Origin of the sequence: Ligaoa zhengdingensis, assembly GCF_014384885.1 — a bacterium.
GTDB lineage: Bacteria > Bacillota > Clostridia > Oscillospirales > Ruminococcaceae > Ligaoa > Ligaoa zhengdingensis.
In genome coordinates, this window is record NZ_JACRST010000006.1 from 1 (window position 1) to 115,343 (window position 115,343).

General features: G+C 57.1%; 105 protein-coding genes, 2 tRNA genes, 1 pseudogene and 1 CRISPR repeat array (1 of these 109 running past the window's edge). Of the genes and pseudogenes, 37 read left to right on the forward strand and 71 right to left on the reverse strand.

The window, feature by feature from the left end:
- The 8 genes and pseudogenes from H8711_RS05795 to H8711_RS05830 all read right to left on the reverse strand — a co-directional run.
- A pseudogene (locus H8711_RS05795) lies at positions 1 to 323 on the reverse strand (hypothetical protein); the annotation flags it as partial.
- A gap of 34 nt (positions 324 to 357) precedes the next feature.
- Positions 358 to 924 carry a putative phage tail protein gene (locus tag H8711_RS05800; RefSeq protein ID WP_249282523.1) on the reverse strand — a complete coding sequence of 189 codons (567 nt, stop codon included), beginning with the start codon at positions 922 to 924 and terminating at the stop codon, positions 358 to 360.
- Positions 924 to 2,003 (reverse strand): baseplate J/gp47 family protein, encoded by a 1,080-nt coding sequence (locus H8711_RS05805; protein ID WP_249282524.1) that lies wholly within the window; start codon positions 2,001 to 2,003, stop codon positions 924 to 926. The genes H8711_RS05800 and H8711_RS05805 overlap by 1 nt, the downstream gene beginning before the upstream one ends.
- On the reverse strand, positions 1,996 to 2,382 hold the full coding sequence (locus H8711_RS05810; protein ID WP_249282525.1) for a DUF2634 domain-containing protein: 387 nt from the start codon (positions 2,380 to 2,382) through the stop codon (positions 1,996 to 1,998). Before H8711_RS05810 ends, H8711_RS05805 begins: the two co-directional genes overlap by 8 nt.
- A gap of 3 nt (positions 2,383 to 2,385) precedes the next feature.
- Complete coding sequence (locus H8711_RS05815) at positions 2,386 to 2,757, reverse strand: DUF2577 family protein (RefSeq protein ID WP_249282526.1); 372 nt, start codon at positions 2,755 to 2,757, stop codon at positions 2,386 to 2,388.
- A gap of 1 nt (position 2,758) precedes the next feature.
- Positions 2,759 to 3,745, reverse strand: coding sequence for an XkdQ/YqbQ family protein (locus H8711_RS05820; RefSeq protein ID WP_425516150.1), 987 nt, complete (start codon positions 3,743 to 3,745; stop codon positions 2,759 to 2,761).
- A gap of 24 nt (positions 3,746 to 3,769) precedes the next feature.
- Positions 3,770 to 4,522 carry a BRO family protein gene (locus H8711_RS05825; RefSeq protein WP_249282528.1) on the reverse strand — a complete coding sequence of 251 codons (753 nt, stop codon included), beginning with the start codon at positions 4,520 to 4,522 and terminating at the stop codon, positions 3,770 to 3,772.
- A 13-nt stretch (positions 4,523 to 4,535) separates the two neighbouring features.
- Complete coding sequence (locus H8711_RS05830) at positions 4,536 to 4,751, reverse strand: AbrB/MazE/SpoVT family DNA-binding domain-containing protein (protein WP_249282529.1); 216 nt, start codon at positions 4,749 to 4,751, stop codon at positions 4,536 to 4,538.
- 435 nt (positions 4,752 to 5,186) lie between these two features.
- Here H8711_RS05830 and H8711_RS05835 point away from each other — a divergent pair, with 435 nt between their 5' ends.
- Entirely contained in the window at positions 5,187 to 5,507 is a 321-nt protein-coding gene (locus tag H8711_RS05835) for a hypothetical protein (RefSeq protein WP_249282530.1), read from the forward strand.
- A gap of 132 nt (positions 5,508 to 5,639) precedes the next feature.
- Positions 5,640 to 6,929: a zinc-ribbon domain-containing protein gene (locus tag H8711_RS05840; RefSeq protein ID WP_249282531.1), complete on the forward strand. Its 1,290-nt coding sequence runs from the start codon at positions 5,640 to 5,642 to the stop codon at positions 6,927 to 6,929.
- Positions 6,930 to 6,981: 52 nt separating this feature from the next.
- Here H8711_RS05840 and H8711_RS05845 read toward each other — a convergent pair whose 3' ends face one another.
- The 36 genes from H8711_RS05845 to H8711_RS06015 all read right to left on the reverse strand — a co-directional run bounded on the left by H8711_RS05845 (position 6,982) and on the right by H8711_RS06015 (position 30,333).
- Positions 6,982 to 7,827 carry a hypothetical protein gene (locus tag H8711_RS05845; RefSeq protein ID WP_249282532.1) on the reverse strand — a complete coding sequence of 282 codons (846 nt, stop codon included), beginning with the start codon at positions 7,825 to 7,827 and terminating at the stop codon, positions 6,982 to 6,984.
- A complete protein-coding gene (locus H8711_RS05850; RefSeq protein WP_249282533.1) occupies positions 7,820 to 9,247 on the reverse strand; it encodes a hypothetical protein in 1,428 nt (475 codons plus the stop codon). The genes H8711_RS05845 and H8711_RS05850 overlap by 8 nt, the downstream gene beginning before the upstream one ends.
- A gap of 175 nt (positions 9,248 to 9,422) precedes the next feature.
- Positions 9,423 to 9,806, reverse strand: a complete 384-nt coding sequence (locus H8711_RS05855) for a hypothetical protein (protein WP_249282534.1) — start codon at positions 9,804 to 9,806, stop codon at positions 9,423 to 9,425.
- Between the two features lie 5 nt (positions 9,807 to 9,811).
- Positions 9,812 to 10,261, reverse strand: a complete 450-nt coding sequence (locus H8711_RS05860; protein WP_249282535.1) for a phage tail tube protein — start codon at positions 10,259 to 10,261, stop codon at positions 9,812 to 9,814.
- A 13-nt stretch (positions 10,262 to 10,274) separates the two neighbouring features.
- Positions 10,275 to 11,537 (reverse strand): phage tail sheath subtilisin-like domain-containing protein, encoded by a 1,263-nt coding sequence (locus H8711_RS05865; protein ID WP_249282536.1) that lies wholly within the window; start codon positions 11,535 to 11,537, stop codon positions 10,275 to 10,277.
- Positions 11,531 to 12,010 carry a phage tail terminator family protein gene (locus tag H8711_RS05870; protein WP_249282537.1) on the reverse strand — a complete coding sequence of 160 codons (480 nt, stop codon included), beginning with the start codon at positions 12,008 to 12,010 and terminating at the stop codon, positions 11,531 to 11,533. Before H8711_RS05870 ends, H8711_RS05865 begins: the two co-directional genes overlap by 7 nt.
- Positions 12,011 to 12,019: 9 nt before the next feature.
- On the reverse strand, positions 12,020 to 12,520 hold the full coding sequence (locus H8711_RS05875) for a hypothetical protein (protein ID WP_249282538.1): 501 nt from the start codon (positions 12,518 to 12,520) through the stop codon (positions 12,020 to 12,022).
- Positions 12,517 to 12,870 (reverse strand): hypothetical protein, encoded by a 354-nt coding sequence (locus H8711_RS05880; protein ID WP_249282539.1) that lies wholly within the window; start codon positions 12,868 to 12,870, stop codon positions 12,517 to 12,519. Before H8711_RS05880 ends, H8711_RS05875 begins: the two co-directional genes overlap by 4 nt.
- A 10-nt stretch (positions 12,871 to 12,880) precedes the next feature.
- Positions 12,881 to 13,240: a head-tail connector protein gene (locus tag H8711_RS05885; protein WP_249282540.1), complete on the reverse strand. Its 360-nt coding sequence runs from the start codon at positions 13,238 to 13,240 to the stop codon at positions 12,881 to 12,883.
- Positions 13,241 to 13,251: 11 nt separating this feature from the next.
- Positions 13,252 to 14,229, reverse strand: coding sequence for a hypothetical protein (locus H8711_RS05890; RefSeq protein ID WP_249282541.1), 978 nt, complete (start codon positions 14,227 to 14,229; stop codon positions 13,252 to 13,254).
- 4 nt (positions 14,230 to 14,233) lie between these two features.
- Positions 14,234 to 15,022 carry a phage scaffolding protein gene (locus H8711_RS05895; protein WP_249282542.1) on the reverse strand — a complete coding sequence of 263 codons (789 nt, stop codon included), beginning with the start codon at positions 15,020 to 15,022 and terminating at the stop codon, positions 14,234 to 14,236.
- A gap of 117 nt (positions 15,023 to 15,139) precedes the next feature.
- Positions 15,140 to 15,310: a hypothetical protein gene (locus tag H8711_RS05900; RefSeq protein WP_249282543.1), complete on the reverse strand. Its 171-nt coding sequence runs from the start codon at positions 15,308 to 15,310 to the stop codon at positions 15,140 to 15,142.
- Positions 15,279 to 16,880: a minor capsid protein gene (locus tag H8711_RS05905; protein WP_249282544.1), complete on the reverse strand. Its 1,602-nt coding sequence runs from the start codon at positions 16,878 to 16,880 to the stop codon at positions 15,279 to 15,281. Before H8711_RS05905 ends, H8711_RS05900 begins: the two co-directional genes overlap by 32 nt.
- Positions 16,877 to 18,289, reverse strand: a complete 1,413-nt coding sequence (locus H8711_RS05910; protein WP_249282545.1) for a phage portal protein — start codon at positions 18,287 to 18,289, stop codon at positions 16,877 to 16,879. Before H8711_RS05910 ends, H8711_RS05905 begins: the two co-directional genes overlap by 4 nt.
- Positions 18,289 to 19,524, reverse strand: a complete 1,236-nt coding sequence (locus H8711_RS05915; protein WP_249282546.1) for a PBSX family phage terminase large subunit — start codon at positions 19,522 to 19,524, stop codon at positions 18,289 to 18,291. Before H8711_RS05915 ends, H8711_RS05910 begins: the two co-directional genes overlap by 1 nt.
- On the reverse strand, positions 19,460 to 19,906 hold the full coding sequence (locus tag H8711_RS05920; RefSeq protein WP_249282547.1) for a phBC6A51 family helix-turn-helix protein: 447 nt from the start codon (positions 19,904 to 19,906) through the stop codon (positions 19,460 to 19,462). The genes H8711_RS05915 and H8711_RS05920 overlap by 65 nt, the downstream gene beginning before the upstream one ends.
- Before the next feature lie 344 nt (positions 19,907 to 20,250).
- The gene (locus H8711_RS05925; protein WP_249282548.1) at positions 20,251 to 20,679 is read right to left on the reverse strand and encodes a hypothetical protein; all 429 of its coding nucleotides are present in this window, start codon (positions 20,677 to 20,679) and stop codon (positions 20,251 to 20,253) included.
- A 12-nt stretch (positions 20,680 to 20,691) separates the two neighbouring features.
- Complete coding sequence (locus H8711_RS05930) at positions 20,692 to 21,471, reverse strand: BRO family protein (protein WP_249282549.1); 780 nt, start codon at positions 21,469 to 21,471, stop codon at positions 20,692 to 20,694.
- Positions 21,472 to 22,006: 535 nt separating this feature from the next.
- Positions 22,007 to 22,231 (reverse strand): Lar family restriction alleviation protein, encoded by a 225-nt coding sequence (locus tag H8711_RS05935; RefSeq protein WP_249282550.1) that lies wholly within the window; start codon positions 22,229 to 22,231, stop codon positions 22,007 to 22,009.
- A 73-nt stretch (positions 22,232 to 22,304) separates the two neighbouring features.
- Entirely contained in the window at positions 22,305 to 22,790 is a 486-nt protein-coding gene (locus H8711_RS05940; RefSeq protein WP_249282551.1) for a nucleoside triphosphate pyrophosphohydrolase family protein, read from the reverse strand.
- Positions 22,783 to 23,073: a hypothetical protein gene (locus H8711_RS05945; protein ID WP_249282552.1), complete on the reverse strand. Its 291-nt coding sequence runs from the start codon at positions 23,071 to 23,073 to the stop codon at positions 22,783 to 22,785. The genes H8711_RS05940 and H8711_RS05945 overlap by 8 nt, the downstream gene beginning before the upstream one ends.
- A 12-nt stretch (positions 23,074 to 23,085) precedes the next feature.
- Positions 23,086 to 23,892 carry a hypothetical protein gene (locus tag H8711_RS05950; protein WP_249282553.1) on the reverse strand — a complete coding sequence of 269 codons (807 nt, stop codon included), beginning with the start codon at positions 23,890 to 23,892 and terminating at the stop codon, positions 23,086 to 23,088.
- A 110-nt stretch (positions 23,893 to 24,002) separates the two neighbouring features.
- On the reverse strand, positions 24,003 to 24,224 hold the full coding sequence (locus tag H8711_RS05955; protein ID WP_249282554.1) for a hypothetical protein: 222 nt from the start codon (positions 24,222 to 24,224) through the stop codon (positions 24,003 to 24,005).
- A gap of 224 nt (positions 24,225 to 24,448) precedes the next feature.
- The gene (locus H8711_RS05960; RefSeq protein WP_249282555.1) at positions 24,449 to 24,880 is read right to left on the reverse strand and encodes a RusA family crossover junction endodeoxyribonuclease; all 432 of its coding nucleotides are present in this window, start codon (positions 24,878 to 24,880) and stop codon (positions 24,449 to 24,451) included.
- Complete coding sequence (locus tag H8711_RS05965; RefSeq protein WP_249282556.1) at positions 24,835 to 25,107, reverse strand: hypothetical protein; 273 nt, start codon at positions 25,105 to 25,107, stop codon at positions 24,835 to 24,837. The genes H8711_RS05960 and H8711_RS05965 overlap by 46 nt, the downstream gene beginning before the upstream one ends.
- 11 nt (positions 25,108 to 25,118) lie before the next feature.
- A complete protein-coding gene (locus tag H8711_RS05970) occupies positions 25,119 to 26,903 on the reverse strand; it encodes a bifunctional DNA primase/helicase (RefSeq protein WP_249282557.1) in 1,785 nt (594 codons plus the stop codon).
- Between the two features lie 155 nt (positions 26,904 to 27,058).
- The gene (locus H8711_RS05975) at positions 27,059 to 27,370 is read right to left on the reverse strand and encodes a hypothetical protein (protein WP_249282558.1); all 312 of its coding nucleotides are present in this window, start codon (positions 27,368 to 27,370) and stop codon (positions 27,059 to 27,061) included.
- A 483-nt stretch (positions 27,371 to 27,853) separates the two neighbouring features.
- Positions 27,854 to 28,453: a phage replication initiation protein, NGO0469 family gene (locus tag H8711_RS05980; RefSeq protein ID WP_249282559.1), complete on the reverse strand. Its 600-nt coding sequence runs from the start codon at positions 28,451 to 28,453 to the stop codon at positions 27,854 to 27,856.
- Positions 28,453 to 28,674 (reverse strand): hypothetical protein, encoded by a 222-nt coding sequence (locus H8711_RS05985; RefSeq protein WP_249282560.1) that lies wholly within the window; start codon positions 28,672 to 28,674, stop codon positions 28,453 to 28,455. The genes H8711_RS05980 and H8711_RS05985 overlap by 1 nt, the downstream gene beginning before the upstream one ends.
- Complete coding sequence (locus H8711_RS13995; protein WP_283245865.1) at positions 28,665 to 28,799, reverse strand: hypothetical protein; 135 nt, start codon at positions 28,797 to 28,799, stop codon at positions 28,665 to 28,667. The genes H8711_RS05985 and H8711_RS13995 overlap by 10 nt, the downstream gene beginning before the upstream one ends.
- Before the next feature lie 19 nt (positions 28,800 to 28,818).
- Entirely contained in the window at positions 28,819 to 28,962 is a 144-nt protein-coding gene (locus H8711_RS05990) for a hypothetical protein (protein ID WP_249282561.1), read from the reverse strand.
- 21 nt (positions 28,963 to 28,983) lie between these two features.
- Positions 28,984 to 29,274 carry a hypothetical protein gene (locus tag H8711_RS05995; RefSeq protein ID WP_249282562.1) on the reverse strand — a complete coding sequence of 97 codons (291 nt, stop codon included), beginning with the start codon at positions 29,272 to 29,274 and terminating at the stop codon, positions 28,984 to 28,986.
- A gap of 114 nt (positions 29,275 to 29,388) precedes the next feature.
- Positions 29,389 to 29,553 carry a hypothetical protein gene (locus H8711_RS06000; RefSeq protein ID WP_249282563.1) on the reverse strand — a complete coding sequence of 55 codons (165 nt, stop codon included), beginning with the start codon at positions 29,551 to 29,553 and terminating at the stop codon, positions 29,389 to 29,391.
- Positions 29,550 to 29,924, reverse strand: coding sequence for a hypothetical protein (locus H8711_RS06005; RefSeq protein WP_249282564.1), 375 nt, complete (start codon positions 29,922 to 29,924; stop codon positions 29,550 to 29,552). Before H8711_RS06005 ends, H8711_RS06000 begins: the two co-directional genes overlap by 4 nt.
- Positions 29,905 to 30,081: a hypothetical protein gene (locus H8711_RS06010; RefSeq protein ID WP_249282565.1), complete on the reverse strand. Its 177-nt coding sequence runs from the start codon at positions 30,079 to 30,081 to the stop codon at positions 29,905 to 29,907. Before H8711_RS06010 ends, H8711_RS06005 begins: the two co-directional genes overlap by 20 nt.
- A gap of 54 nt (positions 30,082 to 30,135) precedes the next feature.
- Positions 30,136 to 30,333, reverse strand: coding sequence for a hypothetical protein (locus H8711_RS06015; protein WP_249282566.1), 198 nt, complete (start codon positions 30,331 to 30,333; stop codon positions 30,136 to 30,138).
- Between the two features lie 239 nt (positions 30,334 to 30,572).
- On the opposite strand from H8711_RS06015, the gene H8711_RS14340 reads away from it, so the two are divergent.
- Complete coding sequence (locus H8711_RS14340) at positions 30,573 to 30,845, forward strand: DUF6173 family protein (protein WP_430413572.1); 273 nt, start codon at positions 30,573 to 30,575, stop codon at positions 30,843 to 30,845.
- On the opposite strand, the gene H8711_RS06020 is transcribed toward H8711_RS14340, so the two are convergent.
- On the reverse strand, positions 30,739 to 30,972 hold the full coding sequence (locus H8711_RS06020) for a hypothetical protein (RefSeq protein WP_249282567.1): 234 nt from the start codon (positions 30,970 to 30,972) through the stop codon (positions 30,739 to 30,741). The genes H8711_RS14340 and H8711_RS06020 overlap by 107 nt on opposite strands.
- 94 nt (positions 30,973 to 31,066) lie before the next feature.
- Between H8711_RS06020 and H8711_RS06025 the strand changes: the two genes are divergently transcribed.
- Positions 31,067 to 31,561 (forward strand): hypothetical protein, encoded by a 495-nt coding sequence (locus tag H8711_RS06025; RefSeq protein ID WP_249282568.1) that lies wholly within the window; start codon positions 31,067 to 31,069, stop codon positions 31,559 to 31,561.
- A gap of 132 nt (positions 31,562 to 31,693) precedes the next feature.
- Here H8711_RS06025 and H8711_RS06030 read toward each other — a convergent pair whose 3' ends face one another.
- Complete coding sequence (locus H8711_RS06030) at positions 31,694 to 31,888, reverse strand: helix-turn-helix domain-containing protein (protein WP_249282569.1); 195 nt, start codon at positions 31,886 to 31,888, stop codon at positions 31,694 to 31,696.
- 210 nt (positions 31,889 to 32,098) lie between these two features.
- On the opposite strand from H8711_RS06030, the gene H8711_RS06035 reads away from it, so the two are divergent.
- The 3 genes from H8711_RS06035 (at position 32,099) to H8711_RS06045 (ending at position 34,614) form a co-directional block, all read left to right on the forward strand.
- Complete coding sequence (locus H8711_RS06035; protein WP_249282570.1) at positions 32,099 to 32,488, forward strand: helix-turn-helix domain-containing protein; 390 nt, start codon at positions 32,099 to 32,101, stop codon at positions 32,486 to 32,488.
- A 64-nt stretch (positions 32,489 to 32,552) separates the two neighbouring features.
- Positions 32,553 to 33,425: an ImmA/IrrE family metallo-endopeptidase gene (locus tag H8711_RS06040; protein WP_249282571.1), complete on the forward strand. Its 873-nt coding sequence runs from the start codon at positions 32,553 to 32,555 to the stop codon at positions 33,423 to 33,425.
- A 37-nt stretch (positions 33,426 to 33,462) separates the two neighbouring features.
- Positions 33,463 to 34,614, forward strand: a complete 1,152-nt coding sequence (locus H8711_RS06045; protein ID WP_249282572.1) for a tyrosine-type recombinase/integrase — start codon at positions 33,463 to 33,465, stop codon at positions 34,612 to 34,614.
- A gap of 129 nt (positions 34,615 to 34,743) precedes the next feature.
- Here the strand turns inward: H8711_RS06045 and H8711_RS06050 are convergent.
- From H8711_RS06050 to H8711_RS06060, 3 genes are all read right to left on the reverse strand, one after another.
- A tRNA-Ser gene (locus H8711_RS06050) sits at positions 34,744 to 34,834 on the reverse strand.
- A gap of 240 nt (positions 34,835 to 35,074) precedes the next feature.
- Positions 35,075 to 35,161, reverse strand: a tRNA-Ser gene (locus H8711_RS06055).
- A 72-nt stretch (positions 35,162 to 35,233) separates the two neighbouring features.
- Positions 35,234 to 35,395, reverse strand: a complete 162-nt coding sequence (locus tag H8711_RS06060; protein ID WP_249282573.1) for a DUF3006 domain-containing protein — start codon at positions 35,393 to 35,395, stop codon at positions 35,234 to 35,236.
- A 211-nt stretch (positions 35,396 to 35,606) separates the two neighbouring features.
- On the opposite strand from H8711_RS06060, the gene metG reads away from it, so the two are divergent.
- Both metG and H8711_RS06070 read left to right on the forward strand, forming a co-directional pair.
- Entirely contained in the window at positions 35,607 to 37,586 is a 1,980-nt protein-coding gene (gene metG, locus H8711_RS06065) for a methionine--tRNA ligase (protein ID WP_249282574.1), read from the forward strand.
- The gene (locus tag H8711_RS06070) at positions 37,586 to 38,362 is read left to right on the forward strand and encodes a TatD family hydrolase (RefSeq protein WP_249282575.1); all 777 of its coding nucleotides are present in this window, start codon (positions 37,586 to 37,588) and stop codon (positions 38,360 to 38,362) included. Before metG ends, H8711_RS06070 begins: the two co-directional genes overlap by 1 nt.
- Before the next feature lie 76 nt (positions 38,363 to 38,438).
- On the opposite strand, the gene H8711_RS06075 is transcribed toward H8711_RS06070, so the two are convergent.
- The 7 genes from H8711_RS06075 to H8711_RS06105 form a co-directional block, all read right to left on the reverse strand.
- Positions 38,439 to 39,740: an NADase-type glycan-binding domain-containing protein gene (locus H8711_RS06075; RefSeq protein ID WP_249282576.1), complete on the reverse strand. Its 1,302-nt coding sequence runs from the start codon at positions 39,738 to 39,740 to the stop codon at positions 38,439 to 38,441.
- On the reverse strand, positions 39,737 to 40,981 hold the full coding sequence (locus H8711_RS06080; protein WP_249282577.1) for a glutamate-5-semialdehyde dehydrogenase: 1,245 nt from the start codon (positions 40,979 to 40,981) through the stop codon (positions 39,737 to 39,739). The genes H8711_RS06075 and H8711_RS06080 overlap by 4 nt, the downstream gene beginning before the upstream one ends.
- A 42-nt stretch (positions 40,982 to 41,023) precedes the next feature.
- Positions 41,024 to 41,830 carry a glutamate 5-kinase gene (gene proB, locus H8711_RS06085; protein WP_249282578.1) on the reverse strand — a complete coding sequence of 269 codons (807 nt, stop codon included), beginning with the start codon at positions 41,828 to 41,830 and terminating at the stop codon, positions 41,024 to 41,026.
- 29 nt (positions 41,831 to 41,859) lie between these two features.
- Positions 41,860 to 43,146 carry a hemolysin family protein gene (locus H8711_RS06090; RefSeq protein WP_249282579.1) on the reverse strand — a complete coding sequence of 429 codons (1,287 nt, stop codon included), beginning with the start codon at positions 43,144 to 43,146 and terminating at the stop codon, positions 41,860 to 41,862.
- A gap of 205 nt (positions 43,147 to 43,351) precedes the next feature.
- Positions 43,352 to 43,801, reverse strand: a complete 450-nt coding sequence (locus H8711_RS06095) for a hypothetical protein (protein WP_249282580.1) — start codon at positions 43,799 to 43,801, stop codon at positions 43,352 to 43,354.
- A 4-nt stretch (positions 43,802 to 43,805) separates the two neighbouring features.
- Positions 43,806 to 45,083: a replication-associated recombination protein A gene (locus H8711_RS06100; protein WP_249282581.1), complete on the reverse strand. Its 1,278-nt coding sequence runs from the start codon at positions 45,081 to 45,083 to the stop codon at positions 43,806 to 43,808.
- Positions 45,084 to 45,114: 31 nt separating this feature from the next.
- A complete protein-coding gene (locus H8711_RS06105) occupies positions 45,115 to 46,368 on the reverse strand; it encodes a serine hydroxymethyltransferase (RefSeq protein ID WP_249282582.1) in 1,254 nt (417 codons plus the stop codon).
- Positions 46,369 to 46,523: 155 nt separating this feature from the next.
- On the opposite strand from H8711_RS06105, the gene H8711_RS06110 reads away from it, so the two are divergent.
- The 11 genes from H8711_RS06110 (at position 46,524) to cas2 (ending at position 56,286) form a co-directional block, all read left to right on the forward strand.
- A complete protein-coding gene (locus tag H8711_RS06110; protein WP_249282583.1) occupies positions 46,524 to 47,504 on the forward strand; it encodes a biotin--[acetyl-CoA-carboxylase] ligase in 981 nt (326 codons plus the stop codon).
- A 152-nt stretch (positions 47,505 to 47,656) separates the two neighbouring features.
- Positions 47,657 to 48,016: a spore coat associated protein CotJA gene (locus tag H8711_RS06115; RefSeq protein WP_249282584.1), complete on the forward strand. Its 360-nt coding sequence runs from the start codon at positions 47,657 to 47,659 to the stop codon at positions 48,014 to 48,016.
- Positions 48,013 to 48,270 carry a spore coat protein CotJB gene (locus H8711_RS06120; RefSeq protein WP_249282585.1) on the forward strand — a complete coding sequence of 86 codons (258 nt, stop codon included), beginning with the start codon at positions 48,013 to 48,015 and terminating at the stop codon, positions 48,268 to 48,270. The genes H8711_RS06115 and H8711_RS06120 overlap by 4 nt, the downstream gene beginning before the upstream one ends.
- Positions 48,271 to 48,273: 3 nt before the next feature.
- Positions 48,274 to 48,621 (forward strand): manganese catalase family protein, encoded by a 348-nt coding sequence (locus H8711_RS14200; RefSeq protein WP_343274533.1) that lies wholly within the window; start codon positions 48,274 to 48,276, stop codon positions 48,619 to 48,621.
- 121 nt (positions 48,622 to 48,742) lie between these two features.
- Positions 48,743 to 50,890 carry a CRISPR-associated helicase Cas3' gene (cas3, locus tag H8711_RS06130; RefSeq protein ID WP_249282586.1) on the forward strand — a complete coding sequence of 716 codons (2,148 nt, stop codon included), beginning with the start codon at positions 48,743 to 48,745 and terminating at the stop codon, positions 50,888 to 50,890.
- A 74-nt stretch (positions 50,891 to 50,964) separates the two neighbouring features.
- Positions 50,965 to 51,624, forward strand: coding sequence for a type I-C CRISPR-associated protein Cas5c (gene cas5c, locus H8711_RS06135; RefSeq protein ID WP_249282587.1), 660 nt, complete (start codon positions 50,965 to 50,967; stop codon positions 51,622 to 51,624).
- The gene (gene cas8c / locus H8711_RS06140; RefSeq protein WP_249282588.1) at positions 51,621 to 53,399 is read left to right on the forward strand and encodes a type I-C CRISPR-associated protein Cas8c/Csd1; all 1,779 of its coding nucleotides are present in this window, start codon (positions 51,621 to 51,623) and stop codon (positions 53,397 to 53,399) included. Before cas5c ends, cas8c begins: the two co-directional genes overlap by 4 nt.
- On the forward strand, positions 53,392 to 54,279 hold the full coding sequence (gene cas7c, locus H8711_RS06145) for a type I-C CRISPR-associated protein Cas7/Csd2 (RefSeq protein WP_249282589.1): 888 nt from the start codon (positions 53,392 to 53,394) through the stop codon (positions 54,277 to 54,279). The genes cas8c and cas7c overlap by 8 nt, the downstream gene beginning before the upstream one ends.
- 10 nt (positions 54,280 to 54,289) lie before the next feature.
- Complete coding sequence (gene cas4, locus H8711_RS06150; RefSeq protein WP_249282590.1) at positions 54,290 to 54,958, forward strand: CRISPR-associated protein Cas4; 669 nt, start codon at positions 54,290 to 54,292, stop codon at positions 54,956 to 54,958.
- A complete protein-coding gene (gene cas1c, locus H8711_RS06155; RefSeq protein WP_249282591.1) occupies positions 54,955 to 55,986 on the forward strand; it encodes a type I-C CRISPR-associated endonuclease Cas1c in 1,032 nt (343 codons plus the stop codon). The genes cas4 and cas1c overlap by 4 nt, the downstream gene beginning before the upstream one ends.
- Positions 55,987 to 55,995: 9 nt before the next feature.
- On the forward strand, positions 55,996 to 56,286 hold the full coding sequence (gene cas2, locus H8711_RS06160; RefSeq protein WP_249282592.1) for a CRISPR-associated endonuclease Cas2: 291 nt from the start codon (positions 55,996 to 55,998) through the stop codon (positions 56,284 to 56,286).
- Between the two features lie 189 nt (positions 56,287 to 56,475).
- A CRISPR array of direct repeats spans positions 56,476 to 57,581; the repeat unit is 33 nt; unit sequence GTCGTCCTCCGCGAGGAGGACGTGGGTAGAAAC.
- An 84-nt stretch (positions 57,582 to 57,665) separates the two neighbouring features.
- Here the strand turns inward: cas2 and H8711_RS06165 are convergent.
- The 4 genes from H8711_RS06165 to H8711_RS06180 all read right to left on the reverse strand — a co-directional run bounded on the left by H8711_RS06165 (position 57,666) and on the right by H8711_RS06180 (position 61,244).
- Entirely contained in the window at positions 57,666 to 59,228 is a 1,563-nt protein-coding gene (locus H8711_RS06165) for a recombinase family protein (RefSeq protein ID WP_249282593.1), read from the reverse strand.
- Between the two features lie 68 nt (positions 59,229 to 59,296).
- On the reverse strand, positions 59,297 to 59,512 hold the full coding sequence (locus H8711_RS06170) for a hypothetical protein (RefSeq protein ID WP_249282594.1): 216 nt from the start codon (positions 59,510 to 59,512) through the stop codon (positions 59,297 to 59,299).
- Positions 59,513 to 59,754: 242 nt separating this feature from the next.
- Positions 59,755 to 60,036 carry a DUF503 domain-containing protein gene (locus H8711_RS06175; protein WP_249282595.1) on the reverse strand — a complete coding sequence of 94 codons (282 nt, stop codon included), beginning with the start codon at positions 60,034 to 60,036 and terminating at the stop codon, positions 59,755 to 59,757.
- A complete protein-coding gene (locus H8711_RS06180) occupies positions 60,033 to 61,244 on the reverse strand; it encodes an RtcB family protein (RefSeq protein WP_249282596.1) in 1,212 nt (403 codons plus the stop codon). Before H8711_RS06180 ends, H8711_RS06175 begins: the two co-directional genes overlap by 4 nt.
- A gap of 289 nt (positions 61,245 to 61,533) precedes the next feature.
- Between H8711_RS06180 and H8711_RS06185 the strand changes: the two genes are divergently transcribed.
- Both H8711_RS06185 and H8711_RS06190 read left to right on the forward strand, forming a co-directional pair.
- Complete coding sequence (locus tag H8711_RS06185) at positions 61,534 to 68,319, forward strand: discoidin domain-containing protein (protein ID WP_249282597.1); 6,786 nt, start codon at positions 61,534 to 61,536, stop codon at positions 68,317 to 68,319.
- A gap of 47 nt (positions 68,320 to 68,366) precedes the next feature.
- Positions 68,367 to 68,831 carry a manganese catalase family protein gene (locus tag H8711_RS06190; RefSeq protein ID WP_283245867.1) on the forward strand — a complete coding sequence of 155 codons (465 nt, stop codon included), beginning with the start codon at positions 68,367 to 68,369 and terminating at the stop codon, positions 68,829 to 68,831.
- A gap of 126 nt (positions 68,832 to 68,957) precedes the next feature.
- Here the strand turns inward: H8711_RS06190 and H8711_RS06195 are convergent, their stop codons facing one another.
- Positions 68,958 to 69,779, reverse strand: a complete 822-nt coding sequence (locus H8711_RS06195; RefSeq protein WP_249282598.1) for a hypothetical protein — start codon at positions 69,777 to 69,779, stop codon at positions 68,958 to 68,960.
- Between the two features lie 553 nt (positions 69,780 to 70,332).
- Positions 70,333 to 71,436 (reverse strand): hypothetical protein, encoded by a 1,104-nt coding sequence (locus H8711_RS06200; protein WP_249282599.1) that lies wholly within the window; start codon positions 71,434 to 71,436, stop codon positions 70,333 to 70,335.
- Between the two features lie 308 nt (positions 71,437 to 71,744).
- Here H8711_RS06200 and H8711_RS06205 point away from each other — a divergent pair, with 308 nt between their 5' ends.
- The 4 genes from H8711_RS06205 (at position 71,745) to H8711_RS06220 (ending at position 74,794) form a co-directional block, all read left to right on the forward strand.
- Entirely contained in the window at positions 71,745 to 72,473 is a 729-nt protein-coding gene (locus H8711_RS06205) for an HAD family hydrolase (protein ID WP_249282600.1), read from the forward strand.
- 89 nt (positions 72,474 to 72,562) lie between these two features.
- Positions 72,563 to 73,783: a M23 family metallopeptidase gene (locus H8711_RS14000; RefSeq protein WP_283245868.1), complete on the forward strand. Its 1,221-nt coding sequence runs from the start codon at positions 72,563 to 72,565 to the stop codon at positions 73,781 to 73,783.
- A 143-nt stretch (positions 73,784 to 73,926) separates the two neighbouring features.
- Positions 73,927 to 74,604 (forward strand): lipase family protein, encoded by a 678-nt coding sequence (locus tag H8711_RS06215; RefSeq protein ID WP_249282601.1) that lies wholly within the window; start codon positions 73,927 to 73,929, stop codon positions 74,602 to 74,604.
- A 13-nt stretch (positions 74,605 to 74,617) separates the two neighbouring features.
- Positions 74,618 to 74,794 (forward strand): DUF6774 domain-containing protein, encoded by a 177-nt coding sequence (locus H8711_RS06220; RefSeq protein WP_249282602.1) that lies wholly within the window; start codon positions 74,618 to 74,620, stop codon positions 74,792 to 74,794.
- Positions 74,795 to 75,161: 367 nt separating this feature from the next.
- On the opposite strand, the gene H8711_RS06225 is transcribed toward H8711_RS06220, so the two are convergent.
- The 6 genes from H8711_RS06225 to ylxM form a co-directional block, all read right to left on the reverse strand.
- The gene (locus tag H8711_RS06225; protein WP_249282603.1) at positions 75,162 to 76,052 is read right to left on the reverse strand and encodes a metallophosphoesterase; all 891 of its coding nucleotides are present in this window, start codon (positions 76,050 to 76,052) and stop codon (positions 75,162 to 75,164) included.
- 219 nt (positions 76,053 to 76,271) lie between these two features.
- Complete coding sequence (locus tag H8711_RS06230; protein ID WP_249282604.1) at positions 76,272 to 82,988, reverse strand: CBM35 domain-containing protein; 6,717 nt, start codon at positions 82,986 to 82,988, stop codon at positions 76,272 to 76,274.
- Positions 82,989 to 83,430: 442 nt separating this feature from the next.
- Positions 83,431 to 83,664 (reverse strand): KH domain-containing protein, encoded by a 234-nt coding sequence (locus H8711_RS06235; protein ID WP_249282605.1) that lies wholly within the window; start codon positions 83,662 to 83,664, stop codon positions 83,431 to 83,433.
- 18 nt (positions 83,665 to 83,682) lie between these two features.
- A complete protein-coding gene (rpsP, locus tag H8711_RS06240; RefSeq protein ID WP_249282606.1) occupies positions 83,683 to 83,925 on the reverse strand; it encodes a 30S ribosomal protein S16 in 243 nt (80 codons plus the stop codon).
- A gap of 96 nt (positions 83,926 to 84,021) precedes the next feature.
- Complete coding sequence (gene ffh / locus H8711_RS06245; protein WP_249282607.1) at positions 84,022 to 85,383, reverse strand: signal recognition particle protein; 1,362 nt, start codon at positions 85,381 to 85,383, stop codon at positions 84,022 to 84,024.
- Between the two features lie 32 nt (positions 85,384 to 85,415).
- Positions 85,416 to 85,778, reverse strand: coding sequence for a YlxM family DNA-binding protein (gene ylxM / locus H8711_RS06250; RefSeq protein ID WP_249282608.1), 363 nt, complete (start codon positions 85,776 to 85,778; stop codon positions 85,416 to 85,418).
- Positions 85,779 to 86,377: 599 nt separating this feature from the next.
- Here ylxM and H8711_RS06255 point away from each other — a divergent pair.
- The 11 genes from H8711_RS06255 to H8711_RS06305 all read left to right on the forward strand — a co-directional run bounded on the left by H8711_RS06255 (position 86,378) and on the right by H8711_RS06305 (position 98,787).
- On the forward strand, positions 86,378 to 86,686 hold the full coding sequence (locus H8711_RS06255) for a hypothetical protein (RefSeq protein WP_249282609.1): 309 nt from the start codon (positions 86,378 to 86,380) through the stop codon (positions 86,684 to 86,686).
- Positions 86,683 to 88,554 (forward strand): V-type ATP synthase subunit I, encoded by a 1,872-nt coding sequence (locus H8711_RS06260; protein ID WP_249282610.1) that lies wholly within the window; start codon positions 86,683 to 86,685, stop codon positions 88,552 to 88,554. Before H8711_RS06255 ends, H8711_RS06260 begins: the two co-directional genes overlap by 4 nt.
- Before the next feature lie 24 nt (positions 88,555 to 88,578).
- Positions 88,579 to 89,055 carry a V-type ATP synthase subunit K gene (locus H8711_RS06265; protein WP_343252998.1) on the forward strand — a complete coding sequence of 159 codons (477 nt, stop codon included), beginning with the start codon at positions 88,579 to 88,581 and terminating at the stop codon, positions 89,053 to 89,055.
- A 41-nt stretch (positions 89,056 to 89,096) separates the two neighbouring features.
- Positions 89,097 to 89,705: a V-type ATP synthase subunit E gene (locus tag H8711_RS06270; RefSeq protein ID WP_249282612.1), complete on the forward strand. Its 609-nt coding sequence runs from the start codon at positions 89,097 to 89,099 to the stop codon at positions 89,703 to 89,705.
- Between the two features lies 1 nt (position 89,706).
- On the forward strand, positions 89,707 to 90,687 hold the full coding sequence (locus H8711_RS06275; protein ID WP_249282613.1) for a V-type ATPase subunit: 981 nt from the start codon (positions 89,707 to 89,709) through the stop codon (positions 90,685 to 90,687).
- Positions 90,688 to 90,707: 20 nt separating this feature from the next.
- On the forward strand, positions 90,708 to 91,040 hold the full coding sequence (locus H8711_RS06280; protein ID WP_249282614.1) for a V-type ATP synthase subunit F: 333 nt from the start codon (positions 90,708 to 90,710) through the stop codon (positions 91,038 to 91,040).
- Positions 91,041 to 91,049: 9 nt separating this feature from the next.
- Positions 91,050 to 92,858, forward strand: a complete 1,809-nt coding sequence (locus H8711_RS06285) for a V-type ATP synthase subunit A (RefSeq protein ID WP_249282615.1) — start codon at positions 91,050 to 91,052, stop codon at positions 92,856 to 92,858.
- Positions 92,851 to 94,239 (forward strand): V-type ATP synthase subunit B, encoded by a 1,389-nt coding sequence (locus tag H8711_RS06290; protein WP_249282616.1) that lies wholly within the window; start codon positions 92,851 to 92,853, stop codon positions 94,237 to 94,239. The genes H8711_RS06285 and H8711_RS06290 overlap by 8 nt, the downstream gene beginning before the upstream one ends.
- Before the next feature lie 3 nt (positions 94,240 to 94,242).
- Positions 94,243 to 94,875 (forward strand): V-type ATP synthase subunit D, encoded by a 633-nt coding sequence (locus H8711_RS06295; protein WP_249282617.1) that lies wholly within the window; start codon positions 94,243 to 94,245, stop codon positions 94,873 to 94,875.
- A gap of 189 nt (positions 94,876 to 95,064) precedes the next feature.
- Entirely contained in the window at positions 95,065 to 96,639 is a 1,575-nt protein-coding gene (locus H8711_RS06300; RefSeq protein WP_249282618.1) for a dynamin family protein, read from the forward strand.
- 33 nt (positions 96,640 to 96,672) lie between these two features.
- Positions 96,673 to 98,787 carry a dynamin family protein gene (locus H8711_RS06305; protein ID WP_249282619.1) on the forward strand — a complete coding sequence of 705 codons (2,115 nt, stop codon included), beginning with the start codon at positions 96,673 to 96,675 and terminating at the stop codon, positions 98,785 to 98,787.
- Positions 98,788 to 99,066: 279 nt separating this feature from the next.
- Here H8711_RS06305 and rfbB read toward each other — a convergent pair whose 3' ends face one another.
- From rfbB to H8711_RS06320, 3 genes are all read right to left on the reverse strand, one after another.
- The gene (gene rfbB, locus H8711_RS06310) at positions 99,067 to 100,143 is read right to left on the reverse strand and encodes a dTDP-glucose 4,6-dehydratase (RefSeq protein WP_249282620.1); all 1,077 of its coding nucleotides are present in this window, start codon (positions 100,141 to 100,143) and stop codon (positions 99,067 to 99,069) included.
- A 149-nt stretch (positions 100,144 to 100,292) separates the two neighbouring features.
- Positions 100,293 to 108,815, reverse strand: a complete 8,523-nt coding sequence (locus H8711_RS06315) for a LamG-like jellyroll fold domain-containing protein (RefSeq protein ID WP_249282621.1) — start codon at positions 108,813 to 108,815, stop codon at positions 100,293 to 100,295.
- A 643-nt stretch (positions 108,816 to 109,458) separates the two neighbouring features.
- Positions 109,459 to 115,343: the 3' portion of a LamG-like jellyroll fold domain-containing protein gene (locus tag H8711_RS06320; RefSeq protein ID WP_249282622.1), read on the reverse strand. 4,039 nt of this gene lie beyond the right edge of the window; the window shows 5,885 of its 9,924 coding nt (coding positions 4,040-9,924); its start codon lies off the right edge, out of view — the gene reads right to left on this strand; its stop codon occupies positions 109,459 to 109,461.

Below are 115,343 nucleotides of genomic sequence, written 5' to 3' on the forward strand. Positions count from 1 at the left end.
GGTAATATCTCCTGCACGCTGCTGCTTGTCACGCCGGACACCGACAGGCTGTAGGTAAAGGGGGGCTCACTGCCTGTCCAGCCTGTCTTGGACAGGGTTTTGGTGGTTAGGGTGGACTTCGCCACCTTGGCGTTCCAGGCCGTTCGCTCCAACGACGTGATGTGCTTGGTGCTGTCAGACACATGAGACGCTGGGGCCGCTCCCGCCTGCGCCGCTGTTACACCGTGCGGATTTGATTTGTTTCCGGTGTGTGCCGCGAGGGTCGCATCCGCCTCATCCGCAAAATCGTTGATCTCAGTAATCCGCGCATTGAAATTCTCCATGCTGACGGCCTCTTGCGCCGTAAATGCGGAAATTTTAGTTGACAATCCATTCACCCCTTTCAAATTCGTCCCAATCCATACCCTTCGCATCCAGCCCCGCAAACGTCAATGACTGCGCCTCAAGTTCCGACCAAGTCAGATACAGGTAAGCGATTTCTAGAATTAGGTTCGCCGGAATCATCTCGTACAACGTTGAGTATAGCGGGGTCAAGTCCACTGCCTTGCTTTCGCCGCGGTAGGTCACTCTAATCACATAGTCTTTGACCGAAATGTCCACCGGCACGCCCATGTACTTCTCGATGATCTCCTTGAGCGCTGTCACACTGATCGGCGGTTTCGACGCAAGCCGGGCCAGCAGCGCTTCGCGCCGGGATTTTATTGTCCCGTCCAGCGGCGCAGATACACCGAGAATTTTTTCCCACCTTTCGATCCCCTGCTCATCCGCCTCCAACACCGACTTGTTTTTTACCGCCGTTTTTATGCGAGCGGATAACTTGTTGATTTGGATGTTAATGCAGTTCGCTAGCGCGTCGATCTCCACAACACCTTGAAACAGCTCCGGCAACAGACCTTTATAATCCGCTGGATCATCATAAAACATCAGCTCGTCACCTCGCTTACCGCAACTGCACCGACGACCGGCACTTGGAAGGACGCAAACGTCTTGGAGAGCGCGAGATTGCCGGCGCTGCCGTTGATCGTTACTGCGCCGACATCGACAATACTTTCATGGCTGTTGAGAATGTCGGAAACCAGTTTCGCGTGAAAGACCGTTTCGTCGGAGAATCCCACACCTTCTATATAGTCCTGGATCGCGCCCTCCACTACAGGCTTGACGACCGAAAAGCTGGTTCCCGTTTTGAGCTTCACAGATGCCGTGACATTCACCGGCAAATTGGTCGAGGTTTTCACCGTCACCGTGTGGAAAATCGGTGCGATGCCGGTCCCGTCGCTGCCCATGAGGCTTTGCACTTCCTCCACCAATTCCTCTGTCGCGGTGTTTCCCTGCTCGTCCCCGATCACCAGGCCCACGTTTCCCACACCCTCGGTGACGGCGGAAAACACCTGCACCGCGCCCACGCCGTCGATTGACAGCGTCTTTTCCTCATAGTCAGCAATGTTTCCTCCGAACGGAGCGCGCCGGATAGCGCTGTAAAATCGTTCGCGCAACTCGTCGTCCGTCTCTTCATCACGTGCAGGGATCAAGGGCTGTGCCACTAGCTCTGCGCGGCCCAGGCCGTTGATGTTGTCGGTCGGTAGAATGTCACCGCCGTAAAGGTTCCCAGTGGTTCCAGTCTGCTCAACTTCTGCTTTGTATTTGCCGGTTTCCAGCTTCTCGGTTAGTTTCAGGGTGATATCCTCGACCATGAACCGCGCACCCAACGCCGCATCCATCGGGGTGCCATCGGCGTCGTATAGGTTGATCTGTCGAATTGCGTTGCTCGCCGCTTCCCTCGTGACACCGAAATCGTTCACCACGCGGTCAAGCCAGATATCGGTTGCGGTATCTGCAAACAAGAGATTAAACAGATATCCCAACTGATAATTTTGCTGGGCGATCAACACCGCCGCCGGCGCGAGGGTGTTATAGATGATGCTGCCCTCGCGTTTGTCCAGATCGTCTGGGACTTCAGCCAGCATCTCGCTCAATATTTCTTTGTACTCATAATTTTCAGCCAAACGGCACGCTCCTTTCCTCGGTGATACCCCCGAACTGTGTGGTCACTGTGAATTTGACATGCGCCGCCTCGCCATCAAAGGTGAGCTCGAAATCTTCCACCCCAGTTACGCGGTCGTCCTGCCCCAACGCCTCCTCGATCCTTCGCTGGATGTCTCCGGCCACGAGAGAACGCGGCTTTCCAATCAGTTCATCCATTTCTACACCGTAGTCGTTGGAATAGATAAGATATCGAAATCGTTCGGTGGAAAGGATCAGTTTCACCGCCTGCGCTACAGCTTCCAGTCCGTCAATTTTGCCCGCCAACCGGTCGCCGTTCAGCCGGTAGGTCTTGGACGGCTTGATTCCAGCATCCTGCCCATAGGTCTTTAGTACACTCATAGCTCACATCCTATCAATAATGGCATAGCGCTGCCCGCCTCGCTTCTGCACCACTGCGACGCGCTCTCCGGGAGATAGCCCGGTTTGAATTGTGACCGGCAATCTATTCACGGTGATGCTTTCAATCTCCGGTTCTGCGCTCAATATCTTCTGCCCGTCGCTGCCGGTGTCATCCTTGGTAACGGTGAACGAGATTTCCCCCCGGATGGTTTGCAGGTGCCGGGGGATGTCAACCATGTCAAGCCCTACCTCTACCGGCTTGCTTTCCAGTTTGACACCCGCGCCAGTGTAGGTTCCGTACAGTACATCCGCCATTCCCTCATTTTCGATGTATTCTTTTACGATTCGTTTGATCTCCGTCACAAGATCGGCCATATCAGTACCACCACCCATATCTCAGATTCAATTTCATCGTGTGATTGCTCCCCTCAAAGGTATGGGTCGCGCTGTCTACCAACGCCCACATATCCAGCCCCGCTTCTTCAATTTCCACCTTGACGCCGCTGCCCGCGATCACGCGCATATCCCCCACGCACTCCACCGACAAGGACACTGTTTCCCGGTTTTTGAGCGCCAACAGCCGCGCCGCGCGGTCCTTAAGCTGGGCTTCATTGAGGTCTGCACTCACCTTCTCATAGTGCATGAGCTTGCCCCATTGCCCAATGTTTGCGCTGTCCTCCGACACATAGGTGTTGCGCACGCCAGCCGCCTTGTCGTCCTTTGCCACCACGATATAGTTGTAGCTGTCGTCATCGATGCTCTTGGTATGCTCAAACCCAGTTGCAAGGCTGCTGTCGCCGATCACCAGAGGTAAGCGCAAGTCTACGGTGTCCCGCAGGTCGATTGCGCCGAAATTGTCCCGTAGCGTGTAGTAATAGCTGTTGAGCAGCAAGTTGTCCTGGATGCTCTGATAGATCATATCCAACAGGGATTGATTATCGAAAAAGTATTTGCCCAGGTTGATTTCGGTTTTGTCCACCTGCCCCAGCCGGATGCGGTCGCCGATGGTGGCGCACGCGCGGTTTAAAAATGCGTCCAGCGGTTCCACTGGGCGCATGATGGTGTATTTGGCTTTGAGGTATCGGAGTTGGTCATATGCTGTGCACTGGCATGTGTCGCGGTTTTGGCGTGTCTTGAACAAGAACCCATAAAATACATTGGCCCCGCCGTAGGTAAAAATCACGGTGGAGCCGTTGGGAAACGGGCCCGCTCGCGCTGCTGGGTACTCAAACGTGAGGCTGCCCGCGCCGTTGTTCCAGTTGGTTTGAAATTTGATATTGCTGGTGATCTCGCTAAGATCGTTGCTGCCGACTAATAGGATGGTATCACCTCGCTTTGGATATGGAAAGGCACGCCAACCTATTGCGGCGGCGCGCCTTTGATAGTTTTATGCAGCTTTCAGATATAACAGTCGGAACGTCTCCCGCCCCTTTGGAGTGACAAGGGTTTGCGTCCCGCTCCACTGGGTCTTCTCGTTATAGCATTCTTTGATTTCAAACAGGCCGTTGTTCTTATCCGCATAAGGGAGGAGCTTTCCCTTCTTGTCCCGGTAAATAAACTTCTTGTCGAGCAGGAACCGGATGAATTCCCGCTCCCCAACCTCCAACTGTTTTGCAGTCTCGCGGAAGTTTGTAAGCAGATTCCGGTCTACCAGCTCGTCAAAATATTCCGCCTTGGGCTTCATAATCTGGTTGTCTACGGTCAATGCGGCGTTAGTGGCCTCCAAGGCTTTGCGCTTGTCCTGTTCCTCCTTCAGGGCTGTTGCAATGCGGATGATGGTATCGGGGTTGAAGATTGCGGCTTCCAACGTTTCCGGGGTCATGTACGCGCCGTGCTTGCGGATGCTGGGGAGCACCTCGGACGTTACCCACTTGCGGAATGGTTTCGCTTCCGGTTTATCCGAGCGGAGGATGACATTGTACAGCCCGGATTCGTTGACAATATTCGCTTTTTGTGTACCACCAAGGGTATCGATCTGACCGACCCCCTTTTCATCATCATCAAGTCGATTGTAAACATCTGCGGGATTCCCGATATTCAAAATTTTACATACATCCTTCAGCACAAACCAGGGCTCCCCGCCCCGCTCGATTGTTCTGACTTCGTTGTTCTGGTACTCAAAAATTTGTAGTTCGTTCATTCTCTGTCTCCTTTCAATAACTCGGGCTCCAAAAGCTGTTGCAGGCCGCGCGTCCCTTCTCGGTGACTGAAATGCTCAAGGGTGTTTCGTTGGCCGGTGTAATCAAAATGCCTTGCGATGTGATTTGAAATTCAACCTCATCTCCTTCATGAACTCCGAAATTACGGAGAGCCATGGTTGGGACGTGCAGGTGCATGTCCTTCTTGATTTTTCTGACTGTCGATAGCATTTGTAAAACCTCCTTGTTGTAAATCCCCCGGAGGTATGATATATTGGATTTACCAAACCTTCGGGGGCGGTGTGCGAGCGTTCCGTGTTTGCTTCTCAGGGCTGCAACGGGCGCTCTCTTTATTTTTGTGCCAAAAGAAGATGAATGCCTTGCCTAATAGCTTCCGCTCGGCTGATACTGTGATCTTTGCAGTATTTTATCAGTCGTTCGTTGGTTTCCCCGTCCAGCCGAAGCGTAAAGTTTATTGCTTTCGGGTCATTCACTTTCGGCCTTCCTGTTCTTGGCGACACTTCATCACCTCACTTTCTGCCTTGCATAAATTATGTTAAATGCAATGCATAAAGTCAAGAGGTTTTACAAATTTTCTTGCTGCTCAGATTGTGCTTGCTGTCCCCCAGCAGATGCGGTATAATAAAAACAAAAGGGGGCGCTAAAATGGATAACAACGAAATGCTTGTCAAGATCATAGAAAAATTAGAGGCGATGGACAGTAGGATTGAGGCAATGGACAGTAGGATTGAGGCAATGGATAGCCGCCTTGCGTCGGTAGAAAAGATTACAACCGAAATTCAACAGGATGTAAAGGCGCTGAGCGACAAAATGGACAAGGGCTTTGCCGCCACACGCAGCGAGGTTGTTGAGGCGGTAGAGGCGGTCGGCCGCAAGGTTGACGCGCTGGAAGGTAAAGTCACTGACGTGGAAACCGTCACTGCCCGCAATGCCTTTGAGCTGCAATTGATTAAGGGCAGAGCGTGATATATAGATTTATTTTTAGGCCGGGATTCTGGCCTTATTTTTTTACCCGCTCAACCCTAAAGTTTCGCCCTAATGCGACACTGGTCAGTGGTATAATATAACAAAATACGACAATGGCAGGAGGGTGTTGTTGTGTATTGTAAGCATTGCGGGCAACAAATTGACGATGACAGCACATTTTGCAAGTTTTGCGGAAAATCTCAATCCGAGCCAAGGCAGTCCGCCAAAAAGTGCCGCGTCTGCGGTGCCGAACTAAGAAACGATTACCCTGATGACATATGCGGAACTTGTAAGGGCGTTGTAGAATGTATAAACAAAGCTTCAAAAGATGAAGAGGGTGATCGCGGAGAGCACGCCGGAAGGAAGTGCCGCAAGTGCGGTGCTACATTGCCGGATAGCTACCCGTTTTTTATCTGCTCCGTATGTAATAACGCGCAACAAACGAATACAGAAGAGCCAACTGCTCCAAAACCGGTAAAAACAGAATCGCCTTTCGGACGCACGAAATTGCCACAGAATGAAGGCAGCGGATGTTTACAGTGCTTCAAATGGATGGCGATCATATGCGCCATATTTGTTATCTTTGGACTGTTTGTGAATTATTCAAAAACAGTGGGGAACGGGGTTGCTGGAAAATCAGGAGGTATTGAAAGCGCACCTGAGATGTCCTTAACGGACTATTATTATATACAACCTGGAATGGATCAGGAGCATGTTCTTGATGTGGTTGGATCATCTGGCAAGGAAACCCACGGAAGTGGTAAAAATGCCATTATGGTCTGGCGCATTAAAGGCGATGCAGACTATGCTTATATTACTTTCAGGGATGGGAGCGTGCTGTCGAAAGATAAGCGGTCGGTTCAAGACAGCGCGGCATCCTTATCATCAAGCGTCGAATCTTCGACTATTCCGTCGTTAGACTATAAAAACGATGCGCATAAAATATCTATTATGGTTATTAAATCGTTTTTAAGTGAAAATGGAATTAGTAAATATGATAAGCTTGGTTGGTATTATCCAGAAATTTATACTGTAAAAAATGATACTCACTATATCGCATCAAAAGTAGATTATGGGGATACGGATCACCCATATGTTGTTGGTGTGAAGTTTACCGCTGATAGCGACTTCGGCTTGGTATATTTTTCGTTCGACGGAACCGTTTTTATTGACGATCAGTCTGATGAACCTAGCGATACAATAGTCGATTCATCTTCGCAGGCTCAAGTTATCCCAAATGATAATGGAGAAGTTATCGTTTGGGAACACGATTTTGCAGGAGAGGGGCCGCTGATAGGTGATGATTCGAATAGTTTTGACGTTGAGGACGGTTATTATGTAGATCCCAATGGGCGCATTGGGAATATTTATTATGAAGGCGCGGAAGCAAGCTTTTTTGACGCATATACCAACGCAAAATAACATTAAGGAATTCACGAAGCATATTAACCGGCTTCCATTGGGTTGTTTGCCTTTATCTGCTTATTGGGACTTTTTGGGTAACTCTGTACTCTTCTATCGCCTTACTCATCGCATTAAACGTCTCTTGCGTCCTTTTTGCTTCCACTTCCACATGATGTTCTCTCTGCATTCTTGTTTTGTCATTTCCCAATGATGGACTTCTTTTTGATGCTTCATATTCTCTTTTGGTCATGCCGGGAACATAGCCGTTGCTTGTGATATTATAAATTGTCTTGCCGATTGGTATCGTATTAGGATTTGTGTAAAAATTGCCCTGTCCGTCTGTGAATGTCATCCTATAGGCTGATATGGCGCTCCCCTCTTTCGGACTGTTGTTGCCTCCAACTGGCGTGTAGTCTGACCATTTCGGCATCAGTGCTTGTGCCACATCAGCGGTAGACTTGAACACCACCTCCTTTGGCATCTCCGGCACCTTGCCCGGCCTTGGAATATACGGCACATCCTGCGTGCGTACACTAGCCTCTTTGTATTGCGTAAGCTGGAGCTTGACGCTGTACACGCCTTCATATTTTTCGGTTTGGCTGTACCCCTTGACCAGCACAAGTTCAGATACCTTGCCGCAGTCCCCGACCATCACCAGACGGTCGGGGTCTTTGCTTTGCATCATCTTGTCCAGCTCCTTGAAAATGTCCTGCGCGGGTTCCCAGCCGTCCACGTTGATGCGGTTGGCGGTCAGCTCACAGGAGACCGTCCAAGTGTGCAGGTCTGGGTTCTTCGCCACCGGGAACTTGCCCTGCTCCACCCCGTCGTAGACGGCGAGGTCGCGCTTTGCGTCGCTGTCCACCGCTGATACCTGATAGATTGTCAGGTTGCCCAAATAGACCTTGTAATTACCCATCGTATACTCCTCCCGGCATGGACGCCGCCGATTCTTTGACCATATCGCCCAATACGCGATAGCCCTCCATCCAGTCGGCATCCTTGGTGATTGTCTGATTTTGCACGATGTACTGCGGTGCGAGGGTGGCGGTGGAATACTGTGCAAAAAACTTTGCCCCGGCGATGTCCATAAGATATTTCATATTTTCCTGCTCGATTTCCACCTCGCCGGTGACCTTCAATGGGTCTTCATTGGCGATCTCCACGGGGATGCTCTGCATGGCGGTTCCCGCGGCGCTCTTGTATTCGTCTAAGCTGGTGGTGTCAATTTGTGCGTCAATGGCGGAAAATGCCGCAGAGAGGCCCCAGGCGGCCGCTGTAACGCCAGCCAGGATTCCAATTGCTTCCGCCCAATTTCCGGTAAGCCCTTTTACAGCAATATCCGTAATCATTGTCCACAGCGCTGCGCCCTGCTGCGCCGCTTTGTAAGCTAACAGTCCCGTTACCACGCCGCCTAGGACAGGGATCAGCTTGTCCGCGTTCTCCATTACCCATGCGATCCCGTTGCCAATCAACCTCATGCCGTTCACCATGAGGTTGATAAACGGCTGATACTTGCCCGCTTCCATGTTTGCGTTGAGGCGGGCCATCACCTGCGCGAGATTGTTCATCACCGGCGTGGCCTGCTCACCGATCTCAGTTTTCAGGTTGCTTGAAAATATGTTTGCCTGTGTCAGTAAGCTGTTAAAGTTGCGGTCTACAACCTCCTGCGTCGCCCCGAATTGGTTGAGTGCTGCGTCGATCTGGTCGATCTTCCCGGCCGCATCCGCTGCGCGTAAGCTTTCGCCCGAAAGCCCTGTAATGCCATAGCGGTTGCGCATGGACAGGACATCCCCGGCCAGGGCCTCTTTGAGCGCGAACACTGCGCCTTCCGCGCCCTGCGTGGGGTCCTTGGCATATAGCCGTTCGGTCATCTTGATAAGCCGCTCGATCTGGTCGATGTCCCGTGTCACAGTCATGAAGGAGGTCACACCTTTGGCAACATCCTCGCGCCCAAGGGCTGAAACCTCTGCGTAAGCCCCTACATATTTGTACAGTGCAGAACCAGCCTCGTCGCTTTTGAGCAGCGCTTGGAAAGTTGTCTCCTGCACTTTCTGTAATGCCGCTGTATTAATCGCCGCAAATGTCCCGTCGAGGGCCTTTTTTGCGAGATACGCCACAGAGACCAAGCCCGACATCCTGCCGATCAGGGTGTTAAGTCCGCCAGCGCCTTTGTTCGCCGCCGTACCGATCTCGCCCATTTTTGCATTGAACTCATCAGTTGCCTTGTCGATGCGCTCCTGCTTTTTCTCGTATTCTTCCTGCGCCTGAATGATCTTCTTGATATTTGCCGTGTATCGGTCGGTTAACTCAAATACAGCGGCCAATGTCTGCGCCATACTTCACCCCCTCAATTTTCCACGCTTTTCCGCATCCTCTGGGCTGCGTATAGGTCGCTTGCAACGATAAAAGCGCGGTCAAACACCGGAAGCGACATAAAATCGCGCGGAAGAATGTTGTGATTTTGCAGGGCGAGGTGGGCATATTGGAAAAACCCGTCCTCGCCCTGCTCAATCAGTTTTTTACCTCTTCCACCTTTTTTGAGAAGCTGACAGTAGCATTTGCGTAGTCCATGTAAACCGACACAAGGACGCTGAGTTCCGGCCCGTTGACGATACATTTGAGTGCCTGCACCGGGTCCAGAATCTTGCGCCCCTCTCGCTCAGACAGCGCGTCGAGCAGTTCTTTGTTGTGTAGATCGGGCACCACCATGGATTCCGCAACATACCGCACCATGATTTCTTCGCTGCTTTCACCCTTCTCGCGCACCTGTCGGCTCACCCTCAAGTCCTCGTCTGCGGTGAGCTGCCGCATTTCAAATTCTTCGTCGAATGCTTCCAGCTTGAATTTTAGGTTGGGCTTTCGCTTGGGATTCAAAAAGTTGTTCAAGCTCTTCATACTTGTTACTCCTTAAAGTTGCTGATGATATCGAAGTCGTCAAAGGTGAACGCGCTGTCATTGACAATAAGGCTGTCGCTGTCGTCGGATAGTTCGCCGAAGCTCACAGAATCCAAGATTACGCCAGTCAAAATCACCTCACAGCGGCCTGTGGCGGCCTTCTCAGCGTAATACTGGATCGTGATATCCGGGTATACCCCGGTGTTCTTGTATTCCTTCATCGCCTGAACAAACGCCCCCGAGGCGTGCGCATAGGATAAATCGCCTGCGCCCTTGATGCCGCGGATCGCGTTCTGTTCCATGCGTTCACCCAAAAACTGCCGCGAATCCTTCTTGGCCTCCACCCGTGCGGAAACCTTGGTGATGCGGAATGCGCTCAGCACCCGGCCGTCCACCGTGATATACCCTTCGCCGTCCCTGCCGGCGGGTAATTCTTGCAATCTTTTCTTTTCCATACAATCCCTCCTTTTACAGCGCCGTCACTGTCACGTAAATCTTATCCGTCGTATCAGCCACACGCAGATTTACGCCGGCAACCACTTCGTCGCGCTTCGTGCCCGGCTCTACCACAATATCGTCCGCTGTGAAATCAATGACATATCCCTTATCGCTGTACTCGCGCGTGGTCATCTCGTAGATCATGCCCTTGATCTGGTTGCGACCGTCTACGCTGTTGCGGATTTGACCCACGGCGCGGGTATCGAGCAGCTCCTGAAGATCGCGGGAATACTGGCCGTAGGTGCGAACTACGAGATTCTTGTGAAATTCCTCCGGCCGCTCGTCGGTGTATGTGGTCAGGCTGTTGATGTCGTACAGCGCCATGACCCGGCCGTGTTTGTACACAAACAGGGTCTCGCCCGCCTGCGTGCGCAGCTCTTGGGCTGCCTCTGTGAGGCGCGGAGACACATCCGTCCAGCCACTCACAGGATAGTAGTAAGTTGCGCTCTGCGAAATTCCGCACGCCGCCTGGATGCCCGCCATGGTTGCACAGGCTTCCGCCGCAGTCAGCTCATAGCCGGTGGTCTTGCCGCCCACCGTGTTGTTGATGATATACGGGTCATCAAACCCGCTGCCGCACATGACGGCCTGGATCGGGCACCCTGCTTCATTTTTCGCGTCAACATACTGTTGAATCTTCGTCATGGTCGCGGTATCAGTTCCGGTGTAAGCGATCACGTTGTATTCCCACTGCTCCAGCTCCTCCAGCCACTCGTCGTATGCCGTACCCTCCACGGTTCCATCGGAGCCGCCAGTGAGCTTCGCGGTGCCCGCAGCGATTGAACTGCCGGTGATCTCGACAAATCCATTTGCCCTGAACCCGGCGACCGAGGCAATCACCTGGGAATCCACCTCTGCCGTGCCAAGGAAAGTCTTTACCTGATACCCGCCGGTGACAGCTTTCACCGTTACCGATATATCGTTTCCGCGATCACCGCCGTATGCCGCAGTGACCGTCGCGCCGCCAACGGTCCCCTGTGCCTTTTCGCCCTCGTTGAGGCGGTACAGGATCAGGCCGTTCGCGTAGTTCATCACCTCGCGTATCAGTTTAATCTTTGCATCATTGATTTTATATCCGAGCTTCAGCAGCGGGTTCTCGCCGCTTGCAAGCTCGATCACCCGGTCGCCCCAGCTCAAAGCAAGGGGCATTGCCACAACACCGGAAACGGCCGCTGTGTCGCGCTGCCCCGCCTTAATTTCTACATAGGTGCCGGGGATGGTCGCATTTACCATAGCTTCAACTCCTTTTCTGCCTTTGTTATCAGTTCTCCGTCGTCCACGGTCAATTCATCCGCACGGAAGGCCGCCGTCACCTGCGCGGTGTTCTCCAGCACTTCCCCGTTTTTGTCGTAGCACGTAAATCCGCCAATTTCGCTATCTACCGCGCTAATTTGCTGTTCAATCAAAAATACGGCGCCCCATAGCTCGGTTTGATCCAACTCGCTGCGCGCAAGATAGGCGATCTCTACACCAAATTCATACTCCGATAGCCTACCGATGCGTTTACCGTTTGCTAAATTGTAAAAACTGACGAACACGGCAGGCGTATCCACTCCCTGTTGCTGCGGGGACAGATAAACGGAGCAGGCCGGGAACAGTTCCGCCAGCCGGTTTCCCAGTGCGAGCTTGAGGTGATCCGAAATATTGAGTCTCGAGGCCGTGATCCCATCCTGCATCGCCTGGTCGATGATGACGTTTTCCCGCATAGTTTCCTCCTAAAATCCTGTTTTCCGTTTTAACCGGTTGATCTCATCCTGAAACAGCGAGGGCAGCGACCGCTTGACGTAGTCAGTGCTTTTCTCAAGCATGTGCTGCCCCGGATAATAACCCTTGATCGGCCCGCTTTTAGTGTTTTTGATTGCGTGGCCGCTGTTTACATAGAGCGCATACCGGACGTTATTAGCGTATCCGCTCACCCATTTCGGCCCTGCTTTGGAGGTCAACATCTTTTCCCACCCGCGTCGCATTGTGCCGCCAACGAGTTTTATTTTTGTGTAAAATCTCACCTTTTTCCCGGCCTTTTCCCCTCTTGTAATCGTAAATTCAACCGGGTTCGGATGCTTTCCCACGGGGGTCAGCTGTTTTACTTTCTTCCACCCTAGATTTGCTTCCTGTGTTACAATCCGGCGTGCAACTAGGTCGAAAGACGCACCGAGCTGTTCTAACTGCTTCCGGTATTCCTCCATGGATTGACTGTTGATTTCAACCTGTCTCACGCGATCTCCACCACCTCTACGGGCGCGACCTTGTTGACGTTGTACTCGTGTACACGGCCGACGATACACAGGTATTTACGCCCCTTGTGAACGAGCCGAAGGGTGTCCCCCTCCGTAACGTCCTGCGCAGGGTCAAAGTACACCATATACTGCGTTGCAGTTGCGCCGGCGTTGTCCTGTGTAAGCTGCGGAAGTGTCTTGGTTGAGAGGTGACAGCGCACGCCGGCATATCGCCGGGTTTCTTTTTTGACGTTTCCGGCCTTTGTGGCGCGCCATATCTCACAGATGTCGCCCCACATGGATTGCAATGCCGCGCGGGCAGCTTGAACGGATTGTTGATTCAGATTCATGCCCTCACCCCTAAAACAACCTGCGGTATTGGTTAAGTACCGCTTTATGGGCTTGCATCGCGCCGGAGAGGGACGCGGCGGCAACGTCGCCAGTCGCGAACGTCACCGTCGTGTCGCCCTCTGTGATTGCCTTAACTGCGCCGGTGCCGGATTGTCCCGTCTCTGCTGTTTCCGCCGCCCAACCGATTTCCACCCAGGCATAAAAAAGCCCGTCCGGCATATTCGCCCTGACGGGGATATTGCAGTAGTTAAGTATGGATTCCTTTGCCTGGTCGATGTAAGACAAGTGCTTTTCCTTCTGCGCCATCGATTCCGTATGCGTCAAGTAGCCGCGGCGCACCCACTCTTTCAGGATGTCCTCGCCGGTCATGCTCTCACCCCTTATGCGCCCGCGGCGTGCGCGGTCTTTTTGGTGTGCACATAGATTGCAGCCGTCTCATTGTCACGCACAATCAGGTCGTGGTGGATGCGGTAGAACACGTCGTATGCGTCTGCGCTCTGGTTCTGCTCCGGGGTCACAATCTTTGACACATTGCGTTTGACAACTCCGCGGAGGACGTCACGATTCGCATAAATGAAGTTGATGTCCTTGGTTCCAACCACCGCATTTTCTCCAGTAGTGGCATTTACAACTTCATATCCGCCTTTTTTCTCGCTCTCGCTGGTGCCGTCCAGCAGTTTCACCTTGGAATAAAAGCGCACCTGCGGTACTTTGATGATCGGCGTAATTCCATCCAGCATCGCCACGCGGCGGTTGATGTCGCCGTTATTGCCGTTCACATCCAGGCGGCGGGAAATCGCGTCGGTGTTTTTGAGCATCTCGTAAAAATCATTGGTGCAGTATAGCACACGTCCCTCTTCCGGCACCTCTTTTTCGTTCAACGTCTTTTCGGCTGCGTCGAACAGGGCAAGCGCCTTGTCGGAGCTGGTCAGGTCTTTTTCCACCACCGTACCAAGGGAACCGGAACGGGATGCAGCGTTGTAAATCTCCATGAAACGGATCGCGTCGATCTCCGGAATTTCTCGGGTTCGCACATACTGAAGCGTGACCTGCCGGAACAGCGCAAAAGCGCTTTCATCGTCGTCGACCACGTCAATGCGGAACTTTCGTCCGCGATCGTACTTCAAAGTGTGCTCCTCGTAGCTCACCGACACACCGCCCTGTGCATATCCGGCGTCGCGGTCGTAATTTCCTGCGCCATCCACCGAGATTTTCGGCAGTTTGATCTTATTGGTCCCGACAAAGCTCTGTGTCAACGCTGCGTTGTCGAGGTTTGCGGTCTTGGATTGCAGTGCGTACACCTCATCCAGAACCGACAAAAATTTCAGTGCTTTTTCTGCAAAAGTGTTAATTGCCATTCAATCACTCCTTACTTGTAATCGTCGGCAAGCCGGCTTCGGCCCGCCATGTGCTCATGTCATCCATTCCTCCCGGTGTTTTTCCGCTCACGGGCGGCCCCGGGTTCCCTGTTTCCTCACCGAACAAGAACGGGTTTGCTTTTGCGACTGCTTCCAACTGATCTTTTAGGCCGATCAGGTTGTCGCCGTCCAGGCTGACCTTATCGACATCAAGCAGAGCGCGTGCCGCTTTCACATTTTTTGCCTTGGCTTCTACCAGGGCAAGGTCAATTCTGCTGTCCTTTTTCTGCTGCTCCAGCTTGGCGTTGAGCGCTTGCGTCTCAGTGGTGTACTTTGCTTCCCAATCCTTCGCTGCTTTTTTGATGCCCTCAACATCCAGTTTTTTAAACTCGCCGATTGCCTTGTTTGCGCCGTCGAGCTGGGTTTGCAGCCCGTTTGCCCGGGTTTCCAGCGCCTCATACTTGCCCTTGTCCACATACTGACCAGAGGCAAGATTACCGAGCTTGATTTCCTTGTTGTTCTTTAGTTCGGCCTCTAGCTCCGCATAGGTAAGTGCCCTGTCCCCAAAAACAGACTTTAAAAATTCCATACTTTCCTTTCTCCCGCGATGATGCTTTTGGCTTATAGATGCGCTGCTGCCCAGCGCTGCGCGGGCCCTGTATTTAAACGCCGGCAGGGTCGGCAAGATAGATATAACAAAAGAGCCTTTTACGCCTTGCTCAGGGCGGCGCCTTACCCCGCGCCGGGAGATATCTGGATCACCTCCTCCCTCTAATCCATCCAAGAAGCTCAAAAACAAGCCATACCACAAAAATGAGCAGCACGGCGATAGCACAGCAAAATTTTAGGGCGAAATAAGCGTTTGCCATATCAGTTCCTCCTCAAAATAGGCATAAGAAAACCGCCTTGCTCATCGCTTGGCGGTCTCGTCCTGCTTCTTTTTTTTCTCGAGTTCCTCTTGGTACTTCGCATCCAGTGTCGCCAGTAATCTCTCTCGATCTAAATTTCCATCGAGTGTTAATTCGTCCAATGAATATAGTCTCGGCTTATCAGTCGGCTTTTTCTTGGTATCTGATTCCATATGATTTTCCTCCCGTCAGAAAGTCCCTTACCATTTTCAAATATTTTTCCGGCGAATCCAGATAGTCCGGTGTTGCTTGCATTGCTCGCCGGAGCGCCTGATACATCCCGGCAAACTCAAACTCAGCGGTTTTTTCAATTGCATACAAGCTACCGTCATTGCCAACTGCGGTAATTACGCGCAAATTTTCATGCAACGCGAATACTGAAATATCCTCGATCGTAAATGTGTTGCCGCTTGGGTGGTTGTGGAGTATAATCGTCGCTCCATCCGTCGGCGGGCGTACACTATACGCCTCGCCGATCATACGCCCAGTTTCCTCGAGATTGTCATCCAGGCCAATCGCCACCTCTGTCCCAACCGGTCTATCCCTTGCAATTCTAAGCAATTCTTGATGCTTCTGCTGTAGCGTCAAATTCTGTTGATCTGTTAACCCAGACACCTCGATCTTCGGCACCTTGCGTATGGCCTCATCGGTCACTTTGATGTTTTCCAATTTGATATCGTTCAGATCTCCATTTACATACCGATTATACCACTCCCTGTAAGTCATGTCACCCGGCACCGTTATGGTCTTGCCCGTCTTTGGGTCGCGCGCCGCGCGCTCGCCCGCCACGCTCTTTAGCCCATCAATCACCGGAATGGTCGTGCAGCGGCAGAATGGATGCATCGGCGGGCTGTTTACCCCAGGCACCGCATCCTTGACCTCAAAAGTCTTGCCGTCCAGCGCTCCGCATATACCGCAAGTATCGGTGTCAAAGGTCGCTAGGTATTGATACCGCTCAATGCCGTCATCCTGATACGCTTGCTGTGATGCCCGTTCACTGGCATAAGCTGCTTCAGTATACAATAGCCGGTATGCCTCAAACTTTTTTCCTGCGCCAGTAACATTGCCGTCCTTGTCCACCTGTACTGCGCCAATCGCCTTGGCGAGGTCGTCCGCAAAGTCCTGCGCTGGTCGCCCTTCCGCGAACATCCTGCCGAGCGTCTGCCGGATGCGAAAACCGATGTCTACATCTTGCCGCCACAGCCGGGAGGAGAGGTCTGCGCCCATAACCGGATAGGCCATAACCGCACTGATTGCAGTCTGATCCACCTTAGCAAAGTTAATCAGACACCCGGACGCCTTAGAGAGATCAAACTGCGCACGGTAGTATTGATCGGTGTAGAGTCGCCCCACAGCGCCCTCGACGCCGTCCCGCTGACGCTGGTACAGTTCTTGCAGGATCGCGTCAATATCCATCTCGAGCGCTTGCAGACGGGTGATACGGGCCCTGGTAGAGAGGTTATCGACCTGAAGGTCAAACGTCCCGATTGCCCGCTTTGCCAGCCGCTCATAGTCCTTGAGGCGGTCGTGGAAGTTGTGCAGCTCCTTTGGGCTCAACGCCTTTTGCGCCTGCTCTAACGTCACCTTGTTGTGCTCGGCATACCGCCCGTAGAAGGACTGCACCTCTGCTTCAACGCCTTTTTTTGCTTGCTCAAACGCCGTGATGATCTCCGATATCTGGTTAAGTGTTGTTGATTCCATCCGGCGCAGAGCGGCAAGTTTGCGCCGCTCCCAATAGGTCATTCGCCCTCACCCGCCTGCGGCTGCTGCATCTGGTATTGGTCGAGCAGGTCTTCCTGCTTTTTCCGCTGCTCCTGCTCAATCCGCTTGCGTTCTTCTCGCCAGTCCTCCACCAGCGGATGCACCTTGGTCTTGGTTTCGTCCGACATAACCTGATCTGAGGTGCCCGCGATGATCTGTGCCGTCTCGCTGTCGTTGCGCGGCTTGTTGCGGGTCCATATCTGTTCGATCTGCGTGTCCTCCGGCAAACCGAGGTATCTTAGGATCGCCCGCAAGAATTCGCCCAGCGCCGGGCGGAACTCGGTCTCCATAAGCCCGGCCTTCAGCTCCAACAAAGAATATAGGAACTCGATGTACACGCCGCTCTGGTTTCCGGTCTTGTCCGGATCCGGGTTAACCGCCATGGCCGAGATGTACAGTTGGTTAATCAGCATCTCCATGTACGCCTTGCGCGCCTCAAACGGGATTTCCGCCCGCAGCACATCCACGCCGCCCTCTCCGTCCACAGAGAAGAATTTGCGCAATTTGGCCTCCAACAGGACATTAATCTCCTTCGGCACCTCTTTGACCGTACCGTCCGGCCGCTCAACGTATTCCGCCCTCCGGTTTTCTCCGTTGTAACCCTTTAGCACAAACAATATCTCCTGCACATCATCCATGTCGTTGGCGAGGCCGGAGATCACTTTATCGATGCTGTCTATAACTCTTTGATACATAACCAGGTCTGACAGCTCAGATTCGTTGTTTCTGAACTCAATGAACGGGATGCGGCCGTAATTGTGCGTCACTGTTCCGCGATCTTCCGATCCGCTCACGGACTGGTCTATGTAAGTCACATCCCGGTCGGTCCATATCTCATTTTTGGTGATTGTTCGGCCGCTTTCGTCCTCGGTGCTGTACCGGCGGATCAGATACTTGAGCTTTGGCTTGATGCTGTCCGGATCGTATACCGGGATCACCTGCAACGGAGATATGAAATGGTAGTCAAACGGCCTCCCATGGTCGTACCAGTAGCACAGCCATGCCCGGCCGGTGTTGGATGCGTCGGTCGCCAGTTGCTTTATCACTTTTTCGTAGCAGTCACCCAACGTTTCTTTTACCAGGTCGGTCACTTCCGAGCCAGATTTGCCATCTTTCACGTCAAACTGCGGTGGGTATGTAAACATGTACCCCACCTTCTGGTCCACTAAAATTTTGTGCCAGTTGGTCGGGATGCGGTTGTCCGCCGTCCGCAGCGGATTTTCTCCGTTCTTCCTGTGCCAATCCTTTGCAAATTCGACCTGTTGCATTCCGTGCTGCACAATATCTGTCCGATTTTCATAGTAGTCTATGCCTTTTTGCGCTATCGCGTTAAATTTCTGCTGCTGGGGCACATATTTTGCCAGCAGACGGAGCGCCTGTGCATAGTCCATTAAATTCCCCCTATCCTCAGCCCGCCGGGCGGGTCGATCACCGTGGCGACAAAATAGCGCATATCGTCCATCGTGTGGTCATGCTCCTTGAGAGGCTTATCCTCAAGCGCTTTGTCGTCCCAGCTGTAGACGGCAAACTCGCGCCGGATGTCCTTGCAGCAATCGTTAATCCGCAAGGTGCCGTCCTGGAGCCGTTGCGCCACGCGATTGACTCCGAACATCACGTCGTTGACCGCCTGTTTAGCCATAAATTTCCCGTGCCTCCTGATGCACTGGATGAAGCTTGCCGCAGACGGGTCGATCACCACGCGATCAATGGGGTGCCTCCCGGCGAGCTTTTCCAGCTCAATATAATGCTCCTCGTCGGTGCGCTGGATGTTGGTTGCCCGGCTATCCCAATAGTATTCCGCCACACGATACCACCGGCCGCCGCATCGCCCCCACAGGCCCGCGGAAAATGGATTGACTGTGCCGTAGTCGATGGATATGACGTAGCGGTCATACGGCCGCGGCTCCGTCCGAACTACATGAAAATCCTCGCTGAACATTGGGTAGACCCGCCCCCGCGCCACCACCCATTTGCCGCGAATAAACCGATCATAGAACACACCGGAGTACATTCCCCCGTACCGTTCTCTGATCTCCTGGGAGAGCGAGGGATTGTCGTCCATCGTGAAGTGCAGGTACAGCGCTTTTTTCTCGTCCCGCTTGCAAATCCACTCGAGATAAAACCAGTGGAACGGGTGCTCCGGGTTGCAGTTGAACCAGAACTTGGACCCGTCCACCGAGCAGCGGGCCGTTGCCTGTTCCACAAACGACTGCGGCATCAGCGCCACCTCGTCGAACAGCACCCCGGCCAAGGTCACTCCCTGGATTAATGCTGCACTGCTTTCATCTTTGCCGCCGAAGATATAAAATCGGTTGCTCCTCCCTTGATGAGAAATCTCCAGATAATTTTTGCTGACCCGGTCCTCGCACTGCATCTCGCCCGCCATCTCCGTCAGTAGCGGTGTGACGACGTTTCGCCGGCAACTGGACACCGTCTTTCCACAGATCGCAAAGGAACAGCCGTCAAATTTGGTCATCGCCCACAGAAGGAAGGACGTGGACATGGACAACGTCTTGCCCGCGCGAATTGATCCGTCACAGATCACTGCATTGTATTGCTTGCTAATCGTCGGGTGGGCCCACCAGGTCATTACCTGCATCTGCTTGCGGCTGAACGTCTTGTACATCTTCCCACACCTCCTTTGCGCCTTGCTCGATTGCCTTGATCAGTCCGTTGTCTGGCTTTTCTTCGGCGTCTCTGCCGATGCCCTGCTTGTATTTGCCCTTGAGCTCAAAATACAGCTTGATCGCCTGGATATCCCCGGCGTCAACACGGCGCATAAGGGCCTTCCAGACACGTGACAACTCGCTGTCCGTATATCTATCGATCAGGCCATCCACGCAACCGCGGAACGTCTCGTCCTCAAGCCACCGGTAAAATGTAGACCTTGCGACACCAATACACTCGCATAACTGCGTAATTGTCCCGCTGAAATCAGGGTTTGATAACATTTCCGCCGCCTTGAGCTGTTTTTTCCCGAGCATCGTTTTGTTTCGTTTTGTCGTCACATCACCACCACACTTTTGATTATCTTCTCGCCCTTTGGCGCTTATTTGTAGCCCCGGGGTGGTCAGCCCCAGGGCTTGAAAGGAGGTACGCCCGCTATACGGGCTTATTCGTAGATCTCTGCTTGTAGATGCACCTCGGAAGGATGCAAAAATCCCTGCCACACTCCCGGTGGTTGTTCCATATGCATTTTCGGCAATTTGGCTTGCGTATCATCCATGGCTTAGTTATGTTGCATCCCTCCTTTTAGGCATAGAAAATCCGCCCGTGGTACCCCATGAGCGGATTTTTTATACTTTCCATTAATTCTATTTTACCAATATTTTTTGCCCCATTGTGCCACTTTTCAAAAAAGATTCAACTTTTTTGCCAGCATCATATGAATTTTATCCTTGTATCTGTTCCACGTCCTCCTCGACGGCCCCTCTGGACTCTCTGGAGAACGGATATGCATGTAATTGAAGTAGTCATACTGCCAATATGCCTTAATCGGATCGAACTCAGGTTGCACCTTGGCGCTGTAAATCGCTCTGATCTCTACACATGTCTGGTCAATCGCTTCGAGCTCTCTGTCTATTTCGGCAAGCCTTGTCCCTTTTTCCTCCGTCGGCTTTCCTACACTGTTTCCGCGCGGCGTCCCATCCTGCCGCGCGCTGCCGCCATAGATGATATCTAGCCTCCGCTTTTTCAGCCTATCATAATCACCAATCACTGCTTTGAGCCGCCTCGTCAGCGAGCGATCCAGCCCGCTGCTCTTGCGTATGTATTCGCGCATCTCACTCGCCTCCTACGTTTTGTCGGTGTCGCCAATATGTCCTCCATCCATTTGGAGGATTTCTTGCAGTACGGGAATCACTTTAGCATAATAACGGAAAGCCGGAACCTCCTTGCTGCTGTGCCTGGATTTGTCATGGAACCATTTGCCGAACTCATTGGTTTTTAGGTTGTGCCGGTTGGCGAGCTTGCCCACCATATTCGCACTGATTTCCAATCGCTCGCCGATCTCCCCAGCACTATAGGTCTTCTCCGCCAGCTCTGGCAAGGGAATCAGATGCTCGCCCGTCAATACCTTGGTCGCGTGTGAGTTGAGCACCTGTTGATAGGTGGTGCCCTTGTATTCGTCGGCAAGGCGTGTGAGAATTTGGGCCTTGCGGATTCTGGCATTTTCTTCCCTTGTCTGCGCCATCATCCGCTGGTATTCGCTCATGCTTACAACCTTGGCCTCGCCCGAGCGCAGCGCCTTGAGGATGCTGCGTATCCACGCCCGGAACTCCTTGGCCTTGGGCTGGCTCGACAACATGGTAACTTCGTAGATTCCATCTTCGGTGAAAAGGCGGGTATTATACTGCTTGCCATCAGTAGCCCTCATCTTGAGGGTTACTGAAAACTCCTCGCTTTTAAGATAATTGTTCCTGTCAATCAGAGTATCGATGCCCTTACGACCATTCGCGTACCCTAAACACTCCGCCAACTGGTTGATGGTCATAAACATGTCCTTGTTATCGCTGTAAATATCCGCCTCGATCTCTCCGAATTTTGCCGATTGCACCAATTTCAATTTACTCACGCAGATTTTACCCCCTTCTGTGGCTTTATTTATTCAAACTATCTGAGGAAGGCTTGAGGCAACTGCCGAAGTTTCCTTGGCAATTGATTATGTACTCTTCAGCAATTGTTTTTTCTAACCTTTCGTTCCCCATAACTGCAAAACCCATTTTCCGGCCATACGGTGAAGTCGTGATACTCGCATCTAATTTCATTGCTGCCAATCGGCATACTGTATTTGCAATCGCTGCATCGTACTACATCCACCACGTCAGCATCGGTTACAATCTCAGGGTCTTCGTCAAGCCCATATGTCCAGCGCAGTGCATCACATGCAGAGCCGCGATATGTTACTGTTGTACACTTCGCGCGTGCCGGGCATTGTTTACACCCTTTCATGACTTTGCCCTCCAAAATTCATTTTTCGCGGCCGAAAACATTGCTACAAAAACAAATTTCAATCCACACTCTCCTCCATTACCATCAGCGTTTGCGATTCTACTCCCCCACAGCTCCAGCAAAGCGTATTATATCCCCAGTTCCACACCATACCGCTTTCACGGACACGGTTTTAATTCATCCATTGTTGACCTCCTGTTCCACAAGTCTATCGCAATACCCTCATTTGTCTCCCATCTTGTCTCACAACGGCACCTTGTGCACATGACCGCATAATTATATACAGCATCCTCAATTACCGCTTCGCCGCCACAAAATGGGCATGGTTTCAGTTTTGGCCGGTTTTTCTTTTCCCGCTTCTTAACCTTTTTGCTCTTTTTCATTGCGTTTCCCCTTGTTGTCTATTTCGATCTTTTTTCTACCGGTTCTAACCCAATATCTTCATACCCTCTTTGTCTACTCCTCGCGCATGTCGGCTGGATTTCTAAGCCATTCTTCCGCCGTCTGAACGCAGCCGTCATATGGTCCACTATCTGGGTATTCCTCGATATAGCAACATATGCCCCCCTGCTCATACTTGCAACATTCGCAGAAATCAGCACTGCATAGCAACATTGCCAGTTCACCGTTGTCCATAGCCCGAATGCGGTCGGCGTTGCTCCGCCCTTCCTCTGCACCTTTCTTCCGGCGGATCAATTTCCCTAGCCGTTCTATCTTCTGTTCCTTGAATTTTCCCGCTAACTCCTCGCAGTCATGCAGTATCGCCATCTGATCCAGCATAATCCGCACATCCGCGATTTCTTCCGCAATCTCTTTGCGGTTTTCTTTGCCCCGCGCGTGCTTACACAGCTCCTTTTGCAGTTCCGCCATCTCTTCCATCGCCATCAGCGTTTGCGCTTCTGCGCCCCACAGTTCCAGCGCGGCTTTGTACGTTTCACCCATTTCTTTCGCCCCCTTCCGGCTTCAAGCCCATCTGCACCACCCGGCGCCGCAGCAGTTCGTCCGCCACATCGTCCGCCTGCGCTTCTTTGTATTCTTCTGCCAACACTTCATAACGTTCAAATAGCCTCTGCATCCGCTTCGCACCAATCCCCAAGGCCTCATTCATTGCGATGCACATCAGCCATTGCGCTTTCACAATCCCCTCCCGGATCACCTGATCGCATAGTTCCTCCGCCATCTGCTTTTGCCGGTTGGTGTATTGCCGCCTGATATGGCTTTTCATTTCACCGCCTCCTCAAAACGCGCAGTCGCACGGCATCATGCTTTCCTGCTCCGGCAGTACCGCGTCTACCTGCGCCCAAAATGTCTGCGGCGGTATCTTCTCACTCGGGCAGATGTGCATTTCGTGCTTCATCGACCAAAACAGCGGCTCTAACTCCTTGAGGTACATCCCCTTGATGATGCTGTATCCCAGTTTATCCTCCGCAATCTTGGCATCCCACCAAATATCCGGCCGCAGGCAATAGACGCAATACCAGTGCTGTTTCCCCGCCTTCAGACAGCCGATGCAGTTGGCGTGTCTGTATATCCGGTATGTCACCGGCCGCTCTATGCCGACGTCCTCCGTGCGCTCAATCGTCCGCGTCCATTCCGCCAGCGGAAATTCCGGTGTATATCCCATCGCGCGGATGATCGTCCCACGGCGCAACATGCGCTCCGTCTCTCCCGCGTCAAACCCGTACAGGATATGGATATCCGCTGACTTCGGCATATTGCTTTCCAGCCATCGATTAAACGGCTCGGTCTTGAGGCGTGCGGTGCAGATTGCGCGCCCCGGTCTCCCTGCAAAAATCGTCTTGTGCTGCACACACACATCCAGCGGCGTGGTTGTCTCCCATCCCGGCATGTTGGCGTAGGTGATCGGCACGCCGCAGTAGTCCGCAACTTCGCGCTTAAACCGCTTGATGTCCTCGTGCTCCACCTTGGGCGATATATCGTGGTTGAGCAGGATCACCCTATCCTTGCCGTACCTGCGCACCGCTTCGATTGCTGCGAGGGCACTGCTGTGCCCCCCGCTGAAACATACAATTGCCTTTTCCACTCGATTCATCCCTTCAAAACAGCCCTGTATTGATTTTCAGGTGCCGTTCTTATAATTTCATGGCCATCCCATAAAAACATGTTTATACATGCACAGATTCGCGCTCAGGGCTATTCCGTCGCTTTCCTCGGCTTGTACCTGACAAAATACTCCTGGATCAGCGCCGACTGCGCCGCCGCGATCGGCTGCTCCAACGCCTTGCCCACATCCTCCATGCAGCGCTCCAGTGTGTGCGCGATCACTCCTGCCGGCATCCCCTCCGCTGCGTACTTGTGCACCAGGTATACCGTTGTCGGCGTGATCTCACGCGGCTCTATGACTTCTCTCAGCACTTTTATGCAGCCCTTCATACGCCTTTCCCAATAATAATAATTTTGCTTGCATGGGTCCCCGCAAAACATGCGCTTTGCGCTCTTTGATTCCAGCTTTGCGTCGCAATATTTGCAGTATTCCCGCCCTGGTGTCCTCCGCTTTGCGTACATTGCCCTGCTCTGACACGCCTTGCTGCAATACATCCTCTGATTGCCGTGCAGCTCAGCTCCACACACGATGCAGTTCATTCGCCCGCCTCCGTGATCTCCACCTCTGTCCGGGGATTGTCGCGGTCCACCTCCACGCGGCTCCCGTCGGTCCCCACCACGATCCGCGGTGACAAAGAGCTGTCGTCTTTGAGCACCTCGGCCTTTACCAGCACGTCGTGCAGCGCGCTGTTGAGGTTGGTCAAATCTACCCGCCGCGCCTGCGGCATGTAATACACCGCTTTCACGTTCACCGGCCGGTCGATGCGCTGCTTGTACTCAGCTGGGATCAGCAGCTCGCACTGCTGCTCATATTCCCGGTATGCCTCCGATTGCGCTATGTATCTCTTTCCCGTTTTCCCGTTCACCCGTATCTGCTGGTGGTTCTTTTTCGTCACCGGGCGCAGCGGGATCGTAAACTCGATCATTGCAGCACTTTGCGATGCTGTTCCATCTGTTCTTGCACCCATTTGAGATATTCACTCTCCCCTCTGCGGAACAGATAGTCGTAATATCCTGTTGTCATGAGGCTCAACATCGCCCCATAGTCCGCTTGGTCTGGACCGGCCTCCTCGTCCACCATCTGTTTGGTTTCAATCTGCCAATCGTCCAACAGTTTGGAAGTTTCCGGCGTGTCCGGCTTCTGTTTGACCGCCTCATGCATTCGGTTGGCCCAATCCCAGGCCCAATTTTTCAATTCTTTTTCGCTTAAAATGGCGCTTCCCCCCATTTCGTCGTATACACCGCCTGATTCTCCCAGCCGAACCGCTTCTCCAGCTTGCCCGGTTCATGAAACCGCTTGGAATCCGGGTTGTACATCAGCCGGATGTTGACCAGTTCCCCATATGCCCGGTTTTTCAGGCAACGCACTGTTGCATCACACTCATTCGCTTTCTGCTCCGCTTCCGTGCAGCGATGCACGTTGAATACGTTACATGCAATATTTGTGATGGTTCCGAGCCCTCCGACGCTGTCGCTGTCCTTAATCTCGCCGTCTGTCTTTCTTGGGTGTACCACCAGATGGATATGTATTCCCAACCGCTCCGCCAACTTTCTCAGCTTAATCGTGAAGTCCGCCTGAAGCTGGTAGAAATCCCGGTCGCTCCTGGTGCTGTTCACTGTCATCAGGTTATCCACCAAAAACACGCGACAGTCGTATCGCTTGTATGCCAGTTCAAACAATTTCAGGATCGCTTCACTTTCATCTGTCTCTGCACATCGGTTGTCGTACACCCAAATCTTGCCGTTATACCAGTTCTCTATCTTCTCCAGGTCGGCGCGCGGCACATAGCTGATTCTGCGCCCGCTCCTCCGATCCAGCCTGGTCTGCACCACGCCGCTGCCCGCCGCCTGAAGGTTGATCCCGTATTTCAGCCTGTCCGCTGGAATCTCGCCTGAATAGATACACACCTTCCTTCCGTCCTCTACAGCATGGAGCAGTGTTTGCGTCAGGAAGGTAGACTTTCCCTCGCCGCGCTTGCCCGTCCATACAGACAAGTCCCCGTCAAAAAGCCCACCCGTGGCCTTATCCAGTGCGTCCATACCCGTAAACGTCCTCGGTATGCTTGCAATATCGACATTCTCCACATCAGCCAGATTGAGCAGCCCTTGCACCTCCACCGGCTTCATCTGCTCGATGATTGTCCGGATCGCTTCTTCTCCCATCCGGTGCAGAATCTCGTTTGCGTCCTTGCAGGAACCATACAGGGTAAAATCCGGTTTCAGCATTTTGCAGTCGAGCTTTCGCCCCAGCTCCGCAAGCATCTTCCGCCCCGCGTCGTCGTTGTCCGCAAACACAGCTATCGTCTCATACCTTGCGAGCCAGTCGCAGCAGGTTTCGAGCCAGGTGAAGTCTTCGCAGCCGCTCGGCACTGACACGCAGTTTTTCCCCGTTGCCTGTCTACCGCACATCGCGTCAAACTCGCCCTCAAACAGGTATAGCACCGGGTCATGCTCGTCGCACAGGTGCATCCCAAACAAAATCGGTTCTGTACCCGCCTCCCTCCACATCTTCCGCTCGCCTTTCTCCACCTTGCCCGCTTTGCGGTATTTGACAAAAGTTGCTTCGCGCAGTTCAAACTCTTCGGCCGTCCGGTAATACGGGAACGCCAGATTGCCGTCTGCACTCGACACGCCGAACGCATTCGCCGTCTCCTCGCTGATCCCGCGCAGCGAAAGGTATTTTTTCCCATCGTCTGTCACCGGATAAAGCTCCTTGTCGGGGCGCTTGTAGCTTTTCTTTACCGGCGGCACGGTATATCTGTCCTCACGGTCCATTTCAACGCCAAACTCCTTGCACAGTTGGGAAAAATGGCCCTTCGTGTTGCAACTCCCTCGTTTGCAGTTGTAAGTGTGGTTTTTGTAGTTCAGCGCAAAGCTGTATTTGTCGCTATGCTCCCCGCCGTGACAAACCGGGCAATATTTCGGGATGATTTCGTCCCCTTTGACCGTGAAGTCCGGCAGGAAAGCCCGTGCAAAGTCAAATTCATTCATTTCGCCTAACCCCTTCAAAATGGCCCTGTGTTGATTTTCAGGTTCCGTACCTATAGTTTCCCTGATAATCCATCAAAAGTGAGTTTTATGGGGCGCAGATTTGCACTCAGGGCCATTCAATTGTTTCCATCAACCTGCATCCTACAAAATGCTCCCTAATTGGCGAATTTCTCTGTTGTCGCCGCCGGAAATTCTTCCTGCTTGAGCTCAAACACCCCAGTCCAGTTGTTCATCGTCGACTTTTCCAGGATCGCGATCTTCACCGCGTCGTCCCCACCGGATAGTCTATCCAGCTTTTGGAGCACCAGCTCCAAGGCGCGGTTGGTCGGGGCCGCTCTCTTTTTGATCCGCATCGTGAGATAATCCTCCAACGCGGTCCTCAGCGCCGCATTCTCCGTGTAGCCGCAAATCATCGCCGAAAACGACGGAACGCTTTCTTTCTTACTTACTTTCTTTTCTTCTTTCATTCTTTCATTCTTTTCATTCTTGTTTGTTTCCGCTCGCGTTCCGTTCCCGTTCCGTTGCTGTTCCGTTTGCGTTCCGTCGGTGTTCCGCTCGCGTTCCGTTGCTGTTCCGTTCTCCGTCCCGCAACCCTGGAATTTGCTGTAGTTTATCACGGTTAGAAGCGTTCCGCTCCCGTTCCGTGTCCGTTCTATCATCCCGTCATCCTCTAAACACTTCAGGAACCGATCCACTTTACCATTTGACCAACCCCAATTCATGCCAAGGCTCCGTATACTTGTGAGGGTGCAGCCGCGCTTTATCGTCACGGATTTTCCCTCAATCATCACCTTTTTGCTCTTGTGGTTCACGGATAATATCAGGTCCATCCACGCCTGCCCCTTGGAATACGGCGTGTCCTTCCATATCCAGTGGTTCCGAATATCGCGGCTCAATTTTACCCAGCCCTGTTCCATTTCGCCACCTGTTTCCTTCTCATTTAAATTCGCTTAAAATGGAAGCGTATCGTCCCCTTCCACCTCCACAAAGCCGCCGTTTTTACCATCGCGCAGTTCTATGTACGTCTCTGACTGCTTAATCTTGTTCTGTATCCACTCCGGCAACCCTTCCATGAGCGTTAAACACTTGGGATCAGTCAGATCAAAATAGGTCAACGGATGGTAGGCGGACTGCACGGGCAGTCCTTTCGGCACCGCCATAATCACACCGACATTGCTATAGCCTCTATCGTTCATTACCACCTGCATCTGACAAGGCTTTCCGAGGATGTTGACCAAATCAAAACCTTCCAGTTCAGCCTCGGTAAATTTCTTCCCGCGCCACGCTTCCAGATGTTCCCGCAGTTTCGCTTTTTCATTCAATGACAAGGTATATTCCTTGCTGATTACTTTCGGCTTCGCCTCGCCATCTTTCTCTATTGGATCGTCTGGTATCTCCCAAGTTAGCATCACCCTCCGCTGCTGCTTGCTCTCACCCTGGAATGATATTTCCTGAATTCCGAGGTCGATGATGGAGATGCAGATTGCAATATGAGGCCCTTCTGCCACTGGTTCTGGTCTCTGTGCTTTTGCGCTTGCTGTAATTGCCATTATTTTTCCTCCGTTCTGATTTTCGCCTTACATTGGCTTCCTATCGTTATTTCTGGATAAACAAGTATCTCTCTAGTATCAAAGCAGACAAACCTCCCGTAATTATCCGGGTCCTTGACGCACAGCGGGCAATACCGGCAGCAGACGCGGTCCTCCGGGAAGCTGACGGTCATGGTGACCTCCGCCTTGGTGTAATACGACACGCCGTTCTTTATCCCCATCGCCGCATCTCCTCCCGGCTATCCCGCAGCGCCTTTTCCAGCAGCGCGTTGTGCTCCAGCGCCGCCTCTAACTGCTTTTTCAGGTCGTCGATCTCCTCTTGCTGCTCTATCATCCTGATTGCCATAGCCACATAATCCATTGTCTCAATTTGCACCAAGCCGCTCGTCCCTCCATCTCTCGTATTCCTCATCCGGGTCCGGGCCGTCGTCCTCGTAGGGGCTGTGTTCCGGTTCCTCCAGCCACGACCGTTCCGCCTCACAGTAACGATTTATTTCACTGAGCGTCATTGCTTTTTCCTCCGGTTTCTGTTATAATATGGACAATCTATTTCTATCCTTTCCTTGCGCCCGTCTGGAGTTCGCAGCTCCGGCGGGCGCTCTTTTTTGCCATTCAAGCTCTGCGCTGAGCCGGGCAACCTCCCGCTCCAGCAGCTTGATCTGGTAGCCGCTGTCCGCCTGCATTTCTTTGTACGCTGCGATCTGCTCCGCATCCCGTTCCAGTGCATAGGCGGCTTCCAGCAGCCCATAGCGGTCTTCGCCGCAGTTTTCTACTATGTACTCCCCGGTTTCCCGCAGTTGCGCGATCAGTCTTTCACGCATCTGTATCACCTTCCTTTCCTACTGCCTCCAATTGCCAGCCCCAGCATCAGGGCACATATCAGGCCCATAAGCTCCAACGCCCCTGCCACGCCTTCAAAACGCACGATCCCCAAGTCAAGCATCTCCGCTGCCCTCCTCCGTCATCACTCCGCTGGCGATCAGGATTAGGCTTGCGATACCTGCGATGATACCCGCCCAGGTCTGCCCGCCGTCCAGCAGGCTGCCCGTCATAGGCAGGCCGACCCAGATTCCAATAACGCTCAATGCCGCCCTTGTCATGTTGCTGCTGCACGCTCCCTTCTGATTTTCTCGCGGTACTTGCGCATGTACTCCCGCATGTACTCTGCTATTTCAGCCTTGTGCTCTGCGTTGTACTTGCGCTGGCGCTCCATGATTGCTTCTCTATGTTCTTTGTAGTATTTGTGCTGGTAATCCGCGATCTCTTCCTTGTGCTCCGCGCGGTACTTACGTTTGCGTTCCGCGATACGCCTCTGTTGCACATCCATAGCAGCGACGGTGGCGTATCGATCCAACTCCTTTGCCAGGTCATTATGTTCTTGCGCAGCGCGATATGGGTTAGCCTCAAATTCCCACTCAATCTCTTCGTCCGCCTGCCGCATGACGGCCAACTCATCCGCTGTGAACGACATCTCTCTTCCCCCTATCTTCGCGCCTGTCTTCCTCTTGCAGCGCCTTGCGCCACCTCTGGATATCCGGCCTGCTCCACTCTGCAAGCAGGCGTTCCACCCCCTTGATCCACTTCTCGATCCGCTGCCGGTCGTTCATGATGCGCTCGCATCCTCCCATATCGAGTTATCTGCTTTCCCGTTCGGCGGGTAGATCATCTAACGTAAACCATTATTAGCTCATACGCCGGGCGAGCTTAACAATTGAGATTCCTACGTGCTTCACAAGATCGTCTTTCAGCACCTTCCGCACCGTGCGCACGTCTTTCCCCCAAAACTGCGCCACCTCCGTTGCTGTGAGCATTGTTTTGCCGGGAAATGCAGTTGCAATTAGTTCAAGGGTGTCGCGGTAGGCTTCTTTTTCTCGTGGCACTATATCACCTCCTCCGACCCAAGGGCGGCTTTTCTTCATCTTACGACATGATTCGATGTTTCATCAGAGCGGTTACGCTTCGATGTTTGTCAACAATTTTTTCACCCGTTCGACCATTTTTTCTACTTCCTTCATCGCCGGCAAAGTATAATTGTAGTGAAATGAAGTGGTTTTTGGACCTTAAAGACATTAGGCCTGCGCACGAATATTATCTGGCCGATTACCAATACGAAATCATAATGAAACAAATCCGAGAATTTGAGCAAGGACTTGACAGCGACCACGAAGTCGCATTCAGGCTATGTCATTTTGGGCAAAGCATTTTGCTGAACGTTACAGATGTCGGGTATTGCAATCCATCTATTATTGTTTTCTACGGTTTTATCGATGGGAAACCAGCCCAACTTATCCAGCATGTGAGCGAGTTGAATTTTCTTTTGATGTCTGTCGAGAGGCCAGACCCGAAGACCCCTGCGAGAAGAATCGGATTTGTCCAGCCAAATGAGCGATAGCCATTGCGATATTTGCCATTGAATCACTTATTTTTGCAAGTTCCCTTACAGATTGTGTCTTTTGGGCACGCTTTGATAGCAGTTGCAGCTGCTTTTGAAGTGTGTCCATCATTTTTTCAACTTCCATCGTTTCCTCCTTCCTAGCTTGCTTGGTTGTGAGCTTTTGTTTTGCCATGTTGGCCATTCATATGTTGCTGTGGTATAATCAGAGAGAAAGGCTGGTGACTGAGGTGGACATTGTTCTAAATTGGCTTACCATAATTGCGTTTTGCCTTTCTACCTATACCTTCATATTCCAATTGATTTCCCACAGAAAAAAGATTGAAATTCAACTTTGTCATATGTTTGAGTGGGGCAATCCCCAAACAATATACGTCGCTTATTTGGAGATCATCAACAAGTCTCGACTCCCAATTTCAATCACCCGCATATCAATGGAACAAAACGGGAAGCTCCTATCTTTTGAGCAATTGCCTCAAGAAATCGTTTCTGGAACAAGAGGCAATGGGGAACCATATACCGCTTTTTCAGAACCGTTTCCGATTTCTTTGCAGGGACTCGATGCAAAATCTGGACTGTTTCTCGCAATACCTAAAAATCATGATTTTGCAGTCGCTCCCCATTCCGCCATTAAATTGCACATTGCGACAAATCGAGGAAAACTCCAATCAAAAGTCGAGGTTAGCGGTTTCTCAGATCACTTAAAATTGCTATGATCGACATTGCAACCGAAAAGATTATCAGTACAAGCCTAATAGTTTCCGGCAATCGTATCCCCCTCTTTCTCGACCGTGAGTGAATCTCTTTGCCGCCCTTGCTGTTCCAGAGCCGGGGCGGCTTTTCTATTCCTATTTTTTTGCGTGGAGACTTATTTCGTCTAAGGCTTTGCGAAATCTGTTTTCTGCCCCTTTTGGTTCTCGATGTCCATTGAGCACAACACTAACATACTTTGGATTTAGTCCCATATGTTCTGCCAGTTGCTTGGCGGTAATGCCTTTCAGATGCATTTCACCAACAATCTCCGCCGTCCATTGTGCAGGCATACAAAATCTCCTTTCTATCGTAAAAATTTGTTGAACTTCGTAATCTGTTATGTTATTGTAAATATGCTTACTAAGTGCAACAATCCCAAAACGTTATATTACGAAATTCATCATTTGTTTGTATTATATATTACTTTCGTAATCATTTCAAGAGGAAATGATTAATTTCGTAATATTTTGTGGGTTGCACAAAAATTAAGGGTGATTTTTGTGTTTTATGATCTGTTTTATAGCTTATGTGTTAAAAAGGGGGTGTCGCCCAGTAAAGCGTGTTTGGATATGGGGTTAAGCCGATCGCTTGCGGCCAAATGGAAAAATACTAAAGCTACTCCAAGTGCGGACGCGATGTCTAAAATCGCAAATTATTTTGGCGTAACAGTTGATTATCTACTAGGCATTGAACAAAAAAAATCCTCCACCGAAGAAACGGCGGAGGACAGAGATGCAGAGATTAGAGCAATGCTGCACAGCGATAAAATTAAAAATTGTACAGCGGTAATTATGGGGTTCGAGGGCGATGGCCAAAAAGTAATCGAGTTATCAGAAGAAGAGTATAGTATTCTGAAGAAAATGGTAGAAGCTTTAAGAAACGATAAATAGGAATATTTTTCCTGTAGTATTCTGTCGAAATCCCTCCTATTATTGATAATAGGAGGTGTTACCAATGATTGGTATGGAAAAGCTAACCAACAATTTTATACTAGAGAACAAAATCTGTACATTGCCATTTGACCTCATCAAACTTAAGGATTTGTGCAATAGCCTCGAATACGAGGTGGTAACGTACACGCAAGGAGCTGAGGTTATACGGACGCTTCACTTGGAACAATACATGATTTTAAAAGCATTTACTTACGTCAGTGCAACCTTAAAAATAATCTTTTACACTGACAGCCTCCCTTACGGTGAAAAATTATTCGCGATTGCGCACGAACTTGGTCACATAACGCTCGATCACACTTATCACGGCATTTTAGGTTTGGCTCCGGAAACAAATATTGCGAATGTGCAAGAAGATGAGGCTGATCGATTCGCGTGTCACTTATTGGCTCCGCCTCCGGTTCTGAAGCGATGTGGCATCACCACAATCAATCAAATCAAATCTCTAACAATGGTAACTGGTGACAGAGCTGAACAGATTTATAAGTACATAGGAGAGTATACAGGCACAGATAATGATACGCAGATTGTTAAACAATTTAACCGATTTATCCTGTCAAATGCCCCAAAGCGGGATTTTGCAGCCATCATTCTGTTCTTGTTGTTGATCGGATCTCTTATTGTTTTGGTTTGCGACGATATCGCAGTTCGGTCTGAGCGCGCCGACAATCGCAGCCAAATTATCCAGTATCAATTATCCCAATCGGCGGCAGATGCAATTGGGCAAGAAATTGTATATGTAACAAAATATGGGGCCAAATACCATTTACCCGGATGCCCCCATATAAAGGATAGAGAAGTCAAAGAACTTACCGTAGATGATGCGATTTCGTCCGGCTACGGCCCATGTAAGACCTGCGATCCACCCGTTGTTTAGACTGATCAAGAGGTCGCTCCCGCAAGGGGAGCGTGGATTGAAATATCCGATAAAGGTGTATACGATGAAATGTAAGAAGTGTAAAAAGGATATTCCAGACGAAAGTCTGTACTGCATGTACTGTGGAGCCCCTCAAAAGCGCGATAAGAAAAAGAAGCTGTACCAGCGGCCAGACGGGTTATATGAAAAGAAAATCACCATAGACGGCCGCCGCGTGGCCTTCCGGGGCAAGTCAGAGGCGGAGATTGATAAAAAAATCCTGGATTACCGCCAGCGAAAGCAGGAAGGCCCGTTGTTTAGAGAAGTGGCGGATGAATGGGAGGCTATACACTTTGAAAATCTTTCTCCAAACTCGCTCAAAAATTATCGCCCAGCCTTAAACCGCGCTAGAAACGCCTTTGGAGATCGCCACATCACAGATATCGACGCGCAAGAAATTAAAAATTATATTAAGAGGTTTGAATCTGAGCAGCACGCCAAGAAGACAGTTAAGACCCAAATTTCTATATTTTCGATGATCTTTACTCACGCAGCAGTGAAAGGGTACGTTACGCATAACCCTGCGGAGTTTATCCGGCCCTCGAACAACGTTAAGCCCGCTGAGCACCGGGAGCCCCCTACAGAAAAAGAGGTGCAGATTATCAACTCATCTATCGGGAAGACATTCGGTCTGTTTGCATTTCTAATACTCTACACCGGCTGCCGGCGCGGTGAAGCGCTGGCCTTGCAATACAAAGACATCGATCGGAACAAAAATCTCGTCCACATTACCAAGTCTGTATTTTATGTAAATAATCAACCCGGCATCAAAACTCCAAAAACCACGTCCAGCATAAGAGATGTGCCTTTGTTCTCCTTTTTAGGTGAACACATCCCGCCAGGCTCCCCAAACGAATACATTTTCCACAATCAACGTGGCGAGCTGTTGAAACAGCATGAGTTTGACAAGCTTTGGAAAACCTATCAATCTGAATCTGGATTATCCCTAACACCGCATCAACTGCGCCATGGTTATGCAACACTTTTGTTTGAAAATGAAATCAGTGAAAAAGATGCACAGGAACTTTTAGGGCATTCTACACTTGCCATGACACAGGATGTTTATACCCACATACGAAAGCTCCGAAGGGCAAAGACTTTCGCCAAGCTCAATCTAATATCCATTAACGATCCCTCGCAAATGCCCTAATTTACTGTGCCATTTCTGTGCCGCCCAATGCGCTTTTTGGCGTATTTTCATGTGTCTATAGGCATCAACAAAAACACGAAAAAACCGCATGAACAAGCCGTTTTCGGCTTACTCATGCGGTTTTTGCTGTGGCGGAGATGGAGAGACTCGAACTCTCGCGCCGGTTTCCCGACCTACTCCCTTAGCAGGGGAGCCCCTTCACCAACTTGGGTACATCTCCAAATTGATTGTCTTGTTTTATAAAAAAGAGGTATCTTGCAGCCATCAACTGGCGGCTCTTCCCTCTCTACCGCAAAACTTCCTTTCGGCAAAGCCGAAACTCGTTTGGCGGAGAGGGTGGGATTCTACCCGCGCACTCAAAAACCTGCCACAGGCAGCTTTTTGTCCGCTTCGCGGTCGTGCTGTTCTCATCTCCGCCCTCTTCCCGCAAAACTTCCTTTCGGCAAAGCCGAAACTCGTTTGGCGGAGAGGGTGGGATTCGAACCCACGGCTCTTGCGAGTCACTGGTTTTCAAGACCAGCTCCTTAAACCGCTCGGACACCTCTCCATTTTTCGTGACGCAAATTAGTATACCACGGTTAACCCATAAAGTCAATACAAAATAACAGAATTTGTAGAGTCACAATACGAAATACTCAAAATCTTTCCACAACAGGCGCATACCCTCGTCGGTTTCGGGCGGGAGCAGCGCCATCGCGACGGTGTTCTCCACTCCACTGTCCGAAAGTAAAATCGCGTAATCCCCGTCGATGCGCCTAACTGTATAGCAGACCGGCTCCATCCTATCCTCTCCTCGGTTGAAATCATCATCAAGAATAATTATATCATACCACATAAAATCCAAAAGGCAAAGCCTTGCCATGGACTTTTCCTGTCAAAACTTGTATGTCACCGCCGCGCATGGTATAATATAATGTATAAGCGCCGCCAAAATCGGCGGTTTCTTGCAGGAACAAAACCCTGACCCCAAAATTTGCTAGGAGGAATTCAAAATGAGCAAGGGTAATTTCTATATTACCACACCGATCTATTATCCATCCGACAAGCTGCATATCGGGCACAGCTACTGCACGGTGGCGACCGATACCATGGCTAGGTTCAAGCGAATGCAGGGGTATGATGTGATGTTCCTCACCGGCACCGACGAGCACGGCCAGAAAATCCAGGAGAAGGCTGAAGCGGCCGGTGTGACGCCGCAGCAGTACGTCGACAACATCGTGGCCGGCATCAAGGATCTGTGGAAGCTGATGAACATCTCCAACGACCGCTTCATCCGCACCACCGACGACTATCATGTGGAATCGGTCAAAAAGATCTTCAAGGTGCTCTACGACAAGGGCGATATCTATAAATCGGTCTATCGCGGCAAGTACTGCACCCCCTGCGAGTCCTTCTGGACCGAGAGCCAATTGGTGGACGGCAAATGTCCCGACTGCGGCCGCGAGGTGAAGGACGCCGAGGAGGAGGCTTACTTCTTCCGTCTTTCCAAATACGCCGACCGCCTGATGGAATATTACGAGGCGCATCCGGACTTTGTCGAGCCGGTCTCCCGCCTCAACGAGATGATTAACAACTTCATTAAACCCGGATTGGAGGATCTGTGCGTCTCCCGCACCACCTTCAACTGGGGCATTCCGGTGGAGTTCGACCCCAAGCATGTGGTCTATGTCTGGATCGACGCGCTCTCCAACTACATCACCGCGCTCGGATACGGCAACGACCGTTACCACGACTTTGAAAAGTTCTGGCCCGCCGATGTGCAATTTGTGGGCAAGGAGATCACCCGCTTCCACACCATCATCTGGCCCGCCATGCTGATGGCGCTCGATCTGCCGCTGCCCAAGAAGGTATTCGGCCACGGCTGGCTGCTGATCGACGGCGGCAAAATGAGCAAATCCAAGGGCAATGTGGTCGATCCCGTCACCCTGTGTGAACGCTACGGGGTAGATTCGCTGCGCTACTTCCTCATGCGCGAATTCCCGTTTGGTTCGGACGGCGTGTTCACCAACGAAGCGCTGATCAACCGCATCAACGCCGATCTCGCCAACGACTTGGGCAATCTGGTGTCCCGCACCGTATCGATGGTGGAGAAATACTTCGGCGGCCGCCTGCCCGCCGACCGCAAAGCCGAGCCGCTCGACGACGAGCTGACCGGCCTAGTGGACGGCCTGCGCGACAAGTACGAGGCCTCGATGGAGCGCTACGCCTTCCAGCAGGCGCTGATCGACGTGTTCAAGGTGATCTCCCGCACCAACAAGTACATCGACGAAACCATGCCTTGGGCGCTGGCTAAGGAGGACGCGAACCGCGCGCGTCTCGCCACGGTGATGTACAACCTGCTGGAATCCATCCGCGTGGCGGCGGTGTTGCTCACCCCGTTTATGCCCGTTACCGCTGAGAAAATCTTCGACCAGATCGGCGCGTCCGCCGACCTGCGCACCTACGACAGCGCGGCGCGCTTCGGGGGCCTGCCCGCTGATGTGGCGGTAAGCCGCGGCGAAACCCTCTTCCCGCGCATCGACCTCGCCAAGGAGCTCGCACTGCTGGAGGAGGAACACCAGAAGAAGCTGGCCGCGCTGGAAGCGCAAAAGCCCGCCGCCCAGCCCGCGCCCAAGAAAAAGGAGGCTCCCGAAGGGGTCGCCTCGATCATCACCATCGACGACTTCGCCAAGGTCGCCCTGCGGGTGGCCGAGATCAAGGAGTGCGTCAAGGTGGAAAAATCCGACAAGCTGCTGAAATTGCAGTTGGACGACGGCACCGATACACCGCGCCAGGTGGTGTCCGGCATCGCAGCCTGGTACGCCCCGTCCGACCTGATCGGCAAAAAGATCGTGGTGGTGGCCAACCTCAAGCCCGCCAAGCTGCGCGGCGAAATGTCCAACGGCATGATTCTGGCCGCAGATGCGGGCGAAAACGACGTGAAGGTGTTGTTCGTCGATCCGAGCGCGCCCAACGGAAGCACGGTGCGCTGATGGAGTACCAAAACATCTTCGACTCCCACGCCCACTACGACGACGAACGCTTCGACGAGGACCGCCACGAGCTGTTGCCCCGCCTGTTTGACAGCGGGGTGCGCTTTGTGATGAACGCCGCCTCCAGCATGGAGAGCTGCGTTACCTCAATCGCACTGGCCGACCGCTACCCGCAGCTCTACTGTGCGGTCGGGGTGCACCCCGACGCCGCTTACCGTTTCACTGAAACGGACTGCGCTGCGCTTGCGGAATACGCCAAGCACGACAAGGTGCTGGCGATCGGTGAGATCGGATTGGATTACCACTACGACGACGCGTCGCCGCGCGAGGTGCAGCGCGCTGTGTTTGAGCGCCAGCTTCAGCTTGCGGTGGAGCTCGACCTCCCTGTGATCGTCCACGACCGCGAGGCCCACCAGGATACCCTCGACCTGCTGCGCAAATACCGCCCGCGCGGTGTGCTGCACTGCTACAGCGGCAGCCCGGAGATGGTGCGCGAGGTGGCGGCGCTCGGCCTATACCTTGGGTTCACCGGCGTGGTCACCTTCAAAAATGCGCGCAAGGCAGTGGAAGCCGCACGCCTTGTTCCGGATGACCGGCTGTTGATCGAGACCGACTGCCCCTACATGGCCCCAGAGCCCTGCCGCGGCAAACGCTGCGACAGTTCCCTGCTTGTGCACACCGGCGCCAAATTGGCCGAGTTGCGCGGCATTATGCCGCAGGAACTGTTCGACCTCACCTGCCGCAACGCCTGCGAGCTGTTTGGCCTTTCCATTTAATAGATTTGCCTCTTTATAAAAACCCAGAAGGGCCCGCACAGAAATTCTGTGCGGGCCCTTCTGGGTTTTTATTGGATCAGAAGAATTGTACCTCCGAAATGCAGCTATCCTTGTACCGGGACCCGCGCTCGATCTCGTCGATGATGATCTTCACCGATGTGGTCTCCACCGGCGTGTCAAAGGTGATCTCGCCAAACTCGCCCTCTTCAAACAGCTTATCGTAGCCCTCGAGCTTCTCGGTCACTTTGGTGCCGTCGGAGAATTCGATAGTGACCTGGGTGATGCGGTTGTTGGCGGTGTAATACTTGTCGCTGGTGAAGCCGTTGGTCAGCCGGATCCCCTTGAGCGTCTGCGGTGAATCCGCCTCGAACAACAGATATTCGCCGATGCCGTCGTCATCCTTGCCCTCGATCCACGCGGTTTCCCAGTCGTCATCCATCACATTGGACGCCTCGTAGCTGTGCCCGCCGGAGGACGCCGCAGTGGAGGACGCCGTCACCTTGGAAAAGACCGGCGGCGTTTCGACCTCGGAGGAGGAGGTCTCGTCGCTCTCGGAGGAGGTTAACTCCTCGCCGGGCGCCTCGGAGTTCAAGGTCTCATCCGGCGGCAACATCTCTTCATCCGGGTTGACCGGGGTCTGCGGGGTCACCTGATTGGGATTGGAGTTGAGCGCCTGGGTATCTGGGCCGTCCTTGAGCGCTACGATGTTGTATCCACCCTTGATCTTCTTGAGTTCCATCAGCATGATCTTGTCGGGGGTGGGCTCGGCGTTCTCCCCGCTCGCGGTCATCTGCCACAGGTTGCCCTGCGGGATGTAGCCCACCTGGAGGGTATACAGATCGCCCTTGTGGGTGACCTCCAGGATTTTGGGGGTGTACACCGCCATAGTCGCGGTCACCGGGATGTAATATGCGTTCTGTTCCTCGTTGTACTGGTAGCTGATCTCATAATCCGCAATTGTCTGATGCTGCAACTTGACCTCGCTGCCGAACAGCTTCGCGGCCTGCACATCCACGTCGGTGGCTGGCAGGATGATCGAGCCGTAATCGTCCTTGGCGAATTTATCGCTGCCGTTGGTCAACAGGGTGCTCCAGATGGAGGATTCCAGCAGCATACGCGGGTCGGCGGGCTGCTCGGGGTCGCTCAGGTCAAAGGTGAGCGGATCGAACATGATCACCGGCAGGATGAAATTTTCCAGCCGCTCCTTTTCCTTGGTATTGTCGAGGATGTGGCTGGTCAGGTCGCTGCTCATCTTACCGATGAAGATCACCCCCACCAGGGCCAGCACGAACACCACCAGGCCGACTGCGCCGAGATTTTTGCGCTTGCGGCGGCTGATGGTGCTTCTCACTACGCTAGAGCGTTTGTTTTCAGTCATCGAATTTGTCCCTCTCCATATATCAGATACTTATAGGTGGTCATCTCTCGCAGGCCCATGGGGCCGCGCGCGTGCAGCTTCTGGGTGGAGATGCCGATCTCGGCCCCCAGCCCGAATTCGCCGCCGTCGGTAAACCGAGTGGAGGCGTTGACATAGACCGCCGCCGCGTCCACCAGCTGCAAAAATCGTTGGCTGTTCGCGTAATCGCTCGTCACAATGCACTCGCTGTGGCGGGTGCCGTAGCGGTTGATATGCTCGATCGCCTCGTCCACGCCGTCGACCACCCGCACCGCCAGGATATAATCGAGGAATTCGGTGGCGTAGTCCTCCTCGGTGGCGGGTTCGATCCCTTTCAGGATGGCACAGGTGCGGCCGCACCCCAGCAGGCGGACATTTTTCTCGGCCAACGCCCGCGCCGCCGCCGGCAAAAACCGTTCGGCGATCTCGCGGTGCACCAGCAGGGTCTCTGCGGCGTTGCACACCGACGGCCGCTGCGCCTTGGCATTGACGATGATTTTCACCGCCATATCGAGGTCGGCGGACGCATCCACAAACACATGGCAGTTGCCGGTTCCGGTCTCGATCACCGGCACCGTGGAGTTTTCCACCACGGCGCGGATCAGCCCGGCGCCGCCGCGCGGGATCAGTACGTCGAGGTAGCCCGAGAGCTTCATCATCTGGTTGGCGCTCTCGCGGCTGGTGTCCTCCACCAGCTGGATGCAGTCGGCGGGGAGCCCTACCTGTGCAACCGCGTCGCGCATCACGCCCGCCAGCGCGGTGTTGGAGCGGATGGCCTCCTTACCGCCGCGCAGAATACAGGCGTTGCCCGATTTGAGGCAGAGCGCCGCCGCGTCCACGGTGACATTGGGGCGCGCCTCAAAAATGATGCCCACGACCCCCAGCGGCACGCGCGTTTTAACGATGCGGATGCCGTTGGGCCTCGTCGCACCGCCCAGCACTTCGCCGATCGGGTCGTCCAGCGCTGCCACCTGCCGCACCGCGTCCACAATTCCGGCGATGCGCTTCTCATCGAGCGACAACCGGTCGATCATCGACTGGCTCATGCCGTTCTCCCGCGCCGCCACCAAATCAGCGGCGTTAGCCTCGATGATCTCCGCCGCTCGGCGGCACAACGCCCCGGCGATCGACTCGAGCGCCTCGTTCTTTTGTCCGGCGCTCGCCGCGCCAAGCTGGTAGGCCGCCTCGCGGGCGCGCTCACCCAACCGTTGCATCTCTGTCATGGTGCATCCTTCCTTTCGTATCCGGATGATGCGCGAAAGCCTTCAGCCCCGCGCAGCCGCCTTTGGTTCGGCGACAAAATGGGTGCCGATCGCCTCGCCCTCCAACAGGCGGTAGAGGTTCTCGGGGTTCTTGCCGTTGATGATGGCCATATCCACCCCGTCGGCGCAGGCGATCTGTGCGGCGTGAATCTTGGTGAGCATCCCGCCGGTGCCCCGGCTGGTGCCCGCGCCGCCCGCCTTCTCCGCAATGGATTCGTCGATCTCCTCCACCCGCGCGATCAGCTTGGCGTCTGGGTCCTTGCGCGGGTCGGCGTCATACAGCCCGTCGATATCGCTGAGAATCACCAGCGCATCGGCGTGGCAGAGCACCGCCACCAGCGCGGACAGGGTGTCGTTATCGCCGAATTCGATCTCCTCGACCGCCACCGTGTCGTTCTCATTGACGACGGGGATGGCGTGCATCTTGAGCAGGCATTCAAACGCGTTGACACAGTTCTGCTTGCGCTCCTCCGACTCGATCACGTCGCGGGTGAGCAGCACCTGCGCCACATTGTGGTTGTATTCGGAAAACAGCTTATCGTACATGTACATCAGCTCGCACTGGCCGATCGCCGCCAGCGCCTGCTTTGCGGTGGTGCCGCTCGGCCGGGTGCTCATCCCCAGCTTGCCCATCCCCACCGAGATGGCGCCCGACGAGACCAGGATGAGCTCCCGGCCGCTGTTTTTAATATCGGCCAGCACCTTGACAAACTGTTCGATGCGGCGGATGTTGACAAATCCCGTTTCGTGGGTCAGGGTGGAGGTTCCCACCTTGACGACCACCCGTTTGGCGTTTTCAAAACAATTCATGTCGTCTTTCCTCGAATTCTATTCCATTGTTATTTGGCGTCCTTCGCCTTTTCGCCGGGCGTATCCCCGGCCTCCTCCAGCAGCTCCACCCGCAGCTTGACGATGCGCTGCTCCTCCATCTCGGCCACAGTGACCTTGAGGCAGTCGTAGGTGAAGCCCTCACCCACCGCCGGGATGTGGCCAAGCTGTTCCAGCGCCCAGCCGCCCACGGTGGAATAATCGCACTCAAAATTTTTGACGTTGTAGTCGATCTCATCGAAGAAGTCCTCGATGTTCAGGTCGCCCTGCACCTCGTAGCAGCGGTCGGAGACACAAATCAGGTCCTCCACCACCTCGTCGCTCTCGTCCCAAATCTCGCCCACCAACTCCTCCAGGATGTCCTCCATGGTGACCAGGCCCAGCGTGCCGCCGTACTCGTCGGTGACGATGGCCATGTGCAGCTTGCGCTGCTTGAACTCGCCCAGCAGATCGGAGATCTTCTTGGAGCGGTAGACGTACAGGCACTCGCGCACCATCTCGCGCACTTTGATCTCGCGGTGGTGCACATAGGCCTCCAGCAGGTCCTTGCCGTGGATGATGCCGATGATGTTATCGATGCTGTCCTCATACACCGGGATGCGGGAATAGCCGTGGGACACGGCGGTTTCCAGGATTTCGCCCAGGTCGTCGTCCACATCGATCGCGGTCATATCCACGCGCGGGATCAAAATCTCCTGCACGGTGGTATCGTCAAAATCCAGCGCCGACTGGATGATATCGCTCTCCTGCTCGTCGAGCACACCCTCCTCCTCGCTGTTCTGGATGATCGTCTTGAGCTCCTGCTCGGTGACGCTCGGCTCCTGCTCGCCGCGGCGGCTGACCGCCCGCTGTAGCTTCATAAACAGCCACGAGAGCGGCGCGAGCACCGTTTGCAGCACGGCCAGGGGCTTCGCCACCTTGAGGGCGATCTCCTCGGCGTGCGCCTTGGCGTAGCTCTTGGGCATCACCTCGCCAAAAATCAGCACCAGAATGGTCATCACCAGGGTGGATACAGCCGGTCCGGTCGAGGCCCCCAGCAGCACCGTCGCCACCACCGTGGCGATCGACGAGGCGGAGAGGTTCACCACGTTGTTGCCGATCAGGATGGTGGACAGCATACGGTCGAAGTCCTCCGCGATGCGCAGCGCCAGCCGCGCGTTCTCATCGCCGTCCTCCGCGAGATTTTGCATGCGGATGCGGTTGATGCAGGAGTATGCGGTCTCCGACGCGGAGAAAAATGCCGACAGCGCCAGCAGCAGGAGCAGGGCCAAATAGGTTATGGGACTGGGTGTGTCCAAGGACGATCAACTCTACTTTCTGTTTTATATAATAAGAAAAAATCCATGCGTAACTGTATTTTATCAAACCGCGCGCCAATTCTCAACCGTCGCGGCGAAGTTTTTACAGCTTATTCATATAGCAACCTGTTTTATCCATCCAAAAAATCGGCGCTCCGCCGCGCAAACGGTGGAACGCCGACTATCTGCTTCAGGTGCCGCCGGGTCAGGCCGCGGAGCGTATGATGATATCCACGATGAGTGTCACCAGGATGGGAAAGGCGATGATCGCGGGCGCTTTGAGCGCACGCAGCAGCAGGCCCATCCAGCGTGAGCGGCTGACCGCCTGCGGCGGTTCTTCCTCTTCCTCCGGCTCCTCGGGCTCTCCTGCCGGGTCGGGTCGGTCCTCTTCGGGGAACTCCCCTTCGGGTTTGGTCAAGGGCCTGGGTTTGACGGCCACTGGGGGAAGCTGCCGCACATTGATGATTGCCAGCAGCAGCGGCACCACCAACAGCGTCCAATATACAATATTGATCTGCCCATACCCCAGCAGGCGCGCAACCACATAGGCCAGCGGGCAAGCCAGAAACCACACCAGCGTATACAGCCGGCGGATGGTCCTCCGCTGCTTCTCCAGCTCCTTTTCCGTTTTCTGCACAGCCTTTTTGTTCGACATAGCCTTATCCCTCTTTCTTTCGCTGGACGCCCTCGCGGTAGCTCTTGGCCATCTGCTCGGTCTTATTGTCGCCAAAGGTGTAATAGACCCGATCCCGGAGGCTGTCGGGCAGGTATTGCTGCTCCACCCAATGCCCCGGGTAATCGTGCGGATACCGATAAAACTGGCCCTTTTTTTCCACCTCCGCGCCGTCGTAATGCTTATTTTGCAGGCAACGCGGCGGCGGCCCGCCCCGGCCGGCCCGCACATCTGCGAGGGCCGCGTCGATGGCGAGATTGGCTGAATTGGATTTGGGCGCGGTACACATCAGTACCACCGCCTCGGCCAGCGGGATGCGCGCTTCGGGCAGCCCGAGCTGCAGCGCGGAATCCACGCAGCTTTTGACGATGACAGCCGCCATCGGGTAGGCGAGCCCCACGTCCTCCGAGGCCATTACCAGCAGGCGGCGGCAGGGGGAGAGCAGGTCGCCCGCCTCCAACAGGCGCGCCAGGTAGTGCAGGGCGGCGTTTTCGTCCGAGCCCCGCACCGATTTTTGCAGCGCGGAGACCAGGTCGTAGTGCTCGTCGCCCGCGCGGTCGTACTTGTTGGCGCTGCGCTGGCTCACCTGTTCGGCGTCCTCCAGCGCCACCGCGTAGTTCCCATTCCCATCCGCACGCGCGGCCAGGGCGCACAGCTCCACGGCGTTGACCGCCTTGCGCACGTCCCCGCCGCAGGAGAGCGCGATCCGCTCCACCACCTCGTCGGATACGGCGACTGAGTATCCCAGCTCGCGCTCCATCGCGCCGAACGCGCGCCGCACAGCCGGGGCGATCTCCTCCGCGGACACGGGCTTAAACTCAAACACCGTGCTGCGGCTGAGGATCGCGTTGTAGATATAAAAATAGGGGTTCTCGGTGGTGGAGGCGATCAGGGTGATCTGCCCGTTTTCAATGAACTCCAGCAGGCTCTGCTGCTGCTTTTTATTGAGATATTGAATCTCGTCGAGGTAGAGCAGCACCCCGTTCATCCCGCCGAACGTGTCGCACTCCGCGACCACCTCGCGGATGTCCGCGGTGGAGGCGGTGGTGCCGTTGAGCTTGAACAGCCGCTTGCCCGCGGTCTGCGCGATGATGCGCGCCACCGTGGTTTTGCCCACCCCCGAGGGACCGTAAAAGATGAGGTTTGGGATGCTGCCGCTCTCCACGATGCGCCGCAAAACCTTGTCGGGGCCCAAAATATGGCGCTGCCCCACCACCTCGTCGAGCGTTTGCGGCCGGATGCGGTCGGCCAAAGGCGCGGTCAAGGCGCTCCCCCCTTCCTCATGTTCGGATGGTTTATTCGTACAGCGGGTACTTCTTGCACAGGGCGTTGACGCCCTCGCGGATCTCATCGGCCTTGTTTTCAAAGTCGGTGGCAGTGAGGTGGATGTATTCGGCGATCCGCTCCATGTCGGCCTCCACCATGCCACGGCTGGTCACCGCCGGGGTGCCGATGCGCACGCCGCTGGTGATGAACGGGCTCTGCGGGTCGTTGGGGATCGCGTTCTTGTTGACGGTGATGTACACCTCGTCGAGGCGGTGCTCCAACTCCTTGCCGGTGATGCCCATACCGCGCAGGTCGAGCAGCATCAGGTGGTTGTCGGTGTCGCCCGAAACGAGCTGGAAGCCTTTCGCCTTGAGCGCGTTTGCGAGCGCCTTCGCGTTCTTCACAATCTGGTGCTGGTACGCCTTAAACTCGGGCTTGAGCGCCTCGCCGAAGCAGACGGCCTTGGCCGCGATGGTGTGCATCAGCGGGCCGCCCTGGGTGCCCGGGAAGATCGCCTTGTCAATCGCCTTGGCATACTCGGCCTTGCACAGGATCATGCCGCCGCGCGGCCCGCGCAGGGTCTTGTGGGTGGTGGTGGTGACGATGTGCGCATACGGTACCGGCGAGGGGTGCTCGCCCGCAGCCACCAGGCCCGCGATATGGGCCATATCCACCATCAGCAGCGCGCCGACCTTGTCCGCGATCTCGCGCAGACGGGGGAAATCGATGGTGCGCGGATAGGCGGAAGCGCCCGCCACGATCAGCTTCGGCTTGCATTCCTCGGCGATTCTCAGCACATTGTCGTAGTCGATCATACCGGTTTCGGGGTCGACGCCGTAGGAGACGAAGTGGAAGTATTTGCCCGAGACGTTCACCGGGGAGCCGTGGGTCAGGTGTCCGCCGTCGGCAAGACTCATGCCCAGCACCGTGTCGCCCGGCTGAAGCAGGGCGAAATAGACCGCAAAGTTGGCCTGTGCGCCCGAATGGGGTTGCACATTGGCGTGTTCCGCGCCGAAAAGCTCCTTGGCGCGCGCGATCGCGATGTCCTCCGCGATATCCACGCACTGGCAGCCGCCGTAGTACCGCTTGCCGGAGTAGCCCTCAGCGTATTTATTGGTGAGGACGCTGCCCATCGCGGCCATCACCGCGGGGGACACCAGGTTCTCCGAAGCGATCAATTCGATGTTGCGGCGCTGGCGGGCCAACTCTTTTTCCATCGCCGCGCCCACCTCGGGGTCGTAATGGGCAACCAGCCCGATCGAGTCCAACATATCTGCGTACATGTTCCATCTTCCTCTCAAAAATAATCTTTTCCCACGCTTGGCGTCGATAATTAGGAATATTATACCTCGTATCGCCCCTATTCGCAAGCTGAAAAGTTGACGATAGAGCGGATTCCCGTCTATAATAGGGATAAAAGTGGGAGGCGGTATGGAATATGGCAAAATTGGACGTGCTGCGCATCTTGGAGGACGGCAAGGGGGACTATGTCTCAGGCGAGGAGCTGGCTGCAAAGCTGGGGCTCTCGCGCGCCGCGGTGTGGAAGTCGATCCGCGCCCTACAGGAGGACGGCTACCAGATCGAGAGCAAGCAGGGCAGCGGTTACCGCCTGGAGGAGACGACCGACGCTCTGCTGGAATCGAAGATTCTCGAGCACCTGCACACCACCCGGCTGCCGGTCGCGCTCGACCTGCGCGACACGGTCGACTCCACCAACACACAGCTGCGCGCCGCAGCGTATGCGGGCGCGCCCGAGGGCACGGTGATTGTGGCGGACAAGCAGACCGCGGGCAAGGGGAGGCTGGGTCGCAGCTTTTATTCCCCCAACCGCAACGGCGTCTATATGAGCGTGCTGCTGCGCCCCAATCTGCCGTTCGATCAGATCCACTTCCTCACCATGCTGGCGGCGGTGTGCGTGGTGGAGGCCGTGCGGACGGTAGCGGGCGTGGAGGCGCAGATCAAATGGGTCAACGATGTTTTGGTCGATGGCAAAAAGCTGTGCGGCATCCTCAACGAGGCGGCGGTCGAGGGGGAGAGCGGCCGGCTCGGCTTTGTCGTCATGGGCATCGGGGTCAACGTGGGCACCACCAGCGATTTTCCTGAAATGCAGCGGAACACGCCCGGGGCGCTGCGCGACTACAGCTCCGTCCCGTTCTCCCGCTGCCGGCTGATCGCCCAGATCCTCAACAACCTCGACCGCTACTACTACCCCTACATTGAGACGCGGGACAGCGCCGCCTTTTTGGACACTTACCGGCGGGCGCTCTGCCTGGTTGGGCGGCAGGTCACGGTGACGCGCGGGGACGAAAGCTACCCCGCCCTGGTGACCGGGCTTTCGGACAGCGGCGGCCTGTTGGTGCGCGCCAACGACGGCCGGACGCTGGAACTCACCTCGGGCGAGGTTTCCATCCGGATGTGACAACTGAATGAAATGGAAACGAGGGGAGGACGGCCGCGTCCCCCTTCTTTATTTTTAACACCGCTTTAACGCCCCGCTCTCCTCGCGCATAAGATAAGGATGACAGCCCACTTTGCGGCTTCAAAATCACAACATATGAAGGAGCAAATCCTATGGATAATATGATTCTGCTGAGCCGGATGGAGAACGTCCCCACTCCTCCGGTGACCCCTACCCCTCCGGCAGTTCCCTGCCCGCCGGTCCCCTGTCCGCCGGAGGAGTCTGTGCCGCCCACCGAACCGGAGAAACCGACGCCCCCGGTCCAGCCGGAAAGGCCTACGCCGGTCCCCCCCGTCGGACCCAAACCGGAGTGCGGCATTGACGACAACCCGTGCATGCCTGCGCTTGCCATGGGGTATGTACCGATGCAGCAGTGGCGCAAGCTCTACGAGCCCGAGGTCGCGCTCTCGCGTGCGACATTGTTTATGGAGCTCGACAAACCGTTTATCGGCGAGGAGGTGCGGTCGAAATGACGGAGGAACAGAGAGTTTTACTCAATCGAGTCCGCGTGTGCGATTTCGTCCTGCTGGAAGCGGGAGAATTTTTGGACACCCATCCCGACGACCCGGCGGCGCTCGCTTACTTTAAAAAGTACAACGAAATGTCGCAGGAGGCCACCAAGGAGTACACCTCCAAATTCGGTCCGCTGACCAAACGCGATTACAACGGCGGTCCCCGCTGGGACTGGGTGGACGGCCCGTGGCCCTGGGAAAAGGAGGGTAACTAACCTATGTGGAATTATCAGAAGAGACTGCAATACCCGGTTAAGATCAAAAACGCCGACCCCGCAATGGCGAGGATCGTACTCGCACAGCTGGGCGGCCCTGACGGGGAGATGGGCGCTGCGACCCGCTATCTGAACCAGCGTTACGCCATGCCCTACGACGAGGGCAAAGCCATACTCACCGATATCGGTACATCGGTATCGGTGAATGCCCCTTTGGACTCTCAGCGCCGCCCACTCCGCGCAAAACCGGGCAGGTATGCCTTTCAGCCGCGCCTCCAGATTGCTGCGCCAGGGTTTCACAGTACGAAACCCCATTGGAATGTCTGCGCAGTTTCGCCCTCAATTCTGTAATTTGAGTCACAAATTGTAAGAATTGGGGGATTTGCCTTGTCTTTTGTCGCCATTTTTGCTACAATCTAATTGGTATAATTATCCATAATTCTTGTTTATAATTTTATAAAATGAGGTGATTTTGCTGGAATACATCGCCCATCGCCGGGAATCGGACGGCGCTACCCAACCCTTGGCCGAGCATCTGCTCAGCGTGGCCGAATTGGCCGGAGAATTTGCTGCTTCCTTCCACGGTTCGGCCTATGCGTATCAAATCGGGCTGGGCCACGACCTGGGGAAAAGCTCTCCCGAGGCCCAGGCCCGGATGCGCGGGGAGCGCGGCCCGGTGGATCATTCCACCGCCGGCGCCCAAGCGGCCAATCCCCTGTTGGGTGCCGCCGCGGCCTACTGTGTGGCGGGGCATCATGCGGGGCTTCCTAATGGCGGAACCGCTGCCGACACTGCGGATGACTCCACCCTGGCCGCCCGGCTTCATCGCCCTGTACCGGACTGCTCCCGCCTGGGGATCGTTCCGCTGGAGAAAACGCCGCTCCCCGCCGTCCCACTGCTGGGGCAGAAGGGCTTTTCCTTCGCTTTTTTGACCCGCATGCTGTTCTCCTGCCTGGTGGACGCCGACTTTTTGGACACCGAGCGCTTTATGAAGCCGGAGCGCAGCGGCCGCGGGATGGGGGAACCCATGGATGTCCTTCTTCAAAGGATGGAGCGCCACGTGGAGGACCTGCTGAAAAAGGAATCCGCCTGTGAGCTGAACCGCTTGCGGTCCGGCGTCCTCCGCCTCTGCCGGAAGAAAGGGGACGCCCTCCCCAGGGGGCTCTACACCCTGACTGTGCCCACCGGCGGCGGCAAAACCGATTCCTCCCTGGCCTTTGCGCTCCACCACGCCGCGGCCCAGGGGATGCGGCGGGTTTTATATGCCGTCCCCTTCACCACCATCATCGAACAAACCTCGAATAAGTTCCGTGAGATATTGGGGGATGAGAACGTGCTGGAGCACCATTCCAACCTCTCATTTCAGGATGGGCCGCAGGACGAGCCCAACCCGCACCGTCTGGCAGCCGAAAACTGGGACGCGCCGGTGGTGGTGACCACCAACGTGCAGTTCTTTGAGTCGCTTTTTGCCAACCGCCCCGGCCGGTGCCGCAAGCTGCACAATATCGCCGGCAGCGTCATCCTGCTGGACGAGGCGCAATCCCTGCCGGTCCCCTACCTGCTTCCCTGCCTGCGTGCGCTGGCCGAGCTGGTGCGCAACTACGGATGCACAGTGGTGCTCTGCACCGCCACCCAGCCCGCCCTGCAAAGGCTGTTTCCCTGCGGCGTGACCGCCCAGGAGCTGGCGGAGAACCTGCCGGAGCTGTTCCAGAGGTTTCGGCGCACCCGATTTGTCCGGGAAGGGGCGCTCACCGACGAAGCGCTGATACAGCGGCTGCGGGAGGAACCCCAGGTGCTGTGCATCGTCAACACCCGCCGTCACGCGCAGGCCCTGTTTCAGGGGCTACAGGGCGCCGAGGGGTTGTTCCACCTCTCCACGCTGATGTACCCGGAGCACCGCCGCCGCGCCTTGGAAACCATCCGGGAACGCCTGAAAGCCGGACTTCCCTGCCGGGTCATCTCCACCACGCTGATCGAGGCCGGGGTGGACGTGGATTTTGCTTCGGTCTACCGGGCGGAATCCGGCCTAGATTCCATGATTCAGGCGGCCGGCCGCTGCAACCGGGAAAACAAAAAACCATTGGAATCCAGCATCGTGCACCTGTTTGCACCCGACGAGCAGTACACCGGGCATCTCCCCTCCTCGATGAAGCGGCCGCTGGAGGTGGCAAAAAACATACTCCAAAAATATGAGGACATCGCCTCCCCCGAGGCGGTGCACGCCTATTTTCAGCAGCTCTATTTCCTGACCGGGGACGGCCTCGACCAGAAGCGCATCGTCGACCGCCTGGAAAAGAGCGGCGTTTGCGTCCCCTTTGCCGATATCGCCCAGGACTTTCAGCTCATCGAGCAGGACACAGATACCATCCTGATCCCTCTGGACGAAAAAGCGGAACCGCTGGCGCAGGAGCTGCGGGAACAGGGCCCCAACCGGGTGCTGCTGCGCAAAATTGTTCCCTATTCCGTGTCCGTCTATCACGACCATTTGAAGCGGCTGGCCGGAGCGGGCTCCCTCCAGGCGGTTGCCGACGGCCTCTACCTCCTCGCCGACCTGTCGCTGTATGACCAGGACACCGGCCTCAAGCTGGATGTGGAGGGGGGAATCGGTCATTTCCACTAGGCGTCAACCTTTGCACGGCCTTAGGGCCGGTCAACTTTACATAGAATGAATCAAGAGAAAGGAAGTGATGGGGAATGGGATTCGGCGTACAAGTGGAAATCTGGGGCGACTACGCCCTGTTTTCCCGCCCGGAGCTCAAGGTCGAGCGCATGTCCTATGACATGATTACGCCGTCCGCCGCCCGGGGCATCCTGGACGCGATCTATTTTCACCCGGGGATGCGCTGGGTCATCGACCGCATCCATGTCCGGAACCCGATCCAGTTCACCAACATCCGGCGCAACGAGGTGAAATCGAAGATCAACGCCAGCACGGCGCGCAGCGCGATGTCCTCCAACGCGCCCCTTTACCTGGCCTCCTCGGCGGATATCGTACAGCGCGCCTCCACGCTCCTGCGGGATGTGCGCTATGTGATCGAGGCGCACTTCGAGCTGACCGACCGGATGGGGGAACAGGACAGCGCCGAAAAGTTCTACGCCATCGCCATGCGCCGCCTGAAAAACGGCCAGTGCTATCATCAGCCCTGCATGGGCTGCCGGGAGTTTCCCGCCCGGTTTGCCCTGTGGGATGGCAGCCCGTTGGAGCCCCCCGAGGGACTGGCCGGTGAGCGGGATCTGGGGCTGATGCTCTACGACCTGGACTACTCGGACCCGGAGGACATCCGCTCCATATTCTTCCGCGCCGTCCTGCGGGACGGCACGCTGGACCTGACCGATTGCGAGGTGTTTCGATGATTCTGAACGCTTTGGTCCGCTATTATGAGGACCTGGCTCAGCAGGGGACGCTCTCCCCCCAGGGCTGGGTCCGCACCAAGGTTTCGTTCGCGCTGAACCTATCCCCCAGCGGGGAACTGCTGGGCCTGATTCCCCTGATGCAGGAGGTTCAGCGGGGGAAAAAGACGGTGGAAATTCCACAGGAATTCAATCTACCCCAGCCGGTCAAACGGACGGTGGGCATCGCATCCAATTTTCTGTGGGACAACGCCACCTATCTGCTGGGCCTCGACAGCAAGGGAAGGCCGCAGCGGACATTGGATTGCTTTTCTAACTGCCGGGAACTGCATATCCGGCTGCTGGACCCGGTGGACAGCCCCGCCGCGCGTGCGGTAAAGGCCTTTTTTTTCAACTGGCAGCCGGAATGCATCGCCGGACACCCGGCCCTGGCGCCCTACCTGGAGGAGCTGTCCAAGGGAGGGAATCTCATCTTTTTGGTGGACGGCATGGAATTCGCGCACGACGACCCGGATATCCGGCGGGCCTGGGACCGAACCCTGACCTCCGACGGGGACGCGCCCGTCCTGCGCTGTCTCGTCACGGGGGAGCAGGCGCCCATCGCCCGCCTCCACCCCAGCATCAAGGGCGTGAAGGGCGGCCAGCCCACCGGCACCTCCCTGGTGTCCTTTAACGCCCCTTCTTTTGAGTCTTACGGTCACGAGCAGGGTCTCAACGCCCCGGTGGGCGAGTATGCCGCTTTCGCCTATACCGCGGCCCTCAACTACCTGGTGGCGGACAGCGCCCACTGCAAACAGATCGGGGAGATGACCGTGGTCTACTGGGCCCAGGGCGCCGATCCGTCCTATCAGGACGCCTTCAGCGGCGCGTTTGATCCCAGCTCTTCCGCTGTGGACGATGCGCTGCTGGACGGCCTGTTCACCAAGATCGCCGGCGGCCGCGCCCCCAACCTGGAGGCGCTGGAGCGCCTCGATATGTCCACCCCCTTTTACATCCTTGGGCTCGCTCCCAACGCGAGCCGCCTCTCCGTGCGCTTTTTCCTGCGGGGGGAATTCGGCGGCTTTCTTCGGAATCTGAAGGCCCATTACGACCGGTTGGACATCGCCCGCGCGCCCTATGAGCGCGCCTATCTTTCCGCCTTCGCCCTGCTGCGCGAGGTGGTCAACCCCAACGCCCGGGAAAAGAACCCACCCGGCCCCATGTCCAGTTCCCTGCTGCGCGCCATCCTGACCGACACCTATTATCCGCAGTCGCTGGTGAACGGGGTGATGCTGCGCATCCGGGCCGAACAGGACAACGACGAAAAGCATATCCGGAAGATCAGCAGGGGCCGTGCCGCCATCCTGAAGGCCTGGCTCCTGAAAAATAAGCCAAATTTATCTGCAAAGGAGGCCCTCACCGTGTCACTCAACGAATCCTGCAATTCCCTGCCCTATGTGTTGGGGCGCATCTTCTCTGTGCTGGAATCCGTTCAGAAGAAAGCCAATCCTAAATTGAACGCCACCATCAAGGATCGGTATTTCAATTCCGCTTCCACCACGCCCGCAACCGTCTTCCCTGTGCTGCTGCGCCTTTCCAATGCTCATATACATAAGCTGCGGGGCAAGAAGGCGGACGAGTATGAAAATCGGCTGGGCAGCTTGATGAATCGCATCGAGATGAACGAGCACCCCTACCCCGCCCGTCTCACGCTGGAGGAGCAGGGCATCTTCATCCTGGGGTACTACCATCAGACCCAGGTCCTGAAAAATGAAACGGAGGATGTTGAGAATGGCTGAAGCAATCAAGAATCGTTATGAATTTGTGATCCTGTTCGACGTGGAAAACGGGAATCCCAACGGCGACCCAGATGCGGGCAATATGCCCCGCATCGACTCCGAGACCGGTTACGGCATCGTCACCGACGTCTGCCTCAAGCGCAAAATCCGCAACTATGTGCTGACCGCCAGAGAAGGCGAACCCGGCTACGACATCTACATCCACGAAAGCGTACCGCTGAACGTCAGCGACAAACGTGCGTATGAATACCTGGGCGTGCAGGCGGCGGACGCCAAAAAGCTCAAGAAAAACGATCCGGACATCGACCGGAAAATCAGGGACTTTATGTGCCAAAACTTTTACGACATCCGCACCTTTGGCGCTGTGATGACCACCTTTGTGAGTGCAGCGCTCAACTGCGGGCAGGTGCGCGGTCCGGTGCAGCTAGGCTTTGCCCGCAGCATTGACCCGATCATGCCGCAGGAGGTCACCATCACCCGTGTCGCCACTGTGGCCGAGGATGACCCAGGAAAAAAAGGCATCGTGGGGCCCAAATATGTGGTGCCGTACGCCCTGTACCGGGCGGAAGGCTACATCTCCGCCAACCTGGCCCGCAAATCCACCGGCTTTTCCGAAGAGGACCTTTCCCTGCTGTGGGAGGCGATCATCAACATGTTTGAGCACGACCGTTCCGCTGCCCGCGGCAAGATGGCGGTGCGAGAATTGGTGGTCTTCCGCCACGACAGCGAACTGGGCAACGCGCCCTCCCACAAGCTGTTCGATATCATCTCTGTCAAACGCAGGGACGGGGTGGATTATCCCCGCAGTTATGGCGACTACGAGGTGACGGTGGATACCGCCGCCGTCCCCGAGGGCGTCACCTGCACGCGGATGGTCTGAATTCGGCGCGATGGAATATCAAGAAGACGAATTTCTGGCGATTTCCGGCATCCAGCATTTTTGCTACTGCCGCCGCCAGTGGGCGTTGGCCTATCTGGAGCAGCAATGGGCTGAAAACCTGCTGACCACTCAGGGGAAGCTGCTCCACGAGCGCGCCCATGACGACCAGTTTACCGAGAAACGAAACGATCTGCTGGTGAGCCGCGGCCTGTCGGTATCCTCCCGGACACTGGGGCTCTATGGTATATGCGATGTGGTGGAGTTCCGCGCATCCCCTTCCGGCGTTCCTTTGGCCAACCGTGAGGGTCTCTGGCTGCCCGTCCCTGTGGAATATAAGCGCGGAAGGCCCAAGGATCATCAGGCGGACGAGCTCCAGCTCTGCGCACAAGCGATCTGCCTGGAGGAGATGTTCTGCTGTGCGGTGCCGAAGGGATATCTCTATTACGGAGAGCCCCGGCGCCGTACAGCGGTGGACTTGGACGATGTTCTGCGCCAAACCGTCGCTCAAATGGCTGAGGAGATGCACACCCTCTTCCGCCGCGGCTATACGCCCCGGGTGAAACCGGGCAAACAGTGCCGCGCCTGTTCCCTCGTTGACCTTTGCATGAGCCGGTTGGAACGGAGACCTTCTGTCTCCGACTATCTGCAATCCTATCTGGGAGGCGACGACGACCCATGAGACATCTGCTCAACACCTTGTTTGTCTTTACAGAGGACAGCTATCTCGCACTGGAAGCGGAAAATGTTGTCGTATTAAACGGAGATCGGGAGCTGGGGCGCTTTCCGCTGCTCACTCTGGAAAATATCCTTTCCTTCAGCTACCGCGGGGCAAGCCCCGCACTGATGGGAGCCTGTGCCCAACGCAATGTGGCCCTCTGCTTCTTCTCCCCTCAGGGGCGGTTCCTGGCCCGGGTTTGCGGGCAAACGCGCGGGAATGTTCTGCTGCGAAAGGAACAATACCGCCGTTCCGACAGCCCGGAACAGAGCTGCCTCATCGCCCGCAACATGATCGCCGGCAAGCTGTCCAACAGCCGTTGGGTGTTGGAACGTGCAACGCGGGATCACCCGCTGCAGGTGGATGTTTCCAAACTAAAGCGAGCCTCCGGCCTGCTTCTGAACGCGGCTCGCGCTGCCGCATCCTGTGAGGATCTCGGCGTCCTCCGCGGATTGGAGGGGGAAGCCGCCACCCGATATTTCGATGTCTTGGATCAGTTGATCCTGCAAAACAAAGCCGACTTTTCCTTTCAGGGCCGCTCCCGGCGGCCTCCACTGGACCCGGTAAACGCACTCCTTTCCTATGGATACACACTGCTGGCCCATGATTGTGCCGCAGCATTGGAAGCCGTTGGGCTGGACCCCTATGTGGGATTTCTGCATCGCGACCGGCCGGGGCGCACCTCCCTGGCGTTGGACCTCATGGAGGAGCTGCGCGCTATCTTTGTGGACCGCCTGGCAATCACCCTGATTAATGTGCGGACCATCCAGGCCAAACACTTCCAAACGAAAGAAAATGGCGCCGTTTGGCTGACGGAGGATGGGCGAAAGGCTTTTACCTCCGCTTGGCAGAACAAAAAACGGGAAACCCTTGTCCATCCTTACTTAAATGAAAAGGTGCCTTGGGGATTGATCCCTTATATCCAAGCCCTTTTATTGGTCCGTTTTTTGCGAGGCGATCTGGACGCATATCCGCCTTTCTTATGGAAATGAGGGGAATAAATGTTAGTACTCGTCACTTATGATGTAAATACGGAGGATTCTGCGGGGAAAAAGCGCCTGCGCCAGGTAGCCAAGGCCTGCATCAGCCGAGGACAACGGGTGCAAAACTCCGTATTTGAATGTGTCTTGGATGCCTCCCAGTGTGCAGAACTGGAACATAAGCTGGAATCCATCATTGATCCGGCCCGCGACAGCCTTCGCTTTTATTACTTGGGGAACCGATATCACACCAAGGTAAAGCATGTCGGCGCCAAACCTTCCTATGATGCGGAGGGGGTGTTATTTCTATAAATCCGCCTCCCCAACGAATGTGCGAAACCCAAGTAAACAGAGTTTTCCCGGGAGGCTCGCACCCAAAAATTAGTACCCCAAATGCCAAAAATCAGGAATGTGAGCTTACATTGGGGATATTTTCGCTCTTTTCCCAGCTAATTTGACGAAAACAAACGATTTTTCTCGTCTTTTTTCTCTCTTTTTGCAGTCGTCCTCCGCGAGGAGGACGTGGGTAGAAACATGATAAGAGAATACATAAGAATAAAAGAGAATAAGTCGTCCTCCGCGAGGAGGACGTGGGTAGAAACCAAGTGCAAGTCCTTATTGATTACCTTACTATGACGTCGTCCTCCGCGAGGAGGACGTGGGTAGAAACTATAATTATACTTTTTCTTCGTCTCAATCTTCTGTCGTCCTCCGCGAGGAGGACGTGGGTAGAAACAATTTGGTCAGAAGTCAAATACCCCCCAGAACTAGTCGTCCTCCGCGAGGAGGACGTGGGTAGAAACGCCACCCTGCAAAGCGAGGTCAACCGCCTCATAGGTCGTCCTCCGCGAGGAGGACGTGGGTAGAAACTTAAAATCTACCGCCATAATCTGACCGCGCAGACGTCGTCCTCCGCGAGGAGGACGTGGGTAGAAACACAAATGTAACGCCTATGCTTACAATAAGGGATGGTCGTCCTCCGCGAGGAGGACGTGGGTAGAAACGCTCATCACCATCCGTCCAAGTACGCCAGCGGGGTCGTCCTCCGCGAGGAGGACGTGGGTAGAAACTTAGCCTGTTGACGGGCATTCCAGCGCATATGGTCGTCCTCCGCGAGGAGGACGTGGGTAGAAACGGAGTGAGTAGGCGACGCTTGGCGCAAAGGCATGGTCGTCCTCCGCGAGGAGGACGTGGGTAGAAACATGTCGTTGTGCCAAAAGTAGAGTACGCCAGACGGGTCGTCCTCCGCGAGGAGGACGTGGGTAGAAACATAATTTCCCGATGAATGATTATTTGTGGTTTGTGTCGTCCTCCGCGAGGAGGACGTGGGTAGAAACCCTGAAACTCGGTGTAACCGATATCTTCAGGGGTGTCGTCCTCCGCGAGGAGGACGTGGGTAGAAACTTTGATGCCAAACAGTTCTCCGAGGCGCAGAGCGGGTCGTCCTCCGCGAGGAGGACGTGGGTAGAAACTTAGCCTTAGCCTGTTGACGGGCATTCCAGCGCATGTCGTCCTCCGCGAGGAGGACGTGGGTAGAAACCGGGTAGAGAAATCCAATGGGGAGCGGATCGGCGGTCGTCCTCCGCGAGGAGGACGTGGGTAGAAACGTTAAATACGCAACTGTCGAAATATGTCGTGATGGTCGTCCTCCGCGAGGAGGACGCAGTTCATTAACTCCCTTGTTTAACCTCTCATACTGCTGCATCGCCCAACAGCACCGTGATACAGCCCGGCAATCGGTAGAGAAACACTTCCAAACGTTCCCGTCCGTAGACGATCATGTAATCCAGCAGACTCCGATAGAACAATTCCTCCGCCACCCCACCCGACAACATCCCACGCAGCGAGGCGGCGATTTCGTCCAGCGCTTCACTCCGGTTGTCTCCACTCGCTTTCTCGGATATCCGCCGAGTAAGCTCCGCTTCCAGGTCCCCAAGCTCCCGCTGATATTTTTGAGACAAATTCATAAAGTCTGGCCTTCCGATCTCCTGCATGAGATAGGCCTCGATCAAGCGCTCCCTTCTGCTTTGAACCTGCCGCATCTTGGCGCTCAACTGTTTTTGATCCTGACCGCTTTGCGGCGCTGCCAATGCTGGTTCGATCACCTCAAGCAGCCCGGCCACCATCTCCTCCCGCTCGATCTCCAATGACCGGACCACCTGCCCCATCACCAACAGCAAATCTTCGTGCCCCAATTGACGGCCGTCGCAGCCCAACCGGTTCCCCGCAGCGTCAATGTGGGGCCGCCCCCAGTTGGCCGCCTGTTGACATCGCCATGCCCTGTAGTCACTGCCATCCTTCCGCTTTTTGATACGAGGAACAAAGGGCGCGCCGCAGACGCCGCATCGTAGCTTGCCCGAAAAACAATAGCGGTTGGAATGTCGGGAGCGCTGATCCCCGCTTGGAGCGCGGCGGGCGAGCTCTTTCTGAGCCCGCTCCCACAGTCCCCGGTCGACGATGGGTGGATGGTGGTCGCGGAGAACGACGAGCTCCTCCTCGCCGCAGTTCCGTTTTTTCTCGTGAGTGAGGTAATCGGGCGTGATAGTCTTTTTCTGAACCAGGTCGCCGCAGTACTTTTCGTTGCGCAGAGCCCGCAGAATGGCGGTGTTCGACCACTGCTGCGCACAGCGAAAGGTGGGAATGCCCGCCTCCCGCAGCTCCCTGGCGATGACGTGGGTCCCCTTCCCCTCCACAACAAATTTATGAAAAATCAGGCGGACGACTTCGGCGCCCTCTTCGTTGATGGAAATCTCCCCGCCCTTTACGTCGTAGCCCAGCAGGCTGCGCCCGAATACCACCCCCTGCTCCATCCGGCGTTTCTGGCCCCACTTTACCCGGTCGGAGGTCTTGCGGCTCTCCTCCTGGGCGATGGAAGCCATAATCGTGAGGCGAAGCTCAGCGTCCGGGTCGAGCGTGTTGATATTGTCCCGCAAAAATATCACTCCGACGCCCCATTCCTTGAGCTTGCGGGTGTAGTAGATGCTGTCCAGTGTGTTGCGCGCGAACCGGCTGATCTCTTTGGTGAGCAGGAGGTCGAACCTGCGGTTTTGAGCGTCGCCGATCATTTTGTGAAAGGAGCGCCGCTTTTTTGTGTTTGTTCCGGTGATCCCCTCGTCCACGTAGAGCTCTGTAAGCTGCCACTGCGGGTTGTTCCGGATGTATTCGCAAAAGTATCGCTTCTGGCTTTCGAGGGAATTGGCCTGATCCTCCTTATCGGTAGATACTCTACAGTAGGCGGCGACTCTCTGCATCATGGGCGCCTTCTTTCTTTCATATAGGGCCGCTTTTGTCGCATCGGTCCCACCTCAAGGACGGCTGAAATTCATTTGAACCGTCTTTCCGGAAGGACTTCTTCAGCTTTCTCTGACAAGGCGCGGGCACATCGGTCGTACTGTTCCCGGGTGAGCTTCCCCTGCCCTACAAGCCCCAGCAGCAAAGCCTCCTCTACCTGGTGGAGAAAGGCCCGGTTTTGCCGCAGATCGGCATTCTGAATCGCCGCATCCGGCATAATCTGAATCTGGAGTTTGCCGTGGCGCATGGCGAACATCCCCTTCCGCTGTGAATTCAGGCATATAAAAATACCAGCCGCATCTGCGACTGGTATTTTTATATGCATCTGGGCTTGGACGGTATGTGGCCTCAAAATGAACAGGGCCCCAGCGGGCCGCCGGAACCCTGTGCGGTCAATTTTATCTCTGCGGATTGCGGCGGCCAATATGGAAAGCATCGCCGGTAATCCAATTGAGAATTTGGTTTATCTCTTCTCTCAACTTCACGTTGTCAAAGAAGTTCCCTCTCCACCGCGACCACTTCCGCCTCGGTATTCGCCTCTACAAAGGCGAGGACATGATCGAGAATACTGTCCGCCTGTGCGGAATCTGTGGCGACGGCCGCCGCGCTGATGACAAGAAGCTGGTGGGTGTCCTGCTCGTCCGTCTCAGCTACAGAGACATTGAACTTGTTCCGCAGCTTCGCCAGCAGGCTGCGGAGTTCCATCCGCTTTTCCTTGAGGGAATGCACCCAGGGTGCGCGCAGCCGCAGGGTCAGCACCGCGACGGTCATAACGATTCCTCCCCCGCCTTAAAGTTATAGATAGGCTTGATAACCGCTTCAATTTTGGCGGTCGGTCCGATGTTTTCCACGATGTCCGCCATGCCCTTATAGGCCATGGGGCACTCGTCGAGGGTCGATTTTCCCACCGATGTGGTGTAGACTCCCTCCATCTCGCGCTGGAATTCATCCACGGTGAAGCGCTGTTTGGCCTGGGCGCGGCTCATCAGGCGGCCCGCTCCGTGGGGTGCGGAGCAGTTCCAATCCTCGTTGCCCAGGCCGGTGCAGATCAGGCTCCCATCCCGCATGTTGATGGGGATGAGCAGCCGCTCGCCCGCCTTGGCGGAAACCGCGCCCTTGCGCAGGATCATGGCTTCGGTGTCGATATAGTTGTGGATGGTGGTGAACTGTTCCGCAATATGCAGACCCAGCCCCCGCACCATCTCGTCCATCATCGCCTGCCGGTTGAGCATGGCAAACTGCTGGACGATGTGCATATCGTGGATGTACTGATCGAACAGTTCCCCTTGCACATAGCACAGCTCGCGGGGGATAGCGGTGCGCTTGGTATTCCGGAGCTTCTTAACCGCGCTTTCGATCTGTTTTTCCTTTCCCTGGGCCTTGAGCGAATCGATCAAGGCCTGGACATCCGCCGGACTGCACCCGTTGAGCGCTTCGTAGCCCGCGCGCTGGTAGTAGTTCGCCACCTCCAGGCCCAGGTGCCGGCTACCCGAGTGCACCACCAGGTAAAGGTTTCCCGCCTCATCCCGGTCGACCTCAATAAAATGGTTGCCGCCGCCCAACGTCCCGATGCTCTGTTCGGCGCGCAGGAGGTTGACCTCGCCGCGGCAGGCGAGCTGCTGCAAATCGATCTTTGCAGCGTAGGGGTGCGCCTTCCCACGCACCTCGAACCCGGACGGGATGCGCGCATAGATCAGCTCGTCCAGCGCCTTCCAGTCCAGCTCCCGCTCTACAAGGCGGACCGTCTCCATCCCGCAGCCGATGTCCACCCCGACAAGGTTCGGCACCACGCGGTCTGCGATGGTCATGGTGGTGCCCACTGTGCAGCCCGCGCCCGCGTGCACGTCGGGCATCAGGCGGATGCGGCTCCCCGCTGTGAATTCCTGGTTGCACAACTGGAGCACCTGCGCGATGGATGCCTCGTCCACCACATCGGTGAATATCTTCGCGGTGTTGTATTTCCCCTTGACCTCGAGCATATCGCTCACCTCGTTTCACTTTCTCTCTTGTCTTTGGCCGTTGGAACTATCTTTATTCTATCAGACATCATTTCCATTATCATCTAAAAAAAGTTGCGCACTTTTATCATATTCTGCTCCTAATTAATTAAATTTTGAAAAAAGATGGTCGGATTTCGAAATTATTTGATCGGATTTTGGAATGATTTCCCACGATATTTGGTTTAAAATGATAGAGATATCAGACATATTTTCACTCTAGTCTCTGCACTTTTTGTGAAATAAGTTGAAATCGGAGAGGAGAAGACAGATGAAAAAGAGGCTATTGCAAGCGACCCTGGCCATCATCCTCGCGGCGCAGCTCGCCATCGGCGGCAGCGTTGCAGTGCTGGCGGAGGAAACAAACCCCGTGGCCCTGCAGGGAGAATCTTCGGCAGCGGTGCTGCTGGAGCCCACACCGGCGGAGCCCCCGTCGGAGGAGATTCCCGCAGAATCCTCCGCAGATGCACAACTGCCCGCCCTGTTAAACGCACTGCCGGAGGACAAGGAATATGTTCCGGTCAGCGGAATCGCGGCGGTGACCGCCAGCTCCCATCAGGGCGGCTATGAACCGGAAAAGGCGGTGGACGGGATCGAGGACGACCCGAACAACTGCTGGCACACCCCCTGGGAGGGGGACCCGCCCACCTTCCCGCACTGGCTCCAGGTGGAGTTTGACCAGCCGCGCACCATCGATTCGCTGGTCTATGTTGCACGCAGCGCGACCGGATTCCAGTTTGTCACCGAATACGAGGTGTGGGTGAGCCCCACCGCGGACGAGGCGGATTTGGACAAGGTGGCCGAGGGCACCTGGACCCGCGCCAAAACCGCGGCGGTAGAATTTTTGCCGGTATCTGCGGTGTTGGTGCGCTTTGTCGCCAAGGATAAGGTGGATAGCAACAAAAATGACACCTACAGCGTCTCGGCCTCGGAGATTAAATTCGGCCTTTCCAGTGAGGTTCCCGGCGCTTACAACGATAAAATCCTGGAGAGGATCGCGCACGCCGACCGTGTGCTCGCCTATGCGACGGACATCGGCTCTGGGGCGCACCAGTTCAAACAGGATGCGTGGGATGCGCTCGACGCAGAACGCGACGCGCTGGAAGCGCTGCTCGACACCGCAGATGTGGATGCGATCTTCGCGCAGCTCGACGCGGTGCAGTCCGCCATCGAGACCCTGCTCGCCAGCAATATGACGGACGGCGAGGACCTGGTGGTCGATCTGCCCAAGGCGGGCATGAGCGCCAGCTCCAGCAGTGAAAACGCCGGATATGAAGCCGACAAGGCGATCGACGGCGACACCTCCACCATCTGGCACACCCAGTGGGACCCTGAAAATACCCCTCACCCGCACAGCTTGGTCATCGACCTCGGACGTTCTGTGCTGCTCAATAAAATCAGCATCACCCCGCGCCAGGATATGGCGACCGGCAAGATCACCTCCGGCGAGGTGTACATGGGCGACGACCCCGAGCAGTTGGAGCTGGCCGCGACCTTTAGCGCCGCGTCGGGGTACGACGCTTCGGTTGTCCCCCTGGGCGACCGGCAGGCGCAGTATTTAGAAATCCGCTCACTCGCAAGCACCAGCTCCAACACCGCTATCGCGGAGGTGGATGTCTCCATCTACGACCGCGGCTATGTGGCGCTGATGGACGCCTACGGCAGGGCGGCGCAGTTCCTGCTGAACGCGCAGGCGGGCGCTGAGGTCGGGCAATACCCGCAGGCGGCGATCGACAGCTTTACCGCCGAACTGGACGGGTTTGCGGCGCAGTTGGACGAGGCTGTCACACCCGCTGACTGCTACGCGCTCGCCGGGGAAATCGAGAACGCGCGCATCGCCTTTGCGGATCAGGTCAACCGCTACCAGCGCGGGGATCTCAACGCCCTGATCGCCGAGGCGGAGGAGCTGCTCGCGAGCATTGAAAACGAACAGGACCGGGCGCTCTTGAGTTCCGCCACTGAAACGGCGCGCGCGGTCGCCGGAGACAGCGGCAGCACCGCCGTGCAGATCCACGAGACGGCGGCAGCGCTCAAAAATACGCTGGACGCGCTGCGCTTCGCGGGCGCGGAGCGGTACGACCTCTCGGGCAAGTGGGATTTCTACCTGGGCGCCTATCAGGCGGAGGCTGTCCTGGAGGATACCGTCACCCTACCCGGCACCCTGGATGAAAACAAAAAGGGCTCGGTCAACACCTACCGCGACCCCCGCCGGCTGAGCCGCTACTACATCTACACCGGCCCTGCGACCTACCAGCGGGAGGTGTTCATTCCGAATTCGTGGCAGGGCAAGCAGGTCAGCCTGTTCATAGAGCGCTCGCGCGAGACGCGGGTGTGGGTGAACGGCAGCGAGGTGCTCTCGCCCGAAACCACCAACGTGATGGCGACCTCTCAGGTGTACGACCTGACCGCCGCGCTCACCTTTGGACAGCTCAACACCATCACCATCGTGGTGGACAACTCCTACCCCAACACCCCGCGCGCGGCCATCACCACCTCCTCGATGGCCACGGAGGAGACCCAGACCAACTGGAACGGCATCGTCGGCCGGTTTGAGCTGCAAATCGACGAGCTGGTGAACATCGACGGCCTGCGCGTCTACCCCAACGATGATTTGAAGAGTGCCACCGTGCAGGTGGATGTGAAGAACAGTTCGGCCGAGGACTTCAGCGGTGAAATCACCCTGGAGGCGCCCGGTATGGCCGCGCGCAAGCTGCCGGTGACGGTTGCCGCGGGTACATCTGCGACCGTCTCCCTGCCCGATTACGACATGGGCGCGGATGTGAAGCTGTGGAGCGAGTTTGAACAGAACCTCTACACCATGAGCGCCTCGCTGGATAACGGCAGCACGGCAGAAGAGCAGTTCGGTATGCGGGTGTTCGGGGTCGATCCCGAAACCAAGCAGCTCACCAACAACGGCGACAAGGTCTTTTTACGCAGTGAAGCCAACTGCGCAGTCTTCCCCCTCACCGCCTACGCGCCGATGGACGAAGCGGGCTGGGAGAAGCTGTTCTCTACCTACCAATCGTTCGGCATCAACGCGGTGCGGTTCCACAGCTGGTGCCCGCCCGAGGCCGCATTCGCCGTGGCCGACCGGATGGGACTCTTTCTCCAGCCTGAGCTTTCCTGCTGGGACGCTGGCTCGATGTTCGACGGACCGGTGGAAAAGGACTACTACACCAAGGAGGCTAAGGCGATCGTCAAGGAATACGCCAACCATCCCTCCTTCGTAATGTTCACCTTCGGCAATGAGCTGGTGTTTGCCGGCGGCGGCTACGAATTTGCCGATCAACTGCTGGCCCAGCTCAAGGAGCAGGATGCGACCCGCCTGTATTCGTTTGCATCCAACGCCGGATACGGCGGCACCGCGCCCACCGCACACTCCGAATTCTTCACCGGCCAGGTCTACCGCGGCACGTCCATGCGCGGCATCTACGCCGGTATGAGCGGATTCATCAATCAGCAATATCCCTCAACCACCGTCAACTACAACAACGCCATCCAGCGCGCCGCCAATGAGGCCGGCATCCCGGCGTTCAGCTTTGAGGTCGGCCAGTTCCAGGTGTTCCCCGACGTGCTCGGCGAACTGGATGATTACACTGGCGTGCTGGAGCCGCGCAACCTCCAACTGGTGGATGAGCGCCTCGACCGCCTGGACATCTCCGACGAAATGACAGAAAAGTTTATCAACGCATCCGGCATGCTCTCCCGCATCGGATACCGCATGGAGATCGAGGCCGCGCTGCGCACCAAACACATGAGCGGCATCTCCCTGCTGGGCATCCAGGATTTCAGCGGCCAGAGCACCGCGCTGGTGGGCATGATGAACGCCCTGGGCGACGCGAAGCCCTACGACTTCGCCACACCCGCAGAATTTGCAACCTTCTTCAGTCCCGAGGTGGCATTGTTGGAGACCGAAAAGTTCAGCTGGACCAACGCGGAGACCTTTACCGGCAAGCTGCTGCTTGCCAACTACGGCCCGGACGACCTCAGCGGCCAGATGTTCTACCGCCTGACCGACCAAGACGGCAATGTGCTTGCGGAGGATACCATCGCCTCTGCCGACTTCCCACAGGGTGACGTCACCGCTGCCGGCACAATTTCCATCCCGCTGTCGGGCATCGCCAAACCGTCCCAGCTCAAGCTGACCATCGGTTTGGGCGAAGTCACCAATCACTACGACCTCTGGGTGTATCCCGCTGGAGAGAAGGCAGACGAGGGCGAGGTATACGTCACCGAATTTCTCAACGAGGAAGCGCTCTACATCCTGGAGGACGGCGGCAAGGTGCTGCTCAGCCCCAAGGTGAACAAGAGTACCCTGCCCAACAGCATCACCGGCACCTTCACCACCGCGTTCTGGTCCTCCCAGTTCGTCAGCGAATCGCAGCCCGGTTCGATGGGTCTGCTGATGAACCCGGAGCATCCGGTGTTCGACGGGTTCCCGACCGAGTACCATTCCAACTACCAGTGGTGGGCGATGGCCAAGCTGGGCCGCCCGATGATCCTGGAATCCTTCACACACGAGGACGGCGCCAAAATCGAGCCGCTCGTGCAGGTGCTCGACAGCTTCTCCACCATCCGCACCATGGGCCTTTTGTATGAGGCAAAGGTGGGCGAAGGCAAGCTGATGGTCTCCTCCATGGGCCTGGAACAGCTGCAAAATCAGTACCCCGAGGCGCGCGCACTGCGCAATTCCATCCTCAACTATATGAATTCCGACGCGTTTGACCCGCAGTTCACCGTCGAAGTGGAGCAGGTTCAGGCATCTGTGGTGGGCACCGAGACCAAACCCCGCGTCAATCTTGCGGAAAAGTCCAACGGCGGTGAGATCTTCCTGGGTGAAAACACCCACACCTGCCAGGAGGGTTACGACAACGATCCGCAGGACCGCAAGCTGGAGCTCAACGACGGCCGCGTGGATGTGGAAGTGGGTTCCCGCTCCTGGACCGATTGGAGCCGCAACGGATACCCCTACGATGCGGAAGTCGGTGCGATCCTGAACGATGAATATATCATTGATACCGTGGTGCTCCCCTTCTTTGAGGATTACGGCTGCAAAGCGCCCAAGAGCATCAAGGTGCAGGTTTGGAATGGCGAAGCCTTTGTGGATGTGACCAATCCCTCGATGACCACCGGATTTGTAAAGGGCAACAACACCATCACCTTTGATCCGGTATCCACCTCGCAGATTCTTTTGACGATGGAGCACCAGCCTGAAATGGGCATCGCACTGAGCGAATTCATCGTCTACGAACACGAAATTCCCGCTGAAAGCCTGGAAATTCTGCCCGAAGGTGGAAATACCTCGGTTGAACTGGGCGAAACCCTTCAGATGAGCATCCGGTATCTACCCGAAAATGCCAACGATACCGACGTGCGCTGGACTGTCCAGGACGCGGACGGCAACAAATCGAAGATCGCCACCATCACCTTGGGCGGGCTGCTCAAACCCAAGGCGGCCGGAACGGTTGTCGTCAAAGCGGCGCTGCGCTCCAACCCCGAGGTGTCCGCGACCATCGAAATCACCATTCTGGACAGCACTTCGGGCGTAGATAAGACAGCGCTGAAGGCGCTGATCGCGGCGGTCGACGGGAAATACGACGAAGGCCGCTACACCGCGGCGAGCTGGGCTGCGCTGACTGATGCGCTGAATGCAGCGAAGACAGTTGCTGCGGATCCCGCTGCAACCGAAAGCCAGGTGTTCGATGCCTACCTCGCGCTGGTAGCGGCGCGCGACGGCCTGAGCTACGCGCCCGATAAGAGCCTGCTTACGCTGGCAGTCGAGATCGCGGAAGACCTGTTGAAGGACGAAAGCCTGACTGCGGCCACGAAGGAAGCGCTGCAGGCGGCAGTGAACAGCGCGAAAGCGGTGCTGGATAACGCGGACACGACGCAGGCTGAGATCAACGCCGAGTACGCGGCGGTGATGACCAGGATCACCGAGCTGGTGAAGGCGGATAAGACCCTGCTGAGACAGCTGATCGCAGCGGCGGATGCATTGGAAGAAGGCAACTACCGCCCGAGCAGCTGGGCGAACCTGCAAGCGGTGCTGACCGAGGCGAAGGCAGTGGAAGCAAACGGCAACGCGACCGAGGCGATGATCGCAGAGGCGTGCGACAAGCTGTTTGAAGCGATCAACGCATTGCAGAGCGAGTTCAACTATGCGGCGATCAACGCAGCGCTCAAGCTGGCGAAGGAGATCCTGGCTGACAGCAAGTACGACGAGGCGAGCAAGGCCGGCCTGGCAGAGCTGGTTGCCGAAGCGGAAGCGCTGTGCGAGAGCGATGAAGCGACCCAGAAAGGCCTCGACGACATGGCAAAGAACCTGACCCGCGCGGTCGCGAAGGTGCGCCTCATGCAGGCGGTGGCCGAAGTGAACGGGCTGAACGCGGCGCGTTACACAGCAGCGAGCTGGAATGCGGTGCAGGCAGCGCAGGCGGAAGCGAAAGCGCTGTTGGCGAACGCGAATGCGACGGAAGAAGAGCTGAACGGCGCGGCAACCAAGCTGGCGAACGCAGTGAAGGGCCTGAAGACGAAGGGCGGCTCGAGCGGCTCTGTTTCTAAAGTAAGTGACAACGATTACTGGAACGGGATCATCGAGAAGATCAACAACACGACCAAAGGCGGCACGGTAAACGCGACGCTGGAGAGCGGAGCGATGATGCCTGCGACGGTGATCGATGCAGCGGCGGCGAAGGGCGTCACGCTGAACGTCGAGATCGGCGGAAAGGCATATCTGCTGAGCAATTACGCGATCGACGCATCCGCGGTGTACTACAGCGCGGCGGAACTGATTGCGATGGCAGACGGCGAGACGGCGGCACAGAGCGGCGCCATCAGCCTGAACCCGGAGACGGGCGGCGAGGTGGCAGCGACGGTGCCGAACGCGGCGGCGCCTGCTGGCGAAGCGGCCAGTGCGAACGAGACGATCGGCGGCGCGCAGCAAGCGGCGGCGGAGCAGGGCGAGAACCTCTCGGGCCTGTGGCTGCTGGTGCTGGCGGCTGCGGCTATCGGCGGCGTGAGCTTCCTGCTGATCAAGCGCAAAAAACAATCCCAATAATACCAATAAAACATCCCCCCGCTTATGCGGGGGGATATCTTATTGGATTGGGCAGCTGCGGCAAGCGCAATATCGATACCGATACAGGTACAGAAGAACTGGCGCACGAGGAAATGATCGCCACCATTGTCTATCAGCTTACGCGCGGCATCTCCCCCAGCCAGATCAAAGAGGGCGGATTTGACGCTTACTTCGTCGATCACACCACCGGCATCTACCCGGCGGATGCGAACGGTATGCCGTTTAATGCGGCGACCCTGCAATCGACCGGCGACCCGATCACCGATCTGTTCGAGGACATGGCTGCGGAGCAGAAGGCCCGCACTACCTATGACAACATCCTGCGCCTGGCCGACGACCCGGATGTGCGCGACGCCATCAAGTTCCTGCGGGAACGCGAGATAGTACACTTCCAGCGGTTCGGCGAGGCCCTGCGCGTGGTACAGGATAACCTGGATTCTAAAAACTTCTACGCCTTTAACCCCGCGTTTGATACACAGAGGAATCGGTAACATTACAACAAAAGCAGGGTGGACGCCCGCCAGCTTCCACCCTGTTTGCATACAAAAAGACCGCCGTTGGAGAACCGGCGGTCTTTTGTTTAGCCTTTCGGCTTAAATTTAATTGTTAAGCAACAATTATTTGCGTTTCGCAACAGCGATACCAGCAACAGAGACAACAGCCAGAGCAACAGCCAGGCCTACGAAATCGTTAGCGCCGGTGTCGGGGTTGGTCTCAGCGTCGGTACCAGTCTCGCCTTCGCCCTCAGCAGCAACCAGCTCGGTGTCGGACAGGATGTAGTTGCCGAGCTTGTTGGTTTTGATGGTCCACTCGTCTTTGCCGTCGTCATACTTGGCATCCTCAAGCACAGCCAGTTTGCCATCCTCATAGCTGTAGATGTATTTCGCATCGACAGGGATGGTCAGCTCGCCGGTCTTCTTGAAGGTCTTGTTGTTGCCAGCAAACAAAACAGCGGTGATGTCAGCGCTGGGGAATTTGTCCTCAAGAGCCTCGGGAACATCGGTATCCATTCTCAGGAACAGATCCTTCTGGCCTTTCGCAGCGACCTTGAAGATCACGTTGTCGACATCGTCATTGCTGAACTCGATCTCGATCTCGTCGTTGTCGTCGATATCCTCAAACTTCACGACAGGGCCGTCAACCTTGAAGTAGGGTTTCGCATAGGACTCGTCGTAACCAACAGAAGCAGCAATGTCCTTGGTATCAGTGGAATTACCATTACTATCATACAGAGTGATAGTCAGTTCGATATCCTGCTCTTCCATCTGGAACTTATCAGCAGTGGTGAAGCTAACATACGCTTTTTTAACCTTAGCGTTATCTTCCTTAATGGTTTTGATCACAAAGCTGGTCGCTTTGGAAGAGATATAGGAACTACCGGTGGAAATGGAAGTTCTAACTTTCACATCGTTCAGTTTGGACAGTTTGTCAAGCGGCATTGTCTCCTTGTCATCCACTACTTCCAGATAATAAGTGGTATTAGCATCCAATGCGGTCTCACCATCAACGGGATCCATCTTGTCGTGGTCATCATCATAGGTGTAGAGCGCCTTCTCGTTACCAAATTTGATATCCGCAACTTTTTCAGCCGCGAACGATACAACGCTCATGCTAGCAGCCATAACGCCAGCAAGTACAAGAGCAAGTACTTTTTTCATTGTGAATTCCTCCATTTAAATTTTTTTAATCGCCAAGCGGGCTCTCCACATCCCGCCTGAGCTTCAGGGTTGCCGCAACCGGGTTCTCCATCCCGATTGACTACCCTTAGTATAACCGCCCTGGTTACAAATGTCAACGGTTTTTCAAAAAAAATTGTAACTTTTCTGTAACCAAGTTGGCTTTTTCGCCTGAGGCTTCCTGAATCACCGCTATTTTTCAGTTTTTGCGCCAGTATTTACGCGCTTTTTCCCGGTTTCGGTTACAGAGCGGTTACTGCATGGCCGCAAAAAGCCACCCATCCCAGCTACGGGATGGGCGGCAGTGCGAACTCATTCACTTTTTATGCGGGAGGAGCACAGCTGCACAGGGGAGCAGCGCGACCAGCCCCGCCGGCCAAACCACGTCGCCGGTGTTCGGGTTGGGCTCCACCCCTTCGGGAATCCAATCGTCGTCCAGCGGCGTCTGTACCGGCTGCTGCACAACGCCTGTGGCAAGCTCCGTGTCCGAGATGATGTAGTTGCCGAGGATATTGGTCTTGATGACGAACTCCTCCGCCACATCGTCGTAGCTCACGCCCTTCACCTCGCCCAGCTTGCCGTCTTCATAGGAATAAAGGTAGGGCGCCGTGCGCCTGCCGTCCTTCCCCTCGATCATCTCAGCCGGTATGGTGAGGATGCCGGATTTGCGGAAGGTCTTGTTGTTGCCCGCAAACAGCACCGCGGTCATGTCCGCCTCGGGGTATTTCTCCTCCAATGCCGCGGGAACCCCGTCGTCCAGCCGCAGGAAGAGGTCGCGGTTCTGCGGGCCGCCCACCAGAAACACCGCCTTGTCGTCAAAGCTGAGCTCATACTCCTTGAGGTCCTCGTCAAAGGTGACGACCGGCCGCTCATCCACCAGGGTGGTGTAAAAACCAGCCGAGTCGGTTCCATATCCCACCGTGCCGGAGAGGGTCGCCTCCCAGATGCGGTCTTCCGCGCCCATCACGGCATATCGGTCGGGTTTCTTTTCATAGATTGTGATGCCCAGCTCGTAATCAACCTCCTCCATCTGGAAGCGGTCGTCCGTGCTGAATTGCAGAAACAGCGCCTTGCCCTGCCTGCCGCCGCTTTTGATCCTCTTGGCAACGGCGGTAATTTCCGATGAAATGTAGCCTTTGCCCTCCCCGATATCGCTCAATATTTTAAAGTGGTCGGTGATATCCGCTTCCTTCACGGAGCCGTCGCTCAGCGTCAGGGGGACATAATAGGTGGTATTGGCTGCGAGGTCAATCTGCCCGAGCGGCCCCTCCAGGGACATCGCTTCGGCTTCCTCGTCGTAGGTCATCACAGCCGGGCTCACCCACAGCCACACGGGGGCGTCACCCGGCGCGGCCTGTGCCGTCACCGCCGCGCCAGCCAGCACAGCGGCGGCAAATAGAGAGAAAATCCATTTTTTCATCGCCCCAGGTTCCTCCATTCTCATCCGATTGCTTTGACATGTCTCTAGGTTTCAGTATACCGGACAATCCCTTTTTTGTCAATAAATCTTTATTTTGTTGTAACCATTTTGCAATTTTCTTTTCTTTATTTTTCTTTTTTTACATATACTCAATATATTTTCGAGATAATTAAAAGTTAATTTGGATGGTACGACAGAAATCCAGTGTTTTTCTCCCATTTGTAACCATTTTGCCATCTTCCTACTGCGGCGAAGGTTGCTAAAAAAATTCGCCGCGTATATACTACTGCTAAAAGGAGGTTTTTCGCATGGCAAGCCGCGCCGCTTTTTTTGATATCGACGGAACAATCTCCCGCGAGGGGATGATCAGCGAGATGTTCCGCAAAATGATTAAATATGAGCTGATCGACGACAGCAAATGGTACAGCGAGGTCAAGCCCGCCTATCTGCGGTGGAACCGGCGGGTGGGCGATTACGACACCTATCTGCAAAAGATGGTGGATATCTATACCGAAACGGTACAGAACACCAGTGCTTTTCACATCACCTACATCGCCAAGCGGGTGATCGAGCAGAGGGGTGAACGGGTGTACACCTATACGCGCGACAAGATCAAGTGGCACCGGGAGCAGGGCCACCTGCTGATCGCCATCTCCGGCTCCCCGGTGGAGCTGGTGCGGGAGATGAGCGCCAAATATGGCATGGATGACTACCGCGGCACGGTCTATCATGTCGGGGCAAACGGGTGCTACAACGGCAAAATCACCCCGATGTGGGATTCGCGCAGCAAACGCGCCGCCCTGTTGGAGCTCGCCCAAGCGCACGGCATCGATCTGGCGGAAAGCTACGCCTATGGCGATACCACCGGCGACCTCTCGATGTTCCGCCTGGTGGGCCACCCGTATGCGATCAACCCCACCCGCGAGCTGCTCACCCGCATCCTGGAGGACGATGAGCTGCGGCGGCGCATCCAGATCATCGTGGAGCGCAAGGACGTCACCTACCGGCTCGGGGTGGACAGTCTCGACCTGGTTTGACGGCCGGCAGAAAAAGGATATCCCGCGTCCCCGGCTTTTATGGTATACTGGCGGCAGAAGAACCATTTCAAAGTAAAGGAGAGATTTTGATGCTATCCCGCTGCAAAGGGCTGGCGATCCTGGCCGCCCTGCTCGTCTCCCTCTCGGCCTGCGCCGCGCCAGCCTCCTCCGCGCCGCAGACCCAAACCAGCCCGGTCAGCTCCTCCGTACCCAGCGAGGAAAGTAAACCAGCGCCTGCCCCGCATCTCACCGTAACCGCGGGCGCTGAGTCGCTGGAGGTCACGCCCGGGAAGGACGATGCGGACGCCGTCATCACGGTGACCTCGCTGGAGGCGCTTCCCGCCTTCGCCTCCTCCCCGGATGCGAAAATCAGCATCACGGACGGCGCGGGAAACGCCGCGTTCGACGGTACGGCGGCTGAAATCCAGGACTTTATCCCCGCACGCAACGGCGATTACCGCTACACGGTCACCGACGGAACCGGCGGGGAGACGTTGGTCTACCGCTTTACCGCGCGCTGCGCCCTCCCAGTTGAGGTCGAATTGCAGAACGATTTTGCGGCGCTCGGCGAGGTGATTGCCATTCACGCCTACTACGCGGACGGGATGGAGCTCTCCGCCACCACCGATCTCAACTTCCAGCCGAGCTTTTACGACAATGGGGACAGCCAGCTCGCGCTGCTGCCCATCCATTACGCCACCCAGCCCGACGTTTATAACCTGTCCATCACCGCAGGGGAACAGCAGTTCAATTACTTAATCACCGTAAACGACCGCGAATTTGAGGTACAGCACCTGACTGTGGACGAGGACACCACCGCCAACACGGTGGGGAGCGACGCGGCCAACCGCGAATGGGATGAAAAGATCGAGCCGCTCAAGCTGGTATCCGATCCGCAGCAATATTGGGACGGCCAGTTCCTACAGCCGGTACAGGGCAAAATCACCACCGAGTTCGGCATGATCCGCTACACCAACGGCTCGACTGTGGCCTCGCGCCACAGCGGCATCGATATCGCCGCCGCTGCGGGCACGCCGGTTTTGGCAGCAGGCAGCGGCAGGGTGCTGTTCGCCGACTTCATCCAGCTCACCGGCAACACGGTCATCATCGAGCACGGCTTCGGGGTGAAAAGCTGGTACTACCACATGCAGTCGCTCGACGTGGCCGAGGGCGATATGGTAAAGCAGGGCGACCCCATCGGCAAGGTGGGCAGCACCGGGTTCTCCACCGGGCCTCACCTGCATTTCTGCATGTCGGTCAACAACGTGTTCACCAACCCCTGGACCGCGTTCGAGCAGGGCATCGGCTGAACAAGATAAATCCACAGGCGGTGCGCAATTTCGTGCACCGCCAATTTGTTACACAAGAGCATGGGGTTGTGAAGTTTTGTGGCCGAATCTGCCCCTTTTTCATACACTGGAGTATCACCAGCAGTTGGGAAGGGGGACCCTTTATGACCACAAGGGATGTCATCCGGGGGATGGAGCTCGCGGCGCTCGCCTATAAACAGGTTCAGCCGGTCTACAGCGGTTGCCAGCTCACCGTCATCGACGACCGGGATACCGGGGTGCAGTGCTATGTCCGGCAAAGGGGCGAGCTGCTCGTCATCACCTTCCGCGGCACCGACTCCGCGCAGGACTGGCACACCGACTTCACCTTTTGGAAAAAGGCGATCCCCTACGGCAACAGCTCCTCCAAAATCCGGGTGCACACCGGCTTTCTCAACGCCTACAAATGCCCGCACGTGAGGGACCGCCTCCACGGCATGGTTACACCGGATATCCGCCGCATCCAGGTTTTGGGGCATTCCTACGGCGCGGCGCTGGCGGTGCTGTGCGCGGTGGACCTGGAATACAACTTCCCGGATCGCGACTACGAGGTTCTGTTGTTCGGCTGCCCTCGCGTGGGCAACCGCGCGTTTCAAAAATCTTACAACAAGCGGGTGTTCAAAACGCTGCGGGTGGAAAACGGCAACGATATCGTCACCAAGGTTCCGTTCGCAAGCTGGGGATACCGCCATGTCGGCATCCGCATCCCCATCGGGGCGCCCCGCATCTTCGGCCTCGTCTCACTGGAGCAGCACCGGCCGGAGAACTACTATTCCAGCTTGTTCCATCAGTTCGCACCGTAGGGAGGGATTGCCGATGAACCCATGTGAACTCACGGTGGCAATCAGCGCACTGGCCTCGTCGATTGCGCGCTGCCTGAGCGACGACGAGCTCTCACTGCTCGCCGCAGTGCTGACGCAGTTGGGCGACACTCTCGCCACCATCAGTGTTCAACGGGAGATCTGTGAGGCCCACACAGCGGATACAAAATAACCGATTTTCCGCATGTTTTCAATTATTTCATCAATTTGTTGCAAAAACTTCCCGGTTCCTTCAATTCTCGCTCATACTTTGCCGTTATAATAAAGACATCCCAAGAGGGATACCGCAAAACGGTTCTTTGCACCGGCCAACTGCAAGAGTCCAATGCGGACGGGATTCACATCCCGCACAAATAGCTTTTTCTTTCCCCTTCCCTCCTTTTCTTTTCTCTTTCTTTTTTTACCTCCAAAAGAAGGCGCCGTCCGAAGTTGATCGGACGGCGCCTTTTCCGTTGTCAAAATCTTGCCCGACGCCCGGGGAAACGGCATCGGGGGGTACCCCCAGCGCAGCCGGCATCCGCCGAATCCCCAGGAGCACCTCACTTTAGCGGAGTCCCCTGCTGGCCGCCGGTTCGCTTCAAGATGAGGCAGATCACCTCCGGCCGGTTGAACAGCCGGATGGGGAACCCGCTGTTGCCCAATCCCCGGCTCACCGCCATGGTCGTCCTCCCGGCCGAATAGGCGCCGCTGGTGTAGCGGGGGAAAAAGCCTTGACCGGGCGCAAACAACCCGCCGATGAGCGGCAGCCGGAATTGGCCGCCGTGCGCATGTCCGCAGCACACGAGGTCGGGTTGGCACGCCGCATACAAATCGATCATCTCCGGCCGGTGGGAAAGCAGGATGATAAAATCCCCCCGTCCCGGCTCGGAGAGGGCGCGCAGCCGGGCGGCAAAGCGTTCTTTCCCCGCCCCCTCCGCATCCTCGGGGGAAAAAAATCGCGGGTCGCGCATCCCGAGCACGGTGATGGTGTCATCGCCTTGGGAGACGAAAATCGCCCCGTCCTCCAGGACTGTCACTCCTGCCTGCCTCAACCGGCGTTTGAGCTCCCCATAATCCGCAATCGTTCCCTCGTGGTTGCCCGGCGCATAGCAGATGGGGGCGATTTTCGCCGCGCCCTCGACCAGCTCCATCGCGACGTCGAGATCGGTGCGCCGTTTATCCACCAGGTCCCCCGTAATCACAATCAAATCGGGGGACGCCTCCCGGATGCGGTTCAACAGGCGCTCCTGCCCGCCGCCAAACCGCTTGTTGTGCAGATCCGACAGGTGGACGATGCGGTATCCGTCAAAACCCGGGGGGATGCGCTCGCTGTGCAGGACGAGCTCGGTCGTCATCAGGCCCTGGTTCTGCCACAGCAGAAAAGCCGTTCCCCCCAAAACAACGCCGGCCGACAGCAATAGGACGATTGGATTCCTGAAGTCTAATCTCATACCGTTTCCCCCCATCCGCTGGTTGCGTTCTAAATTTTTGGTTCACTGCCGTTTTTCGTTACCATTATACCATAAAAGCAGGGGTTGCAAAGCTGCGTTCTTTATAAAATGTTTCGCCGGAATCGGATGTTTTTCTCTTAGACGCCGCAAGGGGCCCGCGCATCTCAATTGGATACGCGGGCCCTCTGCTCATCAGGTTATTTTGCTTTATTGTTTCTGTCAGTTGCCGCTGTGTCTCCTGTGAATCACAAGCGCACCGGTTCCGACGGCTGCTATGGCCGCAATCGCCATTACAGCGATCGCCCAAGCCGGTACGCCGCTTTCGGTTGCCTCGGGTGCGATCTGTGCCGCTGGAGCTTCCGCTTCAGCCGGGGCCGCAGGCTCGATCACCGCAGGCGCCTCAGGAGCGGCCGGCTCCACAGGTACCGTCGCCTCCGGCGCTGCGTTCGGAATCGTCGCTGCCACCTCGCCGCCCGTTTCGGGGTTGCTGTTCGCCGCGGGTGCGTTCACAGCGGGCGCTTTCTCCTCGTTGCCAGCCATCGCGATCAGCTCCGCTCCGCTGTAATAAACAGCGGCGGCATCCGTCGCAATGTTGACGATCAGGTGTTCCTTGCCCGCAATCTCCACGTTCAGCTTGACGCCTTTCGCCTTTGCCTGATCCAGCACAGTCGCCGGCATCATCTGGCCATCCTCCAGCTTCACGCTGATCGTATCGCCCTCGGACGCGTTCCCGATCTTTTCAGTCACGCTATCCCAGTAGTCGTTGTCGCTCGCCTTGCTGACGGAACCCTTGGAGGGTTTGCCCGGGGCCGGGTCAACCGGCTTCTCTTCTCCTGCCAAGTCCAGACCATCGAACGCAGCCAGTACCACGTCATTCGCCGCATTCACAAGCTCCACCGTCAGCTCGTCGGTCTCTTCCAGCGCTTTCAGCCCGGCCACCGCGCTCTCCAGGGCGTTCCAGCTCTCCGCTGTGTAGTCCGCCGCCTTCAGAGCAGCGAGGTTTGCCTCAGCGGCATTCACGACCTCCGCCAGCCGCACCAGCGCCGCCGCTCTTGTCAGCTTCGCCGCCAGCTCGTCGATCTCCTCCTGCGTCGCTTCGTCATTTTGCAGCAGGGTTTCCGCCTCATCCAGCAGCGCATTTACTTCGGTGAGCGCCGTCTGGTCTTCCGCTTTGTCCACGATCTCCTGCGCTGTTGCGACAGCGCTCTCCAGGATCGCAAAGTTCGCTTTCCGTTTCAGGCTGTTCAGCGCCTCGGTCAGCGCTTTTTCGGAGGCTTTCACCTGTTCTTCGGTCGCGCCGTCGTCCTCCATCACCGGCTGTGCGGCCGCAACTGCATCATCCAGCGCTTCCAGCGACGACGTGGTGTACTTCTCCCTCGTCACTTCAGCAGCCATCTTCAGCAGCTTTTCCAATACGCTCTTGTCAACAGGCTCCCGCTCGGACACTTCCGTGATCGTCCGCATCACGCTTTCGTAACAAGCGTTGATCTCCTCCTGAGAAGCGCCGCTCTGCAGCAGTGCCTCGGCTTCCTCGATCGCTTCGGTCAGCGCTGCGATCGATTCATCGGTCAGGTTGAGGTTCTCGTCGTCCAGCAGGTCCTGCGCCAGCTCGATCGCCAGCTCCAGCAGGCTGGTATCCACCGCGTAGACGAGGCCGTCGCGCGCCTTCACCAGCGCGAGATAGGCGTCGAATACATCCTTCTGGGTCGCCGTCTTGCTGTCCACGATATCCTGCGCTGCTTCCAGCGCCTCGGTCAGTACAGCAAAACTTTCCTCGGTGTACCGCTCCGCGTCATACTTCCCGTCGATCGCTGCGATCAGCGCCTCCAGCAGACTCTTATCTACATCGCCGAGCTCCTCAACCTCCACGAGCGCAGCGGTTGCAGCTCCCAGCGCCGCCTTGGCTCCATCGATCTCGCTCTGTACCGCCCACTCCTTGTCCAGGACAGCTTTCGCATCCGCAAGCGCCCCGGCAAAGCCGGCCCAGCTTTCGGCGGTGTAATCCGATTCCTTCCGCGTGAGCGCCTCGTCGTAAGCGGTTTGCAGCGCCTGCTTGTCCCCCACCTCGACCGGGGTGAGGTCGATGCAGTCGAGCTGGGCAAAGCTCGCATCCAGCCCGGAATGGGTGAAAGTGATGGTGTTCTTGCCCTTGGGCAGTTGGATGGTCACTTTGTACTGGTGCCAATCGCCCCAGGTGGTCGCATCCGGATAGAAAACGATCTGTGCGCTGTCCGCATCGCCGTTGATGTAATATTTGTGCGACGCATTGGGGAAGGCCGTGTGGCCGTCCGCCGTAATCACCATTTCGTAGGGACCTTCGACCGGCGCGTTCACCGTGAAGGTGACCGTTGCGTCCGCATTGTCGATCGAGGCGACATGCTGCCCGCCGGAGGAGGTAGCGCCGCCTGCGATGCCCGCCGGCGCGGTGACGACGCCCTTTTCGGCCTCATACCGGACGGTGGCGTATTCGTCCACCACCGGCAGCACCAGATCGATGCAGTCGAGCTGGGCAAAGCTGTTTTCTATTCCGGAATGGGTAAAGGTGATGGTATTCTCGCCTTCTTTGAGGGTGACGTCGACCGAGAACTGCCGCCAGTTGAACCAGCCGGTCCCGCCGGGGTAGTAGACGATCTGCGCATTGCCCACGTCGCCGTTGATGTAATATTTGTGCGACGCGTTCGGGAAAGAGGGGTGCCCGTCGGTGGTGATGATCATCTCATACTCGCCGTCGGCGGGTGCCTCCACCGTGAAGGTCACCGTCGCGTTTTCATTGTCGATCGACTGGACCTGCTTGCCGCCGGAAGAAGCCGTATGCTCACCGACAAACGCCGGGGCGGTGACCACCGCATCCTCCGCCTCGTAGCGGACGACGTTGTCCAGCACCTTGACCTGCACCTGGGCGGTCAGGTTGTTGCTGTTGACATACACCTCGGAGGGCGCCAGGATGCCGGTGAAGGTGTAGGCGCCTGCGGCCGACATGTCGTAATCCGCGCATCTCCAGCTCGTGATCTTGGCCGTCGCGGTCACAGCAGGATCGCCGTAGGTGATCTCCACCTCCTGCGGCAGCTTCGCGGACACCGCATTGAGCGAGAGGTACTTGCCGATCTCGACGCCCTTGAGCGCCGCCACGCTGTTTACCACGCCGCGCGTCTCGATCCCGGTTTCTTCCACGCCGATCTTCAACACATTCTTTGCGAGGTCGTAGTCCATTTCATTGGGCTCGTCCATCGCCAGCACCCGCTCGGCATATCCGATGGATTGTTGCAGGCGGGCCCACGCCTCGTCGGTGTAATCCGCCTGAACCTCTCCGCGGGCCTTGGCCAGCTCGGTTTGAAGCGCCGCGTCATAACCGGTCAGGTCGGGGCGCCGGCCGGTGGTCAGCACAAATTCCGGTGTGAATACGCTACCCGAGGCGTCGCTCAGGCGCAGGTAATAGGTAGTTCCATTCTCCAGCCCGGTCACGCTGGCCTTGTCGCTGGCAAACTTGCTGTTGATGCCGTAAACGACATGGTCGTACACGCCCGGCTGGGCGCCGTATTCGATCTTCATCTCTCCGCTTGCGCGCTTATATGCGAGCTGGGCGCCCTCGAACACGCTGTAGACGAGATCCTCATAGATCAGGTCGGTCGGTTCGGTCGGGATACTCGTCGCCTCTGCGATCTCGGCCTCGGTGAGGTTGCGCACCCGGAAGGAGGAAACCTCAAACGCCTTGTTCCAGGAGCGGACGCCCACCCTGCCGTTGGTGTAGCGGTTATCCGAGAACTGGCAGACCTTTTCGCCGTCGATATAAATCACGATACTGCTGCCGCACACGACCACCTTGAGCTGATAATCCCTTCCGGACACGATGTTGTACGGGGTATCCTGCACCAGGTTCCAGCCGTTTGCGCCGAAACCAAAGCGGACAGCTCCGTTCATCAAGCCGACATAGTAGCCAAAGTAAGCGTCGGTATTGGTGGTAGCGCTCTCATCCACGTTGGTGGTGCGGAACATCACGCCGAAGTCCGCGCCGCCGTCGGTATTGGTGCGCATTGTGGCCTCCACTGCGTAGTCGGTCCAGCTCTCATCGCCGGCGACCACCTTGATATTGCCGTCGGCTGCAACGCTCATCTTCCCCTCGGAGAAGGTGACGACGCCCGGCGTGCCGGAGGGGCTCCACTTCTGGGCGCTCGCCGCAGGGTCGCTGAAGTCGTCGTAGAAGTCCGCCACAGGCGCATCTGCACCCGGGCCGCCGCCGGTTGTGGCCGAAACCTCCTCGGACTCCACCGTCTTGCCGTCCAGCAGCATGGAGAGCTTGAAGTAATAGGTGGTATTTTCCTCGAGACCGGTGAGGTTCGCCTCGTTGGTGCGGAACCCGGAGGCGCTCACCGTGTAATTGCCGCTCTCGGTGCCGTACAACACGCGGTAGAAGCCGTCCGCACGGCTGACGTTGGTGGTCAGCTTGACCGAATTCACACCGGTCTCCATCTTCGTGATCTCCGGTTTTTCCAGCTTGCCCACCGGCACGATCTCGATGCGGTCGATGGCCACATCGCTCTCGCCAAACAGGCGGATGTTATTGTACTGCCCGTAACCAAACTGGAACGCCTTGACGGTGGTCCCCAGCATCGAATCGTTCTGCGTGGGCAGCAGGCCCACCAGGTCGTCGAGCACAAACGGACCGCTTCCATCCACAAAATCAACCGTCTGGTTGTACTTGGAGTTGATGTTTAGGCGCAGGCTGCCCGAACCGGTGTAGTAAATCTTGAGCTGATAATTCTCCGCGTTGGGAACCATCAGGTTGTCGAACTCGAGCACCGGCTCGCCGTCCAGCGTTTTGGACACGGCGTCATCGGCTTTGCGCACGACGGTGGGCTGCGCCTCGCCCACGCGCGGCATCTGGACGATGCGCAGGCGGCTGCAGCCGTAGGGGATCAGCTCGATCTCCTCCTGCAGCGCGGCGTTCTCCGCAATGGGGGAATACGGCGGCTCGGGGACCACGTTATTGAGCAGCTGCCATTCCGGCACCACCTGGCCGGTCGCCCGGATGACCACCGGCGCGTTGTCGGTGTGGAACGGCTGCAGCTCGATCTCGTCCGCCACCGTCACCTCAAAGGAGGAGGCGGGGTTGTTTTCGTCGTACACCAACGCGTAGTTCCACCGGCTGGCGGGGGTCACCTCGCGGCTGGGGAAGTCCGCCGTGGGGGCCACGCCGCTCGGGGACGTCTTGAGCACGCGGGAGTCGTTCATCTCGGGGTCGGGGGTGTGCCAATCCTCTTTCACCTTGACGGTGTAGATCAGCGAGCCGCGCTCCACCGCCGTGGAGTTGTTGTACCAGGTGCTGGTGCGGACCTCCATCGGGAAGTCGATCTCCACCGTGTCGCCCGCCGCCCATGCGCGGTCGATGGTGAAGTAGCCGCCGGACAGGGTTCCCTCGGCGGGCTGCCCGTTCACCTGGAAGGAGGGGGCTTCGCACCAGTCGGGCACGCGCAGCACCAGCGGGAAGGACGCGGCCTCGCCCTCGTAATCGAGCGCGATCGCACCGTCGAACGGGTACTTGGTCGCCTGGTCGAACACGGCGGTCTTGCCGTCCGCGACCTTGGCGATCACCTTGTTCGGGCCGTAGGAGATCACCGCGAGCCCGTCGTCCGCCGTGGCCATCCACATGTTCTGGATGAACTTCGGCCAGCCCATGTGCATGTTGGAGATGCAGCAGGCGTCGCCGGCCGGGGCCGCAAAGGCGCTGGAGTTCCCGTGGTCATGGATGAACTCGTGGGCGCCGTTGGTCGCCATCATCTGGCTCTGCGCCTGGAAGTAGTTGTGCGCCGTGAAATCGGGTGTGTAGCAGGCGGGCAGGTTGTTGTAGGCCACCCGCTCCATGTCGTCGCCGATCCAGCTATCCCCCAGGATGCGCATCGCGATGCCGTAGGACATCAGGCTCTCGACCACTGAGCACGCCTCGGCGCCCACATACGGCAGGTTGTCGCGCGCCCACTCGTCCGAGTTGGCCAGACCGTCCACCCGCGCGTGGTCGATGCCCATGTTGAAGATGCCCTCGCGGATCGCGTTGCGGTCCCGCTCGGAGCCGGTGTACTGGAACTGCACCGCCGGCGACTTCATCGCCTGGGTGGTGTTCACCACATGGTTGCGCACCGTGCTGTCGGTGAAGATGGTGGTCCAGTCGTTGTAGTTGCCGTAGATGCCGTGGGAGTTTTTCATCAGCTCCTGGGCGACCTCGATCAGCCACTTGCTCGCTTCGGGGTTGTCCGGGTTGCAGACGCGATTGTAGTACCACAGCACCACCTCGGCGTTGTCGCCCGCGCGGGCGGCCGCCCAGCTGGTCACCGGATAGTCCGGAAGCCGATCGTACTGGAAACGGAAGTACTTCTCAAAAAACGGAAGCACCCGCTCGTCCGGCGCGCCTATGTACTCGGTGTATTCGTAATAATCCCGGATCGCTTCGATCATAATCATGCGGGGCCACCAGTCCCAGCCGCCGGACATGCCGTCGCCGTCGGCCAGCGGGCCGAAGAATCCGTTCTCCCGCTGGGTATCGAGGCTGAAGTCGATCCATTCCATCGCCTTTTCCTTGAGCTCCGCGTCGTCCAGCACAAAGGCCAGCGAGATCAGGCCGCGCGCATAGTACGGGCCGCGCTCCCAGCCGTCGCCGGAACCGCCGCGCCACCCGTTGGTGCCCTTGTACATCTCATACAGGTCGTGCATCTCGCCGGTCAGGCCGTTTTTCTGGAGCAAAAGCTGTTCCTTCAGCCAACCTTTCGCCTGCACAGCGCTCATCGGCAGCTGCACAAAGGGGGAGGGTTCCAGGTCGCCCTGGTTGGAGTAGTAGTTTTGGTTGCCCACTCGCGGCGTCTCGGCGTATGCGGTGGTGCTCAGCCCAGTCGCGGTGCTCAACGCCATCGCCACAGCCAAAACGGTTGAGATCAAGCGTTTTGTCATGTGTGTTTCTTCCTCCTTTTGTTATTTTCTTTTCTCTCTCGGTTCTCTCACAGGAGTTTTCGCCCCTCTGCAAAATAAGCCTAATTTTATTATATTCCATTCTTTTTTTGCTGTATTTATAAAATTCGCGCATCATTGTATAAAAATTTGATATTTTATGTCGAATAAGAAGAAAGGAATACTAAAAATGCCGCCTCCTCTCGGCGCTTCCTGCTGCGGGGCGAAACGGACTGTTTTCCAACCTCTCGCCCAGTATAGCATAAATCTTTCCACAAATTAATACGATAATTTAGCAATTGTTTAATATTTCATGATATTTCATGAAACTACATGATGTTTTTCATGAAATTTACATGATTTTACAATTCATGCAATTCCAACAAAAAAACGGGCCGAAAGATGGACATTTCTCTCCATCTTTCGGCCCGTTTTGCCGGTTTGGTCAGTCAATTTCAACAGCGACCTTGATGTCCTTGCGAACAGCAGCCGCTTTCATCACAGCGCGGATCGCTTTGGCGATTCTGCCCTGCTTGCCGATGACCCTGCCCATATCGCCCGCGGCCACGTGCAGGTGGTACACGATGGTACCATCCTCCAGGGGGCTGTCGGTGGTGATACTGACAGCGTTTTTTTCCTCGACCAGACCCTGTGCAATTGTTTTCAGTAGCTGTTCCATTGCAACCTCCAATGCGGCTTACAGAACGCCGTTCACTTTCAGCAGCGCTTTGACGGTATCCGTGGGCTGCGCGCCGTTGGAAATCCATTTCTTCGCCTTTTCCTCATCCACTTTGATCACCGAGGGGTTCTTGGTGGGGTCGTAGTAGCCGATCTCTTCGATGAATCTGCCGTCTCTGGGATATCTGGAATCCGCAACCACAATGCGGTAGAACGGCGCTTTCTTCGCGCCCATGCGGCGCAGTCTGATTTTAACAGCCATGTTAGGTACCTCCACAAAATAATAGATTCATATTCTGGGTGAAACGCGCTTCCCCCAGCTATTTTATCAACTTGCGTTGAATAAAAACGGTTTTATTTACATCCCCGGCGGCGGACCGCCCATGCCGCCCATCATGGCGCGCAGGCGTTTGCCCTTTTTGCCGCCCATCGACCCGAACTGCTTCATCATTTTCTGCATCTGGTCGAACTGGCGCAGCAGCCGGTTGACATCCTCCACCTTGGTGCCGCTGCCTGCCGCGATGCGGCGCTTGCGCGACGGGTTGATGATGGCCGGCTTGGCGCGCTCCGCCCTGGTCATCGAGTTGATGATCGATTCGACCTGCCTGAGCTGCGCTTCGCCCTGCTGGGCCTCCTCGTCGCCGATCTGGCCCTTCACGCCCGGCAGCATCGAAAGGATCTGGCCGAGCGGGCCCATCTTGCGGATCTGCTTCATCTGTTCGAGCAGGTCGTCGAGGTCAAAGGAGTTCTCCTTGAGCTTCTTGGCCATCTTCTCGCTGCTCTTAAAATCGAGCTGCTCCTGCGCCTTGTCGATGAGGGTGAGCACATCGCCCATGCCCAGGATGCGGGAGGCCATGCGGTCGGGGTAGAACGGCTCGAGGTCGTCGAGCTTTTCGCCCATGCCGACGAACTTGATCGGCTTGCCGGTGACCGCGCGCACCGAGAGCGCCGCGCCGCCGCGGGTATCGCCGTCCAGCTTGGTGAGGATGACGCCGTCGATCCCCAGCGCTTCGTCGAAGCTCTTGGCCACGTTCACCGCGTCCTGGCCGGTCATCGAGTCGATCACCAGCAGGATCTCATGCGGGCCGACCTCAGCCTTGATGTTTTTGAGCTCGCCCATCAGTTGCTCGTCGATATGCAGGCGGCCCGCAGTATCCAAAATCACGATGTCGTGGCCGTAGTCCTTCGCGTGGGAGATGGCCTTTTTGGCGATCTTGACCGGGTCGCCCTGGCCCATATCGAACACCGGCGCGCCCGCCTTCTCGCCCACCACCTTGAGCTGCTCGATCGCGGCCGGGCGGTAGACGTCGCACGCCACCAGCAACGGGCGCTTGCCCTGCTTTTTAAAGTAGCGCGCCAGCTTGGCCGAATGGGTGGTCTTACCGGAACCCTGCAAGCCGCACATCATAATAATAGTGGGAATCTTGGAAGAAAATTGGATACGGCTGTTCTCCGCGCCCATCAGCGAGGTTAACTCCTCATCCACAATTTTGATCACCTGCTGAGCCGGGGTCAAGCTGGTCAATACGTCCGACCCTACTGCCCGCGCGGTGACCGCGGCGACGAAGTCCTTCGCCACCTTATAGTTGACGTCCGCCTCCAACAGCGCCAGGCGCACCTCGCGCATCGCGTCTTTGACGTCCGATTCGGTCAGCCTTCCCTTGGAGCGCAGCCGTTTAAACGCCGCAGAAAGCTTGTCCGAGAGTCCTTCAAAAGCCATGGAGCCACCTGCCCTTTCCGGAATGATTTCAATTAATCCGCGCTCAATTCGGCGGCGATATTGATGATGGTGGAGGCGCGCTCCGCAATCTGCCCCGAATAGTGGTATTCGCGGTTGTAAAATTCGATGTCCTTGGCGCATTGCACGATCTGGCTGATGCCCTCCTGCAACCCGCGTAGCTTCCGCGCCAGGCCGAGGCGCTCCTCCATCTCCAGCAGAACCGCTTCACCCCGCTTGATGGAATCGCGCACCCCCTGCCGGGTGATGCCCTCGTGGTCGGCGATTTCAGCGAGGGAGAGGTCCTCATTGTAGTAGAGGTCGATCGCATCCTTCTGCTTTTCGGTCAGGATATCGCCGTAAAAATCCAAAAGCAGTGATATTTCCAGATTTTTCACCGGTCTTTCTCCGCCTTCCTCGACAGTGTAAAGCAATTCTCTTTACATCAACAAGCGCTATTATAACGCATTTCTCCCCTGCTGTCAAGGGGAAGACCTTGTCTTTCTGCGGCCATGCGGCGAATTTCTCTTTTGCAATTATTCACAATTCCAATTATGAAAGTTTATTCATAATTACGAGGGGCAAAAAACGTCATTTTTTTCGCCTCATCCGAAAAATAGCACAAATATTTTTAGGGTAATTTGTATAGAATTTTAAATTTATTTGCTCAAAAAGTGGATGATTTAGTTGATACCCCGCGCTCTTTTTCGGGATAAAATTTGTGATTTTTGTTTCTAAAAATTATTTTTTTGTTAAGAAAAATTGTTTGATAGTTCATAGACATTTATGGACTTTTATTCGCTTTAGTGTTATGATAAACGATGGTTATGCTGCCCCATAACACGCCCCGGCTACCCCGTTTTGTGGGGCTTGGGGCAGTGGAAAGACGGCTTTTGGAAAGCCGCTTTCCAGTAATTTTCCCCGCCGGCGGCCGGCCTCCGGCCCTCAAACGGCGGGTGACGTAACTTATTATAATTATGTAAAAGGTGGTGATTCAATGTCCATCCTTGATTCCATCACGGTTGCGGAGCAGAAAGCGGCTCAGATCAAGCAAGAGGCGGCGGCTGAGGCGCGCGAGACCATCCGCAGCGCCGAGACCCAGGCGGACGAGGAGGCGGCGGAGCTCATCCGCTCGGCCGAGCAACTGGCCGGCTCTTCTCTGAAAAAAGCCGAAGAAGCGGCGCTTACCGAGGCGCAGGGGCTGCTCCAGCAGCAGGCCGCGAAGGATGAGGCCGCGGCAAAGGCCGCGAGGGCCAAGCTGCCGCAGGCCGCGCGCTATATCGTGGAAAGGATTGAGAAGCAATGATTGTCCCAATGAAAAAAGCCGAGCTCTTTGCTCTCAAGCAGGATCGGGACGCGCTTCTGCTGGCGCTCCAGCGGGTGGGCGAGTTTATGATCATCCCCACGGAGGAGGACGCGCAGCCGACCGGGCAGGAGGACGCGCAGCAGGCGCTGCAGCAGGCCGAAAACACCCTCGGGTTTGTGTCCCAGTTTCAGGAGAAGAGGAGTTTCTTCGCCCAGCGGCCCGAGCTTGATCTCCAGTCCTTTTTAAAGGAGGATCCGGAGGCGCTCGAGCTGGAGCAGGAGGCGAAAAAGATCGCGGAACAGCTCGCAGCGGTCCGTTCTGAGCGCTCCACGCTGGCCGCTCAGATGGAGCAGCTCACCCCCTGGCTTCCGCTGGACATCCCCCTGGACCGCCTGACCCCCACCCGCTACGCCAGTTTCCACACCGGCAGCATCAGCGCAGGCGCGGTGGACCCGGTGAAACAGGCAGTGGAGGAGCAGGGCGCCGACCTCACCCTGTTGGCGCCCGGTCCCGAAGGCCTTGCGGCGCTGCTCACCTGCCTTCGGGAGGAGGAGCACGCGGTGCTGGAGGCTGCGAAGGCGGCCGGTTTTGTGGAAAACACCCCGCCGCGCGTGAAGGGGCTCGCCAAGGACGCCTATGAGGCGTACCAGCAGCAGTACCGCGAAGCGCAAAAGCTGGAAGAGCAACTCGTGGCGCAGGCTGAGGAGCTCGCTGGACGCAAGGAAAAGCTGGAGCTCCTGTATGAGCAGCGCAAGGCGCAGGCGGACCGCCAGGCGGTTTCGGCCTGGGAGACCGCGGCGACCTTCCGGCTGGTCGGCTGGGTTCGGTCGGACCGCACCGAGGCGGTCAAAAAGGCGGTCGCGGAGGTCACCGACGCCTGCGCGCTCAGCTTTACCGACCCGACGGAGGAGGACACCCCCCCGACCGTCACCAAGAACAACTGGTTCGTCTCACAATTTGAAACGATCACCGACATGTTCTCCCGCCCGACCACCCGGGAAGGCATCGACCCCAACCCGGTGATGGCCCCCTGGTACTGGCTGATCTTCGGCCTGATGATGGGGGATGCGGGCTACGGCCTGGTGATGGCAATCGCAATTTTCGCGTTTAAAAAGATCAAAAAGCCCAAAGGCGAGTTCGCCAAGCTGATCAACGTCCTGTGGTATTCGAGCATCACGACAATGTTCTGCGGGGTGCTGTTCGGCAGCTACTTCGGCGAGACTTGGCACCCGCTGCTGTTTTCGCCGCTCGACGCGCCCGTACCCATGCTGATCTTCAGCATTATCATCGGCACCTTACATATTTTCTCCGGCATGATTCTCAAGGTGGTGCACGATATCAAGGCCGGCCACTTCTGGGACGCGATGTTCGACCAGGTGAGCTGGATGGTGCTGATCACTGGACTGGGCCTGCTGTTCCTGCCGGCCACGGCCGCAGTGGGCAAGTGGATGGCGATCATCGGCGCGCTGGTGATCCTGTGCACAGCGGGCCGCGGCAACAAGGGCTTCGGCAAGGTGACCGGCGGCTTCCTGGGACTTTACAACATCACCGGCTACATGAGCGACATCCTGTCGTATTCCCGCATCCTTGCGCTGAGCCTCGCCACCGGCGTCATCGGCATGGTGATGAACCTGCTGGCGGGCATGGTGCAGGGCTCGGTGATCGGCTTTGTGTTCTCGCTGCTCATCTACCTGGTGGGCCATGTGTTCAACATCGCGATGGGTCTGCTTTCGGCCTATGTGCACGACAGCCGCCTGCAGTACATCGAATTTTTCAGCAAGTGCTATGAGGGCGGCGGCTACGCATTCCAGCCGCTCTCGATCGACCCCAAATACATTGACGTGGTCACCCACCGTCAATCAAAATAACATGAAAAACATAGGAGGATACTCATCATGACTTTAGGTACTGTTATTGCAATCTGCGGCGCTGCGATCTGCGCCACTCTGGCGGGTATTGGTTCTGCATACGGCGTGCGCATCGGCGGCCAGGCGGCGGCCGGCGTGGTCTCGGAAAACCCCGGCCTGTTCGGTAAACTGCTGGTGCTTCAGGCGCTCCCCGGCACCCAGGGCATCTACGGCTTCCTCACCGCTGTCATCATCATCGTCCGCATGGGCCTGCTGGGCGGCAACCCCATCGCCCTGACCACCGCGCAGGGCTGGGCACTGTTCGGCGCCGCCATGCCCATCGGCATCGTCGGCCTGTTCTCGGCCATCTATCAGGGCCAGACCGCCGCTGCTTCCATCCACATGACCGCAAAACAGCCCGACTCTTCCGCGAAGGGCATCACCATGACCGCGATGGTCGAAACTTACGCCATCCTCGCGCTGCTCGTCTCCATCCTGCTGGTGTTCGGCATTCAGCTGTAAGCGCCAAGGATGAGACGAAACAGGAAAGCGAGGGGAAATTTTTGAGTGCAGAGAAAATCATCCAGAAAATAGAGCAGGACGCCGCCCAGGAGGCGGATACCATCCGCGCGGGCGCGCAGGAAAAAGCCGCCGCCTCGCGGGAGGCCATCCTGGCCGCAGCCCGCGCCAAGGCGGTTGCGATTGCGGAGGCCGCGAAGGACGCCTCTGAGGAGGCCCAGCGCCGCCAACTGCTGATCGCCGGCCTGGAGGCCCGCAAGAATACCCTCTCCGCCAAGCGCGCCGTGTTGGACGAGGCCTTCTCGATGGCGCTGGACCAGCTTTATAACCTGGACCTGGGCAGATGGAAGACGCTGATCGTCCGCATCGTGGCCGAATCGAGCGATACCGGCGACGAAACGCTGCGCGTGCCCGCTGCGGACCTGCCGCGCTACACCCCCGAATTCATGGCCGAGCTCAACGCGGCGCTGGTCAAACGGGGCAAAAAGGGCGAGCTGACGCTCGACCCGGTTCCCGCCTCCTTCCGGGGCGGCGTGCAGCTCATCGGTGGCAAGAGCGACGTCAACGGCTCGTTCGAGGCGCTGATCCGCGAGGCGCGCGACCGGTATGAACGCGAGGTTTCCACTCTGCTGTTTGAAGCGGAGGTGGGTTGAGATGCCACAGGCAAGCTACCCCTATGCGGTCGGGCGCATCAAGGTGCTCGAAACCCGCATGCTCGATAAAGCCAAATGGGCGCGGCTGAAGGAGGCCGACTCCTCCGAGGCGCTCCGGCTGCTGGCCGATTCCGGTTATGGCGGCGGCGCGCAGACAGGGGGCGACGTGGAGCCGCTCATCCGCGCGGAGCTGGAGGCCGCCCGCCAGGTGATCCTGGAGGTGACCCCCAACGAGGGCCTCACCAGCCTGTTTCTGCTGCGCACCGATGCACACAACCTCAAAACGCTGCTCAAGGCGCGCGTGCTGGGAATCGACTCCGGTGACCTGCTGGCGGCCGGTGGGAGCTTCCCGCTGGAGACGCTGCAAAAGTGCGTGGCCGAGCGGGACTATTCCGCCCTGCCCGAGGCGTTTTCGCGGGTGCTGCGCCCCATGGAGGAGCAGCTCGCCCAACGGGTGGATCCGCTGGCGCTGAGCGCCGCGGTGGACCGGGCGGTGTTTGAATACGCGCAGGACGTGCTGCGCGGCCGAAAAAACCGCAATCCGTTCATCCGCGAGTATTTTACCGCGCAGATCGATTTCATCAACGTGCAGAGCGCCATCCGCGCCCGCGCGCTGGGGTGGGATACGGATAAGGCGTCGCCGCTGCTGATTCCGGGCGGCGAGATCGAACGGCGCGACCTGCTGGAAAGCCTGGACGCGCCGGAGGAGCAGCTTCCCCGCAAGCTAGGGCGCGGCGCTTACGGGCGTGCGATCGCCGCGGCGGTGGAGGACTACCTCCAGACCCACAGCACCCAGGCGCTGGAGCAGCGCATGGACGCGGCGCTGATGGAGCTGGCCCGCCGTTATAAATACGATTCCTTCGGCATGGGGCCCATCGTGGGCTACCTGCTGGGCCGCGAAGCCGAGGCAAAGGCGCTGCGGGTGTTGTTCGCCGCGAAACGCGCGGGGATTGACGCCGCCCTGCCCGAGCTTTACGCCTGACGCGGGAAAGGAGAGTGACCATGGCACAGGAGATTACCATTGCAGCAATCGGCGACCGCGATTCCGTCATGCTGTTTCATGCGCTGGGCATCCATGCGGTGTATGCCGACGACGCCCAGGGGATTGAAAAAGCGATCCATCAGCTTGCGCACGCGGGCTGCGCCGTCATTTATATCACCGAACAGGCCGCCGTGCTCGCGCCGGAGGCCATTGAACGGTACAAAACAGAGCCTTTCCCTGCGATCATACCCATCCCCAACCGCTCCGGTAGCCTGGGGCTTGGTATGCAGGGCATCCGCGCAAACGTGGAGAAGGCCATCGGGGCGGATATCTTATTCGGGGAAGGAAGGTAAGGACAGACGATGACTGAAGCCAATCGTAAAGCAGAGGCCGGACAGATCGTGGGGACCATCGCCAAGGTGGCTGGCCCCCTGATTGTCGCCACAGGCATGGCGGACGTACAGATGTACGACGTGGTGCGCGTGAGCGAAAAACGTCTGATCGGCGAAATTATAGAATTGAGAGGCGACCGCGCGTCCATTCAGGTGTATGAGGAGACGGCGGGCCTCGGCCCAGGCGAACCGGTTTATTCCACCGGCGAACCGCTCTCGGTGGAACTGGCCCCCGGCCTGATCGAGAGCATCTTCGACGGCATCCAGCGCCCGCTCGAGGTGATCTACGAGCAGGAGGGCGACCGCATCACCCGCGGGGTGGACGTGCCCAAGCTGGACCGCAAGAAAAAATGGGAGTTTGTCCCGGTCGCCCAGGTGGGCGACGCGCTGAGCGGCGGCGACGTGCTCGGCACCGTGCAGGAGACCCCGGCCGTGGTGCAGAAAATCATGCTGCCCCCCACCCTCTCCGGCACTGTGGAATGGATTTACAAGGGCGAGGCGACCATCGAGGAGCCGATCGCCAAGATCAAAAAAGCGGACGGGACGGTCGTGGAGGTCCCCATGCTGCAGCGCTGGCCGGTCCGCCGTCCGCGCCCCTACCGCGAAAAGATCGCACCCAGCGAGCCGATGATCACAGGGCAGCGGGTCATCGACACCCTGTTCCCCATCGCCAAGGGCGGCGTCGCCGCGGTGCCCGGTCCGTTCGGTTCGGGCAAGACGGTGGTGCAGCACCAGCTCGCCAAGTGGGCCGATGCGGACATTATCGTTTACGTGGGCTGCGGCGAGCGCGGCAACGAAATGACCGACGTGCTCATGGAATTCCCGGAGCTGAAAGACCCGCGCACCGGCCTGCCGCTGATGAAGCGCACCGTGCTGATCGCCAACACCTCCGACATGCCGGTGGCAGCGCGCGAGGCGTCCATCTACACCGGAATCACCATCGCGGAATACTTCCGCGACATGGGTTATAAAGTGGCCATCATGGCCGATTCCACCTCCCGCTGGGCCGAGGCCCTGCGCGAGATGTCCGGCCGTTTGGAGGAGATGCCCGGCGAGGAGGGTTACCCCGCTTACCTGTCCTCCCGCTTGGCCGAGTTCTACGAGCGCGCGGGCTATGTCCACTGCATCGGGGCGGACGGCCGCACCGGCGCCATCTCCGCCATCGGCGCCGTGTCGCCCCCGGGCGGCGACACCTCCGAGCCGGTTTCGCAGGGCACCCTGCGCATCGTCAAGGTGTTCTGGGGCCTGTCGGCGAGTCTCGCCTACAAGCGCCACTTCCCCGCCATCGACTGGCTGCAGAGCTACTCGCTCTATCATGATAAAATCGACGACTACTTCAGCAAGCATGTCGCATCCGACTGGACCGAGCTGGTGGGCAAGACGATGCAGGTCCTCCAGGAGGAATCCGAGCTGGAGGAGATCGTCCGCCTGGTCGGCGTGGACGCGCTGGGCTACAAGGACCGCCTGACGCTGGAGTGCGCGCGCTCCATCCGCGAGGACTACCTGCACCAGAACGCCTTCCACGAGGTGGACACCTACACCTCGCCCGAAAAGCAGCACGGGATGCTCAGCACCATCCTCACCTGGTACCAGAAGGGCCTGGACGCGCTGGACGCGGACGTTCCGTTCTCGCGCGTCGCGGGCATGAAGATTCTCGAACAGATCGGCCGCATGAAGTACATCCCCGAGGCCGACTTCCCGCAGAGGCTGGCGGAGATCCGCAGCCAGCTCGACGCGGAATACATCGCACTGACGGAAGGGGGCAGCCTCGATGCGTAAAGAATACAAGACCATCCGCGAGGTGGTCGGTCCCCTGATGCTGGTGGAGGGCGTGGAAGGGGTCAAATACGACGAACTGGTGGAGATCGAGCAGGCCAATGGCGAGCTGCGGCTCGGCAAGGTGCTGGAGATCAACCAGGATAAGGCGATGGTCCAGCTCTTCGAGGGCTCGCAGGGCCTGCGCATCGCCGACTCGAAGGCGCGCTTCCTCGGCCACGGCATCCAGCTCGCGGTGAGCGGCGACATGCTCGGCCGCGTGTTCGACGGCATGGGCCGCCCGATCGACAACGGGCCGGCCATCATCCCCGAGAAACACCTCGACATCAACGGCTCGCCGATGAACCCGGCGGCCCGCGACTACCCCGCTGAGTTCATCCAGACCGGCGTTTCGGCCATCGACGGCCTCAACACCCTGGTGCGCGGCCAAAAGCTGCCGGTGTTCTCCGGCTCCGGCCTGCCCCACGCCCAGCTTGCGGCGCAGATCGCCCGCCAGGCGAAGGTGCGCGGCTCCAACGAGCCGTTCGCCGTGGTGTTCGCCGCCATCGGCATCACCTTTGAGGAGGCGGATTTCTTCATCAGCGACTTTCGCCGCACCGGCGCGATTGAGCGCGCGGTTCTGTTCATGAACCTCGCCAACGACCCCGCCGTCGAGCGCATCTCCACCCCGCGCATGGCCATCACCTGCGCGGAATACCTCGCTTACGAGCTGGGGATGCACGTGCTGGTCATCCTCACCGACATCACCAACTACGCCGAGGCGCTGCGCGAGGTTTCGGCCGCGCGCAAGGAGGTTCCCGGCCGCCGCGGCTACCCCGGCTACCTCTACACCGACCTCGCGTCGCTGTACGAGCGCGCGGGCCGCATCAAGGGCAAACCCGGCTCGATCACCCAGATTCCGATCCTGTCGATGCCCGAGGACGACAAGACCCACCCGATCCCCGACCTGACCGGCTACATCACCGAGGGCCAGATCATGCTTTCGCGCGAGCTGCTGCGCAAGGGCGTCACTCCGCCCATCGACGTGCTGCCCTCGCTGTCGCGTTTGAAGGACAAAGGCATCGGCAAGGGCAAGACCCGCGAGGACCACGCGGACACCATGAACCAGCTCTTCTCGGCTTACGCGCGCGGCAAAGACGCGAAGGAGCTGGCGGTCATTCTGGGCGAGGCCGCCCTTTCGGACACCGATAAGATGTACGCGAAGTTTGCCACCGAGTTCGAGCGCCGTTATGTCTCGCAGGGCTACGACACCAACCGCAGCATCGAGGAGACCCTCCAGATCGGCTGGGATCTGCTCTCAATCCTGCCGCGCTCCGAGCTCAAGCGCATCCGCGACGAATATCTCGACAAATACCTCCCCACACGTCCGGCGGAGGAGGTGTAGCGGATGGCACAGCGTGTAAACCCGACGCGCATGGAGCTGACCCGCCTGAAAAAGCGGCTCAAAACTGCTGTGCGCGGCCATAAGCTGCTCAAGGATAAGCGCGACGAGATGGTGCGCCAGTTCATGGTATACATCCGGCGCGACAAAGAGCTGCGCGAACAGGTGGAAGCCGCACTGGGCGCCGCTATGGGGCGGTTCGCAATCGCTGGGGCGCGCATGGGCGAGGAGACCCTGGCCGAGGCGCTGCTCTACCCCGCCCGCGAGGCGCGGGTGACCACCGGCAAGCGCAACATCATGAGCGTGGACGTTCCCACCATCCGACAGGTGAATACCGACGAGCCGGCCGACCTGCCCTACGGCTTCGCCTTCACCTCCAGCGAGCTGGACGGCGCGGTGCTCGACCTGACGGCGGTGCTGCCCCGTTTGATCGAGCTGGCCGAGGTGGAAAAAACCTGCAACATGCTGGCGGACGAGATCGAAAAGACCCGCCGCCGCGTCAATGCGCTCGAGCACGTCATGATCCCCGAGATGGAGGAGACCATCCGCTTCATCACCATGAAGCTGGAGGAAAATGAGCGCGGCAACCTCAACCGCCTGATGAAAGTAAAAGAAATGATGATGGCGGAACAGGCGTAACATAAAACTACATCCCATGGGGCGCGGAATTTGCTTTCGCGCCCCACTTTTTTTGTTGTGGCCAGCCGCACAAAAAGCCCTGTTTTCGCTGAAAATCCCCTTTTTCCGCTGGATTTCGAGCTCCTCAGCCTGTATAATAGAAGTTGGTAATCGTTTCCGCAAATCCGGGGAAAGGAGAATGCACACAGGATGGATAATCTGTCCGACCGCATGGTCCGTTTAAAACAGCTCTATGAAAAATACGGGCTTTCCGCGCAGCCGCTTGAGGACGATCTGCGGCAATTGGAGAGCTTTCGCATCGTCGTGCCCGTGCTCGGCTCGTTCAACACCGGAAAGAGCGCCCTGCTCAACGCGCTGCTGGGGCGGGCGGTGCTGCCCACCGGCATCACCGCCGAGCGCTCGGTTCCCACCGAGATCGTCGCCGGGGACGACCTCTTGACTATCTACCGGGAGGACACCGCCGAATTCGCGGAGCTCTCTGCCCTGCGCTCCGGCGCGCTCGACCCGGAAGGGATTGAACGGCTGCGCCTGGAGTGCGACTGCGAACTGCTGCGCCGCTTCCCCGACGTGATGCTGGTCGATTTGCCCGGGCTGGATTCGGGCATCGAGGCCAATGAGATCGCCACACGCCGCTATCTGGCGCGGAGCCAGGCATACCTGCTGGTGTTCAGCGCCGACGAGCCGGTAATCAAGCAGAGCCTGACCGACTTCCTCTCGGAACTGCGGCTGTATGAACGGCCGGTGTTTGCGGTGCTCACCAAATGTGACAAGGTGCTGCCTCAAACCAGTGAGCAGGCCCGGCTGTATCTGCAAAAGAGCCTGGCGTCGCAGTTGGTGCTGCCCGACGTGGAGGTCTACCGCATCCAGGCGGGGCCTCAGCCGGATGTGCAGCCGGTGGCACAGTTGCTCGTCCGCTTGCAGCGCTGCGCCGAGGAGCTGCGCAGTCAGGAATTCTCCGGCCGCCTGCGGCGCGCGGCGCGCTCCGCCGAGGGTTATCTGGAAATGCGCCTGCTCGACCGCACACTGACCACCTCCGAGTTGGAGGGGCGCATCGGGCGGATACAGGACGGCATGGAGCGGCTGTTCGAGGCGCTCGACCAAAATGCGGCGCACTTTTCTGGCCTGCTCGAACAAAGCGAGATGGCCGCCAAAATTTATCTGCGTGAGGGGATGCTGGAGCTCTCCCCGATCATCGAAGCCGCCCTTGCGGCCGGGGAAAGCCCTCAGGCCCAGGTGGACGGCATCCTGCGCGAACTGCTCACCGCGACAGTGCACAGCGAGATCGACCCGGTGTTGCAGCGCTACGGGAAAAGTATGCGTGAACTGCTCGCCCTGCACCAGCAGGCGGAACCGGAACACACGGTTTCGCGCCCCCCGGCCGAGCTGCCCGCAGTTGCCACAGTGGAGACCGTGCTGCGCCACTTCACGGGGAGCGCCGAGGTATTCGACCAGCTCTTTTCCTCTCAATCGCGCTTTTCCCTCAAGCTGGCGGCGCTGCGCAAGCGCTTGGTGCCCATCGTGCAGGGCCAGGTGTTGCCCGAACTCGAACGGTTGGTGGACACCTGTATTGCAGAATCGGTGGCGGAATACTCCGAACAGTACCTCTCCCAGGTATCCGCCCCTGCGCTGGAGGAGCTCGCCTTCCGCCGCAACGCACTGGAGGATCTGCGGCGGGAAAAGCTCTCGGGCGAACAGGCGATGCGCCACTCGATCGGCGAGCTGCAAGCCGACCTGGCTTTGGTGCGAGAACTCAGCCGCAGTTGACCCGCTGCGATCGGATAAGAAAGGAGCCTGCCGATGCTCAATCAAAATGAAGCCCAAAACAGAAAGCTGGAAGCCTTCTCAGAGCTGCTCGATCAGGTCTGCCGCGGGCTGGGCCCTTATGCCCAATACATCAACCTCACGCCGCTCACCGAGCTTCGGGAGGCGTTCGACCGCAAGACCGACGACTTCTTTCGCAGCGGACGGAAGTTTAACCTCGCGGTGATCGGCCAGGTGAAGTCGGGGAAATCCTCCTTTTTGAACGCTCTGCTGTTCGGCGGGCGGGATGTGCTCCCGCTGGACTGCACCCCCAAAACAATGGCGTTGACGCGGGTGGAATATTCACCGCAGACGCGCATGACGGTGGAATACTACGCCCCGGACGACTGGGCGGCACTCGAGAAGCTCGCGGCCTCGGCGCTGGAGAGCGACCGGGCCCGCGCCGCACGTGAAACCATCCGGATGGCCTACGCATCGGGCGTGGACGTGGCGCGCTGCCTCGCCGCAGGTGAAGAAACCTTCCGCTTCGACTCCTACAGCGGCCTGATGGAACGGCTGGACGATTATGTTGGGGAACAGGGCCGCTTTACCGCGCTGGTGAAGTGCGTCACCCTCGGGCTGGACGAGCCCGCCCTGAAGGGCGTCTCGGTCATCGATACGCCCGGCCTCAACGACCCCATCCCATCGCGCACTGAGCGCACCCGCGCGTTTATTGAAACCTGTGACGCGGCCTTCTTTTTGAGCCGCGCCAGCTACTTTCTCGACCAAAATGACATCGCGCTGCTGACCGAACAGCTCCCACAGAAGGGGGTCCGGCGGCTGGCGTTGATCGCAAGCCAGTACGACAGCGCCCTGATGGATGTGATCGCCGATTGCTCCAATCTGGCGGAGGCCGAACATCTGGTGAAGGATTCCCTGCGGCGGCGCGCACAGAGCCAAATCGAGGCTGCCCTGCCCCGCGTTGCGCAGGGAGAAACCGGGCGCCTGCTGGCGGATGTGCTGGATTCCTGCCGCCATCCGGTGTTCCTCTCGGTTTTGGCGCACCGCATGGCACAAAAGGCGCCCCCAGAGTGGACCGAACAGGAAAACCGCGTCAACCGCCTGCTCTGCCTGCACGGCCAGCTCTCGGCGGAAGAACTCGGTGCTATCGGCAACTTTGAGGAAATCCAAGCCATCTTCCGCGAGTGGAACGAACAGAGGGAGGAAACGCTGCGACAAAAAGCGGAGGAGTTTACAGCCATTGCGCGCTGCGACCTGACACAGCGGCTCCGCAGGCTGCAGTCCTCCGCGCAAAAGGCGCTCAACTACCTTGTGGAAGTCAAAAAGCCGGAACTGATCGGTAAGATGCGAGAGGCTGTGGATCGCTCCCAGCAGGCGTCCGACGCGTCTCAGGCGCTGTTTCACGATTTTCTCGCCCCGCTGGACGACCGGCTGAACCGGGCATACAAGGCGCTGGGCAAACTGCCATCCCATCTGCCTGCACCGGTAAAAAAGAGCGGTTTGGAGCTGCGCGGCCGCACCGAGGGGGCTGGTTCCGCCAAAGCTGCTTATCCCTGGGGCGGGAAGCACTCCACCTATGAATTGGAACAGATCGCATACGACTATCTGGACGCGGCGGAGACCCTCGAGGCGGTGCGCCTGTTGACGGAAGGAGCGATACAGGCGCACATCTTTGTCTTCACTCCCTTTGAAAATACCGCCGCCCTGCAAAACCGCTTGTTGCTGTTCGGCGCACATCTCTGGGAACAATACGGCTATCCACCCAACCCCGACCGGCTGCAAAGCATTGTGCGGCAAGCTGCGGCCCTGATCGCTGTACCGCGCCCCGAGTACGACTATTCCGTCCAGGCCGCCGCCTTTGAACAGCAGTTTCCCGGCCAGGTCCGCAACGAGCAGCGCCAGGCCGAGCTGGAACAGGCAGCGTCCCGCCTGCTCGTGGAGCTTTCGGAGGACGCCGCAGTGCAGCTCCAAAAGAATGGTGAACTTTTTGTGCATAACGTCCAGCGGGCACAGGGGCGTCTGATCTCCCTCCTGCTGGAGAATACGAATGAGGAGCGATCCGAGCTGATGCGCGACATCGCGCATCTGGAAAAGGTGATCGGCCTGTATCGGGAGTTTCTTGATACCCTCAACCGTTATCTGACAAAATAAAGAGCGGCCGGAAACAGAAAATTCTGTTTCCGGCCGCTTTACTGATTGGAAGGACCGGGGCCATCCTCATTCAGCCGATGGCAGCAAGCCCAGATTGGCTCGCAGCAGGATATTGCTTGCGTTACAACGATTGGGCAATCGCCGGTGCTGGGAATCGAACACCGCCTGTTTGTCCTAGGAAAAGCCCTATACATACGCGGTACACATCCGGCGCATTGATTTGGACAAGGGGCAACGGGCAGCATCCTCTGCATCACGTCTTTCTGCCTCTGAAGGATCTCATGGAAGGTCGTCTGGGAATGAGCCGTCCGCAGCGCTCCCCCTTCTCTCTTCCTGCGCGTCCAAATACCGCTTCAAGCAGTGCTCGGGATGACTCACATACCAAGCGATCGTCTTTTCCATCGCTTCCGTAAAATTGGTGGTGGCGCTCCAACCCAACTCTCGTTCAATCTTTTGCGGGTCCACGGCATACCGCCGGTCATGCCCCTTGCGGTCGGGCACGTGTGCAATCAAGTTGCGGCTGATCGTGTCGTCCACCTGTTCGTGCAGGTAGTCCACAATCCACTGCACCAGTTGCAGATTGGCACACTCGCTGCGTGCACCGATGTTGTAAATTTCCCCAGGCTTGCCCATGCGGAGCACGTGATCAACCGCGCGGCAGTGGTCTTCCACATAGATCCAATCGCGCACCTGAAGCCCATCCCCATAGACCGGCAAACCCTGATGGGTGAGCGCTTTACAGATCATCAACGGAATCAACTTTTCGGGGTATTGGCCGGGGCCAAAATTGTTGCTGCACCGGGTGATATTGACCGGCAGACGGTAGGTTTCAAAATAAGCGCGCGCCAAAAGGTCGGCCGACGCCTTGCTGGCGGAATAGGGGCTGCGCGGATTGAGCGGTGAGTGCTCGGTGAAGCGTCCAGTCGGGCCCAAGGTCCCATAGACTTCGTCGGTGGATACCTGTAAAAAGCGGCACCCCTTCTGATAGGTATCTTCATCGATCTGCCACGCCCGTTTGGCTTCCTCCAGAAGCACGTTCACCCCTTCTATATTGGTCTGAATAAAGACATCTGGCTGGACGATGGAGCGATCCACATGCGATTCCGCCGCAAAGTTGACCAGATAGTCGATCCGTTCGCTTTGCAGCACCTCTCGCACCGCCATGCGGTCGCAGATATCCGCCTGTACAAATCGATAACGCGCATCATGCTCAATTGGCTTGAGGTAGCGCGGATTGGCGGCATAGGTCAGTTTATCCAGATTGATCACGCGAATGTCATCATGACGGCGCAACAAATGGATGATGAAGTTAGAGCCGATAAACCCGGCTCCGCCTGTGACCAAATAAGTTTTCATCTCCCTCACCTCGTGTTTCTCATTAGCTTCTTTTGTTATTATAACGGTTTTTTCGCCGTTTGAAAACCACCAATCGTATGAATCTATTAAAAAGGAGAGAGCGAACCAAATTTGGCTCGCTCTCTTCCCTTTATGGTCCGCTATGCGGATTATTTCTCCTGATGTTTCTTGCGCACCACGACCAGGCTCACGCCGCCGATAGCCGCTGCCGCCAGCACCAGCAGCCACAGGTCCGAGAGGTTCTCGCCCTGCTCCGCCGCCGCTTGCTGCGCGCCGCCGATCGTCTCGCTCGCACTGGCCGCTTCGCCAGCAGGCGCCGCCGCGTTCGGCACCGTCGCTGCCACCTCGCCGCCCGTCTCCGGGTTCAGGCTGATGGTGCCGCTTTGTGCCGCCGTCTCGCCGTCCGCCATCGCGATGAGCTCCGCCGCGCTGTAGTACACTGCGGATGCGTCGATCGCGTAATTGCTCAGCAGATATGCCTTTCCGCCGATCTCGATGTTCAGCGCGACGCCCTTCGCCGCCGCTGCATCGATCACCGTCGCCGGCGTCATCGCTCCGCTCTCCAGCGTCGCGTTTACTGTGCCACTCTTGGCCGTGCTGTTGATCTTCTCGATGATCCCGTTCCAGTAATCGCTGTCGCTTACTTTAGAAACGGAACCGCTCGAGCCGCCCTTCGTCTTCAGGCCCTTCACTGCGTTCGCCAGCTTAGTTGCCGCGCCGTTCAGCTCTTCTGCCGTCGCGTTTTCGTTCGCCAGCAGCGCTTTCGCTTCCGCCTTCACAGCCTGCACCGCATTCCAGCTCGCCGCCGTGTAACGCGCCGCGTTCAGCTCGTTCACTTCGGCCACCGCCTGCATGAGGCGCACCTTCGCAATTGCGCAGGTCAGGTCTTCCGCCATCTGATCGACGGCCTCCTGCGCCGCGTCGCCGTTTGTGAGTAGCGCCTCCGCGCTGTCCAGCAGCTCGGTCACATAGCGCAGGCTCTCCTCGCTGTAGTTCCCGCTCTCCACCAGCGCCTGCGCCAGCTTCACAGCGGACTCAAGCGCCGCCTTCTGCGCCCGTAGCTCCAGTGCGGTCATGGCTTTCATCAGCGACTGGTACGCCGCGTCGATCGCCTCCTGCGTCGCGTAGTCGTCCGCCTCGACCTTGAGCGCCTCGCTCAGCGCCTCGGCCAGCGCCGCCCAACTGGTGGGCGTGTACTGGGCTTCGGTCAAGCTCTGCGCGCTATCGATCGCTGCGCTCAGCAGGGTGCGGTCCTCGCGCTCCACCACCAGGGCCAGCGTCTTCATCACCTTGCGGTACATGTCGTTGATCTGCTTCTGCGTCGCGGTGCTGTCCTGCAGCAATGCTTCCGCCTCGTCGATCACCGCTTGCAGCATTTCGATCGAATCCTGCGTCAGGTCGTATTCCTCGATCGTCCGCTTGGAAAGCGCGATCGACATGGTGAGCAGCTCGGTCTCCAGGTTCAGCTTGAGCCCCTGATAGGCCGCTTCCAGGGCGTTCCGGGCATCGTTCACCGCATCCTGGGTGGCGTCGCCGTTCTCCATCACCAGGCGCGCCGCCTCCAGCTCTTCAGCCAGCGCTTTCAAGCTCTCCTGGGTGTAGGCTGGAGATTTCAGCGCTTCCTCCGCCAGCGCGATCAGCGCGCCCAGCTCCGTCTTGTCTACGTCGGAGGGCTGCTCCGACTCGGCGACTACCTTTACCACGATGCTCGCCTGGAAGCCGCTCGGGTTGGTCACGTTGTCCGGCAGGGTGACCGCGCCGGTCAGGGTGTAGCTGCCGATCTCGCCCGCGACATATCCCTCTTCGGACCACACCACCGGGAAGCTCTCGGCCTTGCCGTTGCTCAGCAGCAGCCTCGCCGTCTCCGGCAGTGCCAGCTCGGCAAACGGGACATTGCCCTTCACTTCCAGCTCGGATTCCACCGCGCCCTTCACCGTCAGGGTCTCGTCGCCGGTGGTCCATTTCGCCAAAATGGCATCCAGTTCCTTCTGGGTGACAGGCACCACACCGCCGTGGCGCACGTCGCCCGAAGGCATGTTCGGGTTCTTGCCCATATAAGTCCATTCGCCGCTTGCGAGGTCATCGGTCACCGAATAGCCGAAGCGATCCCCGCTCGCATAGAAGAAATCCCAGTAGTGGAACCACTTGTTCTCACCGTTGGCTTTGAACACGAACGGACCTTCCGCGTACTTGTCGGTGACAAACTCATCGGTATAGATCTCGAAGCTGCCCGGAGCGAGGGAGGTGGATTTCGCAAATTTGATCGCTTTTCCGCTCTCGCGCTCGTCCTTAAACGCCATATAGTAGACGCCGTCATGTTTGATGATGGCGGAGTCGATGATCTGGTAACCGGGGTCGAAGTATATGCCAGGAGTGGACAGGCTCTCCAAATCCTTGGAGGTGTTGTAATAGATCGGCCCAGAACCGTTTTCTCCTCTGGCTGAGGGGTCCGCCCAGTACAGATAATATTGATCGGTGATCGGATCGTAAGAACCTTCGGGAGCCCACGCGCGGGAACCGGTCAGACCGGCCACGCCGCTCTGAGAGGCCCTCAGCAGGCGCTCGTTGGTAAACTCGGTGAGGTTCTCAGAATGCCATGCGTAAATGTACGGGGTATCCCAGCCCTGGGTGGCCAGAACGCTGAACGAACCGTCCTTGTTTCTCATGATGAACGGGTCGCGCACGCGCTTGGTGTCGCCCATCGTCGGGTAGACGACCGGGTAGTTGTTGTTGAGCTTCTCCCAATGCACGCCGTCGTAGCTGTAGGCCATGCGGAACTTCTCATCGGGGTTGTTGACACCCTGGTGTTCCGCATCCACAGCGCCGTTCGCGCCGAAGAACGAAAGGACATAGCCGACGAACTCGTCCATGAGAATCACGTTGTTGTAGACGACCTCAACGACAGCATCGCCCTTGGTTACAACGCCTTTGAGCTTGAGAAGCTGACGCTCATCGGAGGTCCCGGTCTTGGTGATGACGTTGTCCACCAGATTCGCGTCGCCCTCGGTGATGGTCCACACCACGTTGGAGCCGCTCTTCGCCTTCGGCAGCTCATAGCCGTCGTTGATCAGGTAGTCGATGGCCCTTTGCAGATATTCCGCATCCTTCGCCGCGACATCCTCGTCGGACATTGCAACCACCGTCGCGGTGAAGCTCTTCTCGACGCTCTTGCCGTCCTTGGAGATGACAGCGGTGAGCACCACCGTCTGATTTCCCTGCTCCAGATTCGGCAGGTTGATGTTGCCATCCGCCGCAATAAATTCGGGCTTGTCGGACTTCCAGGTGATCGCAGTGCCCTTCAAGCCGGTGGCCGGCAGGGTCAGGCTCTCTGTGACATGGCTCAGGTCGCCCAGATCGAGCGCGTCCGCTGCGATATTCAGCAGGCCCTGCGCGGATTCGTCCGCGATCTCCTGCGCGGAAAGCGCCCTGTAGAAGATTTTGTAATCGTTCATCCGTCCGCTGAAGGTCGGGTCGGCCGAGAAGATGGTTTTGCCGATGTAGTTGTTGACCGTGTCGCCCAGGGCGGCGATGGTGCCGTCGGTCGCGCTGCGCGCAACTTCCTTGCCATCCAGGTAAACAACCGCTTCGCCGTTCTCATAGGTCGCCGCGACATGGCTCCACTGGTCTGCGGGAAGCGCGTCGGCAGGGGACGCCTGTGCGGTCTGTTGGCCGGTCATGCCGTCGGTGTACCACGACCAGATCAAGCCGCAGTCCACGTTGCCGGGATTGCCCTGGTTCGCGATGGTCAGGAAGCGGTCATTGCCCGACGAAACATGGAAGAGCCCCTCCCAGTTCGCCTTGGCGTCCATCTCGGTCCACAGGGAGATGGTGAGCGCTTCGGTGTCCGCCGCGCCGCCGATCCAGTTGGCCGGCATCTCGACGTAGTCGTCCACGCCGTCCAGCACCAGGTTGCCACCCTCGATCTTGGCGCCGCTCTTGAGAACGCCGTTTGCTCCGGAGATCAGGTCGGCAGCGTCGCCGTCAAAGCTGTAGTAGTTGACTAGCTCATCCAGGCCGATGACGTTGACTTCGATATCTTTGCTCGCGGTCAGGCCGCCGAGCTCGATGTTGGCCGTCAGGGTCGCCGTCTGATAGTTCTGGGAACGGATAATCATACCCGTGTCGGAAATCAGCTCCGGAGTCTTGGAGCTCCAGGTGATGTTCGCACCGAATTCGCCCTTGGCCGGCAGGTCGAGGTTGGCGCGGGTGCCCTTCGGCAGGGTCAGGGCCGCTTTGGCGATGTCGATGTTGACAGCCGGGGTGTTCGCCAGAACGGTGATGCTGAACTCCTTGGCGACCTCCACGCTGCCGTTGGAGATGGTGGCCGTCAGGGTGACGGTCTTGTTCTCGTCGGCCGGACGGGTCACCTTGCCGTCGTCGCCCAGATAAGCGGAATCGCTCGACTTCCAGGTGATGGTATTGCCGTACTTGCTCTCCGGCAGCTGGATGTCGGCATAAACCGTGGTGCTCTCCAGCTCCAGCTCGTAAGATTCCTGCATCAGTTCCTTGCGCTCCAGATCAGCGAGAATCTCCGCCTCGGAGAGCGCGCGGTTGTAAATCTTGAAGTTGTCAAAGGTGCCGATCGCATTCGGGTCGGGCCACACGCTCTTGCCGATCATCACCGGGCCGGCATCGTACACGCCGCCGAAGGTGTTGGTCATCGAGCTGCTGACAGCCACCAGCGTGCCGTCCAGATACAGCTTCGCGGTGCTGCCCTCCTGGGTGTACACGAAGTTCACCCAGCGGCCGGTATCGACGCAGACGCCCTCGGCCGCCGCGATGCGCTGCTCGCTGGTGCCGGGATTTTTGATGGCCACGGTGATGCCCACCGGCTTGCCGCCCGGGTTGCCCTGCGCCGCCATGGTGATGTAAGCGCCGCTCTGGCTACCAGCGGAGAACAGGGTGGTCCACGCCTCGCGCGCGGTGAGATACACATCGCCCGAGAGGGTCATGTCGGTGAGGCCGTTGAGAACCTCCCCGTTGATCTCGATGCTGTTGCTGCCATCGCTGCCGAACAGCGCGCCGCTGCCGATCTTGCCGTCGGCCAAGGTGACGCTGCCCTTGAATGTGCCGTCGTAACCGTTGCCAGTCTGGTCGATCACTTTACCGCCCTCATTCTCCTCAAACGTATAGTTGAGGATGGGGTCGTCCACAAATTCGACCGGGGGTTCCTCGCCGGTGATCTCAAATTCCGATTTGGCTCGGCTGAGGATGGTGAAATTGTCCACCTTGCCGACCATGCCGGGATCTCCGAACATCAGGCTTCTGCCGATGGAAGCGCCGGCGCCCGCCACCTTGGAGAGGTCATCCGGGGTAGTGTTGATCGTACCGGTGCCCACCAGCTCGTTGTTGATGTACAGCTTGCCGGTGGCGCCCTCCTGCGTGTAGGTCAGATGCGCCCACTCGCTAACCGGCAGCTTGACATCGGCGGAACCGCTCTTCACGCGGTCCTCCGCGCCGCCGTTCTTCTTGGTAGCGAGCGTCAGCCCGACCTTTACGAGGGACGGATTGCCCTGGTTGGCCAATACAATGTAGTTGGAACCGTCCTTGCCCATCGTGAAAAGCTGGGTCCAATTGACGCTCTCATCGAGGTAATAGTCCGCCTCGAGGGTGTAATCGGTCATCCCTTCAAACGCCGCGATGGGGATATCCACACCGCTCGCCGCGTCCTGCTTGCCGCCGATGAGGGAGACCGCACTGCCGTCCTTGCCGTCGGCCGAAACAGCCGCGCCCTTGACCAGCGTGCCGTCGAAGCCGTTGCCGCTCATATCAGCCACCGTGCTGCCGCTGACCGACTCGAAGTCGTAGCTCACGACGGTAGCGGGGTCGAGCTCAGGATTCAGCTTGCTGTACAGCTCTTTCATGATGACCATGCCGTACTGGTCGTTGCAGTGCCAGGCATCGGACATCTTTTCGCTGCTCCAATCGCCGAACCACGGGCCCATATCCCAGAACCGGACGCCGGTGGCCGCCGCCGCGTTCGGGAAGGTGGTCTTCCAGTACTCGCGCAGCATCACCTTGGAGGCCGGCTTGGAGGTATCGTTGGTATCAAAGGTGGAAAGCAGCCAGATTTCCTTGTCGGGCAGCGCCGCTTTCACACGATTGAGCACAGTGATCAAATCCTGCTCCACATCTGCCGGCTGACGGGGTTCGGCCAGCGCGCCGTGGTCGTTGGTGCCGAGCAGCACCACGATCTTGTCAGGGTTAATCAGCTTCAGGAAGGAATCGAAAATGCTTTCGGTCAGGATTGCGAAATCATTCGAGGTCGCTTCCGCGTTGCCCAGGGTGTTGATGATCGCACGGCTGTCGCGTTCACCGATGATGGCGTCCGCGCCGTAGAAGTTGACATGGCCCTGGTTGATCTTGATTTGCATCACGTGCGAGCCGTATTTCAGCCCGTCGTAGGATGCGGCATGGGTCTTGTAATCGTTGGGCTGATTCTGATAGACCGTGCCCTTGTCCACACCGTCGATGGTGACGGAGAAGTTGCCCGCGCCATTCCACGAGAGATAGAACAGGTCGATGGCGGAACCGACAAAGTTGATGGTCATCTCCGCACCGGTGTCGCCCCTGGCGTAGATGCCGTTCGGGGAATCGTTGGTGGTGCCGTGGATTCCCCAACGCGCGGTGTCGAAATCCGTCCAGCCGCCGGTGCGGGTGAACGAGAAGTTCTTCGGCTGTTTTTGGAAATAGGAGTTGGCCGCAAGGGTGACAAACCCGGTGCCATAGTCGCCGTAATCCTCGTTGAGGAGCTCCTTCATGTTCATGGTCAGCCAGCCGAATTCGGTGTTGGAGTCGCCGATCTGAAGGATGTTCATCGGCTTCTTGGCCACCGCCTTCGGGTCGGCTTTGAGTTCAACCGTGAATTCCTTTGTATCGCTCACGTCGCCCGAGACCAGCGTCGCCGTCAAGGTGACCGCCTTGCCCTCCGCCTTGTCGCGGATTACAATGCCGTTCTCCACAATGTGGGCGGGATCGCTGGTTTCCCAATAGATCTTGGCGCCGTTCTCACCGACCAGCGGAAGCTCCAGGCGGTCGCCGGTGAACGGCGCGATCTCGCCCAAATCCAGCGCAGCCTTGTCCTTCTCCACGATCTCCTGATTCGCCATTACATCGGCGACCAGCTCGTCCGCGGAGAGGGCGCGGGTATAAATCTTAAAGTTGTCGATGCGTCCGGTCGCCGTGGGGTCCGCCGGATAGGGGCTCTTGGCCAGATAGCACTTCTCCCCCACGACATACGCGTCGCCGATCGTATTGGTCATATCGGTCTTTTCCGCTACGACCTCGCCGTCGATGTACAGTCGGGCTGTGCTGCCCTCCTGGGTGTAAGCGATTCTCGCCCAACGCCCCACAGGCACAGTCTTGTCAACCGGAGCGGAGATGCGCTGCTCCACACCGCCCACGCGGATGCCCAGCGTATAGCCGACCTGTGCGCCGCCCGGCGCTCCCTTTGCCGCCATCACGGTGCAGTTGACGTCGTTGACATTGCTGCCCGCGGCGAACAGCGCGGTCCATGTGGAGACGCTGTCCAGCCACACATCCGCCATGATGGTCACATCTTCGATGCCGTTGACCACTTCCATGGGGATTTCAACATAATCGGTGCCCGAGGACAGCTTGATGGCCTTGCCGTCGCGCGAATTGACGAGCGCAGCATTGCCGGTCATGGTGCCGTCAAAGCCGTTGCCGCTCTCATCGGGGACAACCATGCCGTCGGCCTCTTCAAAATTGTAGTAGAGCAGCAGATCGTCGCCGGCCTCCCCTGTGATCTCAGCCTGGGTCTTGGCGCGGCTGTAAATCGCAAAGTTATCCACGCGGCCATCCATACCGGGGTCGGGGAACATCCGGCTCTGGCCGATCGCCGCCGTCACGCCATCCTGCTGTGCCAGGTCGTCGGGCGTGGTATTGATCGTGCCGGTACCCACCAGCTCGCTGTTGATGTACAGCTTGCCGGTGGCGCCCTTCTGGGTATAGGTCAGGTGCGACCACTCGCCGGTGGGCAGTTTGATATCGGGGGAACCGGATTTGACGCGGTCCTCGGTGCCGCCGTTCAGCATTGTGGCAATCGTCAGGCCGACTGATACGCTCATCGGGGTACCCTGATTGGCCAAAACGATATAATTCCGATCCTTGCCCATTGTGAACAACTGGGTCCATGTGACCGAGTTGTCCAGATAGAAGTCCGCCTCAAGGGTGTAATCGGTCACGCCCTCGAACGCTTCCACAGGGATCAACACGCCGTCGGCGTCTGTCTTTGTCTTTTCGCCGGCGAGATCAACGGCCTTGCCCTCTTTGCCGTTGTCAACAACCGCCGCGCCGTTGAGCAGCGTGCCGTCGTAACCGTTGCCGCTTGCATCCGCAACAGTTTCGCCGTCCACGCTCTCAAAGTCATAGAACAGGACCAGGGAATCGTCATTGGGGATCGCCCGCGCGCCGTAACTGCGGGGAAGCACCGCCTCCGACAGGTCCTCCTCCTGTTCAGCTTCAGGCGCAGGAACCAGGTCAGAATCCGTTTTCTGGTTCCCAGCGTCCTCGGCAGGAGTCTCCTCCTGCTGCGCTACAATTTCGGCGGGATTCTGGCCGGGATCCACCTCAATTGCATAGGCAAAGCTGGAAAAAGTGCTGCATAACATGGCAAAGGTCAATATCCATGCTACCACATTCTTTTTCATTTCCTTCCTCCTTTTGTCTTCATAATTTCTGATAGACCGGAAAGATTTTGCCTTTTCGCTCTACCTTGTTTTATTATACTGCTTTTTTTGGGTAGTGTATTTATAATAATTTAACATGATTACATAAAATTTTAGCATATAGCACGATTCCTACATCACACCCTTTTTTCAATGATTCAACTATTCCAAAGGTGATTTAATCTACAATCGCCTAGCCCCAATGTCCCCCTTCTCTTTTAAGTCTTGTCGCAGCCCCCGCCTGCAATGTGGATCTATCCAACTGTCTATCTCCTCCCTTCTTTTTTATAGTACCATATTTTTCCGAAAACGTCTTTACGATTTTTTAGCATTTATTTTATATTTCATGATAATTCATGAAATAACATGATGTTTTTCATGAAAAATTACATGATATTCCATTTTTTCTGTTTATCATAGAATTTTGCGAAAATATTTTTACGATTTTTTTGTGTTTATTTGTTTTTTTATGATAATTCATGAAATAAAGCGATTTTTTTGTAATAAACTACATGTTATTCCATTTCTACTACTCGACGCAAAAAACGCCCGGCGCATCCCAAATGGGACACGCCGGGCGCTGTTTTGTTTTTCCGTCCGCTTTCAGCGGTCAGTCATGCAAGTCTCAGTTCTCGTGCTTTCTGCGAACCACGATCAGGGCAGCGCCGCCGATAACAGCAGCAGCCGCAATCACAATCGCCACGATCGCCCATGCCGGCATACCAGCTTCCGCCGTCTCGACAGGAGCCTCAGCCTGAGCCGCGGGGGCCTCGGGAGCAGCGGGAAGCACAGGCTCGATCACCGCAGGAGCCTCGGGTACTACGGGCTCCACAGGAATCGTCGCCTCGGGCGCTACGGGCGCTACCGCCGCGGGAACCTCGCCGCCCGTCTCCGGGTTGCTGTTCGCAGCAGGCGTTGTCGGTGCAACCGCCGCAGGCGCGCCGCCGGCCATCGCCTTGATCTCGTCGGAGGTGTAGTACACAGCCGCCGCGCTGTAGCCTTTCAGCTCGCCCGCGCCGTTCACTGCGTAATCCTTGCCGTCGATCTCGAAGACCACCGTCACGCCCTTGTTCTTCAGAGCGTCGATCACTGTCGCGGGCACCATCGCGCCCTCGTCCAGCTTCGCGTTCACTTTGCCGCCCTTTTCGGTCGCATTGATCTTCTCGATCACTTCCGCCCAGTAGTCGCTATCCGCTACCTGGCTCGTGCTGCCGCCCTTCGAGCTCGAAGGTTTGCTCGGCTTCGGAGGATCAACCGGCTTCACTTCATCAAGCTCCATCGCAGCTTCCAGTCTATCTGCCGCAGCCACTACGATCTCTTTCTCGTAGATGCCCTCTTCGTCCAGATATTTCGCCGCCTCCAGAGCCGCTTTCAGTTCAGCAACACTTTCTGCTGTGTAGTCCGCTTCGTCGATCGAATCAAGCAAGTTCTGTCCGGCCGCGATTGCCTGCTGCAGACGCAGCTTCGATACCGCAATCGTCAGATCTTTCGCCAAATCTTCGACAGTTGTCTGCTCTGTAAACGGAGTATCCTTCGCATCCAGGATTTCTTTCACCTGCGCCATCAGATCTTCCACAGAGCTCAGGTCGCATTTGCCTTCCAGGCTTTCTGCAAAGTTATATGCCTCATTCAAATTGTTGAAGTTCGCCAGAGGAACCAACTTGCCCATCGACACCAACAGGTCCAGATAGGCCTTGTCGATCTCGTCCTGAAGCGCTTCTTCACCCTTCGCTACAACGTCTTTCGCTGCTTTGAGTGCTTCATTGAATTCAACCAAACTGCTCGCGGTGTACTCGTTGCCCAAGCCTTCCGCCTCTTTGATCAAATCAATCAGCATCTCCATCGTGATCTGGGCCTTTTCAACCGAGTTCACGATCGCGTACATCACATCTGCGTACGCCGCATCGACATCTTCCTGGGTTGCCGCGTCATCCGCAAGCACTTCTTCCGCCGCTGCAATCGCGTCTTCCAATGCCGCAATCGACTCTTCATCCAGTTCGATGTTTTCATCGTCCAGCAGCGCATTCGCCAGATCAACGGCCAGCTCCAGTACGCTCTTATCCGGCGCATAGGTCAGGCCGTCGCGCGCCATGACCAGATCGAGGTATGCATTGAATACATCCTCCTGGGTCGCCGCGTCGTCTGCGACCACGTCTTTCGCAGCAGTCAGCGCTTCGTCGAACGCCGCCCAGCTATCCGCTGTGAAGCGCTCTTCCTCATACACGCCGTCAACCGCCGCGATCAGCGCTTCCAGGTAGCTCTTATCCACATCGGACGGGACATCGCCTGTATCCTTCAGGGTAACCGTCACGGTGACCGCCTCAGCGGGCATCACGAAGGTGTACTCTGCACCTGCGGTCACTTCGGTCACTTCCACAGTGCCCTCAGCGGTCGCCACTTCGATGCTCTCGAACTCTTTGCCTTCCTCAATGTCTGCGATGGTCACGGTGACAGTCTCGCCTTCCGCCGCTTCCGCCTTGTCTGCGGTTACGGTCGCGCCGGTCACTTCCGCCACGTTCACGGCATAGGCGTCAGCCTCGCCGCCGAGGGCGACAACAACGTTGACCGCCTGCTCAGGCATTGTGAAGGTGTAGCACAGGGTACCTTCGGGAATGCCCTCGGTCACCTGGGCCGTCTCGATCGGGGTATTATCCGCCCCGGTCACTGCCAGGGATTCAAAGTATTTGCCGTCTGCAATCTCAGAGATGTACACAAATACGGTCTCGCCCGCTTTGGCTCTCGTCAGATTGGTCTCGATCTTCGCATTCGTGTTTTCGGTAACCGCAACATCATACTTGGGTTCTCCGATCTCTTCGCCCGCCGGGATAACCTGCAGGTTCTGTACCTGGATGCCCGAGTTGAAGATTCGGATACCGAACGCGCCGTACTTGTACGCTTCGTCGGCCTTCGTGTAATAGGTCACGCCGTCGACGCTCACGCTGATCTCGTTGCCGATTGCGCTGACCTCAAAGTCGTACCAGTTATCCGGGTCAAATGCGAATTCATCGCCGTAGGTATTCTGGATCGCTCTCCAGCCATAGTGGATATCGCCGAATTCCAGACCGGATTTCTCCAGCGGTTTCGGGCTGTTTTCAAACGAGTTGATACCCAGCACATAGCCGCGCAGGTTATCCGTACCAGTGGTGAAATCGCTCGCGCGGAAGACATAGCCCGCGTTCGACTTGCTCTCGGTGTTGACATCCAGTTTGACTTTCGCCTTGATGGTATAGTCGCTCCAGGTGGCATAGCCGTCCCACAGCTTGTCGCCGTTAGACTTGCGTGCAATCGTCAGAGTGTTGTCCGCCACGGACATCGTGCCGCTGACGACATTCCAGCCAGCCAGCGCGCCGTCTGCAAAGTCATCTTCGAAGATGAACTTATCCTTGACAACCACGTTGTCGAAGCTGGCAGCGCCGCTCAGAACCACGAGACCGGCCTGACCAGCCATGTACTCGTTGTCATAAACCGTCAGGATCGGGGAAGTATCGCCATCCACATAGACGCGGATGCCGTTGTTGACCACGCGCACCTTCAGTTCATAGCTGCCCTCGCCCAGCGCGATGTCAGCCTCATCCAGCACAGCGGTCTCACCCATAGAGGCTTTCACCAGCTGTACTTTATCATTCGCAGCATCCAGTACCGCATAGTAACCGGAGATTTTGCTCTTCATGCTGATCGCTCTCACAGCGACGCCCGCAACCGCGTCTTCGCCCTTAAGCTCGACGTCGGTAACCAGCTCAAGGTCAGTCCAGCCCGTGTTACCAACCAGTGCAGTCGCGCTGCCGGAAGCAGCCAGAGCGCCGTTCTCGAGAGTCCAGTTGCCGTTCTTGCTCCACTCTGTGGTGTTGTTGTTCTCAAAGTCCGCCTCGTAACGCGGCGCGGTGGAAACAACGATATTGTCGAAGCTACCGATCGCGTTGAAGCCGCGAAGCGCCACAGAACCTTCGGTGTAGGCATCGTCATAGACATCCACGCGAGGCTCGGTCTCGTCGTCCAGATAGACGCGGATTCTCGGGCCAACCGCAACGATCTTCAGACGGTGGGTCTCGCCGTAATCCATCTGACCCAGGCTGACTTTCGCCAGTGCAGTCCAGCCCTGGTGCATCCGGCCGACCTCGATGAAGCCGTCGCCGGTGTTCACGTCGCCGGAGTTGTCGCCGGTCTGGATGCCGATGCCCGCATAGTAGCCGTCCGCACCGTCGCAGTTGTCGGTGAAGTTGCTGCCGCGGAACACAAAGCCCAGGTTCGGGTTGGTGGGCTCTTTGTGATTGTCAATGGTGATATCGCCTTCGATGATAACGTCCGCGCTCTTGGTATCTTTGATGACCGCCTTGTTGCCCCAATCGAGGTCAACAGCCAGTTCATCTCCGCTCTCAACATCCCACACGCCTTCGGAATCGCTGCCGCTCGGGCCGCTGATGCCGCCGTTGAGCAGGGTATAGCGGGTCTCAAAGGTGGTGTTCTTGCTGTCGCTGCCGTCACGGTTGAAGTGATCCACGTACTGCACGTCGGACTGTGCAACAACATCGGCACCGCTGGTCGCATAGGTCTCGGGAGCGACCACCAGGCCGGAACCGCCCTCTACCGCAACCGTGTTATCGGTGTATTCGCTGTAATCATAGATATCGATCACCGGGACGGGATCGTTGTCCGCATAGACCTGGATATGGTCGTCGAACAGCTTCACCGCGACCAGGTGCTCGCCCTCGCCGACAACCGCCTGCTCGCCGTTCAGGCTCAGCGTGCCGTTGGAAAGCGCCACAGTGTACAGGCCGCCGCGCACCGAGATCGAACCGCCGTTGGTCAGGGTCGCCTCAGCGGTGTAGTTGCCGGAGGCCGGGGTGACGGAGTCAGCCGCAACCGCATCGGTCGGGTTGAGGATGATGGTCGGGTTCACCGCATAGCGGCCGGTGGTCTCGTTGTACATCCGGACGCCGTTCTGGTTCGCCGCATCCTCTTTGACTGCGTAGCTGACGGTGATTTCGCCGTCATTCAGAATCGCTTCTTTGACAGCTTCGACCTTGTCATCGGGAACACGGATGTTCACGAGATAGCCGAAGTTGCTTGCGCTCGAACCGCCGTTGAGGCCCTGCAGGAGGGTCAACGTACCGCGGATATCGCGCGGGTTGTCCGGGATGTAGACGGTGTCTACTTCCACGCCGTTGATCGATACGGTCAGGTCGGAGGGACGCTCGCTGCCGACCGTGGTCTGGGAAGCATAGGAGTTTTCGATACCGTGATTGACCGTCTCGTTCTTCAAGGAGGAAACCTCAGCGATCACGCGGACGCTGTTGAGATCATCCATGTTGAAGCCGGAGGGCAACGCGTAGTTGTAGGTAACAGCGCCGACGCCAGCCGCCTCGCGGTCGTCGTTGTCGGTGCGCAGCACAACGCTGTTCTCGTCAATGTAATCGATCGAAGCAGCCGATCTGTTGTCGCTCACGATCACGTTGACAAAGTTCTTGGCAATCTTCTCGCCGTCCTGCTCGATCCAGATGGTGATCGTACCGACGCACTTCTGTTCGGGCAGGGTGAAGGAGATGGTCTTCTTCTCCGCGGTATAGGCGGGATAATCGATGTCAAACTCGCCGCCTATGTTGGTGGTAATATAGTTGCCATAGATGTCGGTCGCGTCGAAACGCCATTTCATCACAGCATTCTCGAACTTCTCGCCGGACCAGTTGACCGCCACCGCAGTCGCCGAATACTCAGCACCGGGCGCCATCTTCTTGGCGGGATCGACTTCGATACCGACATAGTTCGGCTGGTTCAGATCCACGATGCTCATGTCGCCGCCGTAGGCAACTTCGTCATAGCCAAAGATCTTGTCGCGGCGGTCGTAAGAGAGGACGCCGTTGCGCTCGTACTCAATGTCGTAGGGCTCTGTGTACACATAGCCGTTGAGCTTCTCATACTGACGCTGGATGTCGGTCTGATACTTGAAGCACCAGGAGACATCCCAGTCCTTATCAAACGCCGCAACGCCACCAAACTCACTGTTCAGCCACGGTTCACCGTCCTGGACATAGTCGCCCCAGAAGTTCTGACCGGAACCGGGATAGGTGTTGTCATGGTGATATTTCACATCGTTGTACGAGTTGGCATAGCCCTTCGGATACATGTGGAAGGTGTTCAGGTCGGTCGGCTGGATGTGATCCTGGTTACAGGCACTCATATCCTCGACCAGCATGCCCGGGTTAGTCTCCTTTACCTTGTTGTACAGGTAAGTCATCCACTCATGCGTCGTCATGCCGTCATCCGCCTTGGGACCGTTGTGGTTGATACCCCAAGTCTCGTTGAACAGCATGATTGCGATGACGCTCGGATGGTTGTAATCGCGCTTGAGCATCGCTTCCAACGCATCCTCGTAGATCACGCGGCCGGGAGCCACGCCGCCAGCGCTGTTGGCGTTCATATAGGTCGCATGAGGCATATCCTGCCACACATACATACCCAGCTTGTCCGCCCAGTAGTACTGGATGGGATCTTCGACTTTCAGGTGCTTACGGA

Excerpts from the sequence above, each read along its gene's own strand:
- H8711_RS05800 (WP_249282523.1), bottom strand. The coding sequence starts at position 924 with ATGTTTTATGATGATCCAGCGGATTATAAAGGTCTGTTGCCGGAGCTG.
- H8711_RS05810 (WP_249282525.1), bottom strand. The coding sequence starts at position 2,382 with ATGAGTGTACTAAAGACCTATGGGCAGGATGCTGGAATCAAGCCGTCC.
- H8711_RS05815 (WP_249282526.1), bottom strand. The coding sequence starts at position 2,757 with ATGGCCGATCTTGTGACGGAGATCAAACGAATCGTAAAAGAATACATC.
- H8711_RS05825 (WP_249282528.1), bottom strand. The coding sequence starts at position 4,522 with ATGAACGAACTACAAATTTTTGAGTACCAGAACAACGAAGTCAGAACA.
- H8711_RS05830 (WP_249282529.1), bottom strand. The coding sequence starts at position 4,751 with ATGCTATCGACAGTCAGAAAAATCAAGAAGGACATGCACCTGCACGTC.
- H8711_RS05835 (WP_249282530.1), top strand. The coding sequence starts at position 5,187 with ATGGATAACAACGAAATGCTTGTCAAGATCATAGAAAAATTAGAGGCG.
- H8711_RS05845 (WP_249282532.1), bottom strand. The coding sequence starts at position 7,827 with ATGGGTAATTACAAGGTCTATTTGGGCAACCTGACAATCTATCAGGTA.
- H8711_RS05850 (WP_249282533.1), bottom strand. The coding sequence starts at position 9,247 with ATGGCGCAGACATTGGCCGCTGTATTTGAGTTAACCGACCGATACACG.
- H8711_RS05855 (WP_249282534.1), bottom strand. The coding sequence starts at position 9,806 with ATGAAGAGCTTGAACAACTTTTTGAATCCCAAGCGAAAGCCCAACCTA.
- H8711_RS05860 (WP_249282535.1), bottom strand. The coding sequence starts at position 10,261 with ATGGAAAAGAAAAGATTGCAAGAATTACCCGCCGGCAGGGACGGCGAA.
- H8711_RS05865 (WP_249282536.1), bottom strand. The coding sequence starts at position 11,537 with ATGGTAAATGCGACCATCCCCGGCACCTATGTAGAAATTAAGGCGGGG.
- H8711_RS05870 (WP_249282537.1), bottom strand. The coding sequence starts at position 12,010 with ATGCGGGAAAACGTCATCATCGACCAGGCGATGCAGGATGGGATCACG.
- H8711_RS05880 (WP_249282539.1), bottom strand. The coding sequence starts at position 12,870 with ATGAATCTGAATCAACAATCCGTTCAAGCTGCCCGCGCGGCATTGCAA.
- H8711_RS05885 (WP_249282540.1), bottom strand. The coding sequence starts at position 13,240 with ATGACCGGCGAGGACATCCTGAAAGAGTGGGTGCGCCGCGGCTACTTG.
- H8711_RS05890 (WP_249282541.1), bottom strand. The coding sequence starts at position 14,229 with ATGGCAATTAACACTTTTGCAGAAAAAGCACTGAAATTTTTGTCGGTT.
- H8711_RS05900 (WP_249282543.1), bottom strand. The coding sequence starts at position 15,310 with ATGGAATCAGATACCAAGAAAAAGCCGACTGATAAGCCGAGACTATAT.
- H8711_RS05905 (WP_249282544.1), bottom strand. The coding sequence starts at position 16,880 with ATGACCTATTGGGAGCGGCGCAAACTTGCCGCTCTGCGCCGGATGGAA.
- H8711_RS05910 (WP_249282545.1), bottom strand. The coding sequence starts at position 18,289 with ATGGACTATGCACAGGCGCTCCGTCTGCTGGCAAAATATGTGCCCCAG.
- H8711_RS05915 (WP_249282546.1), bottom strand. The coding sequence starts at position 19,524 with ATGTACAAGACGTTCAGCCGCAAGCAGATGCAGGTAATGACCTGGTGG.
- H8711_RS05925 (WP_249282548.1), bottom strand. The coding sequence starts at position 20,679 with ATGCGCGAATACATACGCAAGAGCAGCGGGCTGGATCGCTCGCTGACG.
- H8711_RS05935 (WP_249282550.1), bottom strand. The coding sequence starts at position 22,231 with ATGAAAAAGAGCAAAAAGGTTAAGAAGCGGGAAAAGAAAAACCGGCCA.
- H8711_RS05940 (WP_249282551.1), bottom strand. The coding sequence starts at position 22,790 with ATGGGTGAAACGTACAAAGCCGCGCTGGAACTGTGGGGCGCAGAAGCG.
- H8711_RS05945 (WP_249282552.1), bottom strand. The coding sequence starts at position 23,073 with ATGAAAAGCCATATCAGGCGGCAATACACCAACCGGCAAAAGCAGATG.
- H8711_RS05960 (WP_249282555.1), bottom strand. The coding sequence starts at position 24,880 with ATGGGTGCAAGAACAGATGGAACAGCATCGCAAAGTGCTGCAATGATC.
- H8711_RS05970 (WP_249282557.1), bottom strand. The coding sequence starts at position 26,903 with ATGAATGAATTTGACTTTGCACGGGCTTTCCTGCCGGACTTCACGGTC.
- H8711_RS05975 (WP_249282558.1), bottom strand. The coding sequence starts at position 27,370 with ATGAAAGAAGAAAAGAAAGTAAGTAAGAAAGAAAGCGTTCCGTCGTTT.
- H8711_RS05980 (WP_249282559.1), bottom strand. The coding sequence starts at position 28,453 with ATGGCAATTACAGCAAGCGCAAAAGCACAGAGACCAGAACCAGTGGCA.
- H8711_RS05985 (WP_249282560.1), bottom strand. The coding sequence starts at position 28,674 with ATGGGGATAAAGAACGGCGTGTCGTATTACACCAAGGCGGAGGTCACC.
- H8711_RS13995 (WP_283245865.1), bottom strand. The coding sequence starts at position 28,799 with ATGGCAATCAGGATGATAGAGCAGCAAGAGGAGATCGACGACCTGAAA.
- H8711_RS05990 (WP_249282561.1), bottom strand. The coding sequence starts at position 28,962 with ATGACGCTCAGTGAAATAAATCGTTACTGTGAGGCGGAACGGTCGTGG.
- H8711_RS05995 (WP_249282562.1), bottom strand. The coding sequence starts at position 29,274 with ATGCGTGAAAGACTGATCGCGCAACTGCGGGAAACCGGGGAGTACATA.
- H8711_RS06000 (WP_249282563.1), bottom strand. The coding sequence starts at position 29,553 with ATGACAAGGGCGGCATTGAGCGTTATTGGAATCTGGGTCGGCCTGCCT.
- H8711_RS06005 (WP_249282564.1), bottom strand. The coding sequence starts at position 29,924 with ATGTCGTTCACAGCGGATGAGTTGGCCGTCATGCGGCAGGCGGACGAA.
- H8711_RS06010 (WP_249282565.1), bottom strand. The coding sequence starts at position 30,081 with ATGGGAGGATGCGAGCGCATCATGAACGACCGGCAGCGGATCGAGAAG.
- H8711_RS14340 (WP_430413572.1), top strand. The coding sequence starts at position 30,573 with ATGAAACAAATCCGAGAATTTGAGCAAGGACTTGACAGCGACCACGAA.
- H8711_RS06020 (WP_249282567.1), bottom strand. The coding sequence starts at position 30,972 with ATGGAAGTTGAAAAAATGATGGACACACTTCAAAAGCAGCTGCAACTG.
- H8711_RS06030 (WP_249282569.1), bottom strand. The coding sequence starts at position 31,888 with ATGCCTGCACAATGGACGGCGGAGATTGTTGGTGAAATGCATCTGAAA.
- H8711_RS06040 (WP_249282571.1), top strand. The coding sequence starts at position 32,553 with ATGATTGGTATGGAAAAGCTAACCAACAATTTTATACTAGAGAACAAA.
- H8711_RS06060 (WP_249282573.1), bottom strand. The coding sequence starts at position 35,395 with ATGGAGCCGGTCTGCTATACAGTTAGGCGCATCGACGGGGATTACGCG.
- metG (WP_249282574.1), top strand. The coding sequence starts at position 35,607 with ATGAGCAAGGGTAATTTCTATATTACCACACCGATCTATTATCCATCC.
- H8711_RS06070 (WP_249282575.1), top strand. The coding sequence starts at position 37,586 with ATGGAGTACCAAAACATCTTCGACTCCCACGCCCACTACGACGACGAA.
- H8711_RS06075 (WP_249282576.1), bottom strand. The coding sequence starts at position 39,740 with ATGACTGAAAACAAACGCTCTAGCGTAGTGAGAAGCACCATCAGCCGC.
- H8711_RS06080 (WP_249282577.1), bottom strand. The coding sequence starts at position 40,981 with ATGACAGAGATGCAACGGTTGGGTGAGCGCGCCCGCGAGGCGGCCTAC.
- proB (WP_249282578.1), bottom strand. The coding sequence starts at position 41,830 with ATGAATTGTTTTGAAAACGCCAAACGGGTGGTCGTCAAGGTGGGAACC.
- H8711_RS06095 (WP_249282580.1), bottom strand. The coding sequence starts at position 43,801 with ATGTCGAACAAAAAGGCTGTGCAGAAAACGGAAAAGGAGCTGGAGAAG.
- H8711_RS06105 (WP_249282582.1), bottom strand. The coding sequence starts at position 46,368 with ATGTACGCAGATATGTTGGACTCGATCGGGCTGGTTGCCCATTACGAC.
- H8711_RS06110 (WP_249282583.1), top strand. The coding sequence starts at position 46,524 with ATGGCAAAATTGGACGTGCTGCGCATCTTGGAGGACGGCAAGGGGGAC.
- H8711_RS06115 (WP_249282584.1), top strand. The coding sequence starts at position 47,657 with ATGGATAATATGATTCTGCTGAGCCGGATGGAGAACGTCCCCACTCCT.
- H8711_RS06120 (WP_249282585.1), top strand. The coding sequence starts at position 48,013 with ATGACGGAGGAACAGAGAGTTTTACTCAATCGAGTCCGCGTGTGCGAT.
- H8711_RS14200 (WP_343274533.1), top strand. The coding sequence starts at position 48,274 with ATGTGGAATTATCAGAAGAGACTGCAATACCCGGTTAAGATCAAAAAC.
- cas5c (WP_249282587.1), top strand. The coding sequence starts at position 50,965 with ATGGGATTCGGCGTACAAGTGGAAATCTGGGGCGACTACGCCCTGTTT.
- cas8c (WP_249282588.1), top strand. The coding sequence starts at position 51,621 with ATGATTCTGAACGCTTTGGTCCGCTATTATGAGGACCTGGCTCAGCAG.
- cas7c (WP_249282589.1), top strand. The coding sequence starts at position 53,392 with ATGGCTGAAGCAATCAAGAATCGTTATGAATTTGTGATCCTGTTCGAC.
- cas4 (WP_249282590.1), top strand. The coding sequence starts at position 54,290 with ATGGAATATCAAGAAGACGAATTTCTGGCGATTTCCGGCATCCAGCAT.
- cas1c (WP_249282591.1), top strand. The coding sequence starts at position 54,955 with ATGAGACATCTGCTCAACACCTTGTTTGTCTTTACAGAGGACAGCTAT.
- cas2 (WP_249282592.1), top strand. The coding sequence starts at position 55,996 with ATGTTAGTACTCGTCACTTATGATGTAAATACGGAGGATTCTGCGGGG.
- H8711_RS06165 (WP_249282593.1), bottom strand. The coding sequence starts at position 59,228 with ATGATGCAGAGAGTCGCCGCCTACTGTAGAGTATCTACCGATAAGGAG.
- H8711_RS06170 (WP_249282594.1), bottom strand. The coding sequence starts at position 59,512 with ATGCGCCACGGCAAACTCCAGATTCAGATTATGCCGGATGCGGCGATT.
- H8711_RS06175 (WP_249282595.1), bottom strand. The coding sequence starts at position 60,036 with ATGACCGTCGCGGTGCTGACCCTGCGGCTGCGCGCACCCTGGGTGCAT.
- H8711_RS06180 (WP_249282596.1), bottom strand. The coding sequence starts at position 61,244 with ATGCTCGAGGTCAAGGGGAAATACAACACCGCGAAGATATTCACCGAT.
- H8711_RS06185 (WP_249282597.1), top strand. The coding sequence starts at position 61,534 with ATGAAAAAGAGGCTATTGCAAGCGACCCTGGCCATCATCCTCGCGGCG.
- H8711_RS06195 (WP_249282598.1), bottom strand. The coding sequence starts at position 69,779 with ATGCCGCTTGACAAACTGTCCAAACTGAACGATGTGAAAGTTAGAACT.
- H8711_RS06200 (WP_249282599.1), bottom strand. The coding sequence starts at position 71,436 with ATGAAAAAATGGATTTTCTCTCTATTTGCCGCCGCTGTGCTGGCTGGC.
- H8711_RS06205 (WP_249282600.1), top strand. The coding sequence starts at position 71,745 with ATGGCAAGCCGCGCCGCTTTTTTTGATATCGACGGAACAATCTCCCGC.
- H8711_RS14000 (WP_283245868.1), top strand. The coding sequence starts at position 72,563 with ATGCTATCCCGCTGCAAAGGGCTGGCGATCCTGGCCGCCCTGCTCGTC.
- H8711_RS06215 (WP_249282601.1), top strand. The coding sequence starts at position 73,927 with ATGACCACAAGGGATGTCATCCGGGGGATGGAGCTCGCGGCGCTCGCC.
- H8711_RS06220 (WP_249282602.1), top strand. The coding sequence starts at position 74,618 with ATGAACCCATGTGAACTCACGGTGGCAATCAGCGCACTGGCCTCGTCG.
- H8711_RS06225 (WP_249282603.1), bottom strand. The coding sequence starts at position 76,052 with ATGAGATTAGACTTCAGGAATCCAATCGTCCTATTGCTGTCGGCCGGC.
- H8711_RS06230 (WP_249282604.1), bottom strand. The coding sequence starts at position 82,988 with ATGACAAAACGCTTGATCTCAACCGTTTTGGCTGTGGCGATGGCGTTG.
- H8711_RS06235 (WP_249282605.1), bottom strand. The coding sequence starts at position 83,664 with ATGGAACAGCTACTGAAAACAATTGCACAGGGTCTGGTCGAGGAAAAA.
- rpsP (WP_249282606.1), bottom strand. The coding sequence starts at position 83,925 with ATGGCTGTTAAAATCAGACTGCGCCGCATGGGCGCGAAGAAAGCGCCG.
- ffh (WP_249282607.1), bottom strand. The coding sequence starts at position 85,383 with ATGGCTTTTGAAGGACTCTCGGACAAGCTTTCTGCGGCGTTTAAACGG.
- H8711_RS06255 (WP_249282609.1), top strand. The coding sequence starts at position 86,378 with ATGTCCATCCTTGATTCCATCACGGTTGCGGAGCAGAAAGCGGCTCAG.
- H8711_RS06260 (WP_249282610.1), top strand. The coding sequence starts at position 86,683 with ATGATTGTCCCAATGAAAAAAGCCGAGCTCTTTGCTCTCAAGCAGGAT.
- H8711_RS06275 (WP_249282613.1), top strand. The coding sequence starts at position 89,707 with ATGCCACAGGCAAGCTACCCCTATGCGGTCGGGCGCATCAAGGTGCTC.
- H8711_RS06280 (WP_249282614.1), top strand. The coding sequence starts at position 90,708 with ATGGCACAGGAGATTACCATTGCAGCAATCGGCGACCGCGATTCCGTC.
- H8711_RS06285 (WP_249282615.1), top strand. The coding sequence starts at position 91,050 with ATGACTGAAGCCAATCGTAAAGCAGAGGCCGGACAGATCGTGGGGACC.
- H8711_RS06290 (WP_249282616.1), top strand. The coding sequence starts at position 92,851 with ATGCGTAAAGAATACAAGACCATCCGCGAGGTGGTCGGTCCCCTGATG.
- H8711_RS06295 (WP_249282617.1), top strand. The coding sequence starts at position 94,243 with ATGGCACAGCGTGTAAACCCGACGCGCATGGAGCTGACCCGCCTGAAA.
- H8711_RS06300 (WP_249282618.1), top strand. The coding sequence starts at position 95,065 with ATGGATAATCTGTCCGACCGCATGGTCCGTTTAAAACAGCTCTATGAA.
- H8711_RS06305 (WP_249282619.1), top strand. The coding sequence starts at position 96,673 with ATGCTCAATCAAAATGAAGCCCAAAACAGAAAGCTGGAAGCCTTCTCA.
- rfbB (WP_249282620.1), bottom strand. The coding sequence starts at position 100,143 with ATGAAAACTTATTTGGTCACAGGCGGAGCCGGGTTTATCGGCTCTAAC.
- H8711_RS06315 (WP_249282621.1), bottom strand. The coding sequence starts at position 108,815 with ATGAAAAAGAATGTGGTAGCATGGATATTGACCTTTGCCATGTTATGC.